106 protein-coding genes, 6 tRNA genes and 1 riboswitch (2 of these 113 running past the window's edge) are annotated in these 115,343 nt (G+C 46.8%); of the genes, 81 read left to right on the forward strand and 31 right to left on the reverse strand.

Going from position 1 to position 115,343, the window contains the following annotated elements:
• Positions 1-542: the final stretch of a 2-isopropylmalate synthase gene (locus tag JNUCC31_RS21945; RefSeq protein ID WP_192264737.1), read on the forward strand. It extends 1,015 nt beyond the left edge of the window; only the last 542 of its 1,557 coding nucleotides appear in the window; its start codon lies off the left edge, out of view; its stop codon occupies positions 540-542.
• A gap of 553 nt (positions 543-1,095) precedes the next feature.
• Here JNUCC31_RS21945 and JNUCC31_RS21950 read toward each other — a convergent pair.
• Positions 1,096-3,054 carry an ABC-F family ATP-binding cassette domain-containing protein gene (locus tag JNUCC31_RS21950; RefSeq protein ID WP_192264740.1) on the reverse strand — a complete coding sequence of 653 codons (1,959 nt, stop codon included), beginning with the start codon at positions 3,052-3,054 and terminating at the stop codon, positions 1,096-1,098.
• A gap of 278 nt (positions 3,055-3,332) precedes the next feature.
• Here JNUCC31_RS21950 and JNUCC31_RS21955 point away from each other — a divergent pair, with 278 nt between their 5' ends.
• The 9 genes from JNUCC31_RS21955 to JNUCC31_RS21995 all read left to right on the forward strand — a co-directional run bounded on the left by JNUCC31_RS21955 (position 3,333) and on the right by JNUCC31_RS21995 (position 10,432).
• On the forward strand, positions 3,333-3,971 hold the full coding sequence (locus tag JNUCC31_RS21955; RefSeq protein WP_192264742.1) for a 5-formyltetrahydrofolate cyclo-ligase: 639 nt from the start codon (positions 3,333-3,335) through the stop codon (positions 3,969-3,971).
• Positions 3,972-3,986: 15 nt separating this feature from the next.
• Positions 3,987-4,490, forward strand: coding sequence for a cyclic pyranopterin monophosphate synthase MoaC (moaC, locus tag JNUCC31_RS21960; protein WP_228469176.1), 504 nt, complete (start codon positions 3,987-3,989; stop codon positions 4,488-4,490).
• 39 nt (positions 4,491-4,529) lie between these two features.
• Entirely contained in the window at positions 4,530-5,015 is a 486-nt protein-coding gene (locus JNUCC31_RS21965; RefSeq protein ID WP_024630749.1) for a MogA/MoaB family molybdenum cofactor biosynthesis protein, read from the forward strand.
• Positions 5,016-5,183: 168 nt separating this feature from the next.
• Entirely contained in the window at positions 5,184-5,432 is a 249-nt protein-coding gene (gene tatA / locus JNUCC31_RS21970) for a twin-arginine translocase TatA/TatE family subunit (protein ID WP_192264744.1), read from the forward strand.
• A 78-nt stretch (positions 5,433-5,510) separates the two neighbouring features.
• Positions 5,511-6,293: a twin-arginine translocase subunit TatC gene (gene tatC, locus JNUCC31_RS21975; RefSeq protein WP_192264745.1), complete on the forward strand. Its 783-nt coding sequence runs from the start codon at positions 5,511-5,513 to the stop codon at positions 6,291-6,293.
• A 447-nt stretch (positions 6,294-6,740) separates the two neighbouring features.
• On the forward strand, positions 6,741-7,022 hold the full coding sequence (gene groES, locus JNUCC31_RS21980; RefSeq protein ID WP_192264746.1) for a co-chaperone GroES: 282 nt from the start codon (positions 6,741-6,743) through the stop codon (positions 7,020-7,022).
• 74 nt (positions 7,023-7,096) lie between these two features.
• Positions 7,097-8,731 (forward strand): chaperonin GroEL, encoded by a 1,635-nt coding sequence (groL, locus tag JNUCC31_RS21985; RefSeq protein WP_192264747.1) that lies wholly within the window; start codon positions 7,097-7,099, stop codon positions 8,729-8,731.
• 219 nt (positions 8,732-8,950) lie between these two features.
• Entirely contained in the window at positions 8,951-9,187 is a 237-nt protein-coding gene (locus JNUCC31_RS21990; protein ID WP_192264748.1) for a hypothetical protein, read from the forward strand.
• 201 nt (positions 9,188-9,388) lie between these two features.
• Positions 9,389-10,432: a flavin-containing monooxygenase gene (locus tag JNUCC31_RS21995; protein WP_192264749.1), complete on the forward strand. Its 1,044-nt coding sequence runs from the start codon at positions 9,389-9,391 to the stop codon at positions 10,430-10,432.
• 463 nt (positions 10,433-10,895) lie between these two features.
• Here JNUCC31_RS21995 and JNUCC31_RS22000 read toward each other — a convergent pair whose 3' ends face one another.
• A complete protein-coding gene (locus tag JNUCC31_RS22000; RefSeq protein WP_228469177.1) occupies positions 10,896-11,330 on the reverse strand; it encodes a hypothetical protein in 435 nt (144 codons plus the stop codon).
• Between the two features lie 187 nt (positions 11,331-11,517).
• Here JNUCC31_RS22000 and JNUCC31_RS33475 point away from each other — a divergent pair, with 187 nt between their 5' ends.
• The gene (locus JNUCC31_RS33475; RefSeq protein ID WP_228469178.1) at positions 11,518-11,787 is read left to right on the forward strand and encodes a hypothetical protein; all 270 of its coding nucleotides are present in this window, start codon (positions 11,518-11,520) and stop codon (positions 11,785-11,787) included.
• Between the two features lie 73 nt (positions 11,788-11,860).
• On the forward strand, positions 11,861-12,655 hold the full coding sequence (locus JNUCC31_RS22005; protein WP_192264752.1) for a DeoR/GlpR family DNA-binding transcription regulator: 795 nt from the start codon (positions 11,861-11,863) through the stop codon (positions 12,653-12,655).
• A gap of 60 nt (positions 12,656-12,715) precedes the next feature.
• On the opposite strand, the gene JNUCC31_RS22010 is transcribed toward JNUCC31_RS22005, so the two are convergent.
• Positions 12,716-12,979 carry a DUF2642 domain-containing protein gene (locus JNUCC31_RS22010; protein WP_228469179.1) on the reverse strand — a complete coding sequence of 88 codons (264 nt, stop codon included), beginning with the start codon at positions 12,977-12,979 and terminating at the stop codon, positions 12,716-12,718.
• A gap of 332 nt (positions 12,980-13,311) precedes the next feature.
• Here JNUCC31_RS22010 and JNUCC31_RS22015 point away from each other — a divergent pair, with 332 nt between their 5' ends.
• From JNUCC31_RS22015 to JNUCC31_RS22075, 13 genes are all read left to right on the forward strand, one after another.
• Entirely contained in the window at positions 13,312-14,235 is a 924-nt protein-coding gene (locus JNUCC31_RS22015) for an AraC family transcriptional regulator (RefSeq protein ID WP_192264754.1), read from the forward strand.
• Positions 14,236-14,264: 29 nt separating this feature from the next.
• Positions 14,265-14,753, forward strand: coding sequence for a DinB family protein (locus JNUCC31_RS22020; RefSeq protein WP_192264756.1), 489 nt, complete (start codon positions 14,265-14,267; stop codon positions 14,751-14,753).
• A 174-nt stretch (positions 14,754-14,927) separates the two neighbouring features.
• The gene (locus tag JNUCC31_RS22025) at positions 14,928-15,215 is read left to right on the forward strand and encodes a hypothetical protein (RefSeq protein WP_192264758.1); all 288 of its coding nucleotides are present in this window, start codon (positions 14,928-14,930) and stop codon (positions 15,213-15,215) included.
• 168 nt (positions 15,216-15,383) lie between these two features.
• The gene (locus tag JNUCC31_RS22030; protein ID WP_192264760.1) at positions 15,384-16,079 is read left to right on the forward strand and encodes an MORN repeat-containing protein; all 696 of its coding nucleotides are present in this window, start codon (positions 15,384-15,386) and stop codon (positions 16,077-16,079) included.
• A gap of 116 nt (positions 16,080-16,195) precedes the next feature.
• Positions 16,196-16,717, forward strand: coding sequence for a GNAT family N-acetyltransferase (locus JNUCC31_RS22035; protein ID WP_192264762.1), 522 nt, complete (start codon positions 16,196-16,198; stop codon positions 16,715-16,717).
• Positions 16,718-17,103: 386 nt separating this feature from the next.
• Positions 17,104-17,949, forward strand: a complete 846-nt coding sequence (gene rhaD / locus JNUCC31_RS22040; RefSeq protein WP_192264764.1) for a rhamnulose-1-phosphate aldolase — start codon at positions 17,104-17,106, stop codon at positions 17,947-17,949.
• A 291-nt stretch (positions 17,950-18,240) separates the two neighbouring features.
• Positions 18,241-20,058 (forward strand): APC family permease, encoded by a 1,818-nt coding sequence (locus tag JNUCC31_RS22045; protein WP_192264767.1) that lies wholly within the window; start codon positions 18,241-18,243, stop codon positions 20,056-20,058.
• A gap of 394 nt (positions 20,059-20,452) precedes the next feature.
• Positions 20,453-21,415, forward strand: a complete 963-nt coding sequence (locus JNUCC31_RS22050) for a carbohydrate ABC transporter permease (RefSeq protein WP_192264769.1) — start codon at positions 20,453-20,455, stop codon at positions 21,413-21,415.
• Positions 21,412-22,233 carry a carbohydrate ABC transporter permease gene (locus JNUCC31_RS22055; RefSeq protein WP_192264771.1) on the forward strand — a complete coding sequence of 274 codons (822 nt, stop codon included), beginning with the start codon at positions 21,412-21,414 and terminating at the stop codon, positions 22,231-22,233. Before JNUCC31_RS22050 ends, JNUCC31_RS22055 begins: the two co-directional genes overlap by 4 nt.
• A gap of 300 nt (positions 22,234-22,533) precedes the next feature.
• Positions 22,534-23,907, forward strand: coding sequence for an ABC transporter substrate-binding protein (locus JNUCC31_RS22060; protein WP_192264773.1), 1,374 nt, complete (start codon positions 22,534-22,536; stop codon positions 23,905-23,907).
• A gap of 137 nt (positions 23,908-24,044) precedes the next feature.
• Positions 24,045-25,193: a copper amine oxidase N-terminal domain-containing protein gene (locus JNUCC31_RS22065; protein WP_192264776.1), complete on the forward strand. Its 1,149-nt coding sequence runs from the start codon at positions 24,045-24,047 to the stop codon at positions 25,191-25,193.
• Between the two features lie 591 nt (positions 25,194-25,784).
• Positions 25,785-31,343 carry a 5'-nucleotidase C-terminal domain-containing protein gene (locus JNUCC31_RS22070; RefSeq protein ID WP_192264779.1) on the forward strand — a complete coding sequence of 1,853 codons (5,559 nt, stop codon included), beginning with the start codon at positions 25,785-25,787 and terminating at the stop codon, positions 31,341-31,343.
• Positions 31,344-31,500: 157 nt separating this feature from the next.
• Positions 31,501-31,713, forward strand: a complete 213-nt coding sequence (locus JNUCC31_RS22075; protein ID WP_192264781.1) for an immunity 17 family protein — start codon at positions 31,501-31,503, stop codon at positions 31,711-31,713.
• A 413-nt stretch (positions 31,714-32,126) separates the two neighbouring features.
• On the opposite strand, the gene JNUCC31_RS22080 is transcribed toward JNUCC31_RS22075, so the two are convergent.
• On the reverse strand, positions 32,127-34,718 hold the full coding sequence (locus JNUCC31_RS22080) for a glycine betaine ABC transporter substrate-binding protein (RefSeq protein WP_192264783.1): 2,592 nt from the start codon (positions 34,716-34,718) through the stop codon (positions 32,127-32,129).
• Positions 34,684-35,913, reverse strand: a complete 1,230-nt coding sequence (locus tag JNUCC31_RS22085; protein WP_062323694.1) for a quaternary amine ABC transporter ATP-binding protein — start codon at positions 35,911-35,913, stop codon at positions 34,684-34,686. The genes JNUCC31_RS22080 and JNUCC31_RS22085 overlap by 35 nt, the downstream gene beginning before the upstream one ends.
• Before the next feature lie 495 nt (positions 35,914-36,408).
• Between JNUCC31_RS22085 and JNUCC31_RS22090 the strand changes: the two genes are divergently transcribed.
• On the forward strand, positions 36,409-36,981 hold the full coding sequence (locus JNUCC31_RS22090) for a GbsR/MarR family transcriptional regulator (protein ID WP_192264785.1): 573 nt from the start codon (positions 36,409-36,411) through the stop codon (positions 36,979-36,981).
• 221 nt (positions 36,982-37,202) lie between these two features.
• Here JNUCC31_RS22090 and JNUCC31_RS22095 read toward each other — a convergent pair whose 3' ends face one another.
• The 3 genes from JNUCC31_RS22095 to JNUCC31_RS22105 all read right to left on the reverse strand — a co-directional run bounded on the left by JNUCC31_RS22095 (position 37,203) and on the right by JNUCC31_RS22105 (position 40,330).
• Entirely contained in the window at positions 37,203-38,489 is a 1,287-nt protein-coding gene (locus JNUCC31_RS22095) for a DUF5050 domain-containing protein (protein WP_192264787.1), read from the reverse strand.
• Between the two features lie 103 nt (positions 38,490-38,592).
• Positions 38,593-39,426 carry an ABC transporter permease subunit gene (locus JNUCC31_RS22100; protein WP_192264789.1) on the reverse strand — a complete coding sequence of 278 codons (834 nt, stop codon included), beginning with the start codon at positions 39,424-39,426 and terminating at the stop codon, positions 38,593-38,595.
• A complete protein-coding gene (locus JNUCC31_RS22105) occupies positions 39,419-40,330 on the reverse strand; it encodes an ABC transporter ATP-binding protein (protein WP_228469180.1) in 912 nt (303 codons plus the stop codon). The genes JNUCC31_RS22100 and JNUCC31_RS22105 overlap by 8 nt, the downstream gene beginning before the upstream one ends.
• Before the next feature lie 438 nt (positions 40,331-40,768).
• Between JNUCC31_RS22105 and JNUCC31_RS22110 the strand changes: the two genes are divergently transcribed.
• Both JNUCC31_RS22110 and JNUCC31_RS22115 read left to right on the forward strand, forming a co-directional pair.
• Positions 40,769-42,604, forward strand: coding sequence for an HSP90 family protein (locus JNUCC31_RS22110; RefSeq protein WP_192264793.1), 1,836 nt, complete (start codon positions 40,769-40,771; stop codon positions 42,602-42,604).
• A complete protein-coding gene (locus JNUCC31_RS22115; protein WP_192264795.1) occupies positions 42,604-43,659 on the forward strand; it encodes a hypothetical protein in 1,056 nt (351 codons plus the stop codon). Before JNUCC31_RS22110 ends, JNUCC31_RS22115 begins: the two co-directional genes overlap by 1 nt.
• A 142-nt stretch (positions 43,660-43,801) precedes the next feature.
• Here JNUCC31_RS22115 and JNUCC31_RS22120 read toward each other — a convergent pair whose 3' ends face one another.
• Complete coding sequence (locus JNUCC31_RS22120) at positions 43,802-45,976, reverse strand: serine hydrolase domain-containing protein (RefSeq protein ID WP_192264797.1); 2,175 nt, start codon at positions 45,974-45,976, stop codon at positions 43,802-43,804.
• Positions 45,977-46,066: 90 nt separating this feature from the next.
• On the reverse strand, positions 46,067-47,317 hold the full coding sequence (locus JNUCC31_RS22125) for an MDR family MFS transporter (RefSeq protein WP_192264799.1): 1,251 nt from the start codon (positions 47,315-47,317) through the stop codon (positions 46,067-46,069).
• Between the two features lie 130 nt (positions 47,318-47,447).
• Here JNUCC31_RS22125 and JNUCC31_RS22130 point away from each other — a divergent pair, with 130 nt between their 5' ends.
• Positions 47,448-49,370, forward strand: a complete 1,923-nt coding sequence (locus tag JNUCC31_RS22130; RefSeq protein WP_192264801.1) for an ABC transporter substrate-binding protein — start codon at positions 47,448-47,450, stop codon at positions 49,368-49,370.
• Positions 49,371-49,413: 43 nt separating this feature from the next.
• On the opposite strand, the gene JNUCC31_RS22135 is transcribed toward JNUCC31_RS22130, so the two are convergent.
• Complete coding sequence (locus tag JNUCC31_RS22135; protein ID WP_228469181.1) at positions 49,414-50,862, reverse strand: serine hydrolase; 1,449 nt, start codon at positions 50,860-50,862, stop codon at positions 49,414-49,416.
• A 341-nt stretch (positions 50,863-51,203) separates the two neighbouring features.
• Here JNUCC31_RS22135 and JNUCC31_RS22140 point away from each other — a divergent pair, with 341 nt between their 5' ends.
• The 6 genes from JNUCC31_RS22140 (at position 51,204) to JNUCC31_RS22165 (ending at position 60,082) form a co-directional block, all read left to right on the forward strand.
• Positions 51,204-52,418: an outer membrane lipoprotein-sorting protein gene (locus JNUCC31_RS22140; protein ID WP_192264803.1), complete on the forward strand. Its 1,215-nt coding sequence runs from the start codon at positions 51,204-51,206 to the stop codon at positions 52,416-52,418.
• Between the two features lie 469 nt (positions 52,419-52,887).
• A complete protein-coding gene (gene alr, locus JNUCC31_RS22145) occupies positions 52,888-54,075 on the forward strand; it encodes an alanine racemase (protein WP_192264805.1) in 1,188 nt (395 codons plus the stop codon).
• A 261-nt stretch (positions 54,076-54,336) separates the two neighbouring features.
• Entirely contained in the window at positions 54,337-54,618 is a 282-nt protein-coding gene (locus JNUCC31_RS22150; protein ID WP_024630715.1) for a CopG family ribbon-helix-helix protein, read from the forward strand.
• Between the two features lie 3 nt (positions 54,619-54,621).
• Positions 54,622-54,972, forward strand: a complete 351-nt coding sequence (locus JNUCC31_RS22155; RefSeq protein ID WP_024630714.1) for a type II toxin-antitoxin system PemK/MazF family toxin — start codon at positions 54,622-54,624, stop codon at positions 54,970-54,972.
• Positions 54,973-55,205: 233 nt separating this feature from the next.
• Entirely contained in the window at positions 55,206-57,395 is a 2,190-nt protein-coding gene (locus JNUCC31_RS22160; protein ID WP_192264807.1) for an alpha-galactosidase, read from the forward strand.
• A 464-nt stretch (positions 57,396-57,859) separates the two neighbouring features.
• On the forward strand, positions 57,860-60,082 hold the full coding sequence (locus JNUCC31_RS22165) for a Tex family protein (RefSeq protein WP_228469182.1): 2,223 nt from the start codon (positions 57,860-57,862) through the stop codon (positions 60,080-60,082).
• A gap of 153 nt (positions 60,083-60,235) precedes the next feature.
• Here JNUCC31_RS22165 and cmpA read toward each other — a convergent pair whose 3' ends face one another.
• Together cmpA and JNUCC31_RS22175 are read right to left on the reverse strand one after the other, a co-directional pair.
• Positions 60,236-60,379 carry a cortex morphogenetic protein CmpA gene (cmpA, locus tag JNUCC31_RS22170; RefSeq protein WP_090808144.1) on the reverse strand — a complete coding sequence of 48 codons (144 nt, stop codon included), beginning with the start codon at positions 60,377-60,379 and terminating at the stop codon, positions 60,236-60,238.
• 171 nt (positions 60,380-60,550) lie between these two features.
• The gene (locus JNUCC31_RS22175) at positions 60,551-60,907 is read right to left on the reverse strand and encodes a hydrolase/acyltransferase (RefSeq protein WP_192264810.1); all 357 of its coding nucleotides are present in this window, start codon (positions 60,905-60,907) and stop codon (positions 60,551-60,553) included.
• 119 nt (positions 60,908-61,026) lie between these two features.
• Between JNUCC31_RS22175 and JNUCC31_RS22180 the strand changes: the two genes are divergently transcribed.
• From JNUCC31_RS22180 to JNUCC31_RS22200, 5 genes are all read left to right on the forward strand, one after another.
• Positions 61,027-61,488: a SprT family protein gene (locus tag JNUCC31_RS22180; RefSeq protein ID WP_192264812.1), complete on the forward strand. Its 462-nt coding sequence runs from the start codon at positions 61,027-61,029 to the stop codon at positions 61,486-61,488.
• 213 nt (positions 61,489-61,701) lie between these two features.
• A complete protein-coding gene (locus tag JNUCC31_RS22185) occupies positions 61,702-62,403 on the forward strand; it encodes a response regulator transcription factor (RefSeq protein ID WP_192264814.1) in 702 nt (233 codons plus the stop codon).
• Complete coding sequence (locus JNUCC31_RS22190; protein ID WP_228469183.1) at positions 62,381-63,946, forward strand: sensor histidine kinase; 1,566 nt, start codon at positions 62,381-62,383, stop codon at positions 63,944-63,946. The genes JNUCC31_RS22185 and JNUCC31_RS22190 overlap by 23 nt, the downstream gene beginning before the upstream one ends.
• 125 nt (positions 63,947-64,071) lie before the next feature.
• A tRNA-Asn gene (locus JNUCC31_RS22195) sits at positions 64,072-64,147 on the forward strand.
• Between the two features lie 6 nt (positions 64,148-64,153).
• Positions 64,154-64,242 (forward strand) — tRNA-Ser (locus JNUCC31_RS22200).
• A 213-nt stretch (positions 64,243-64,455) separates the two neighbouring features.
• Here JNUCC31_RS22200 and JNUCC31_RS22205 read toward each other — a convergent pair.
• Complete coding sequence (locus tag JNUCC31_RS22205; RefSeq protein WP_192264816.1) at positions 64,456-65,154, reverse strand: ArsR/SmtB family transcription factor; 699 nt, start codon at positions 65,152-65,154, stop codon at positions 64,456-64,458.
• Between the two features lie 156 nt (positions 65,155-65,310).
• Here JNUCC31_RS22205 and JNUCC31_RS22210 point away from each other — a divergent pair, with 156 nt between their 5' ends.
• Positions 65,311-65,910, forward strand: coding sequence for a flavin reductase family protein (locus tag JNUCC31_RS22210; protein WP_062324012.1), 600 nt, complete (start codon positions 65,311-65,313; stop codon positions 65,908-65,910).
• A gap of 204 nt (positions 65,911-66,114) precedes the next feature.
• Positions 66,115-66,780 (forward strand): MgtC/SapB family protein, encoded by a 666-nt coding sequence (locus tag JNUCC31_RS22215; RefSeq protein WP_416234454.1) that lies wholly within the window; start codon positions 66,115-66,117, stop codon positions 66,778-66,780.
• A 63-nt stretch (positions 66,781-66,843) separates the two neighbouring features.
• On the opposite strand, the gene JNUCC31_RS22220 is transcribed toward JNUCC31_RS22215, so the two are convergent.
• Together JNUCC31_RS22220 and JNUCC31_RS22225 are read right to left on the reverse strand one after the other, a co-directional pair.
• Positions 66,844-67,740, reverse strand: a complete 897-nt coding sequence (locus JNUCC31_RS22220; RefSeq protein WP_192264820.1) for an HAD family hydrolase — start codon at positions 67,738-67,740, stop codon at positions 66,844-66,846.
• Between the two features lie 3 nt (positions 67,741-67,743).
• Positions 67,744-68,520 carry a DeoR/GlpR family DNA-binding transcription regulator gene (locus JNUCC31_RS22225; protein WP_192264822.1) on the reverse strand — a complete coding sequence of 259 codons (777 nt, stop codon included), beginning with the start codon at positions 68,518-68,520 and terminating at the stop codon, positions 67,744-67,746.
• A 317-nt stretch (positions 68,521-68,837) separates the two neighbouring features.
• Here JNUCC31_RS22225 and JNUCC31_RS22230 point away from each other — a divergent pair.
• The 4 genes from JNUCC31_RS22230 (at position 68,838) to JNUCC31_RS22245 (ending at position 69,781) form a co-directional block, all read left to right on the forward strand.
• Positions 68,838-68,909, forward strand: a tRNA-Glu gene (locus tag JNUCC31_RS22230).
• A gap of 107 nt (positions 68,910-69,016) precedes the next feature.
• Positions 69,017-69,092, forward strand: a tRNA-Lys gene (locus JNUCC31_RS22235).
• Between the two features lie 17 nt (positions 69,093-69,109).
• A tRNA-Leu gene (locus JNUCC31_RS22240) sits at positions 69,110-69,192 on the forward strand.
• A gap of 172 nt (positions 69,193-69,364) precedes the next feature.
• Entirely contained in the window at positions 69,365-69,781 is a 417-nt protein-coding gene (locus JNUCC31_RS22245) for a helix-turn-helix domain-containing protein (protein ID WP_192264824.1), read from the forward strand.
• A 158-nt stretch (positions 69,782-69,939) separates the two neighbouring features.
• Here JNUCC31_RS22245 and JNUCC31_RS22250 read toward each other — a convergent pair whose 3' ends face one another.
• The 6 genes from JNUCC31_RS22250 to JNUCC31_RS22275 all read right to left on the reverse strand — a co-directional run bounded on the left by JNUCC31_RS22250 (position 69,940) and on the right by JNUCC31_RS22275 (position 74,969).
• On the reverse strand, positions 69,940-70,848 hold the full coding sequence (locus tag JNUCC31_RS22250; protein ID WP_228469184.1) for an urease accessory protein UreD: 909 nt from the start codon (positions 70,846-70,848) through the stop codon (positions 69,940-69,942).
• The gene (gene ureG, locus JNUCC31_RS22255; protein WP_192264829.1) at positions 70,820-71,542 is read right to left on the reverse strand and encodes an urease accessory protein UreG; all 723 of its coding nucleotides are present in this window, start codon (positions 71,540-71,542) and stop codon (positions 70,820-70,822) included. The genes JNUCC31_RS22250 and ureG overlap by 29 nt, the downstream gene beginning before the upstream one ends.
• A gap of 33 nt (positions 71,543-71,575) precedes the next feature.
• The gene (locus JNUCC31_RS22260) at positions 71,576-72,274 is read right to left on the reverse strand and encodes an urease accessory protein UreF (protein ID WP_192264831.1); all 699 of its coding nucleotides are present in this window, start codon (positions 72,272-72,274) and stop codon (positions 71,576-71,578) included.
• A gap of 269 nt (positions 72,275-72,543) precedes the next feature.
• The gene (gene ureC / locus JNUCC31_RS22265) at positions 72,544-74,262 is read right to left on the reverse strand and encodes an urease subunit alpha (protein WP_192264833.1); all 1,719 of its coding nucleotides are present in this window, start codon (positions 74,260-74,262) and stop codon (positions 72,544-72,546) included.
• Positions 74,259-74,648 (reverse strand): urease subunit beta, encoded by a 390-nt coding sequence (locus JNUCC31_RS22270; RefSeq protein ID WP_192264845.1) that lies wholly within the window; start codon positions 74,646-74,648, stop codon positions 74,259-74,261. Before JNUCC31_RS22270 ends, ureC begins: the two co-directional genes overlap by 4 nt.
• An 18-nt stretch (positions 74,649-74,666) precedes the next feature.
• Positions 74,667-74,969 (reverse strand): urease subunit gamma, encoded by a 303-nt coding sequence (locus tag JNUCC31_RS22275; protein WP_192264847.1) that lies wholly within the window; start codon positions 74,967-74,969, stop codon positions 74,667-74,669.
• A gap of 260 nt (positions 74,970-75,229) precedes the next feature.
• Here JNUCC31_RS22275 and urtA point away from each other — a divergent pair, with 260 nt between their 5' ends.
• From urtA to urtE, 5 genes are all read left to right on the forward strand, one after another.
• Positions 75,230-76,480: an urea ABC transporter substrate-binding protein gene (urtA, locus tag JNUCC31_RS22280; protein ID WP_192264849.1), complete on the forward strand. Its 1,251-nt coding sequence runs from the start codon at positions 75,230-75,232 to the stop codon at positions 76,478-76,480.
• A 148-nt stretch (positions 76,481-76,628) separates the two neighbouring features.
• Positions 76,629-77,534, forward strand: coding sequence for an urea ABC transporter permease subunit UrtB (gene urtB, locus JNUCC31_RS22285; RefSeq protein ID WP_192264851.1), 906 nt, complete (start codon positions 76,629-76,631; stop codon positions 77,532-77,534).
• A gap of 18 nt (positions 77,535-77,552) precedes the next feature.
• Entirely contained in the window at positions 77,553-78,647 is a 1,095-nt protein-coding gene (gene urtC, locus JNUCC31_RS22290; RefSeq protein WP_192264853.1) for an urea ABC transporter permease subunit UrtC, read from the forward strand.
• On the forward strand, positions 78,610-79,419 hold the full coding sequence (gene urtD / locus JNUCC31_RS22295; protein ID WP_192264855.1) for an urea ABC transporter ATP-binding protein UrtD: 810 nt from the start codon (positions 78,610-78,612) through the stop codon (positions 79,417-79,419). Before urtC ends, urtD begins: the two co-directional genes overlap by 38 nt.
• On the forward strand, positions 79,397-80,092 hold the full coding sequence (gene urtE, locus JNUCC31_RS22300) for an urea ABC transporter ATP-binding subunit UrtE (protein WP_192264857.1): 696 nt from the start codon (positions 79,397-79,399) through the stop codon (positions 80,090-80,092). The genes urtD and urtE overlap by 23 nt, the downstream gene beginning before the upstream one ends.
• A gap of 25 nt (positions 80,093-80,117) precedes the next feature.
• Here urtE and JNUCC31_RS22305 read toward each other — a convergent pair whose 3' ends face one another.
• The 3 genes from JNUCC31_RS22305 to JNUCC31_RS22315 all read right to left on the reverse strand — a co-directional run bounded on the left by JNUCC31_RS22305 (position 80,118) and on the right by JNUCC31_RS22315 (position 81,978).
• The gene (locus tag JNUCC31_RS22305; protein ID WP_192264859.1) at positions 80,118-80,768 is read right to left on the reverse strand and encodes a nitrogen regulation protein NR(II); all 651 of its coding nucleotides are present in this window, start codon (positions 80,766-80,768) and stop codon (positions 80,118-80,120) included.
• Between the two features lie 27 nt (positions 80,769-80,795).
• Complete coding sequence (locus JNUCC31_RS22310; protein ID WP_062326954.1) at positions 80,796-80,999, reverse strand: hypothetical protein; 204 nt, start codon at positions 80,997-80,999, stop codon at positions 80,796-80,798.
• Positions 81,000-81,276: 277 nt separating this feature from the next.
• On the reverse strand, positions 81,277-81,978 hold the full coding sequence (locus tag JNUCC31_RS22315; RefSeq protein ID WP_192264861.1) for an urease accessory protein UreF: 702 nt from the start codon (positions 81,976-81,978) through the stop codon (positions 81,277-81,279).
• A gap of 417 nt (positions 81,979-82,395) precedes the next feature.
• On the opposite strand from JNUCC31_RS22315, the gene JNUCC31_RS22320 reads away from it, so the two are divergent.
• Positions 82,396-82,478, forward strand: a tRNA-Leu gene (locus tag JNUCC31_RS22320).
• Between the two features lie 144 nt (positions 82,479-82,622).
• On the opposite strand, the gene JNUCC31_RS22325 is transcribed toward JNUCC31_RS22320, so the two are convergent.
• Positions 82,623-83,099, reverse strand: coding sequence for a glutathione peroxidase (locus JNUCC31_RS22325; protein ID WP_192273246.1), 477 nt, complete (start codon positions 83,097-83,099; stop codon positions 82,623-82,625).
• A gap of 364 nt (positions 83,100-83,463) precedes the next feature.
• Positions 83,464-83,639: riboswitch (cyclic di-AMP (ydaO/yuaA leader) on the forward strand.
• 117 nt (positions 83,640-83,756) lie between these two features.
• Between JNUCC31_RS22325 and JNUCC31_RS22330 the strand changes: the two genes are divergently transcribed.
• Both JNUCC31_RS22330 and JNUCC31_RS22335 read left to right on the forward strand, forming a co-directional pair.
• On the forward strand, positions 83,757-84,155 hold the full coding sequence (locus JNUCC31_RS22330) for an HAD family hydrolase (RefSeq protein WP_228469185.1): 399 nt from the start codon (positions 83,757-83,759) through the stop codon (positions 84,153-84,155).
• Positions 84,156-84,332: 177 nt separating this feature from the next.
• Entirely contained in the window at positions 84,333-85,022 is a 690-nt protein-coding gene (locus JNUCC31_RS22335) for an HAD family hydrolase (protein ID WP_192264863.1), read from the forward strand.
• Between the two features lie 164 nt (positions 85,023-85,186).
• On the opposite strand, the gene JNUCC31_RS22340 is transcribed toward JNUCC31_RS22335, so the two are convergent.
• A complete protein-coding gene (locus tag JNUCC31_RS22340) occupies positions 85,187-86,482 on the reverse strand; it encodes an Nramp family divalent metal transporter (RefSeq protein WP_192273248.1) in 1,296 nt (431 codons plus the stop codon).
• A 445-nt stretch (positions 86,483-86,927) separates the two neighbouring features.
• Between JNUCC31_RS22340 and JNUCC31_RS22345 the strand changes: the two genes are divergently transcribed.
• The 16 genes from JNUCC31_RS22345 (at position 86,928) to JNUCC31_RS22420 (ending at position 101,328) form a co-directional block, all read left to right on the forward strand.
• A complete protein-coding gene (locus JNUCC31_RS22345) occupies positions 86,928-87,347 on the forward strand; it encodes an organic hydroperoxide resistance protein (RefSeq protein WP_063564421.1) in 420 nt (139 codons plus the stop codon).
• 208 nt (positions 87,348-87,555) lie between these two features.
• Positions 87,556-87,801, forward strand: coding sequence for a zinc ribbon domain-containing protein (locus JNUCC31_RS22350; protein ID WP_192264865.1), 246 nt, complete (start codon positions 87,556-87,558; stop codon positions 87,799-87,801).
• A gap of 104 nt (positions 87,802-87,905) precedes the next feature.
• A complete protein-coding gene (locus JNUCC31_RS22355) occupies positions 87,906-88,184 on the forward strand; it encodes a hypothetical protein (RefSeq protein ID WP_192264867.1) in 279 nt (92 codons plus the stop codon).
• 145 nt (positions 88,185-88,329) lie between these two features.
• Positions 88,330-88,752: a thiol-disulfide oxidoreductase DCC family protein gene (locus JNUCC31_RS22360; RefSeq protein WP_192264868.1), complete on the forward strand. Its 423-nt coding sequence runs from the start codon at positions 88,330-88,332 to the stop codon at positions 88,750-88,752.
• Positions 88,753-88,852: 100 nt separating this feature from the next.
• Positions 88,853-89,716: a DUF6612 family protein gene (locus tag JNUCC31_RS22365; RefSeq protein WP_192264869.1), complete on the forward strand. Its 864-nt coding sequence runs from the start codon at positions 88,853-88,855 to the stop codon at positions 89,714-89,716.
• A 260-nt stretch (positions 89,717-89,976) separates the two neighbouring features.
• Entirely contained in the window at positions 89,977-90,360 is a 384-nt protein-coding gene (locus JNUCC31_RS22370) for a VOC family protein (protein WP_192264870.1), read from the forward strand.
• A gap of 159 nt (positions 90,361-90,519) precedes the next feature.
• Positions 90,520-91,743, forward strand: a complete 1,224-nt coding sequence (locus JNUCC31_RS22375; RefSeq protein WP_192264871.1) for a nucleotide-binding protein — start codon at positions 90,520-90,522, stop codon at positions 91,741-91,743.
• A complete protein-coding gene (locus JNUCC31_RS22380) occupies positions 91,740-93,044 on the forward strand; it encodes a TadA family conjugal transfer-associated ATPase (protein ID WP_192264872.1) in 1,305 nt (434 codons plus the stop codon). Before JNUCC31_RS22375 ends, JNUCC31_RS22380 begins: the two co-directional genes overlap by 4 nt.
• Positions 93,045-93,063: 19 nt before the next feature.
• Complete coding sequence (locus JNUCC31_RS22385) at positions 93,064-93,831, forward strand: type II secretion system F family protein (protein ID WP_192264879.1); 768 nt, start codon at positions 93,064-93,066, stop codon at positions 93,829-93,831.
• Positions 93,832-93,843: 12 nt separating this feature from the next.
• Complete coding sequence (locus tag JNUCC31_RS22390; protein WP_192264889.1) at positions 93,844-94,713, forward strand: type II secretion system F family protein; 870 nt, start codon at positions 93,844-93,846, stop codon at positions 94,711-94,713.
• An 11-nt stretch (positions 94,714-94,724) separates the two neighbouring features.
• Complete coding sequence (locus JNUCC31_RS22395) at positions 94,725-94,913, forward strand: Flp1 family type IVb pilin (RefSeq protein WP_192264891.1); 189 nt, start codon at positions 94,725-94,727, stop codon at positions 94,911-94,913.
• Entirely contained in the window at positions 94,897-95,571 is a 675-nt protein-coding gene (locus JNUCC31_RS22400; protein WP_192264893.1) for a TadE/TadG family type IV pilus assembly protein, read from the forward strand. Before JNUCC31_RS22395 ends, JNUCC31_RS22400 begins: the two co-directional genes overlap by 17 nt.
• 57 nt (positions 95,572-95,628) lie before the next feature.
• Positions 95,629-97,779, forward strand: a complete 2,151-nt coding sequence (locus tag JNUCC31_RS22405) for a hypothetical protein (RefSeq protein WP_192264895.1) — start codon at positions 95,629-95,631, stop codon at positions 97,777-97,779.
• Positions 97,780-97,808: 29 nt separating this feature from the next.
• Positions 97,809-98,855, forward strand: a complete 1,047-nt coding sequence (locus JNUCC31_RS22410) for a pilus assembly protein (protein WP_192264898.1) — start codon at positions 97,809-97,811, stop codon at positions 98,853-98,855.
• Positions 98,856-98,863: 8 nt separating this feature from the next.
• Complete coding sequence (locus tag JNUCC31_RS22415) at positions 98,864-99,379, forward strand: A24 family peptidase (protein WP_192264900.1); 516 nt, start codon at positions 98,864-98,866, stop codon at positions 99,377-99,379.
• Between the two features lie 59 nt (positions 99,380-99,438).
• The gene (locus JNUCC31_RS22420; protein ID WP_192264902.1) at positions 99,439-101,328 is read left to right on the forward strand and encodes a DUF6382 domain-containing protein; all 1,890 of its coding nucleotides are present in this window, start codon (positions 99,439-99,441) and stop codon (positions 101,326-101,328) included.
• Here the strand turns inward: JNUCC31_RS22420 and JNUCC31_RS22425 are convergent.
• Entirely contained in the window at positions 101,317-102,228 is a 912-nt protein-coding gene (locus JNUCC31_RS22425; protein WP_192264904.1) for a TIGR01777 family oxidoreductase, read from the reverse strand. The genes JNUCC31_RS22420 and JNUCC31_RS22425 overlap by 12 nt on opposite strands.
• A 165-nt stretch (positions 102,229-102,393) precedes the next feature.
• The gene (locus JNUCC31_RS22430) at positions 102,394-102,861 is read right to left on the reverse strand and encodes a DUF2621 domain-containing protein (RefSeq protein WP_416234456.1); all 468 of its coding nucleotides are present in this window, start codon (positions 102,859-102,861) and stop codon (positions 102,394-102,396) included.
• 173 nt (positions 102,862-103,034) lie between these two features.
• Between JNUCC31_RS22430 and JNUCC31_RS22435 the strand changes: the two genes are divergently transcribed.
• Positions 103,035-104,162, forward strand: coding sequence for a deoxyribonuclease IV (locus JNUCC31_RS22435; RefSeq protein WP_192273250.1), 1,128 nt, complete (start codon positions 103,035-103,037; stop codon positions 104,160-104,162).
• 22 nt (positions 104,163-104,184) lie between these two features.
• Positions 104,185-105,078, forward strand: a complete 894-nt coding sequence (purU, locus tag JNUCC31_RS22440; RefSeq protein ID WP_192264908.1) for a formyltetrahydrofolate deformylase — start codon at positions 104,185-104,187, stop codon at positions 105,076-105,078.
• Between the two features lie 76 nt (positions 105,079-105,154).
• Here purU and JNUCC31_RS22445 read toward each other — a convergent pair whose 3' ends face one another.
• On the reverse strand, positions 105,155-105,643 hold the full coding sequence (locus JNUCC31_RS22445) for a hypothetical protein (RefSeq protein ID WP_192264910.1): 489 nt from the start codon (positions 105,641-105,643) through the stop codon (positions 105,155-105,157).
• A 432-nt stretch (positions 105,644-106,075) separates the two neighbouring features.
• Here JNUCC31_RS22445 and tkt point away from each other — a divergent pair, with 432 nt between their 5' ends.
• The 5 genes from tkt to JNUCC31_RS22470 all read left to right on the forward strand — a co-directional run bounded on the left by tkt (position 106,076) and on the right by JNUCC31_RS22470 (position 111,525).
• The gene (gene tkt, locus JNUCC31_RS22450; protein WP_192264912.1) at positions 106,076-108,118 is read left to right on the forward strand and encodes a transketolase; all 2,043 of its coding nucleotides are present in this window, start codon (positions 106,076-106,078) and stop codon (positions 108,116-108,118) included.
• Positions 108,119-108,265: 147 nt separating this feature from the next.
• Positions 108,266-108,583, forward strand: a complete 318-nt coding sequence (gene ppnP / locus JNUCC31_RS22455; protein ID WP_192264914.1) for a pyrimidine/purine nucleoside phosphorylase — start codon at positions 108,266-108,268, stop codon at positions 108,581-108,583.
• Between the two features lie 186 nt (positions 108,584-108,769).
• A complete protein-coding gene (locus JNUCC31_RS22460; RefSeq protein WP_192264916.1) occupies positions 108,770-110,125 on the forward strand; it encodes a glucose-6-phosphate isomerase in 1,356 nt (451 codons plus the stop codon).
• 159 nt (positions 110,126-110,284) lie between these two features.
• Complete coding sequence (locus tag JNUCC31_RS22465; protein WP_192264918.1) at positions 110,285-110,917, forward strand: YigZ family protein; 633 nt, start codon at positions 110,285-110,287, stop codon at positions 110,915-110,917.
• A gap of 5 nt (positions 110,918-110,922) precedes the next feature.
• A complete protein-coding gene (locus JNUCC31_RS22470) occupies positions 110,923-111,525 on the forward strand; it encodes a TetR/AcrR family transcriptional regulator (RefSeq protein WP_062326899.1) in 603 nt (200 codons plus the stop codon).
• 187 nt (positions 111,526-111,712) lie between these two features.
• Here the strand turns inward: JNUCC31_RS22470 and JNUCC31_RS22475 are convergent, their stop codons facing one another.
• On the reverse strand, positions 111,713-112,114 hold the full coding sequence (locus tag JNUCC31_RS22475; protein ID WP_192264920.1) for a secondary thiamine-phosphate synthase enzyme YjbQ: 402 nt from the start codon (positions 112,112-112,114) through the stop codon (positions 111,713-111,715).
• A 494-nt stretch (positions 112,115-112,608) separates the two neighbouring features.
• Here JNUCC31_RS22475 and cysT point away from each other — a divergent pair, with 494 nt between their 5' ends.
• The 4 genes in view from cysT to JNUCC31_RS22495 are tightly spaced (at most 54 nt apart) and all read left to right on the forward strand, a layout consistent with a single transcriptional unit that may run on beyond the window.
• Complete coding sequence (gene cysT, locus JNUCC31_RS22480; RefSeq protein ID WP_192264922.1) at positions 112,609-113,424, forward strand: sulfate ABC transporter permease subunit CysT; 816 nt, start codon at positions 112,609-112,611, stop codon at positions 113,422-113,424.
• The gene (locus JNUCC31_RS22485; RefSeq protein ID WP_192264924.1) at positions 113,421-114,218 is read left to right on the forward strand and encodes a sulfate ABC transporter permease subunit; all 798 of its coding nucleotides are present in this window, start codon (positions 113,421-113,423) and stop codon (positions 114,216-114,218) included. The genes cysT and JNUCC31_RS22485 overlap by 4 nt, the downstream gene beginning before the upstream one ends.
• A gap of 1 nt (position 114,219) precedes the next feature.
• A complete protein-coding gene (locus JNUCC31_RS22490) occupies positions 114,220-115,284 on the forward strand; it encodes a sulfate/molybdate ABC transporter ATP-binding protein (protein WP_192264926.1) in 1,065 nt (354 codons plus the stop codon).
• Between the two features lie 54 nt (positions 115,285-115,338).
• Positions 115,339-115,343 carry the beginning of a sulfate ABC transporter substrate-binding protein gene (locus JNUCC31_RS22495; protein WP_192264928.1) on the forward strand. It continues 1,057 nt past the right edge of the window, so only the first 5 of its 1,062 coding nucleotides appear in the window; its start codon is at positions 115,339-115,341; the stop codon falls past the right edge of the window.

The raw sequence follows: 115,343 nt of genomic DNA on the forward strand, positions 1-115,343 counted from the left end.
GTCACGCTTTGAAAGACCGGGTTCGTAAATATGGTTTTGAACCGGATGAGCAGCAAATGGAACAACTGTATGAGGTATTTAAAGAAACAGCCGACCAACAGAAAGTGGTTAGTGATGATCAGTTATTGCAGATGGTTAGCCAGACCATGAATATTCCTGCTCAAGATTATGAGCTGGTTGAATTGCAGGTAACAGCAGGCAGCATGACCGATCGAATGGCAGCCGTTCGCATTCGAACCAGCGCAGGAGAGCAATCCTACTCTGCCGTTGGCGGTGGTCCGGTAGATGCAACCATCCGTGCGATTGGGCAGAGTATTTCAGATGATATTACGTTTGTGGATATGGAGATGCACGCCTTGAGCGGAGGAGAGGCTGCGAGTGCAGAAGCTGCGGTAACCGTGGAACGGGCAGGACGTGAATTCAGAGGAACCGCTACGCACAATGATATCGTCATGGCTGCTGGTCTGGCGTATGTAGCCGCTTGTAATGCTGCTGGATTGAAGGCAGAATCTTCTGAGAGTGATGAGCCTGTGCACGCATAAATAGCAATTAGCCTTTTAGAGAATTTTTGATGCTAACAAAGAAGAGCAAAGCAGGCCTTGAATGAAAGAGGTCTGCTTTTGTCCTTTTATAGGAGATCACATACGAAGAGGGGGGGCGATTTGTCAAGATGTGATTATAGTTATCCACATATTCAGGATAATTTGTGGGTAACTCTGTCAAACCCAAACCAGTAATGTTTTCGGAAATAAAGGTTTTAGGGGATAGAGATCCCCCTTTATATCCACAAAGATGTGGATAACGTGGATAACTTGGTGGATAAATATGGTTTTTGTGCAGAAAAAGCTATTCTACCGCCGTATAATTAACTAAATTAAGTTGATTGCTATATTGCTTTCTTGTGGATAAGATGGAGGGTAATCAACAGAAAAATATGTCCCGTAGTTCGAGTGAATTTGACAAATATGAAAACCCTCTTGTCAAAACCCTATAGTTATAATTAACAAAAAAGCTGATTCCGTCAAGGAATCAGCTTTTTGTTTGCTATTTGTTCCACGCAGCAGGACAGCAGGGAAATGGACTGAAAGGGCCAGCTTATTCCAAAGCTAATTCTTCCCACTCTTCATAAGCCTTGGCAAGTTGAAGCTTGTGACTCTCCGCTTGTTCCTGTAGCTCTTGCAGCTTCATGTAATCCTGATATATTTCAGGCAGGGCCATCTGTGCCTCAAGCTCCGTAATCTCCGTTTCCAGCTCCGCAATCTGTTGTTCCAGAGCTTCCTGCTTGCGCTGGCGGTTTCGTTCTTCCCGCTTGGCCTGCTTGTCAGCTTCGAATGAAGCGGCTCCGGATTTTTCGGTTGCAGACAGGCCTGGATCCGATTTCGCAGAGTTTTTGGAGGAGGCAAGGCGTGCTTCAGCAGCTTCGCGTGCAATGTCCTCAAGCTCCTGTTTCTTCTCTACATAATCATCATAGTTGCCGAGGTAGTGTTCTGTTCCACCTGGATGAAGCTCAACAATACGCTCAGCCATTTTGTTAAGGAAATACCGGTCATGGGAGATGAACAGCAATGTGCCTTCATAGTCCATCAGTGCGGCTTCAAGCACTTCTTTGGCGAACAGATCAAGATGGTTCGTAGGTTCATCCAGAATGAGCATGTTGGCTTCCATGAGCATGAGCTTGGAGAGAGACACACGAGCTTTTTCTCCACCGCTGAGCGAGGAGATTTTTTTGAGTACATCATCTCCACTGAACAGGAAGTTGCCAAGCACCGTACGAATCCGCGCTTCCTCCATGCCTGGATATGCACCCCACAGCTCTTCCAACACGGTATTGGAAGGATTAAGTCCCGTCTGTTCCTGATCATAATAGCCAATCTGCACCTTGGTACCCCATTGGATCTCACCGCTTACAGGACGCAAACTTCCGGTGAGGCATTTCAGCAAGGTGGATTTGCCAATACCGTTCGGACCGATCAAAGCAACCGTTTCCCCGCGTCTAAGATCAAAAGATACATTGCGGAACAGCGGCGAGGCCTCATCGTAAGCCACGGATAGCTGTTCCACACGGAGCACTTCCTTGCCGGACATGACAGCCGTTTCAAAAGAGAAGTGGGCTTTCTTCAGATCTCCCATAGGTTTGTCCAGCCGTTCCATCTTATCGAGCGCCTTGCGGCGGCTCTGTGCCCGTTTGGTCGTTGAAGCACGGACGATATTCTTCTGAACAAATTCCTCCATCTTGGAGATTTCATCCTGCTGTTTCTCATATTGCTTCATCTGGCTTTCATACTCGGCAGCTTTAAGCTCCATGTACCGACTGTAATTGCCCGTATATTTTTTCGAGCGATGCCGTTCAATCTCCACGATGGTTGTAACAAGCCGATCAAGAAAATACCGGTCATGGGATACAACGAGCAGTGCGCCAGAATAACCTCTCAGATAATCCTCAAGCCACGTTAAGGTGGCGATATCGAGATAGTTGGTAGGCTCGTCCAGCATGAGCAGGTCAGGGGCCTGGAGCAAAATTCGAGCGAGCGCAAGGCGGGTCTTTTGACCTCCGCTCAGTGTGGCAATCCGGGTATCCGGTGAGAATTCCCCGAATCCCATCCCGTGCAGCACGCTGCGAATGCGGGTTTCCATCTCATAACCGCCATGATCCTTGAACCAGTCCGAGCGTTTGGCATAACGCTCAAGCAGATCTGCATATTTTTTCTCGTCTTCCATCTGGGCAGGGTCAGCAATATCCTGTTCCATCTGACGCAAATCTGCTTCAGCCTGGGTCAGATGAGCGAATACATTCATCATTTCATCCCATATGGAGCGGTCCGATTGCAGTCCGCTGTTCTGGGCAAGGTAACCGAGTGTCGTTTCCTTGGATTTGAAAATCTGCCCGCCATCGTAGGACATTTCCCCTGCCACAATTTTGAGCAACGTGGATTTCCCTGCGCCGTTAACACCGACGAGGCCGATGCGCTCGCGTTCTAATATTTGTAAGTTCACGCCGTCCAGGATCGGATCGACACCAAAACGTTTGATAATTCCGGATACTTGCAGCAGCATAAAATTAAGTTCCTCCATAGGTCCAGTTCGTGATTTGACAACTACATCTCAGTTTACATGAAATACAGAGCAAATGCACCGATTGAGAGTGCCTGGGGCGTGTAGTCTTTTTGGTCAATCAATGATAAACTGAAAGAAGGCATGTTATTACATGAGGATTTTGCAGAAAATGAATCATTTGGCCATTCCAACAAGATGACAACTGGTGCATAACATATAAATTGTTTTTCAATGAGAGCTAGTTTACCTTCCCGATCAACAGGAGGTTATCCAAGGACATGCAGGATCGTACGGGACAGAAAAGCCGCCTTCGTTCCAAGCTCAGGCAAAGCCGTGATCTGATGGATGGAAGCATGCGTCAACAGGTGATGACTGAGATTCAGGTGGTGACGAAGCGGGAGCTGGGGCGCCTTAGGCGAGACAAATGGAAGCTGGAGAACAAACCTCTCGTTCTATTCAGCTATTTGTCTTATGGAAGCGAAGCATCGACGGCCTTTTTGTTTGAAGAGGGCTGGAAGCATGGAGATCTGATGCTCGCTCCGAAAGTGCTGGCCAATCCGGCTCGTATGGAATTACGGCGAGTGAACGGGGAGCAGGATATTGAGCCGGGAATATGGGGTATACCTGAACCCAAGGATTCCTGTGAAGTGCTGCAATCTGAATGCTGGCCGGATATTGATCTTGTCGTAGTACCCGGGCTGGGATATGACCTTCATGGTGGACGCATTGGCTATGGGGGCGGTTATTATGATCGCTTTGCCGAGACACTTGCAGCAACATGTGCAACAACCGGCAAAAGACCATTGATGGCTTCATTCATATTGCCAGGACAACTGCAGGATGAAATTCCGATGGACCCGCTCGATCTGCGGCTTGATCTGTTGTTGACAACCGAAGGTATAGTACATATCGAATAAAAGGTTGTGATGTAATTGAATTCAGAAGCGAGTAATGACCAGGCTTCCAGCGGGAAATTGACCCATTTTAATGAACAGGGACGAGCCCGGATGGTTGATATTTCAGGCAAGGAAAGCACCGTACGCACAGCTGTGGCGGTATCCAAGGTGACGATGAATCCGGCTACGCTGGAAGCCATTCGAGCGGGGCGTATCGGTAAAGGTGACGTTCTGGCTGTGGCACAAATCGCCGGCATTCAGGGCGCCAAGAAAACATCCGACTGGATTCCGATGTGCCATCCGCTGGCGCTGACGGGTGTGGATATCCGGTTTCATGACAACGGTGTGGATGAATTACAGATTGAAGCCACGGTCAAAACCGAAGGGAAAACAGGTGTCGAGATGGAGGCGCTGACGGCGGCCTCGGCTGCGGCACTGACGATCTATGACATGTGCAAAGCCATGCAAAAAGATATGATTATCGGTCCAACCATGCTGAATTCGAAGAGTGGTGGCAAAAACGGCGATTTTAGCCGATGAGGGTTATTTATTTTTTCATAGAGGAGAAGGGTGATCTTTATGGTGTGGAGAACAGCAATCCTGACAGCCAGCGACAAAGGGGCCCGAGGAGAACGTGAGGATACGAGTGCCCAAGTGATCCGGGAGCTTGTGGAAGAAGAACTGGGTGGGGAAATCGTGGAGTACCGCATCGTTCCGGATGAACCCGATGAGATTATTGCGGCTTTGATTGAGATGACAGATTATTTTCACGCTGATTTGGTATTGACTACAGGCGGTACGGAGCTTGCGATTCGTGATATTACTCCGGAAGCGACCCGGCGGGTTATTGAACGGGAAGTTCCAGGTATGGCTGAAGCCATGAGATACAGTGTCATGGGCAAGAATCGTTCTGCGATGCTATTCCGTGGCGTATGCGGCATTCGTGGACGTACATTGATTGTCAATTTGCCAGGTACACCGAAGGGTGTGCATGAACATCTGGCGGCGATTATGGACCAGCTTCCGGAAGCATTGCTGATGGTTACGGGTCAATTCAAGCAGTAGGACCAATACCGGAATTACATGTCTTTTTGTGAATATTACGGGTTATGTAAGTGGTTACATCTATGGTATGATGGGCTTAATTCTAAAAAGTACAGTAGCTGTATCGTTCAAGGTTGCGGGTGCAGGTTCGCAGCTTCTAGTAGGGTTGAGACAAGGAGGAGGATAACTATGGGATTTGGTGGTATTGGACCAACGGGGATCATATTGCTAGTCATTGTCGCTTTGCTATTGTTTGGACCGAACAAGCTGCCTGAACTGGGGCGTGCAGTCGGACGAACTTTCCGTGAATTCAAGGAAGGTGCACGAGACATTATCTCTGATGATGATTCCAAACGCAAGGGGCAGGAAAAGGCGAAGCCGCTGGCATCGGAGAGCACAGCTGCAGACAAGCCTGCTGATAAGCGCCTGCCGGAATAATCTGTACGGCAACGAAAGAGAAATCCCTTCCTGCCGGAAGGGTTTTGTATTTTAAGCTGGCAATACTGGGGGGCAGGCATGACGCAGCAAAATGAAGAAATGACGATTACGGAACATCTAAGCGAGCTGCGAAAGCGGCTGATCTACGTATTAAGCATTTTTGTGCTGGGTCTGGTTGCAGGTTTTTTCGTAGCGGACCCGGTATATCGCTATCTGACGAAGGCCGAGTCAGCACAGGGTTTTGTGCTGCACGCCTTTTCGTTCTGGGACGGGATTGGCATCTACATGAAGATTGCCGGTCTGTTTTCACTGATTATTACGCTGCCATTTACAGTGTTTCAGATCTGGAAGTTTGTTAGTCCCGGATTGCGACCGCGCGAGCGGAAAGCATCACTGAAGTATGTACCCTATGTTTTCCTGTTATTTCTTATTGGAGTGGCATTCTCGTATTACGTTGTCTTTCCAATGGCCCTTGCCTTCACTACGGCAATTACGGAGAAAATGGGGCTTGTGGAGACGTACGGAATGAAGCAATATTTCAGTTTCCTGTTTGGGATTGTGTTGCCCGTATCCCTATTATTTGAACTTCCTTTGCTTATTATGTTTCTAACAGGACTTCGGATTTTGAATCCGATTCGGCTTCGCAAAATGCGGAGAGTTGCTTATTTTGTCCTGATTATTATTTCTGTGGTCATTACACCTCCAGATTTTATATCGGATATTCTGGTGATGATTCCCCTGCTCCTGTTATATGAAATTAGTGTGTTTCTATCTGCAATCGTATACCGCAAGCAGCACGCGGCAGACGCAGAGATCGAATCTCGCTACGTTCGTGCTGAAGATGAGAAGCATGCGGGTTAGAGAATTAAATGCCATATTGAATATTCCTGGATAAAGGACTGCTGCTGGAATAGGATACATGGCAATATGCCCGGAGAAGACGATCTGTTCTGCTCCGGGTTATTTCTGTAGATTTCCATAGACGCAACAGGACAAGCAGGCATATTCTAATCAACAATGGATACAATGGAAGAAGGACTGCCTGGGAACGTTGCAGGAGGACGAGTGGATTCCGTAGAATAAGATTAGCATAAGACCACAAATATGCTGGCAAAATGAGTGCTGTTTGGCTGAGTTGGTGTAAATCTGATGTAAAATCTCGCAAGAATTCATCAAAAGGACTTGAAATCATGCTTCAAGTTGAGTATCATAAAGTTGGTTGTTAGCACTGAACACTGTCGAGTGCTAATACATATGGCTACAACCCACGATGCAACGTTATATAATTTCAAAAGGAGGCTATTTTTCATGATCAGACCTTTAGGTGAACGCGTATTGGTAGAACCACTGGAGCAAGAACAAACCACTTCTTTCGGGATCGTACTTCCGGACTCCGCCAAAGAAAAACCGCAAGAGGGTAAAATTATTGCAGTTGGTGCTGGAGTATTGAAAGACGGAGTACGTGCAGCTCTGGAAGTGAAAGAAGGAGATCGTGTTATTTTCTCCAAATATGCCGGTACAGAAATCAAATTCGAAGGTAAAGAATATTTGATTATGAAAGAGAGCGATATTCACGCGATTCTCGACTAATTTCAAATTTAATCGGTTAACCGAACCATATAGCAACACCATTTTAGACCAAAAACTAGGGAGGTTTTCTTAACATGGCTAAAGACATTAAATTCAGTGAAGACGCTCGTCGCTCCATGCTTCGTGGTGTGGATGCATTGGCTAACGCAGTAAAAGTAACACTCGGTCCTAAAGGCCGTAACGTGGTTCTGGAGAAAAAATTCGGAAGCCCGCTGATCACGAATGATGGTGTAACAATTGCTAAAGAAATCGAACTGGAAGATGCATTCGAGAACATGGGTGCACAACTGGTTAAAGAAGTAGCAACCAAAACGAACGATGTTGCCGGTGACGGTACAACAACTGCAACTGTACTCGCTCAAGCGCTGATCACAGAAGGCTTGAAAAACGTAACTGCAGGCGCTAGCCCAATCGGTATCCGTAAAGGGATCGACAAAGCGGTTAAAGCTGCTGTAGCTGAACTGCAAGCAATCTCCAAACCGATCGAAACTAAACAATCCATCGCACAAGTTGCAGCGATTTCTGCAGCTGACGAAGAAGTAGGCGAACTGATCGCTGAAGCTATGGAAAAAGTGGGTAAAGACGGCGTAATCACGGTTGAAGAATCCCGTGGATTCGCTACAGAGTTGGAAGTGGTTGAAGGTATGCAATTCGACCGTGGATACATCTCTCCTTACATGATCACAGATACGGACAAAATGGAAGCTGTTTTGGACAATCCGTACATCTTGATCACAGACAAAAAAATCTCCAGCACGCAAGACATCTTGCCATTGCTTGAGAAAATCGTTCAACAAGGCAAGCCGCTGGTATTGATCGCTGAAGATATCGAAGGCGAAGCATTGGCTATGCTGGTTGTGAACAAATTGCGTGGTACATTCAATGCTGTAGCTGTTAAAGCTCCAGGATTCGGTGACCGTCGTAAAGCAATGCTGCAAGACATCGCTGCCCTCACTGGCGGCCAATTGATCACGGAAGAACTGGGTCTGGACCTAAAATCCGCTGTTGTGGAACAACTGGGTACAGCTCGCCAAATCCGTGTAACGAAAGAAAACACAATCATCGTTGACGGTGCTGGCAACAAATCCGATATCGATGCACGTGTTAGCCAAATCCGTACACAACTGGAAGAAACAACTTCCGAGTTCGACAAAGAGAAACTGCAAGAGCGTCTGGCTAAATTGTCCGGTGGCGTAGCAGTAATCAAAGTCGGTGCGGCTACTGAAACAGAATTGAAAGAACGCAAACTGCGCATCGAAGATGCCCTGAACGCAACTCGCGCTGCGGTTGAAGAAGGTATCGTATCCGGTGGTGGTACAGCGCTTATGAACGTATACAACGCGGTTGCAGGTGTAGCCCTGTCCGGTGACGAGCAAACGGGCGTAAACATCGTCCTGCGCGCTCTGGAAGCACCAATCCGTACAATCGCAGCTAATGCTGGCGAAGAAGGTTCCGTCATCGTGGAACGTCTGAAAAAAGAACAAACAGGCGTGGGCTTCAACGCTGCGACTGGCGAGTGGGTTAACATGATCGAAGCAGGTATCGTTGACCCTGCGAAAGTAACACGTTATGCATTGCAAAACGCTGCTTCTGTAGCGGCAATGTTCCTGACTACCGAAGCGGTTATCGCTGACAAACCAGAACCTGCAGGTGCTGGTGGCGGAATGCCTGACATGGGCGGCATGGGTGGAATGGGCGGCATGATGTAAGTAAAGGTGTAAAAACCTTTGTAATGCAAATAGATTAAAGGCTCCCGAGAGGGAGCTTTTTTTCATTTCCGTCACGGTGTGACCAGCAATACACTTCTTAATAATCTGATCAAGGACTGGGGGTTATGAATATCCTGAGATTGGAACCTTGTATCTATTATTTTCGTATGTACCTTGATACATAGAGGAATTAGTATAATAGTCTGAGGAGGGGATGAATTGAGAAAGAGTACAAAGTGGGTATTATGGATTCTGGGCTTGATGCTTGGTGCAATTTTTATCAATTTTCACATGAATCTATATAGCTTCGCTTATGCGCTAATTACCGTGCTTTTACTTGCCTTTATGGGATGGGGATTCTTAGCAAAATTAAAGAACGACGTACGTCAGCATGAAGACCATCATAGAAGAGAGCACCAATCTGCGATCGATGACATCGATCGATACACAAGGTAATAACTAATACCATAAATAGCATCCAAGATATGTTACAAGCAACTTGCTGAAATATTAAAGGCTCCCATGTGGGAGTCTTTTTAATCTTGATCATGAAAGAAATGATGATGTTTTCATCTATTGCCAAATAGATAGTTGTTAAGTAAAATAAACATATGAATGGATGTTCATATATTAATATATGTTTTGGGGATGATACATATGTACGATGTATTGGTTATAGGAGCTGGGCAAGCAGGCTTGGCAACGGGTTACTATCTTCAACAGTCGGGGTTAACCTTTTTAATCGTTGATGCTGCCTCATCTGTGGGGGAATCTTGGCGTAAACGGTACGATTCCTTGAAACTATTTACCCCACGAATGTACGATGGATTACCCGGGTTACCTCTTAGTGGGGATAAAAATGGTCTGCCAAGCAAAGATGAAATTGCAGATTATTTTGAGAGCTACGCTAAACAAATGGATTTTCCTATAAAGTTAAACTGTTTAATCACCCGTCTCTGGAAGCGAGATGAGGTGTACTATGCTGAAGCTAATGAGGGAGTGATTGAAGCGCGCAATATTATCGTTGCTACAGGACCTTTCCAGACCAAGAGTGTTCCTCATTTTGCGAAGTCATTATCCGAGAATGTGATTCAACTTCATTCATCAGAGTATAAAAACCTCTCTCAATTGCTTCCTGGAACAACAGTAGTCGTAGGCGGAGGGAATTCAGGTGCCCAAATCGCCGTAGAACTAGCAAAAGATGATAAACAAGCAGTTTACATATCCATAGCTCGAAATATAACATTTAGGCCTTTGCATATCATGAAACGCAGTATATTCTGGTATTTTGAAAAGTTTGGAGTATTACGTGCAAGTGCAGATCGTATGGTCGGAAAGTGGTTACGAAATCAGCCTGAGTACGTATATGGCTATGAGTTAAAAGAGTTGATGATCCAAGGAAAAGTTAATATGCTTCCACGTGCTATAAATGCAATAGATAACCGCATCCTGTGTGAGGATAGTAGTGGGACACCAATAGACAATATTATCTGGGCTACTGGGTTTAAAAGAAATGATGGTTGGATCGATATCGATACTGCTTTTAATTCTCAAGGTATACTTATACATAAGAGAGGGGTATCACCGGTTGCTGGACTGTACTTTGTAGGACTGTCTTGGCAAACATCACGAGGTTCAGCGCTATTAGGGTGGGTTAAATACGATGCTCAGAAGATCATTAACCATCTGATTCAAAGGTAAGACACATAATGCTAGAGCAGACGTTAGGGATGATTAGCGAATATCATAATCCCAAAAGGAGGGATTTTATGAAATTATATTTAAACTGCCATGGATTCTTTGTACTATAGTACTTTTATCTATCAGAATGTCGGGAACGATTACTGATGCGGAGAAAACCAAAGACCCGATAACCTTTAAGATGAGTTGGAACAATCAAAGTGAAATTGTAAATTTTGAATAACTCTTCGCAGTGTGGAGGTGGTTTTTTTTGGATATGTGGCAACTATTAATCGCGTGGATTTGCATTATTTGTTTAATGATCACTTTCAAAGATAAAATCAGTAAATGGATACTGTACCTTGTATCGCTTTTTTGTATAGTGATCACTTTGATTTTTGGGTTTATCCATCAATAATACATATCAGACGTTGAGCCGATCCGTAATGGAGCGGCCTTTTTCACGCAATTGCAACGTACTTCGTTACGATATTCCAAAAGTAAAGGTGCGACTATCTTGAATGATAAAGCGATATTCCAATCCATTCCGAACCGTTGCCCCTTCAAAATCGGTCTGATTCACATCGCGATCTAATAAACCGATATCCTGTATGATGTCTTGCGCATCATTATAGGTGTAATCGCTATTGGTTGTAAGAATGAGTGTGGCAATAGCGGTTAAAAGGGTTCCGTCGGTTGGTTCGCTGACATCACCAGTCCCGTATAACCTGACTCCTTGTACTCTTTGATCTGAATCCAACACACCAATCATACGTAAATCATCACTAAAGACATACTCGAAAGTTCTTGTGTTATCTTCTGAGGACTCTTTCACGTTCAGATGGGTCATACCTAAACCATTTAATCGGTATTTACCTACAATTGAATTGAACTTGTTCTTGAACTCCTCCGTTGTCATGTTGAAGCCAGGGTGTTCTGTCTGAGTTGTCCCGTTATGGACAGTCTTATCCGTCAAAGATATCTTACCGTAAACCCCGATACAACCAATTACAAGACATATCCCCGTTAGAATAACATGCCTATTTGTGTTTCCATTTTGTTTCCTTGCGGAAAGGACCGTCAAAACAAGAAATACGAATGATGCAATGAATGCAATTAAGAACAGGGTTATAAATAGAAATTGCAAAATCTCACCTCATGCTCATTATAATATGCCTCCCTATATATGTCCTAATTTGAGCGGTGAAGTGCATGCTTCTTTGGGAAATATTCTGCTTCTTCAAGCCGCGGCGATGACTGCATTTTTCTTGAATAATGTTTGGATTGTCGGTATGTTTAGAGCGGGTGGAGATAATCTGTTTACGATGAATATGATCTTACTGACAACATGGGTTATTGCATTACCTGCGGTATAAGCGTTATCGCTCTTAGAGTTGCTATAGTATTCAATATGCATCGTAATCATAAAGAGGAATGGGAGGACTGGGCATGTCTCTTGCAGGTGAAGAAAGAAGACTAAGCATAATGAACTTGCTTAACGAGCATGGGAAGGTCATTGCGGGTGACCTGGCTCGCATGTTTGAAGTTACAACAGAGACGATTCGCAGAGATTTGGATGAACTTGAGAAAGAAAATAAGCTGAAAAAGGTCTACGGTGGTGCGATCAAGCTGAAGGTGGAAGTAGAACCTGCCTTGTTCGAGAGAGCCTGTGTCAATCAAGAGGCGAAGGAGAAAATCGGGTATCTGGCATTTACGCTGATTGAAGATCACGATGTTATTTTTTTGGATGAAGGTACAACACCGCTCCAGATTATTCCGTTTCTATCCCGGAAGAGAGATGTCACAGTTCTAACGAGTTCAATCTCTGCCATGATGTCCTTGATTGAGCTGAAGAAGCGAGAGCAATTCGATGGCCGGATCATTATGCTTGGCGGTGAAGTGAGTGTGAAGCATCTCCGTGTGGCTGGTGCAATTGCAGAAGCAAGTATGTCAGACATTTTTGTGAATAAAGCCTTTGTAACGGTAGATGCGTTATCCATGGAACATGGATTCACAAGCTATGATTATGAGAAAGCAACTTTGACTCGCAAATGGATTCAGCAATCGGAAAACTCTATCGTTCTGGCGGATTCATCGAAATGGTATAAGCGATCGATGGTGAAGATCTGTGATTTCGAGAATGTGGATATGGTTATCTCGGAACTGGAGCCCCCGGCAGAATGGAAAGCGCAGCTTGACGAATCCAATACCAAATGGATGATGCCGAGTGAAACTCACGTGTGAAGACGAATGTATGAACAGTAAAGTGAAAAAAGGAACTGCTGTCGCAGCTCCTTTCTTCTCTTAATCGGGCATAATCCAGACGATTTCGGCAATGCGCACAAAAAATTTCTTCTGTCTTTCCTCCAGCACAACGTGGTCATGCTTAACAGTGACGACACATCCGTCAAGTCTGCCGCGTGTCGTTTCAAGGATAACCACTTTTCCGACCAAGGACATCAAGCTCTCGACTATACAATGATCTACCTGATGGACCACAATGTTATGAGGCATGTGGTGCATGTAAGGTGAGTTAGCCATATGATGCATCATTGGATAATTATTCACGAAAAAACCTCCCAAATCATTTATAGGGCATTCTATGCGGTTGCCTACCCATACGACACAGGATGATTGCTTTGAAAACGAACAAATCGTAAATCTGAATGAGCCATGACAACTTTGCTGTGAATCGGAGCGTTTGAATTTTGATGTTCTTTTCATCTCCATTTCAGATTCCATTAAGGTAGCAGGGGTAAGATAAGTCTTGTAAACCCCTTCTCGTGTTAAATAGATGTGTGACTAGCCCCGTCGGATCGTCCGGCGGGGCACTTTTTTCATTTCATTGGTTGATGGTATGATAGGTAAATACATATACGCAAGTAACGGAGGGATGATTTGTGGACCCCAGCCTGCACCCACTGTTCAGACCCATTCAAATGAATGGAGCAGATTTGAACACCTATTATATTGAGCAAACCCCATCTGTTTCCCTGCTGGCTTATGTAGCCTGTTATTGGGAGTCGGGTTCTATTCCGGATTCAGAAAAGAACCAAGGTACAGCAGATCAGCCTTATATGTCTGTGCCTGCTCGGGTATTGCCAGATGGTTGCACGGACATGCTGATTACATACAACCCCATCCGTTTGGTACATTCATACGCGTACTGTGGCAATTATACACATCCGTTCGTTGTACCTGAGTCAGCCAATGTGTCTGCTTCTTCCGAATACACATTTGGCGTACGCTTTTTCCCGGGGGGAGCATATGTCTTTCACGGTTTGCCGTTGGAAGAATTTACGGACAGGCGAATTCCGCTTGAGGAATGTTGGCCAGCCAAGCTGAATGGACTTCAGGAGCGGATGGCTGAAACGAGTTGCTTTGAAGAACGGGTACAGGTGATGAATTCCTATTTGAGCCCATTGTCCGTGCAGGCCCATACATATGAGAGTGATATGATGAAAAATGTGCTGCACCGTGTATTTATGGATGGAGGGCGGATGAGTGTCAGTGAACTGGCAATGCGAGAGGTTATCAGTGAACGGCAGTTGCATCGGAAATTTGCAGAATGGATTGGAATCAGTCCAAAGCGATTCAGCGAAGTTGTTCGTTTTCACCGTGTCCTGGACAGTATTCATCAGGGGCATACGGAGGATGGGGTAGAGCTGGCCTTGATTCATGGTTTTTATGACCAAGCCCATCTGATTCGTCAATTTCGCAAGTTCTATGGAGACACCCCGCTGACAGCTGCCAAAGAACATCATCAGATGTTGTCCGATTTGTACAATAAATCAGCTGCTCAATCCGTTATATTGAATTCATGACAATATATAAGATAAAGGAGAGACTATTTATGAATGGAACAATGCAAATGCGGGATCATCTGCTCCGTGAATTGGAGACAGGGGTTCGTACGGGAGCTAGCTTGATTCGCTTGATCCGTCCAGAGGACTGGGCTTATCGCCCGCAGGAGAATATGCGTTCACTGGTGGAACTGGTCCACCATTTTATTCAGATCACGGCATCGGACCTTGTGATTATGCAGGAGAAAGACGAGGCAGAAGTTGGTTTGGTGGAGAATAGCTTGTCGGGGATCGAGGACATTGAAAAACTGGAGGCGACCCTCTGGAGCAATTTGGAAACCTACAAAGCGTATATCGTTTCATTGAGCGAAGAAGATCTGTTAAACCGTTCAACCAAAGCCTTCTATATGGAGCATGGCCATTTGCAGGCCCAATGGCAGATTGAAACGTTAACGCATGTATTCCACCACCGTTCACAGCTATATAACTATCTCAAACAGCGGGGGCATGAGCTGAACTTTTTCATGCTTTATGCTTAACAATCTTAGAATGTGAGTGCATGGAATTGGCTTCGCCGGATGATCTGGCGGGGCTTTTTGATTAGGCAGTCTAGCATCTCTATTAAAATGGACAGTATAACACTGTCATTTACCGTTACATTAATAGATTCCAAACATAGAATACTGTATCAAAGCAAAAAGGAGGTGATTTCCATGGCCATCCTTTTACCGCAACAGTTTTACAACTTGGCTGCAAGCGTGGGCAAATCGTATTATGAGAACCTGGCTGGAGGTGTCAATGCCAGCATCACGGTTAACAACTTTGGTCCGTTCGCAGTCAGTTTGGTTGTTACTCGCGTGGATGCACCTGTCATCACGTATTTAATCCCTGCCGGCAACAGCCTTACACTGTCTGTAAACTTGCTGCTCGTAGCTGCCTTATTGACGAGTGCAGCAGGTGCTTCTACAGGTACGATTCAAATTGCAACATCTGATTTCTGATTGATGTAATTCGTTTGTTGAGCCTCTGTCGGACATGTTGCCGACAGGGGCTTAAACTATTTTTGAGGATAGATATGGCTGATGTGAAGATGGTATCATATGGGATGTGTTAAATAAAACCTGTGGTTATAAGAATGATATTCTTACGCCAAACGAAAGGAAGATTCGATGTTGAAAAAGATATTCATCTACGTTTTGGGGGTAAGCTTGGGATTGTCTTTATTCCTGTCTCCGCATGCTATTCAGGCAGCTTCTGTCATGAGTACCCTCGAGTACAGTAACGGATCGACGTATTATGGAGAAACCCAAAATGGAAAACCGCACGGATATGGAACAATGAGCTGGGGAAAGAGCAAAACCTACAAAGGAAACTGGATGGCAGGCAAACGTTCAGGTCAGGGTGTTTATAAAGTAGTTACGCGTGGTGAGGACAGCATTACAGAGCTTAAGTATGACGGGTTCTGGAAGAACGACAAAAAGGAAGGGAAAGGTGAACTGCAAAGTACAGAAACTTCACTGACAGGTGAAATGCAGGAAGCGCGAATTCAGACCGGAACATTTACAAAGGATCAGTGGAGTGCCGGGTATGATGTTTGGCATGTTACAGTGGCAGATCCTCCGTATTCTTTTATTTATAAAGATTCGAAAATGAGTCTTAAAATTCTGGGGGATGCCGGAAATATATTAAATGGATTGAAAGCTGGTTATTTCTTCTCGTTTACATATCACAAGGGAAAAGTATACAAAGAAGTTGGTGTCGGGGATGAGTACAGTCCCAAGCAATTTAGTTCTTTTGTTAAGAGTGTAGAAAAAGAAATTAAGCCTCTTATCAATCAGTTCGAGAAGCTGGCTCAGCAATTATAGGTATAAAGCTTAAGTAAGGGTACAAATCAAAATGTTGTTTATCCAGATGGCTATTCGAGTAATTCTATTTAGAAGTAACAGTAGATTGAGGTTAGGACACAGGAGGTTATTGGACGATGAACAGAACAACGTTTCTGGAAACCGAGCGATTGGAATTTTCGACATGGAGCGAAGAGGATCGAGCTCTGGCCTCTGCTTTATGGGGAGATCATGAGGTGACGAAGTGGATCAGCAGCAAGGGATTTCTGAGCGAGGATGAAGTGGAAGCAAGGCTGGCGCTGGAAATAAAAAGGCAAGAGGAGGTGGGGGTGCAATACTGGCCCCTCTTTGAAAAAGATTCGGAAGTGTTTGTCGGTTGCTGCGGCTTGCGCCCGTATTCTCCGGAAGAAAACATATATGAACTGGGATTTCATCTGACCAGGGATTACTGGGGCAAGGGTTATGCGATGGAGGCTGCACGGGCGGTAGTTGACTATGCATTTGGAGAACTGAAGGTTGAAGGACTGTTTGCGGGGCATCATCCTGACAATGACGTGTCGCGTCACATGCTGTCCAAGCTTGGCTTCGAGTATGTACGCGACGAGTGTTATGAACCGACTGGTTTGATGCATCCGTCCTATTTGCTGAAAAAGAGATAAATAATTTGCCATTCAGGGCAGCTCATAGATTTAAAATGTATAAGCTTGAATGGATAGCAGTAGTGACGGTCATTTTTGGGTAAATGGGTTTTCATCGTTTTTTTATTTCATTTTCAGCTTCTATTAAGGTAGTAGGGGTAAGATTATTCTTGTAAACCCCTTCTCGTGTTAGATAGATGTGTGACTGACCTCGCCGGACGCCGGTGAGGTATTTTTTTGTTTGTTTTATGGAAAATGAAAAAACAAACATAAACAAAAATAAACAGAGTATATTTTTCTGTGTATTATTGACTTATAAAGATAAACAAAGGTATAATGAATGTGAAAAAAGGAACTTACTATTGTGCGACGGCCATTCTATTTTTTATCATAAGGAGAGAATGATGATGAACGTGACCCTTACCAACGAAACAACGCAGGCAGTTGGTTTCCATATTCCTTTTGTCCGTGAGATGGCGGAAATTACCCAACATATGTGGAAAAATGGCTGGGATGAACGTAATGGAGGCAATGTTAGTTATCTTCTGGAGGAAGAGGAAGTTGCTAAATACATCGATATCAACCATGTGATCCGCAGGATTAAACCCGCATTTTCGGTACACGAACTGGCAGGGAAATATTTCATCGTGACTGCTTCGGGCAAATATTTCAAAAATGTACTGGCTGATCCGGAGAGCAATTTAGGGTTGCTGCGTGTATCGAGTGATGGCCAGGCGTTGGAAGTGCTATGGGGCTTCAAGTCAGGGGCGAACCCAACGAGTGAATTACCTACGCATTTTATGAGCCATATTGAACGTCTGAAGGTCGACCCAAACCACCGGGTTGTGATGCACAACCATGCGACCCATGTGCTGGCAATGACGTTTATCCATGAGCTGGATGAGATGAAATTTACAAAGACGTTGTGGCAGATGTGTACAGAATGTGTGGTCGTATTTCCTGACGGTGTGGGTATTATTCCGTGGATGGTGCCTGGATCGAATGAAATTGGACAGGAAACGGCTGAGAAAATGAAGGAATACCACGCGGTCATCTGGCCGCAGCATGGGATCTTTGGAACAGGCACAACGATGGATGAAGCTTTTGGTCTTATAGAGACCATTGAGAAGGCAGCCCAGGTTTATATGCTGATTCATGGTCACGAAGTCCGGCAGCGCATTACGGATGAACAACTGGTGACATTGGCTCAGGTGTTCGGTGTTACTCCACGTCCTGGCATTTTGGGCATGTAGGTTTGAGGGCACGAGATCGTATAAAAAAGAGAGTACCAACACAGCCTAATGCGGAATGGTCTTTGGTTTAGTAAACCGAAGGCCATTTTCTTTTTTTCGGCGAACAATCGCCGTTTTGGCTCAAAAAAGTTCAAAATGCTGAACAAGATCGGCTTTGTTATCGATTATTGAATCGTAGTATGCATTATCACGCGCTGGCGTATTTCGGGTGAAATGACGTATTGTCATTAGCCCTATGATTTTGCATAATAACAATGCTTCACAGATGATGGATGGAAGGAAGTTATGATCATGCTTGGCAAAATGAAGAGAATCTTAATAGGCAAGCCTATGAAATCGGCTGAATTGGATGCAGAAAAATTGGGGAAATGGAAGGCGCTTGCCATTCTGTCTTCCGATGCCCTATCGTCCGTTGCCTACGGTACGGAGCAGATCTTACTGGTGCTGGTTGCGGCCGGAGTCGCCGCCTTATGGTACTCTGTTCCAATCTCCATCGCCGTGTTGGGATTACTCGTCATTTTAATTTTTTCCTATCGCCAGACGATTTTTGCTTATCCAACAGGAGGCGGCGCGTACATCGTTGCCAAGGATAATCTCGGTACGGCTCCGAGCCTGATTGCCGGAGGATCATTGCTGGTCGATTATATTCTGACGGTTGCGGTAAGTTCGTCTGCAGGGACCGATGCGATTACATCCGCCTTTCCGATGCTTCATGATTACAGCGTAATAATTGCGTTGGTTATGATTGTGTTTCTGACGATTATGAATTTGCGGGGAGTGACGGAATCCGCTTCTGTACTGGCGATTCCCATATATTTGTTTATCTTTTCGATTGCGATTCTGATTATATCCGGGGGTATCAAATTTCTTGCGGGTGGCATGGAAGCCGCTGCGCCTGAGTTTGGAACGAGCATGTCTCATGTGAGCATGTTTCTGCTACTGAAGGCATTCAGCTCGGGGTGTTCGGCTCTCACAGGAGTCGAAGCGGTGAGCAACGCCATTCCAAACTTCAAGCAACCTGCCGAAAAAAATGCTGCGGGAACTTTGATGCTGATGGGCTGTATTCTGGGAGCCATGTTTATTGGCATCACGTTACTTGCCTATGGTTACGGAGTGAAGCCTGATCCCAAAGCCACGGTCATTTCCCAGATTGCCGAAGCCACGTTTGGCAGGGGCACGATGTATTTTATTATCCAGGGTGTAACGGCACTGATCCTGTTCCTGGCAGCGAATACGGCGTACTCGGCTTTCCCGCTGCTCTCCTTCATGATGGCGAAGGATAAATATATGCCGCATATGTTTATGGTCAGAGGAGACCGCCTTGGCTTCTCGAACGGTATCATTTTTCTCAGTGTGATGTCTGCATTGCTGGTGGTGGGATTCAAAGGAAATACGGAAAGCTTGATTCCACTCTACGCGGTGGGTGTGTTCATTCCATTTACCTTGTCCCAGCTGGGCATGATGATTCGCTGGATCAAAGTCAAACCGTCCGGCTGGGGTGTGAAGCTGCTCGTCAATACGATTGGTATGCTGACCACACTGTCGATTACATTGATTTTTATATTCACCAAGTTTACGCAAACGTGGGTTATCTTTATTTTCCTGCCACTCGTCGTCTATGTGTTCATGCGTATTCACCGTCATTATTGCAACATCGCGGATGAATTACGGATTGATATCAAGCTGGAGAAACCGATAAGAAAGGGCAATACGATCGTCATTCCGGTGGCTGGTATTACCCGGGTCGTGATGAACACGATCAGTTACGCGCAAACAATGTCAGATCACGTGGTTGCCCTGTATATCGGGTTTGATGATGAAGCCATTCGCAAGATGGAGCAGAAGTGGGAAGAGTGGAACCCGGGTGTTCGTTTGGTTGTAATTAAATCAAGATACCGCAGCATTATGGGACCGCTCAAGAAATTCATTGATACCGTAGAGTGGAAAACGGCTGAAACGGACCATATTACGATTCTGATTCCGCAGTTCATCACCAAGCATTGGTGGCAAAATGTACTGCACAACCAGACCAGCTTCATGATCCGCGCGTATCTGATCAATTATAAAGACGTGATTGTCACGACTGTGCCATATCATCTCAATCGTTAAAAGGCTTCGTATACACTGGCATGAAAACAGTATGTTTTGTGCGTTCATGCAATTCATATGATCCCAGGAATATCAACTGAACATTTGAGTTAACATTAAATATCCAGTTTTCTGTTAAATCTATGGAGTGTATATCTAATCGCTTTCATCTTCCCTTTACACACAAAGCCGCATGAACCTTCCCGAATGGAGGGAGTTCTTGCGGTTTTTTTGCTGTTCGCTGACCACGGTTAGAAGCTTCTTTAACCTCCCTAATTTGGTAAACTCAGTTGTCCACGATTAACGCTGCGTTGATTCAGAATCGATTCTGCTGTGACAGTTGGCTTTTACACTAGATAACGTGGGTGATGAAGTTCATACACCGAATGCGTAGATCAAGGGGGAAGAAAATCCGATGAGTGAGCTTGACAACCGGATCGGCTTGCCTGCTGCAAGACGGCGCGTGTCCAATACGAGTCGGCGCCGGACAGCTTCGCTGCGTGTGCAGCGGATGCGGGAGAACATGCTGGCCTATGGTTTCCTGGCACCATCGCTGCTTTTATTTGCAGTGTTTTTGTTTTATCCGATGTTCAAGTCGGTGTACCTGAGTATGCATTCCACGGACCCTACTGGACAGATTGCAGCCTATGTTGGACTGGACAATTTCAAGGCGGTGTTCCAGTCCGGACTGTTCCTGCAAGGCATGAAAGTGACGCTGCTGTTTGTCCTGTTTACCGTGCCAACCGGCATGCTCGCGGCCCTAATTCTGGCAGCTCTGACACATAACCGTTTCAAGGGAATGCGTGTGTTCCAGTTTGTATTCTCTCTGCCTGTGGTATTGTCTGTCGGTTCATCGGCGGTCATCTGGAAGTTTCTGTTCCATCCGACCTTGGGCATGCTGAATTATTTATTAGGAAAAGTTGGAATTGATCCGATTCCCTGGCTGACCAGCCCGGATTGGGCCTTAATCTCGATCTCCATCATGACCATTTGGATGAATCTCGGATTTAATTACATTATATTATCCAGTGGATTGCAGGGCATCCCTGATGAAATTTATGAGAGCGCGAAGATGGATGGCGCAGGTCCTTTGCTTACTTTTCGCAAAATCTCAATGCCACTGTTGTCGCCAACCCTGTTTTTTGTCACGGTCGTATCGATCATTGGTGCGTTCCAATCATTTGGTCAGATCAACATTCTAACCCGGGGTGGCCCGATGGACAGTACCAATGTATTCGTCTATTCCATCTATCAGGAAGCATTCGTTAATTTCCGCTTTGGAACGGGCAGTGCGCAAGCACTAATCCTGTTCGCAGTTATTATGCTGCTGACCCTGATTCAGTTCAAATGGGTGGAAAGGAAAGTGCATTACCAATGAGAACGCCTTGGACAAAAACGTTGCTGTATGTGTTGCTTACAATCTGTGCGGCACTCGTGCTGTATCCGGTGCTGTATACCTTTTTCATGGCCGTGATGACGCCGGAGGATGCCAGTGCGTATCCGCCCCATATCATCCCGCGGTCCATAGATTTGTCCAATTTTGTGGAAGTATTCGATATCGTTCCGATTGGTTCGTTTATCGGAAATACGTTCCTGGTCGCAGGACTGACGATGCTTGGTCAGCTTGTTACAGCGAGCATGGCAGCCTATGCATTCGCGAAAATGGAGTTTAGGGGCAAAAACGTCATCTTCAGCATGTTTGTGGCGACGATGATGATTCCCTGGGAAGTCACCATGATCCCGAACTATCTGACGGTGCGCAGCTGGGGCTGGCTCGATACGTACCAGGGTCTGACCATTCCGTTCCTGGCAACGGCGTTCGGCACATTCCTGCTGAGACAATTCTTCATGCAGCTTCCGAAAGAATTGTTTGAAGCGGCGAAGATCGATGGCTGCGGGCATATCCGGTATTTTGTATCACACGTCCTGCCATTGTCCCGTCCGGCACTTGGAACACTGGCGATCTATTCGTTCCTCAGCATGTACAATTCTTATCTGTGGCCGCTGCTCGTCACGAACAGTCCGGAGATGAGAACCGTACAGATCGGGATCTCGATGTTGGAGTTCCAGGAATCCACTGCATGGAATCTGGTGTTTGCTGGCACAGCGCTTGTTATTTTACCGTCGCTGCTGCTTCTGGTTTTCGGTTTGAAACAGCTTGTCCGCGGTATGGCTGCAGGCGCGCTGAAGGGTTGATTCAGTTAAAAGTTTTATGGATTTAACGGGTTTGTGGTTTGGATACCCAGGAGCGAATAAACAAGGCCTCACTCTTGAAATAAAATGTTGAGAAGATAAACCACGTAGTAGTGGAGGGGACGAAATCGATTCTGTAGAAGCGTAGCGTTCGCCTTTATCCCCGGATTTTCCCCTTTGAAGGGAATTGAATAAAATCCGGGGATAACAGCGATCGAAAGAACGATTCGGACCCGTAACGGCCACTCCGTGTAATCTCCAAGGTTTTATTGTGACGTGAGCCTCAAAAAAAGGAGAGCGATTATGATCGGGTTTCGTTTGAAAAAAAGAGGAACATTTGCATTAATGTTTGCTGCACTGATGTTGGTACTGGCCGCTTGTGGCGGAAAAACAGATACAAGCAGTCCGGCAAGCGGGGCTCAAGCCGATGCGGCTGCAGCTGAACCGGTACAACTGACATGGTGGCACTCGATGTCGGGCGCAGGGGAGAAGGCGATTAACCAACTCGCTTCCGATTTCAACGCAAGCCACCCGGACATTCAGGTGAAGGCGATTTATCAGGGGAAATACGATGAGAGCCTGAACAAACTCAAAGCTTCCATGGGTTCGGAAAGTGGCCCGGACATTATCCAGGTATACGAGATTGGCAGCAAGTTCATGATCGATTCAGGCATGATTACGCCGGTACAGCAATTCATCGACAAAGACAAGTTCGATCTGTCCCAGCTGGAACCGAATATCATTCGTTATTACACCATCGATGGCAAACTGAATGCGATGCCGTTCAACACATCGAACCCGATTCTTTACTATAACAAAGACATGTTCAAAGCAGCAGGTTTGGACCCAGAGAACCCGCCTAAGACATATGAAGAGTTTGAGCAAGCAGCCAAAGCACTGGCGAAAGACGGTAAACCGGGTGCATCCATGGCGATCTACGGCTGGTTTATGGAACAGTTCTTCGCGAACCAGAATGCAGATTATGTAAACAATGGTAACGGTAGAAATGGTGCAGCGACTGAATCCATGTTGAACTCCGAAGCAGGCGTGGAGACATTAACATGGTGGAAAAAAATGATGGACGAGAAAACCGTCTCCAATCTGGGACGCAGCACAGACGATACGACCGCTGCATTTACCGCACAGCAAATCGGCATGACGCTGGATTCTACCGCTGGATTGCGCAAAATTGTAGAGGGTGCTGGCGGCAAGTTTGAGCTGGGAACAGGATTCCTGCCTCGTCCTGCTGATGCCAAAGAAGGTGGCGTCGTGGTTGGTGGCGCAAGCTTGTATATCATGAACAACAAATCCGAAGCACAACAGCAAGCCGCTTGGGAATTCATCAAGTATCTGGCAACACCTGCGGTACAAGCCAACTGGAGTGTTGCGACAGGATACTTCCCTATTACGACAGCAGCCTACGATGAGCAAGTATTAAAGGATAATATGGCGAAGTACCCGCAATTCCAGACAGCAGTCGACCAATTGCACGCTTCTGCGGATTCGACAGCAACATCCGGGGCCGTTATGGGTGTATTCCCCGAAGCCCGTCAAATTGTCGAAGGAGCGATCGAAACGGTCCTGAATGGACAAGGAACTCCACAAGACGCATTGGATGCAGCAGCGAAGCAAATTACAGACAAGATTGCACAGTATAACAGTACGGTGAAAAAGTAATGTGTTTGTTTTTAAGGATTGGATGCGGCGATTACGCTGCATCCAATTTTTTTGTTCTAACAAGAGGAATAGTCTAACAATATTTGTTAATGATTCCGAAAATAGAATAGGGAGTTGAAATGGGGAGTCCAATAGGTATGAACGAAATTAAAAATGAGAAGGAGAGTAAAAGAATGAAAAAAATAGCCTTTCTAATCATGGTTTTTATATTGTTGTTTGTCTCAAGTGCTTATGCGGAGGATCGCAAAGTTGAAGATATTCAGCTTATGCCAGCTAAAGTCGAAGTAACAGTCGGGGAGAAAATCGATTTTGATGTGGCTTTAATTTATGATGAGGAGAATATGATGACCAGTGTTGATTATCCCTTTCTAGGTAACCATGTTGGTCTCTCAAAAACAGACTATACCATCAGCAAACCACATATACTCAAGTTATTGAGCAATGGGATGTTAAAGATAACGGGTGTGGGTTCATCCAAAGTTACCGTTAAGGTCGGAAATATCGAGAAATCGGTTGTCATATCAGGTAGCTTGAAGGATGCCATTGATGGGGGATATATCAAAGAGGGTGTAACATTTGTTCCAATGACAGAGGTATTCAAGGCACTGGGGGGAAGTGTTACTTACATTGCTCAACAGGGCAACTTTGACATTAAGGTTGGTTCTACAACAATAACGCTCCCCAAAACGGGAACAAAGGCAACACTAAACGGAGAGCCGTTAACGCTCAAGTCACCACTGCTTATTCATAATGGCGTAACCTTGTTTCCTGCCTCTGTTCTCTCAGATGCGTTGGATGGAGCACTGACGTACAACGCCAAAACGAAGCAAATGCAAATATCCATGGGTAAAGGAACAATGGCTGTTAATATCGAACAACCTGCCAAACCAAACAATGTAACAGCCACAACTACCCCAACGAAAGGAAAACTATATGCTGTGCCTGCTTCGGGGGATATGAAAGGATGGAGTATTCTAAAGGGTCACCCTTACGAGAAAAGTACCCGTGTTTATTTCAAGGTGAATGGATCAATAGTTCAGATTCATACTAAGGATATAAGCAAGGTTGATCTTAATAAAAAAGTAACGTGGACAGACCTAGATGGCAAAAAACACACAAATACGATCAAACAGTTGTATATTGTTTTTGGGAAATTAAGTAATGAATATAGCAGTGAGTTATTATATAAAATGTTTGGGGAAACCTATTCAGACTGGATATCTATATCGTCAGTGAATGCGGAAAAGTATGTTGATCAGTATTTGGAGCAACAAGGTTTGATCTAATCACTTGGAAGCAATATTTAGTCTTAACGTTTACAATTATTATGTCTCACAATGTTCCACAAGGACGTCTCTGAAACTGGAGATTCCCTTGTGTTTTTTTTATCTGTTTTCATTTCTTTTTACATATCTGATCCAAAATTAACATTCCTTTGATTAGGTTTGAGTTTGTTCTTAATAATTCACTCTTAAAATGAAAACATGTGGGGGAGACAAACTCGCATGTTTTTCTGTGTGGACATATACAATCAAAGGCTGGGCGTAACAAAAATAGGGATGGAGTGGTTATCGTTAAATGTCGAAAAAATAAATGTAATTTCTTTTATGTTATATTATCTTACGTTAATTGTACCTAAGTGAACATGAATGTGACATTTTTAATTTCGGAAAGCTTGTTTTCATCTGAAAATTAGTACTCTTGTACGGTTTTAAGCGAAAAAACAAGTATGATTTATGAAGTGTATGTTCTATTTTGTGACATATAAAAAGAATATTGTTTACACGGAATAGAAGTTCAGTTATCTTATATTTGAACTAATGTACAAGCTTCATGAACAAATGATTGTAAAATCGACACATGGGGGTAGGTAAAAGATGTATTGGATGCAAATGAAAAGCTGGCTCAGGTTGTTCCTGGCCATGGTCCTGTTGATAACAGGGGCCATTCCGGCCGGATTGTTCAACAGTAAGGCCTCTGCGGCAGATGAGCCGTTAACGGTTGCTCAGGCACAGGCGAAGAATTCTGACAAATCTATAGCGACTGTTGAAGGATATGTAGTTGGTTACTACAACAGTGGAAGCTCTATCCAGCTAAGTCCTCCGTTTACTTCTGACACAAACTTTGCACTGGCAGATCGACCTGATGAAACAGATGTGAGCAAAATGATGCCCGTACAAGTACCCACAACTGCTCCTCGCAGCACTTTTGGACTACAAAGCAATACTTCCTTATATCATTCCAAAGTTCGAATTAACAGCGTTAGTTTGGAAACCTATTTTACTGTAAACGGAATTAAAAGCACTGCTTCGACCATTTTCCAACTGATCGATGAGACGCCGGAAACCAAAGTGGCAAACGTCACAGCAAATCCATCCTCGGGTGCAGTTCCAGCAGGCACACAGGTTACACTGGCAACAACTACAGTTGGTGCAGCCGTATACTATAAGTTAGATGATGAAAATGCTTTTCTCCCATATACAGTGCCAATCACAGTGAATGATACGATTCACATTGAAGCTTATGCACACAAAAGTGGATTGATGGATAGCGATATTACGCTTCTTGACTATACCATCGTCGACAACACCCCCATTTCAATCTCCGAAGCACGAAATAAATCTGAGAATACGCCTGTTACCGTACAAGGGATTGTAACCTACCGAGAAGAATCGGGTGGATTGGCGAACTTGTACATTCAGGATGATCATGCTGGAATCGTTATTCGTGGAACGGACGCCACTGTGGAGCCAGGTGACCGTATTGAAGCTTATGGACCACTGACGATCTATAACGGTTTGCTTCAGGTAGAGAAGGACAAGACTGGATTTCCAGGCGGTTATATTAAGGTATTGGATAAAACACAAGAAATCCCTGAACCGGTTACATTGACATCCAAAGAGCTTACGCCTGCTGAAGGCGGAGGAAAGGGTACAGGTGGCATCTATGAAGGGATGCTTGTCGAAGTCAACGCAGTTACAGTGACAAGAAGCAGCAGTTCCACCTTTTATGCGACAGATGCCGATGGCGGAGAGATCACGATCTATGCCAAAAATAGCCCTACTGCACTGGCAACAGGCAAAACATACGAAAAAGTGACAGGGGTTTTGACCTATCATACAAGTTATGGTCTTGAACTGATTCCACGTACAGCATCGGATGTTGTCGAAAATCTGCTGTCTGTTACAGCAAGTGTTCCATCAGGAGGTATTATCAAAGGATCAACAGTCACTTTATCCTCGCCAACAGCAGGAGCAGAAATCTATTACACGATTGATGGGACTGAGCCAACCCAAACATCTGCAAAGTACAGTGCCCCGATTACATTAGAAGAGGACACGGTGGTTAAAGCGATTGCTGTATCAGGTGGAAATACAAGTGATGTGTATAGCTTTACTTACAAAGTTCTTCATGAACTGGACAATCTTAGAATCCATGATATTCAAGGGACTTCCCATAACTCTTTGTATGATGGTTTGGCTGTCCAGAATGTCGAAGGTATTGTGACTTATGTTGTAAATGCAAGTTCCTTCTATATACAGGAAATTCCTGGAATGGAAGATGGCGATGTGAAAACATCCGAAGGCATACTTATCTATAAGTCTTCACATGGAATGACAGTAGGTAATAAGGTGAAGGTGTCTGGTCAGGTCAAAGAATATGCAACAGCGACGACCGAACTGTCAACGACAGAGATCGTAGCGACAGCAATAACAGTTGAAGACAATAACCTAGAGCTTCCTGAACCTGTGATTTTGGGAACTAATGGTCGTATTATCCCAACCGTGATTGATTCAGATCAGTTCGGGGAGTTTAACCCGGAGACGGATGCGATCGATTTTTATGAAAGTCTGGAAGGCATGAGAGTTCAACTTGATAATGCAACAATTATCGGTCCGTATTCCAGTGAACCGGGTGTGGCCGTTGTCGTTGACAATGGTCCAAATAATCCGGTACGTACACCAGCAGGAGGTGTCATCCTCACTGCGGATGGTAGAGAACCATATGAGAGTGCGCTTAATCCACAACGTTTGTTCATTAACAAAAAGCCTTCTCAGGCGGTCAAAACCGGTGACAAGCTCACCGAGTCCGTCAAAGGTGTTATGACGTATTCCAACGGAAATTTCAAGGTGAATCCGGAGGGGAACCTTCCAGCTATCACTTCCGGGGGGCTGGAACAAGCAACAACAACGATTCAGCAGGCCGATGGTAAGTTGACAATTGCAACTTTCAATGTGGAAAATTTCAGCAAGAAGGATGCAGCGAGAGCTGTCAAAATCGGTGGAATTGTAGTCAATAATCTAAAAAATCCTGATATTATTGGCATTATGGAAGTACAAGATAATGATGGAGCTACAGACAGTGGAACAACTGCTGCGGATGCAAGTTTCCAAACCCTAATTGATGCTATTGCATCTAAAGGCGGCCCTACTTATAAATACACGGATATTGCTCCAGAAAACAATAAGGATGGTGGAGCTCCGGGAGGGAACATCCGCGTAGGATTCTTATACAATGAGTCACGTGTAACCCTGAAACAAGGAAATAAAGGGGATGCAGTGACGGGTATCCAAGTGGAATCGGACGGGAGTTTGTCCCTGAATCCTGGACGCATTGATCCAACAAACGATGCTTTTGCAAGCTCGCGTAAACCGCTCGCCGCCGAATTCGAATTCAATGGAGAACGTGTTGTTGTGATTGCAAATCATCTGAATTCCAAAGGCGGCGATTTGAAGCCTTACGGAAGTATACAGCCGGCGACAAGAAGCAGTGAGATTCAACGTGCACGACAGGCGACTGCTGTGAACGGTTTTATTAAGGAACTGTTAAGTAAAGACCCAAAGGTCAATGTCACAGTTCTCGGCGATTTCAATGACTTCCAGTTCTCCAAAACATTGAACATTGTTGAAGGGAATGAATTGGACAATCTGGTAAACAAACTGCCAGAGAACAAGCGCTACTCCTACATCTATGACGGGAATTCCCAGACACTGGATCACATTCTGGTGAGCAAAAACCTGTCTGATACTGCAGTAATCGAAGCTGTTCACGTGAATGCTGATTTCGAAGACTCTCATGGGCGCGTCAGTGATCATGATCCGCTGCTCGCCCAGCTAAGCATTGGAAGCACAGCGGAAGAAGGCGACTTCAACCTGCGTGTATTGCACACCAATGATACGCACGCGCATCTGGATAACATTCCGCGCCGCGTAACAGCTATCAAGGAAACACGCAATGATAACACCCTTGTGCTGGATGCAGGGGACGTATTCTCGGGTACACTGTATTTCAATCTCTTTAACGGCCTGGCCGACCTGGAGTTCATGAACATGATCGGATACGATGCCATGACCTTCGGAAACCATGAGTTTGATAAAGGGCCAAGTGCACTGAAAGCTTTTATTGAACAAGCGAACTTCCCGTTTGTGAGTGCCAATATCGACTATACCAAGGATGCGAATTTGGGTAGCCTGTACAACGGTACCATCGGGAATCCAGGCGAGAATTCTCAAATCTATCCGGCCATTATTACGGAAGTGAACGGTGAGAAGGTTGGAATCTTTGGCTTGACGACACCGGATACCGTATCCCTTTCCTCGCCGGGAGATGATCTGAAGTTTAGGGATTACAAGGCAAGTGCTCAGGCTACGGTGAACATGCTGAAAGATGAAGGTATCAACAAAATCATCGCGCTGACCCATCTGGGTTACTCGGAAGACCTGAAGCTGGCAGAAGCTGTAGAAGGCATCGACATTGTGGTTGGTGGTCATTCACACACCATTCTGAACAAACCGGTGGTTGTGGATACGCACATGGACCCGACGCTTGTGGTACAGACAGGTGAATATGACGTTTCGTTGGGTCAACTGGATGTAACGTTTGATGAAGCAGGCGTGTTGAAAACATGGAACGGCAAGTTGCTGAACCTGGATGCGAAGGATGCCTCTGGAGCATACGTCTACGCCAATGATCCGGAAGCAACAGAGAAACTGGCAAGTTATGCAGGGCCTCTGGCCGAGTTCAAAAAAGAAGTCATCGGTAAAACGAATGTATTCCTTGATGGCGAACGCGGCAGCGTACGCAAGCAGGAAACCAACCTTGGTAATCTGATGACAGACGGCATGCTGGAGAAAGTGAAATCCATAGTGAAGGAAAGCGACGTTAAAGGATATGTCGCCATCCAAAACGGTGGAGGTATTCGGGCTTCGTTCCAAAAAGGAGATATCACGTTAGGTGATCTGCTAACCGTGATGCCATTCGGCAACAACTTGTCTGCATTAAAAATGACAGGTAAGGAAATTACGGCTGCGCTTGAAAATGGCGTGAGCGGTGTGGAAACAGGAGAAGGGCGTTTCCCGCAAGTTTCAGGCATGCGTTTCTACTACGATTCCACGAAGCCGGGTGAGAAAATTGATGCGATAACCAATACGGTGACCCAAGTCGGTCAACGAGTCCTCAAAGTACAAATTAAAAATGCCAATGGCACGTATACGGATATCGACCCAAACGGGTATTACATCGTCGCGACAAACTCGTTTATGGCTAACGGTGGAGACTTCTACCGCGCCATGAGAGTGGCGAAGGATGACAACCGATACTATGAACTGAATCTGGTGGATTATGAAATCTTCCATGAACATTTGGACCGTGTAGGTACGGTAAACCAGACAACGGAAGGACGGAGTACCGATCTGAAGGGAGCGCCACTTCCGGGTGATGGGAATGGAAGCAACCCTGGCAATGGCGGCAATCCGGGCAGTGGTAATAGTGGTGGAGGCACAACGACACCAACCACACCTGTAACGCCAACGAACCCAACTACTCCGACCACACCAACAACACCATCCGTCCCGGGTAATGGTAATAGCGGAGGAACCACGCCAACCAATCCGGGTACAGTTTTAAAAGATATCGGCAATCATTGGGCGGTAGCTGCCATTGAGCAGGCCATTTCCCGGGGAATTGTGAATGGATATCAAGACGGTAATTTCCGTCCGAATGCTCCGGCAACACGCGCCGAGTTCATTGTGATGCTGGCAAGAGCATTTGAACTTCCAGCCAGCACTAAGGCGTTGACGTTCAAGGATGCTTCCAAAATTCCGGCTTGGGCACAATCCTTTATTGCTCAAGCTGTAGAACAGGGAATCATCAGTGGATATACAGATGAGACGTTCCGTGCATCCGGCAAAGTATCACGTGTGGAGATGACCGTTATGCTTGTAAGAGCATTGGGGCTTCCAGTTGATTCGAAATCCACATTAACCTTTGCAGATGCGAATAAAGTACCTGCATGGGCCGTACCTTACATCGCAGCTGCATATGATGCAGGACTGGTGAAGGGTACAGGCAAGAACATGTTTAATCCGCTCACGGAAGCAACTCGTGCTGAAGTCGTGACATTGCTGATGTCAGCAAGTGAGTTTCAGGCGAAGTAATAAATACTAGTCAATCTTCCTATGAAAAGGGAGCCAATACGCTAATGAAAACAGCTTGCAGACCTTCATCTGCAAGCTGTTTTTTTACCAATTAATGACTGTTCATTTTCACCAGAGTAAGGTATAGCAGACAGGATTATAGGGAAGGAGTGTTGACATGCAAGATCAACCGGTTTTAATCGCACTATTAGCTATTGCTGCAGGGATTTTCAGTTTGTTAGGTGGGATCAACAATTGGGATTGGTTTATGAAGAGTTTTAGAGCAGGTCTCTTTGTGAAAACCATGGGACGTCAGGGTGCAAGAGTGGTGTATGGTATTTTAGGTACTGTGCTGATTACCATTGGTGTATTATTGTTGCTGATTGGGTAAGCGTAGAAAAAGAGAAGAAAAGAAAAAATTGTAGAGCCTGAGTACATAAATCAGTTTCACAGCCTTTAATGTAGAAGGTAACGATTAGTACGTTTAGCTTTATGCTTGAGATTTTCGAGGTTAGTTAGGATGTGGAAGTTAGCTTTTTAAAAAGTCTTGAAGCCCAAGTCGGTTTACCCTGGGGAATGTGTAGACAAATTTTGCCAACCGCGAGTGAGTCGCTGACACCTAATCCCATCCGGAGCCAAGCTTTTCATTGAAAGGGAGAAAATCCACTTTAACGGCACTTCAGGTACACTTTGGCTTCCAGCAGGTTTGAAGACACAGCTTATTAAAAGTTACATAAAAAAAAGACCCCCGAAAATTTCCAGGAGTCTTTTTACCAAATTCAGGTTTATCCATCTCAATCTGGTTTAATTATCTTTTAGATCTTCAATGGAATTGATGTCCATATAGGTTGGTACAACCAGACCTGTTTTGGCACCGTCCATATTTGGACCGAGATCATCGATCTGATCTTTGTACTTGTTATAATAATCTGCAGAGGTGAGCGGCAGCCATGCGGCTGGAGTTGCATCCACATCACCATTGGCGATACCGGTCCACATTGGACCAATCTCTACCTGTAGGGAGGTTACTTTGTAACCCAGTTTTTCTTTCAAAATGTACTCCAGCAAGTTGGTACTTGCAATCTCGGAGTCCCAGGCTACGTAACTCAGTTTAATTGTATCTCCATTCACCGGGGTCAGACCTTTGGTCCATTCAGCCACTTTGTCGCTATGCTTTTCAGCAAAAGCAGCTGCGGCTTTTTGGGGATCCTCTCCGTCCTGAATGGCGACCATGATTTCACCCATATCCTCAGGTGTCCAGGAGAAGCGATCCAGGAATTCATAAGCGACAGGTTTGTCTTCCTTTAGCCCTTTACGGGCAATGGTATGAATTTGTTCGGCTTCGCCATAGACACCTTCCGGATCGTCCAGGTATTTCAAGTCATATGCGTTGAACATCCAATGCGGTGTCCAACCGGTAACGATAACCGGTTCTTTATTCTTAACGGCTTTATCCAGCGTAGCTGTCATTGCGGCTCCTGAACCTTCGACCAGTTTCCAGTCAGACAGACCGTATTTCTCAATGGCACTCGCTGTGGATTTCATGATTCCGGCACCTGGATCGATACCGATAATTTGATGATTTACTTCATTTCCCACATTGGCATTCGCCGATGGAGTAGAGGAAGGAGCACCTGTTTCCAGATCTGCAATCGAATTAACATCTGTCATGTACGCAGGTACAACGAGCCCTGTCCGTACACCGGTCATGTTGGCGCCCAGATCATCCACCTGGTCTTTGTATCGTTCCCAGTAGTCAGCGTGAGTCAATGGCAGCCAAGCTGCTGGAGAGGCATCTACGTCGCCTGAGGCGACACCCGTCCACATCGGTCCAGCTTCAACCTGAAGGGCGTTAACTTTATAGCCAAGCTTGTTTTCCATAACATATTTCAGCAAGTTGGTACTTGCTATTTCGGAATCCCAGGCAACATAGCTAAGTTTAAATGCATCGCCGTTAACTGGCGTCAGACCTTTGGTCCATTCGTCAATCTGATCTGCATGTTTCTCAGCATAGTTTTTAGCCGCTTCTTCTGGAGATGTGCCGTTTTGGATGGCGCTCATCATCTCGCCCATTTCATCAGAAGTCCACTTGAAACGGGACAGGAACTCATAAGCAACCGGATGATCCTTTTTCAAGCCTTTACGTGCGATGGTATGAATTTCTTCTGCATCACCAAAAGATTTTTCCGGATCATCCAGATATTTCAGATCATATTTGTTGAACATCCAGTGTGGAGTCCAACCAGTAATGATGATCGGTTGTTCAGCTTTAAGGGCTTTGTCCAATGTAGCCGTCATCGCTGCACCAGATCCTTCAATGAGGGTCCAATCCGTCAGATGATAATCATCGATGGCTTTGGCAGCGGACTTCATAATACCTGCACCCGGGTCGATACCAATGATCTGATAATTGACTTCTTCGCCAATAGCATTAGCTGGAGTGTTGTTACCGCCGGCAGAAGAACTATTGCCACCAATAAAGTATTGTGAGAAACCAGCTACGAGTACAACCAGTGTTGCCGCAGCCGTAATCCAGGCTTTTTGTTTCGACGAGATGCGGGAGGTCTTCTTTCGACCTGGCATAAACAGATTTTGCGTGAAACGGTCGAGCACAATCGCGAGTACCACGACAGCCAGACCTGCTTCAAATCCTTTACCGATCTGCAACTGCGTTACCGCACGATAGACTTCCGCACCAATACCCTGTGCACCGATCATGGAAGCAATAACAACCATGGACAGCGACAGCATGATCGTTTGGTTAATCCCTGACATGACAGTAGGCAATGCAAGAGGAAGCTGTACTTTGAACAACTTTTGCATGGATGTGGAACCAAAAGCATCTGCTGCCTCAACGAGTTCGCCTGATACCTGCTTAATGCCAAGGTGAGTCAGGCGAATCGTAGGTGGAATCGCAAATATTACGGACGCGATAACACCGGGAACCACACCAAGACTGAAGAAAGTTACAGCTGGCAGCAAGTAGACAAATGCAGGCATGGTCTGCATAAAGTCAAGCAATGGCGTAATAATCCGGGCTGCGGTTTTGCTGTATGCGAGCCAGATTCCGATTGGAACACCAAGCAGGATGGAGATTAATCCTGACGTAATAACCAGGCCCAATGTATCCATAGATTGGGACCAATATCCAAGGTTATCTACGAGCAGGAATCCAATAACCGTAAAAAGGGTTAGTGGTAATCGCCCAACGAGATATGCCAGTATACCAAGTATTACAATGAACAGAAGCGGATGGGGAAGCATGAACAACCCGGAGAAAAATCCGACAACCTCCTGAATCACGATAGATATCACTTTAAATAATCCGGAGAGCGAAGTGCTCATCCAGTCAACAATGGCTTCAATCCACGATGCTAGTGGTATTTTGGGAATCATTTGCAAGTTCCTCCTTTACTGCAACTTCACCGCTAAGTGCTCCAAGCAGGGCACCGCGGACGATAACACCTTGCAGACGGCCATTTTCGCCAACAACAGCGAGCGGCACATGGGCTGAACTTACAATTTCGAACAATTCATGAATCAGGGTTTCAGGCGATACAGTAGGCCCATCCGTGATCAGAATATCGTTCAACACTTTGTTTTCCCGCATTGCACGGGTTGCATCTTCTGCAGTAATGACACCAAGCAGTTTCTTCGAACGGTCAATGACAAACAGGTTGGAAATACCACGTTCGCGCATTAATTCGAGGGCAACACGAGGACCACGGTCAAGTGTAATCGTTTCAGGACGTCGCATAACATGAGATGCGGTAAGGACTTTGGACAAATCCACGTCTTCGACGAAGCGGGCCACATATGAGTTGGCCGGTTGAATCATGATTTCTTCCGGAGTACCGATCTGTACGACTGCGCCGTCTTTCATGAGGGCAATGCGATCGCCGATGCGCAGCGCTTCGTCCAAGTCATGGGTAATGAAAATAATAGTCTTTTTCATTTTATCCTGAAGCTCAATCAGCTCATCCTGCATATCACGACGAATCAACGGATCAAGTGCACTAAAGGCTTCATCCATTAACAGTACTTCCGGATCATTTGCCAGCGCACGAGCCAAACCTACACGTTGTTGCATCCCGCCACTGAGCTCATCCGGCATTTTATCTTCCCAGCCTTTAAGGCCGACCAGTTCAAGCGAGGTTTTCGCTTTTTCCCGACGTTTATCTTTATCTACCTTTTGAATCTCGAGTCCATACTCCACATTATCGAGAACGGTACGGTGCGGGAATAACGCAAACTTCTGGAACACCATGCTGATCGTTTTCCGACGCACTTCGCGCAATTGTTCTTTGTTCATCTTGCGTAAATCTTTGCCATGTACGAGAATCTCTCCCGATGTCGGTTCAATCAGACGATTGAACATTCGAACCAGCGTCGATTTACCACTCCCTGATAGTCCCATGATGACGAAAATTTCGCCTTCTTTAATTTCCATGTTGACCCGGTTGACACCAACCGTTATCTGTTTTTCTTTGGCCAACTTTTCTTTACCCCAACCTTGCTCCAATAATTGAATCCCTTGCTCGGTTTGGGGGCCAAACAGTTTACTTACATTCTTAACTTCAAGTATGGTCATGTTTTCACCCCTTCTGATGTGTTGTGCACTTCGAACGGCTTTCAGCATCCACAAGCCCATACACTTGTGCGCCCAGCCACGAAATCCGGTAATTGCTTCGCTTCCCGTCTTTCTGGGTAACGTTTTGTATTCTAACAATACTTAACCTGTATAGCAACTGAATAAACAGTACATAATGTTTGTACAGTAAAAACTGTACAAAGTTTTCCGTCCATATGCTCTGTCATCCTCCTTATTTTGGCTAATAAGGCATCTTTACATTTGATATCGCTTTTCCTACAATAGAAAATAAGCTGAATTAAAGCTGTTTTTATTGGTTAAAAGATAGTCGTAGGCAGATGCAACCTGGTAAAGTTCCCCTTAACATACATTGGGTGCCTAAAGTCCTCTGGCATATAGGATGTCCTGCAGGATACTTTCCCATGTAAGCAGGATCTTAAACCGTTGCAATTTATTTTGCCAAGACTGGGAATGTTCAGAATGGAGGTTGCAAGCATGGGCTTGGACCATTTAGAAGAGGAACAGCAAGCAACCGTTCTCAGAATCCGTAAACGCGTCATTGAAGCCATTGGACGTAATATGGATCTCTACGGAGTTACGCTGTCCACGGGACACTTATATGGATTGCTTTTTTTTGCAGACAAACCAATGACCCTTGACGATATGGGCCGGGAAATGGAAATGAGCAAAACGAGCATGAGTACCGGCGTACGCACACTGCTGGATCTAAAAATGGTGAATAAAGTATGGAGCAAAGGCTCCCGGAAAGACCTATATGAAGTGGAGTATGACTGGCATCAGACGTTTACGGATTATTTCGTGATTAAATGGAGAAAAGCCGTGGAGAGTAACCTGCAGGTACTGCGCAAATCCGTTGATGAATTGAATCGTTTGATTTCTGACCTGGATGAACAAGCAGATGCTGAACTTCTTCACATTCTTATGGAGGACAAGCATAAAGTCCTTCAAGCAGAAGCCTATTACAAATGGTTAGACCGATTGATAGATACCATGGAAGATGAAGAAATATACAAGCTGGTTCCGAAGGAAGAAATTAAGGAACATTAATAACAACAACCAGAGCCCTCTCCAGACTGGAGAGGGTTCTTTGGTGCTTTCACTCATGAACCGAAAATATACATAGGTTGCTAATGAAGTGATCCGGTTGAGTACCGCGATAAGTATCATACAAGTGTGGTGTTTTGAAAAAAAAAGTTTCGCCATAAAAAAGAGGATACCTCGAGCCGTTTGGGCTGTAAGGTGATCCTCGTCTTGGGATATATATAATTTTAGTTAGGTGTTACCAACAGGATATCGTCCAGGAAAACATCACTAAGCGACTTTTTGCCTGTACCATTCGCTTGGACGTGATACAAACGGTACAAATCATTTGCGTTGATGTAGAACATTCCCGGAACATCCGCCATGAACTGGAATGTATCCCATTCATCTCCCGCAAGCTTGGTTACTTTGAGAGAGGGGTTAACGGAGTAGAGGCCATTGGTGCCCGATATGTATGCCATTGTTGGTGTGCCATTGGTGAATTGATTGCCCACATAGCTGACATTACTCAGATTCAGATTGGCAGATTTAGATATCTTGTTGCCAGAAATGGTTTTGGCGTATGCCTTTTTATTAGCATCCACAATAATCATTTTATCTGTACCTAATGCGTCCACTTCCCGAATGCTCTTGCTGTGGACCTGGAGCGTCTTGCCTGAAGCGGTCAATGCATAGGCTTTGCCAATTGCATAGTTATAGTCCTTGTTGCTGTCCAACTTGATGCCTTTGTTATACACATAAAGGTTATTGCCCCAGCCACCAGAATAAACTGCGTTGACATCGAGCTTTGCTTTTGGGTTAACAGCTGTGGCTTTGCCTGTGTTGTAGTTAACTTTATACATCACAACAGCATTGGTGGAATATACCTGTTCATACGGGTCGGTATTGACCATGAGTTGAAGCTCATTTTTGGCTGGGTGCATAAAATAACGACCTTCTACTGCGCCTGCAGCAATCCGCTGTACGGCTCCGCTGCCATTGGATGCTTTGGAAACGATCCAGGTATTTCCGTTAACGAGCGCGTTATAGTATACTCGGCCTTTCGTTACAGTGAGGAGCGGAAAATCTGTATCCGCTTTGTCAGCAATTTTTTTGGCAGTCGAAGCCTCGCTGTCACCGTTCGCGCGATAAATGGCACCTTTGGTGTCCATATAATAGATGAACCCGTTGTCTGAAAAGTAGTTTAACACCTCTGTAGCATACGTTTCAGCTGAATCACGTGATCCGTCATTTGGGACGCGAAGCAATGTTGTGGACGATTTGGATTGTGTGTAGTAGAGGTAAGAGCCTGCCTCGACAAGGTCAACCCCTTCGAAATCCAGCAAGACTTCAGTAGTGTTACTTCCGTCACCGGATACTTTGTACAATACCCCATCGGAGTCATAATACACAGTAGATTGGCTGAGCGAGGCTGCTTGCGCGGCGTTCCCGCCTCCCAGTGTCGTTGCTGCCAGCAACGTAAACAGCAGCAAGGCGCAGATGGTACGCTGCACCCGTGAGGACCATTTGTTCATGAATCAATCATCACCTTTCATCTTTATAAATACAGTTAACACCTTAAATTATATCGGTAAACTATGGAAAAAATGTTATAGGTCTTACTCGGCAGTCACCTACTTAAATCTGACTTTCTGCCAGCTGCTGCCGGCTGTTCCACAAGGTGACCAGACGAAGCAGAGCGAAACTGATGAGCAGAAGCACCGCTCCAATCAGGAGCAGCATGAATGGACTAATTAGCAGCATGCCGCTCGCCTGACCGGCAATCAGTGCAAGCAACGGAATGACCACTAATCCACCCAGTTGATAGGCTTCCTGGAATCCACGAACCTTGGCCGAAATCAATACATTAAACAAAATGACCACGAGACTGCATGCCGGAACCACCCAGAGAACGAGAATGATCCAGTTCAGATTGGGGAACATCCATTTCCCAAACATCGGGTACATCAGGATATTGGCAATGATTCCGTAGATGATGAATGTAGTCCAGGATAACAACAGGGAAGGAATGAGAGCAGCCAGCACTTTTCCTTTGAACAACGTTTCCATACTCATCGGTGTGAACAGAAGACCTTCCAGTGTCTTTCGTTCCTTCTCACCTGCAAAGCTGTTCGCCGTCAGAATGCTGGATGCCATCACCGGAATGATGAGAAACAACGGGGCAAACATGTACAAGCCCAGATAATAGACAATACGATGGTTATCCGTGGGCATGGAAACGAGCCGGGGGATCTGGCCGGAATGGGTTAAGGTATCCAGTGTATCAAGCAGGAAGCTCATATTGCCCAGGGAACGAAGTTCCATCCTTGAGGCTGTCCACAGAAGTACCGCGGGCATGATGATACCGATAATCAATGGAACGATCAACATGGGCAACCAGAGCTGAACACTGGCTGTGATGGCTTGAATGTCTTTACGTACAAGTGCACGTATGGCTTGGCGGTTATTCATGATGGTGTGCCTCCCTAATAGCAAAATAAATACTTTCCAGATCACTGCCCAAGATTCGTGCCTGATAGACTTGTCCGCACTCTGTTAATCTCCGCAGCAGAACTGGAATCTCATCCCGGGATTGGAGCTGAAATATCGCTTTATATGTGGAGATCACTTCCGGCATATATTCTGTTAAGGACAGCCAGCCGTTCGGTATGGTCGCTTCAACTTCAATTCGTGGTGTGGTCAGATAACGGTTCACAATCTCCTGCTCCGAACCTTCTTCCACTTTGCGACCTTTTTCCATAAAAATATACCGATCACACACGGCCGAGAGCTGGGACAGCACGTGAGACGAAACGAGGATGGTCATGTTTTCCTCCTGGTTCAGTCGACGAATGATACGGAGTACCATCTGGATTCCGTCAGGGTCAAGTCCGTTGGTCGGCTCATCCAGAAAGAGGATGGAAGGGCGATGCAGCAGCACCCGCGCAAGACCTACACGTTTTTTCATGCCTGTGCTGTAGGTGCCGACTTTCCGATGCTGATAATCCTGCAATTCGAACAGATCCACGAGTTCGTCGATTCGTGCTTTGGCATGTTGTACACCGAAAGCTTCAGCGAAAAAGATCAGGTTGTCACGTCCGCTCATATTTTCATACAATCCGCTCTGTTCGGTTAGTGTGCCACATAAGGCTAGTACGTTCTCCGTCTCAAGGAAGGGATCAAGGCCGTTAATTCTCACTTGTCCACCCGAAGCGCCAAGAACACCGTTCATGATGCGGATCAGGGTGGTTTTGCCCGAGCCGTTGGGCCCAATCAGCCCGGTAACGCTCCCTTTTTCAACCTTAAAGCTGACATCGTTCAGTGCCTGATGCACTTTAAATTGCTTGGAAATGTTGCGAACTTCAATCATGTACATTCACCGTCCGATCTGAGTTTGGAGATTATACGTCTAACCCGATCATATCGTTCAAATGAATGTCAAAATTAAAGTTTCCTCCTTCTTAAGTCCCAAACACATGCAGAAACTTCACCCTAAAGTCTGGAGAAATCGGGTCTCAGGTTTGTTTTCACTGTACCCATTACCATGTATTCTGGTTAAAAGGATGCAATATCCCGTTTCATTGCCATCCATAACGTGGTAATTAGACCTAAGGCCTCTTACATATTTGGAATGCCTGAATATTCATCTAACGCCGGTCTTGGTTAACCAGGGCCACTTTGGCGTCGCCCTTTGACGTATCCATCCGGTGGACGCCTGTTTCCAAAAAGTACATAATCTATTCGTCTAACACATTATATGCACACATACCCTCTGGGGCATCTGATGTATTGGACTATGAGGAAGGTGAGCGAAATGACAGCATCCAATGAATATCGCTTTCAAGTGAACCTGAGCGGTATGATCCAGATTTTATCGAACCATCTATACAGCAGTCCCAAAGTGTTTTTGCGTGAACTCATGCAGAACGCTACCGATGCCATTACAGCCCGAACGGAGGCAGAGCCTGGCTTTCAGGGCGAAGTTCGTGTGGAACTGACCGGAACAGGTGAGCATCGCACGATGATGGTGGAGGACAACGGTATAGGCTTGACTGAAGCCGATATCCATGAGTTCCTGGCAATGATCGGACAATCCTCAAAGCGGGGGCAACAGGCCCTGCTGGATGGAGAGACTTCTTTTATCGGGCGGTTCGGAATTGGGTTATTGTCCTGTTTCATGGTGAGTCATGAAATCGTCATGTTGACGCAATCCGCGAAGGGCGGACCCTCCATGGAGTGGCGAGGCAAGCCGGATGGCACATATACGATTCGGCAACTGGACACTCAGTTGTCTCCGGGAACCAAAGTGTATCTGCGCTCCACCCCGGATGCAGCCCATTATTTTGAAACGGAATATGTGAACGAAGCCTTGTTCTATTATGGAGCGCTGCTGCCTTATCCGGTTACGCTGCATAGTGATGGTGTTCAGCATATCGTAAACAGTCAGTCACCAACCTGGCTGATGGAGCCTGAACTCGCGCGGGGACGCAGGGCGGAGGTGCTGGCTTTTGGTGAACGCTTGCTTGGAGAGAAGTTTCAGGATTACATTCCACTGACAACAGCTTCTGGCCGTACAGGAGGCATTGCTTATGTGCTGCCCCATGCCGTTAATCTGAATGCCAAGCGTTCCCATCGGGTGTATCTGAAGAGAATGCTGATTTCGGAGAAGGCCGAGAATATTTTGCCGGATTGGGCTTTCTTTGTGAAATGCCTGATCTGGACAGATGAGCTTCAACCGACGGCTTCACGAGAGCATTTTTATGAAAATGAAAAGCTGGAAGAGGTACGCTCCGAACTCGGTGATGCTCTTCGTCAAGGGTTGGCCGACATGGCAGAGAGTCAACCGGAGCGGTTGCAGAAGCTGATACGTCTCCATGCCCTGTCGATGAAGGCACTGGCTGTGCAGGATCAGGAATTTTACGCGATGATTCATCGCTGGCTTCCGTTTGAGAGCACTCGTGGTCATCGGGAACTGGGCGAGCTGATGGACGAGGGAGAGACGTTGTACTTCACTACCTCGGTGGATGAGTATCGCCAGATTCATCATGTCGCCTCTGCCCAATCGATGCTGGTTATTAACGGTGGATACATCTACGACAGTGATTTGATGGCGATGCTGCCACTCGCAGTACAGCATGTAAAGACGGAACGATTACAGCCGGATGAAGTATCCATGAGCTTCACCGACGTGCCGCCGAGTGAACGGAACCAGTATTATGATGCGCTGCGCCTCGCTGATTCTGCATTACAACGTTTCCGCTGCCGTGCAGAGGTCAAAGGGTTTAAGCCGGCGGATTTGCCTGTGCTGTTCACACTCTCGCAGGAGTCTTCCACGCTCCGTGCCTTGGAAAAAGCAAGCGAGGAGAGTACAGAGTTGTTCTCTTCTGTCCTTGGTTCATTGTCTTCAGGGATTAGTTCCGCAGGATATTCGACACTGTACCTGAACATTAACAATCCCATTATTCAGCGAGTACTGACGTCACCAGATGCCCAAATGACCCCGATTGCCATGGAGATGTTGTATGTCAACGCACTGATGATGGGGCATTATGCCATGAATCGACAGGAGCTTGAGGTGCTGAATCAAGGCATCGTTCGGTTTATTGATTGGGGTTTGCGTGCGAATATGGATCGTAAGGGGGATGCCTGATGAAGACAGAGATGGATTTTGAGGATTTGATGGATGAAGCCTACGGCTTGCCAAATGGAACAGCAAAGCTGGGCATGCTGGAGGAAGCGGCAAGAGTAGCCGATGTGCATGGCATGGAGGAGGAAGCGTACGAGGCGCGTTCGGAGATCGTGGAGACGGCAACATTTTGCGGTTATCCGATGAAAGCATTGATTGCATTTTCCTGGCAGCTGGGCAAGTTTGATCAACAACCTGAACAATATGACGAAGAAACGTTAATGTGGTCGTACAAATGGATTTTGGGCGAGTTATCCAGCTTCCCGGAAGTGTCTCGCGATAAAATGATGGAGCTGTTGGAGGACTTTGGACGTCGCTTCAAGTCATTTGGATACAGTGAACGTTCGTACTGGTATTATCGTTTCCGCATATCCATGGATCTTGGCGATCTGGAGGAGGCTGGAAACAGCTATACGAAGTTCAGAAGCATGGACCGTGACTTTATGAGTGATTGTGAAGCCTGTGAGCAGGATGAGATCATGCGATATTGGATACTCGTTGGAGATGATGAGAAGGTATTGGAAGCGGCGAAGCCCATTTTGAAAGGGCGAATGAGCTGTGCCGAAATTCCGCACTTGACCTTATCGGAGATTTTGATGCCACTATACCGACTTGGGAAGATGGATGAAGCTGACAAACATCAGGCCAAAGGTTATCGCATGATCAAAGGACATAATGATTTTGTGCAAAGCTTTGCCGAGCAGTTGGATTATCTTGTACGCACGAACCCGGCGAAGGGCATCGATGTACTGGAAGAAAGTCTGGTGCTCGCGATGGATCACGAAGATCCGTTTGCCAAAATGATGTTCTATGCCAGAGCCGCACAATTGCTGCGCCGCTGGGCCGACGAATCTCCAGGATACCGCTTGCGGCTTCCTGCTTCATTCCCATATGAAGGAGATCCGGGAGATTTACGTAAACTGGCTGAATATTTTGCAGCCCATGCCAAAGCATCTGCTGAGAAGTATGATCAGCGTAATGGCAATCACCATGTCTCTTCGATGTTGAGCGAGGTATAGTCTGAATAATTCACTAAAGTGCTAACGAACTCCGCGTCACTAAACCAAAGCAGGCTTGTTCATAGGGAGGAAGATCCTCCTTCGAACAAGCCTGCTTTCTTTTTATACTGTGAGTATTATGAAGTTCAGTTTGGTATTCAGGTTATTGAGGAGTCACAGTTGCTGGATCGGATGAAACATCAGCAGGTTCCTCATCTGAGGAAGTTTCCGCTTGCGGCTGCTTTGTCATCAGGTCAGCTACGATCTTGTCGGTAGGCTGCGTAAACAATTGGTACATAATCGCGGCTTCTTCCTGGCGGATCAGTGGTTTGCGTGAGAGGAAATCCACTGATCCATCCTCCAGCACCTTCACCTCCGGGCCGTGGATGCCTAGCTTAACCATCATCTGGATCGCAGGCACTGCCCAGGCATCTGTCTGCCCGGCCAGCTTCACATCCACGAACAGTTCGTTCGGGTATTGCAGCTGGAGTGTTCTCCAGATCATCACCATCGCTTCCTGACGGGTGATGACCTGATCCGGCTTGAACTGTTTCTCATCTGCACCCGTGATCATGCCGGATTCATAACCAAGCTGAATGTAACCGGCAGCAGGGTGTGTAGCCCAGTCGGTATCCGCAGGTGGTGTCGTTTTGCTAGCTTTCAGCCCGCTCATTTTAAGCACATCTTCAATGAATTCAGCCCGTGTAACAACATTTTTGGGTTGAAAAGATTCACTTGCATCATTGGTATAGTATCCAAGCGATTGTAATCCATAGATGGCCTCAGCATACAGGCTGTTCGCACGGACATCACGGAAGCCTTGGGGTTTCTGCCCTTTCTTCTCATATCCGAATGGATTGAGGTAAGGTTCTTTCATATAGATGGTTCCATCCGCATTTTCCTTAAACGCCGTGAATTGGCCTGTTAATGCATCCTTGAAGAGATGATCTTCAATCTGAATCAGGTTACGTGAGCCCAGAAAAACATCTGAAATACTCAATTGTCCGGGCTCGTTGCCGCTTTCTTTCAGGGAACTGACAATGGTGCTGAGTCGCAGATCTGCGTAAAGCCCGGTTAAGCGTTGCAGCTCATCCGCAGATTGAGGCGTATACTCCTTGAACTTGACCGGCTCTGCATATTGCGGGAAGAACGTCTGGATAAAGGCCGGGTAGAACAGATTACGAAGTACTCCCGTCTGGTTGTAGGTAAGGAAGACACCTGTGTTTTGCTCAGGAATTAGGAAGAGATAAGAGCTGAATCCATTGATGTCGCCTGCTTTGGTAATAATTTTGGAACTGCTGCCTGCACCCGGAAGCTGAAAAGCGGCTTCGAATCCATAAGTAGTGTCAGGTAACAGTGGATGAATGGACGAACGGTATTGTTCCATGCTTTTTATTGTAGATTCTTTCCAAATATGTTCGTTATCCTTCACACCATCATTCAGGAAAGCGATCATGAAACTCCCAATATCCTCAGCCGTTGACAGCATGCCGCCTTGGGGCATAGGCGTTGGGGAAAGGGTGTACAGATCCAGCGGATTATGGGCCGCATCATAGGCTGTTGCAAGTTGGTTTTTGAACTTGCCGTTCAGCATAAAACTGCTGTTATCCATACCCAGAGGTTTGAAGATATGTTGCTGCATATATGTCTCGAACGGTTCGCCGCCGACATTCTCCACAATCATGCCAAGCAGCAGGAAGGAGAAGTTATCATACATATAGGCGCTACCAGGTTCCCTAACGACAGGTGGCATATGTAACTTTGCATAATCCTCCATCGATACGCTTTTGTCGAAGTCATCATGGATGTCTTCCTGCTGCGGATCGCGAATCTCGAATCCAGTGGTATGTGTAAGCAGATTCTCCACCGTTACAGGTTTGTCAAAAGGATTATCGAATTCCAGCCCCTTCACATACGTCTGAAAATCAGCTTTTAAATCCACCTTGCCTTGCTCCACGAGCTGCATAACAGCTGCTGCCGTGAACGTTTTGGAGACCGAGGCTATGCGAAAGGTGGTGCTTTTCGGATCAACGGGCGTTTTGCTCTCCAGATCGGAATAACCATACCCTTTCTCGGCCATAACTTTCCCATCCTTGACGACGACAACGGAAGCCCCAACATATTGGGCCTTGGCTTCGGGGGAATCAAAGAATGTATCGAGAAATGCTGTAGCTGATTCGCTCGTCAGAGCTGTTGCTTTCCCTTTTTCGTTGACCACAGGGGATGCGGTTTCCGCTTGCACGGCAGGTGCCCATAGACTGAGGGACAGGACAAACGTCATGAAAGCCCCGGTTAGAGAGGTGAGCCTGAAGCGGGTGCTTCGATTGGATAAATGCATGCAAACACTCCTTCAAAAGAAAATTTTGTAAAACAATCTCTCCCGTGTATTACTGATTACTGGCTCTTTAGGTTTCACGATAGTAGAAAGTCAAGAGGCATCTGCACGTAACCGTAGGTCACTTTGACTCGCTGAAGGCCGAAGCGACCGTCGAAAACATACGAGTGCACCGAGACCCATCAATACATACAGGATGGCCATGGCATATGAAGGAAGAAAGGCCCCAATCGACAGCCCAAGACTACCCAGCAGAGCGGCCGTGTTATAACTCATACCATCGACAGCCATATAGGCAGCACGGTCCGAATCGGGAATCATGCCAGCAAGCAGCACCTGACGTACAGGAGCATACATGAGTTCACCAATGGTCAGCAGTACAGCAGATGTGATAAGCAGCCAGGCCCAGTTACTAAAAGCGAGCATACTGAAACCGGCGGTGTACATACACATGCCAATCGTCATGATAGAACCGGATTGGAAGCGACCCATCCATTTCGAGAATGGGATGGCCACCAAGGCTACGAGTACCGTGTTGATGGCCATGATCAGACTGAACATCTGCAGTCCTGTGATGTCCCAACTGAACAGTTGGGCACTGAATTCACTTTTCAGACGAACGGCGATGTATTTATCCAATTGGAATTCCAGCGCGACAGCCAGTACCGTTGCGGTGAAAAACACCATAAAACGTCGGTCACTAAATACATCACCATAAGTTCTCAGCATATTCTTCTTTATTGGAGCATCCGTTTTGTCCAAGTATGTTTTATCCATTGTTTCGTGAATATAAAACAAGAGGATAAATAGTGTAACCAGACTCTCCAGCCCTACCAGACTGAACAAAATAAAGCGGAAGGACTCGAATAATAACCCGCCCATCAGCGCGCCGATCGTAACGGCAACGTTGGTGGTCCAATATTGCAGCCCGTACACATACTGACGTTCATGTTCATTGCTCACGTCCACAATCATGGCATTGGCAATGGGCATGGTGATACCTGAACTGACACTGCTGAGCAGAAACATGACACAAGTCAAAAGCACTGAATCCATCCAAGGCGAGTTGGCAGCAGCCAGCCAGAACAGGGCGAAAACCTGCATACTTTGGGCGATCACCATCAGTTTCTTTCGTCCGATTCGGTCAGACCAGTACCCTGCACCCAAGCCAACGATCATGGAGGCCACAATATTGACGGTTAGCAGCATGCCCGCCCAGCCTGCACCAATTTGGACGCTCAGGTAGATCGCCATAAAAGGAATGATGGATTTCTGAGTCAGATCCGTGAAAAAATCAGTAATGATGCGAATTTTGATGTTGCGGTGCAATTCAGTGTATTTCATATGTAACTCTCTTCCTCTCCTGCTGGTCTTGTCGATGTACCTGAGTATAATGGAGGAAAACCTGAAGAAAAACTGTAAACGCACAAAGATGTATTTCGTATTTTAATCAAGAGGAAAAGGTGGGGGATTTGTGGAGGTCATCGAACATTACATACAGTTGCGTAAGGCCTTTCCGAACGCAGATGAGGAGGAGGAAATACACACAACGATTGGTGAACTTGCGGAACATTTATGTTGTACAATGCGCAATATGAATCTGATTATGAATAAATTCATGAATCATGGCTGGATCAACTGGAGTCCACAACGTGGCAGAGGCAGAAAATCAGTGCTCGTCTTTTACCTGCCGCTGCTTCAGGCTGCTCAGGAACGGTTCGACCAACTCTTGCAGGGGAACAAGTTGGAGGATGCCTACGTGCTGGCTTCAACAATGCCATTTTCGATGAGAGAAATGTTGATGCAAGGATTACAGGGCCAGTTCGGTCTGCGTTCTGATCAAGATGCTCGTGGAAGAATAGATACGCTGCGTATTCCACAGGAAACTCCCTTTGAGACACTGGACCCAACGCAAGCTGCTATGTGGGGAGAAGTTGGAATTATTGCGGAGGTATTTGATCGCTTGGTACAGTACAACGCTGAACGCCAGGTTTGTGAACCGAGCCTTGCGGTTGCATGGGAGAGCAACCAGGAGGGAACGGTGTGGACATTTTATTTGCACAAGGGTATACGGTTTCACCATGGCAAGATACTCGATGCAGAGGACGTTAGATATACGTTTGAACGGATTCTTTCAGCTCAGGAGAGCCCTTGCAGGCCGCTTTTTGACTCGATTCATCGGATAGAGACGTTGGATGAGCTTACGGTGCGCTTTGCGTTACGGTTCTCCAACTATATGTTTCCGGATCTGATGAGCAGCATGAGTGCTTCCATCCTGCCCCGTGATATGGAGCTGGACCCGATGCATCCGATGGGTACGGGACCTTACCGGTTGACGCGCAATCATCCCAAGCTGCTTGTCCTGGACGTTTTTCCATCCTATTTCAGGGGCCGGGCTTATATTGATCGGGTTGAAATATGGCAGCTTCCCCAGTCGGGTCTGGTGGAGTCGATAATCAAACGGGACTTGTTTCCGGACGGACAAGCTCGTTCAGTACAGCATGAAGTTCAGGGCGGTGTGTACATGACGTTTAATATGCGAAAAGAAGGACCACAGCAGGATCTATACTTTCGCCAGGCTGTTCAGCAACTCATGGACCCACAGGAGATGGTGGAGGCCTTGGCACGCACAAGTGTACAGGCTGCCTATAGCCTGGTTCGGGATGAGTCCAGGGAACAGTGGATGACTGAACTAACAGATAAAAATGAACATTCGGAACAAAATGAACCCATGGACCGCCCAGAGCAATTTGAGCACGATCATCTGTTTCTTCTACAGGCATCGAAGCCGCGACCTGAACCTTCTGCTGATTCTTCTCTTGCACGAGCTTCTAAGCTATTACAACGCAGCTGCTATGCAGGCCAAATCATGGAGGTGTGGGTAGAGGAGGGCGAGAAAATGGAGGCAGACATGGCCTGGTTTGCACAGCGCTGTGAGCTGATTGGACTGAAGGTGCATGTTATGCCAGGTAATCCGGTAAATGCCGTATACCATGATGAGTTTTCTTCTTGCGATTTGATCTACACGGGTGAGGTGTTCGATGAACATCTCACACTGAGCCTGCTAACGATGTATACGTTCCAGAATACGTTACTTCTGATTGCGCTTGATGACCAACGAAAAAGGGAGTTGGAAAACGAATGCAGACACGTCGTTATGATTCGGGATACTACGGAGCGATTGCGTACGCTATTGCTGTTGGAGAATCGACTCATTCAAGAGGCGTTGTTACTGCCTGCGTACAGCTTCAGGGAAGAGCATGCGCACCATGCCTCGCTTCAGGATTACCGTGTAAGGGCATTTGGCATGCCTGATTTGCGTCGATTATGGGTGAAGCGAAGTCCGGTTACGGACGAAGGTACTGGAAGTTATCCGGCGTATATCCCATTGTGGTAAGGGTTTGGTCACTACAATGGGATAGGCCGTTAAGGATGTTTTTTTAGACTGAAGATGACTTCTTAAATTCTATGGGCGTTGTACCCGGCTCAAGCAGAAACGGAATGGATAGAGCGTTGATGCTATCATGGTCATCCGTCTTGAACGTAAACGTAAGCTTCAGGCCAAACAGGACGAATTCAACGGCAAAAGTATCTTTTCCGGTGTATTCCATAGGCATTTCGATCTCATTAAGGATGGCCTGTAGTCCTTCATTCGTCTGTTGAATGGTTAATTCGCCATAACCCGGATGGGTGAAGGTTCCCACATATGCAGTTGCGGGCCGATCATGGGGATGAACTTGAGGTTCCTCCGTTTTCTCCTCTGCCGGGGTTTCTGGCGTTGTTGGATTTTCTAGAGATGTTGCGGCGACTTCTTCGGATTCAGTCGATTCCCCGGTCATGAGTTTGGTTAATTTGCTGCTCCAGTCCACGGGCTCCAGTCCAAGCAGACGATCGATGATGTTAAAAGCAGTTGTGTAGGGAACAATGCTCCCATTGGTATTACTAAGGACTACGACACCGATCTGTTCCTCCGGTAAAAAGGCGACCTGCGAAGCGAATCCATCGATTGCTCCGCCGTGATGAATCATGGCGTGTCCGCGATAAGGTTCGATGAACCAGCCGAGACCGTACGTGCTAACCGGAAGCTCTGTCCCTTGGAACGGTGAATCGCAAGGCATTTGCGGTCTGTGCAGAGTAGCCATTTGTTCCTTGGAAATCAGTTGTTTCCCGTCATGCTGTCCTTGTTTCAATTGGAATTGAACCCATGCGATCATATCAACCAGATTGCTGTTAATGGAGCCAGCAGGACCTACGGCATCAATTTTCCGAAAAGGTATTCTGATGTTCTGTCCGTCCTTTTCCATATAAGGCAGGGCAAAATCGGGTTGAAGCTGCATCTCATCAACAGAGAAGACACTTGAATTCATCCCGAGAGGGTTAAACATGGACTCCTGAACAACATTTTCCCATGAAGTTCCTTTTAGCTGACCCACTAAATAACCAGCCGCCATATACATCAGGTTCTGGTATTGCCATTTATTCCGAAAGTCCTCATTGGGCTCCAGATACTGAAGCGCGTTTACGAGCTCTTCTCTGCACCGTGATGAGTTATACCACACCATCTCGTGCCTCGGAAGTCCGGAGCGGTGACAGAGCATATCGCGAATGGTCAGACGTTCCGTGGCAACCGGATCGAACATTTTGAAGTCATTCAAATACGTTCTCACAGGCGTGTCCCACGTCAGCATATCCTGATCGACGAGCAGCGCGGCCGTTGAAGCTGTAAAGGCTTTGGTACTTGAACCGATCGCGAATAATGTGTGGGGTGTAACTTCGAGCTTGGACTCCAGATCGCGATAACCGTACCCTTTTTGCAAAATGACTTCATCCTTGTAGATGACAGCTACCGCCAAACCTACACCTTTCCATTGTTGCAACTGTTCTTCCACAAAATGATCCAATCCATCCAGCCTTGAGTGAAGATAGGTCGTGTTTATTATTTACCTCCAATTTATAATAGAGTGTTACTTCAATAGAAAGATAAGAGCAGTATGTAATTACATAGGTTGAGTTGTTATCTGTATTTACTATGAAGATTTTGGATGGATTTTACATCCGACCCGGGACTGATTTTGTTACCAAATAGGTGTATTGCGACAATGACAATGGGATGCTTGTCAAACTAGTCCGCATATATCGAACAAGTCCCTCATAACATGTACTAATCAAGTAGGGGTTCTGCTGTACGCACAATCCTGAAGTGAAAACATGTGCTAAAGGGGATGATGTCATGCGCCGAATATCATGGATGCTTGCCATGGTATTGGTCTTATCGGCCTTACTTGCTGCGTGCGGGAAGAAGGATGCGGCAGCCGTGGTCAAAGATCTGAACGAAGTCGTAGGAGAAATGGAAAGTTATCAGGGGGCAGGCATCATGACGCTGCATACCGGAGATACGCCGCAGCAGTACAAGGTCGAGGTATGGCATCAGAAGCCTTCGTATTATCGTATCGCGTTAACGAATGCCAAAAAGGATGTAACGCAAATTGTACTGCGCAATGATGAGGGGGTATTTGTCCTGACGCCGAGCCAGAACAAAAGCTTCCGTTTCCAGAGCAACTGGCCGGATAACCAGGGCCAGGTTTACCTCTATGAGACGCTGATCCGCAGCATAACAGGTGACTCGACCCGCCAGTTTGCCGATGAGAAGGAGAGCTATGTATTCGACGTAGCTGCCAACTATAATACACATGCATTGGTCAGACAGAAAATATGGCTGAACAAAAGCGATTATGCACCGAAACAGGTAGAGGTTTCGGATTCGAATGCCAATGTGGTCGTTGATGTGAAGTTCGATAGCTTCAAATTTGGTACCGAATTTGAGAAAGACGCTTTTGACATGCAGCGTAACATGACTGCAGCTACCCAAGATGGCAGCAAGGCTGGTAACTCAGGCGCTGCTCCTGCTGAACAGACAGGTAAGGGGGATGGTAAAGAGCCTGCCAATCCTCAAGCTGCACCAGAACAAGGTTCTGAAGCGAATCCAAGTGGAACAGTTAGTGATGGACAGACGGGTGTGAGCGATAACACGGATCAGCAAGGTTCAGAAGATCCGGCCAGTGGTCAGGGGACGGAAGAACCGACATCGGCCGAGCCGGAAGGTTCAGACAGCTTTGGAGTTATTCAGCCAACCTATGCACCGGAAGGTGTCAAACTGAAAGACGATCAGATCGTGGAAGGATCAGGAGACTATTCGGTAATGCTTCGTTATGAAGGAACATATAATTACACGATTTTCGAAGCAAGGCCGCAGGACAGAGCCGTGTCGCTTGCACCATCCAGTGTAGTTGATCTTGGGTTCACTTTCGGGATGTTGAGTGGAGATGCCTTACAGACACTTACATGGATGACCGATGGGGTGGAGTACCGAATTACCAGTGCAGATTTGCCTGTAAATGAGATGGTCCAAATTGCAACATCCATGCAGGAAGAGTCAGGGAAATGATTCCGAAAGTATAGTCGTCTTAACATGAGGAATGCTAAGAAGCATCGGAGATATTATCTCCGGTGCTTTATTGTATAGGCTGTGATCTTCCCTGTAAAATATCAGTGTTTTGTACCAATTCAGTTTAGTTGAATACAATTGTATCAACCTGCAACAACCTCGCGTAAGATGAATAAGAATGAATCTCTGTGCACTCAATAATGCAAAACAAATGCAAAACACGCTTCTACGCAGGAGGAACCGGGTAAATAATACCGTATAAGCAGATTAGTCATGTTATGGTGAGATGAATATCTCTTCATTTGTCTGGCTTATGGGTCTTATTCTGTGTTTTCCCCCGACTTCAGGATAACGCTCCTGTATGTGTTTTGGACTGCGGATCTTCAGCTCATTTGACAGTCACATGCTGGAGCATTACGATGGAGTCTGATGTGAGCCGGATTAAGATGACTAGAGAAGGTGACTTAACGTGCAAGAACAATATCGGCCGACCCAAGCGGAGATCAATTTGGATCATTTGTGCAGCAACGTAGAAGCTTTCCGCGAAGCATTGCCGCAAGGCATGAAACTGCTCGCTTGTGTGAAGGCAAACGCCTATGGGCATGGAGCAGTGGAGACGGCCAGAGAACTGGAACGAGTTGGCGCGGATTACTTAAGTGTAGCTTTTCTTGACGAAGCGCTGGAATTGCGACAACACGGGATTACGCTTCCGATTCTCGTATTGGGTTATACACCGCCTGAAGGTATCGCTGAAGCCTGGAAACATGATGTAACCATTACGCTGTTCAGCAGGGAAGTACTCGAAGCAATCCACCATTTGGAGACAGGTACATCCCAGCGCAAGCTAAAGGTTCATATCAAAATCGACAGCGGCATGGGCAGGCTTGGCCTGTTGCCTGGCGAAGAAGCTCTGGCTTTCATACAGGAGGTCGCGGCCCTGGATCAGGTGATGCTGGAAGGCATGTTTACTCATTTTGCCAAAGCGGATGAAGAAGACAAGACCTATACACTGGAGCAGTATCGACGGTTCCGAGACGTGGTTGAAGCGCTTCGGGATCAGGGATGTGTCATCCCGATTATACATACGGCGAACAGTGCCGCCGCCATTGATACACCTGAATTGTCCTATGATATGGTACGCGTGGGGATCAGTCTATACGGACTGTATCCTTCGCCAGAGGTGAACCATCAGGTGGTGAAGCTGTCCCCGGTATTGACACTGAAAACAAAGGCGGTTCTGGTCAAAACGCTGCCGCCCCAATGGGGTATCAGTTACGGAACCCGATATGTAACACAAGGGAATGAACGAATAGCGACATTGCCTATCGGCTATGCAGATGGATTTTCAAGAATGCTGACAGGTAAAGCCCAAGTGCTTGTACGCGGCCGCCGCGTTCCCGTCGTCGGTACGATCTGCATGGATCAGTGTATGGTGTCGCTACAATCTTTTGCAGAAGAAGCAGAAGAAATTCAAGCCGGCGAAGAGGTTGTTCTCATCGGCCATCAGTCTGACGGCGTTATAACCGCAGATGAAGTGGCCACCCAGCTAGGTACGATTCCCTACGAAGTGATCTGCATGATGGCGCATCGAATTCCACGGGTTTATACCCGTGGTGGAGCAGTAGTCGCCAGAATCAATCCTCTTTTGACATCCTGACAGGTCGACTGGACGCTATTTCCAGGAAACTTTTTTTCAGAACAGAAGGAAAACTGTCGGAGCATCTCGAATTATGAAGGATGACTGGGATGAAAAATCCTGAAAAGAGATGTTTGCTCTGTACGAATATTGTTCCCCGTGTTTATAATGGAGTACAGCATACTTGATATACTCGGGGCATATATATTCCTTTGTATAAAAGTTCTGGAAAAACGTAATACTGGTTCACAATGGCGAAAGGTTTGTGGGGGTGGAAGAAAGGTGGCCAACTTGCAGAACACCAAGCGGATCATGATCAGTTTGCCTGATTATCTTTTGCAGGAAGTGGATGGCATCGTAGCGCTGGAGAATTCCAACCGCAGCGAATTGATTAGGCAGGCCATGAAGCTGTATTTGACGGAGCGTAAGAAACGTTACATCCGTGAATCAATGCAGCGAGGGTACATGGAGATGGCGAAGATTAACCTCACCATGGCATCCGAGGCCTTTCACGCGGAGGAAGATGCGGACAGCACTCTGGACCGCTTAGTTAGCGGGGTGTAGACATTGATCGTAAAACGCGGTGATGTTTTTTTTGCGGATCTTTCTCCCGTTGTCGGTTCCGAGCAAGGCGGAGTCAGGCCGGTTCTGGTCATCCAGAATGACATCGGCAACCGGTTTAGTCCTACTTGTATTGTGGCGGCGATCACCGCCCAGATCCAAAAGGCAAAGCTGCCGACGCATGTGGAGATTGATGCGGCGGCACATGGCTTTGACCGGGACTCGGTTATTTTGCTCGAACAAATACGGACAATTGATAAGCAGAGGCTGACCGACAAGATTACCCATCTGGACGAGGAGACCATGAAACTGGTCAACGAAGCCTTACAGATCAGCTTGGGCTTAATCGATTTTTAAGGCAGCAGGCAGTTATTTCTTTGTTCTGCCGTGCTATCCGTTGACAATGGATGTTCCTTCACAGGAGCACACAATTCAGAACGCAATCACAGGAGCGTACTACAGCCTCACGGCGGTGGTGCGCTCTTTTGATTAAAGCTCCTTGAAAGCGTAGAACATTGAGAGGCTTTTCGTTATAATGATACCTGAGAAACCGTTTACGCCAATCGACATATAGAGGTGGAGGAGAAATAATGAGCATTTATATCGACCAGGGGAAACTTCAATTTCATCTACAGACTCAAAAGGCAAGCTATGTATTTCAGGCACTGCCTTCAGGATATTTGGTACATTTGTATTATGGCAAAAGACTGCGTGACACCGATCTGAGCTGGCTTCACGTGCGCAAAGAGCGTGCTTCGTTCAGTCCGAACCCGGTACCCGAAGACCGGACGATCTCGTTCGATACCTTGCCGGTGGAACTGCCGGTATACGGCACAAGTGATTTCCGTAATCCGGCCATCCAACTGGAGCTTGAGAATGGCTCGACAGTTTCGGAGTTTACGTATACAGGCCATCGATTGGTCAAAGGAAAGACAGCGCTTACTGGACTGCCAGCAACGTATGTTGAATCCGATGAAGAAGCAGAGACGCTGGTTATTGAGTTGGAAGACCGCGTTGCAGGCATCAAGATCGAGCTTTCCTATACAGCCTTTACGGCATTTAATGCGATTACACGCTCGATGCGTATCGTTAATGAGAGCGCTACCTCAGTGAATGTGGTGCGTGCGCTCAGTTCTTCTGTTGATTTCCCGCATGCAGATTATGAATTGTTGCAATTGTCAGGAGCTTGGACACGGGAACGGGATATCGTTCGCAGACCGCTTGCTTCAGGCCTGCAAGGGATTGAAAGCCGTCGTGGTTCAAGTAGTCACCAGCAGAATCCATTTATTGCGCTAATGACACCAGGCACGGATGAAGATCAGGGTGAAGTTTACGGATTCAGTCTGGTCTACAGCGGCAGTTTTACCGCACAGGCGGAAGTGGATCAATTCCACACCACCCGTGTGTCACTCGGGATCAACCCGTTCGAGTTCAGCTGGAAGCTGGAGCCGCAGGAAGCATTCCAGACACCTGAGACCGTTATGGTCTATTCGGATGCAGGACTGGATGGCATGTCTCAGTCCTATCATGAACTGTACCGGGAGCGTCTTGCACGTGGTCAGTTCCGCAATGCCGAACGTCCTGTTCTGGTTAACAACTGGGAAGCAACCTACTTTGGGTTCGATGCGGACAAGATCGAACAGATAGCTCGCGCTGGACAGAAACTGGGCATTGAGCTGTTTGTTTTGGATGATGGCTGGTTTGGACATCGAGATAGTGACAACTCCTCGTTGGGCGACTGGATTGTCGATAAGAACAAATTGCCACAGGGTCTGGATGATCTGGCGAACCGCGTAACAGGTCTGGACATGCAGTTCGGATTGTGGTTTGAGCCTGAGATGATCTCACCAGACAGTGAGCTGTACCGTGCGCACCCGGACTGGTGTCTGCATGTACCTGATCGTCGCCGGACGGAAGGTCGTCAACAGCTGGTGCTCGATTTCTCCCGTCAGGATGTACGCGATGAGATTGTACGCATGTTAACGGATGTTCTTGGATCTGCACCGATCACTTATGTGAAATGGGACATGAACCGGAATATGACGGAAGTGGGTTCGGCTTTACTTCCGGCAGACAGACAGCGCGAGACGGCGCACCGTTATATGCTCGGATTGTATGAAGTAATGGAACGCATCACTTCATCCTTCCCGAATATTCTGTTCGAGAGCTGTTCGGGTGGTGGTGGCCGCTTCGATCCGGGTATGCTGTATTACATGCCGCAGACGTGGACAAGCGACAATACGGATGCCATCTCCCGCTTGCGGATTCAATACGGTACGAGTCTTGTGTATCCGGTGAGTTCGATGGGTTCACATATTTCCGCGGTGCCGAATCATCAGGTGAACCGGATAACTTCCCTCGAGATTCGCGGCCATGTCGCGATGTCGGGCAACTTCGGATATGAGCTGGATTTGACCCGTTTTACAGAGGAAGAGAATGCTATCGTGAAGGCTCAGGTTGAGCTGTACAAGGAAATTAGGGGAACGATTCAATACGGAACGTTCCGTCGTTTGCTAAGTCCGTTTGAGGGGAATGAAACGGCCTGGATGTTTATTGCACCGGATGGCAGCGAAGCTGTTGTATTCTACTTCCGTGTGCTGTCCGAACCGAATGCACCGCTCCAGCGTCTGAAGCTGAAGGGTCTGGACCCTGATGCGGATTATCGTCTGAAAGGTGGCTCCGAGACATTTACCGGGGATGCGCTGATGTATGGCGGGATCTCGGTAGGAAGCGCATCAGGAGACTATCTGAGTGAATTGTTCCGGTTCGAGCGCGTCTAAATAAGTTGAACTACAGATTATTTACACGGATACTACGATGACAGAACAACCTTCCAATCGCTGTTATCCCCAGATTTTTTCGATTCCCTTTTCTCAAGGGGAAAATCCGGGGATAAAGGCGAACGCTTCGCTTTTTCAGGTTTTTTCTGTCCTCTCCGTCATCGTGTAAATGAGTAGTTTCACTTATTTAGAGTGCAGCTGCATATAAAGTCCTAATGAGCAAGACCGGACAGCGTCGCATTGACGTTTTTCGGTCTTTTTTTGACGTAATGGGGAAGGCTGGAGGAAGACGTAATTCTGTCAGAACTTGTATACCAGTGGAATGATGGAAATCTGGACGTGATTTTGTGATAATATAGGGTAGAGTGGTTGAATCAAATGGTTCAATCAAAATGTAATTACAGCAGCAAAGCTGCCCTGAAATGATTGTAACAAACGATTCAGGAAGGAAAGAGGGATTTATTTTGTCTGAACAGGAAACGGTTCTGGAACCCAATGAAGAAACAATAAAGGCGGAACGCCATGAACGAATCATCAAACAGGTAGCCAAGGAACTGTCACTGTCCTTGAAGCAGGTCCGCACCACGTCGGAGCTTCTGGACGAAGGCAATACGATTCCATTTATCGCCCGCTACCGTAAGGAAATGACTGGAGAGCTGGATGAGAACCAGCTGCGGCTCATTGAAGAACGCATCGTTTACTTGCGCAATCTGGAAGACCGCAAAGTGGAAGTCATCCGTATTATAGAGGAACAAGGCAAGCTGACCGGAGAATTGAAACAGTCTATTACTCAGGCAGTCAAGCTGCAGGAAGTAGAGGACTTGTACCGTCCGTTTCGTCAGAAGCGGAAAACCCGTGCCAGTGTAGCGAAGGAAAAAGGTCTTGAACCACTCGCTGTATGGATCTGGGGTCAACCGAAACAAGGCAATGTCCTGGAGGAAGCTGCTCGTTATATCGATGCTGAACTTGGGGTAGAGGATGCTGAGGCTGCACTTCAAGGAGCCCAGGACATTCTGGCTGAGAATATTGCAGATGATGCTGCTATTCGTGCCTGGATTCGCCGTTACACATTGGATCATGGCATGCTGACTTCGGAAGCGAAGGATGCCGAACAGGAGTCTGTATACGAGAACTATTATGATTATCGTGAATTAGCCAAAAAAATGCCTCCTCACCGTATTCTCGCAATTAACCGCGGTGAACGTGAAAATATTTTGAAAGTGGGTCTGGAAGTGCAGCCTGAACCGGCTCATCGTCATATGGAAGGACAAATCATCAAGGGTGCATCTGCAGTGCAGGACATTTTGCGTGCTGTGATTGAAGATGCTTACAAACGATTGATTGCCCCTTCGATTGAGCGTGAGGTTCGTGCAGAATTGACGGAAAAAGGCGAAAACCAAGCGATATCCGTATTCTCGGCCAATCTTCGCAACCTGTTGCTTCAGCCGCCGATTCATGGCAAACGTGTGCTTGGTGTCGATCCTGCCTATCGTACCGGCTGTAAACTGGCCGTGGTCGACGATACGGGCAAGCTGCTGGAAGTGGCTGTTACGTACCCAACGCCACCACATAACAAGAAGCGTGAAGCTGCCGAGGTTTTCCATCGGATGATCAAGCAGTATGATATCGGATTGATTGTTATTGGTAATGGTACCGGATCACGTGAAACAGAACAGTTTGTTGCCGAGATTATTCAGGAGAACGGGGACGAAAATCTCGTGTATCTGATTGTCAATGAAGCTGGGGCGAGTGTGTATTCTGCATCCAAGCTGGCCCAGGAAGAATTCCCGGATCTGGACGTTGCGGAGCGAAGCGCTGCTTCGATTGCCCGCCGGGTGCAGGATCCGCTGGCTGAGCTGGTTAAAATCGATCCCAAAGCCATTGGGGTAGGCCAATACCAACATGACGTATCCCAGAAAATATTGGAAGAAAGCTTGAAGGCTGTTGTGGAATCCGCAGTTAACCATGTGGGCGTGGATGTGAACACGGCTTCACCTTCACTGCTGTCCTATGTTGCGGGTGTAAATGCCACCATCGCCAAGAATATTGTAAAATATCGTGAAGAGAACGGCCGGTTCACGAATCGTCGCCAGCTGCAAAAGGTACCGCGTCTCGGTGCCAAAACCTATGAGCAATGTGTAGGCTTCATGCGAATTGGTGAAGGCGAGAACCCGCTGGATCGCACACCGATTCACCCTGAATCGTATAAGGTCGTTGACCAGCTCTTTAAGGAGCTTCAGGTTGCGCTGGACAAGCTGGGCAGCAAGGAACTGTCTGTGCTCCTGTCTGAGCAACAACCGGAACAGCTGGCTGTGAAGCTGGATGTGGGTGTACCTACACTGCGTGACATTCTGGACAGCTTGCAGCGTCCGGGTCGTGACCCGCGTGAGGAAATGCCGCTACCGATCTTCCGAACGGATGTGCTCAAAATTGAAGATTTGGTGGAAGGCATGGAACTGCAAGGTACGGTTCGTAACGTGATTGACTTTGGTGCCTTTGTTGACATCGGCATCAAGAGTGACGGACTTGTCCACATCTCACAGCTGAGTAACGGTTACGTCAAACATCCGATGGATGTTGTATCCGTTGGGGATAATGTAACGGTATGGGTGATGAATGTGGATACCAAAAAAGGCCGTGTCGGCCTCACGATGAAGAAGCCTGCTTCTTCTCAGCAGTCTTCCTGATCCAACATAAAAGATCGGAGAACAGCCTTCCCTGTATTGGGAAGGCTGTTTGTTGTCAGCTATAATACTACTGTTGCCCGTACTGTATTCTTCGAAGGAATTTTATGAAAGAAGTGAGAGCTTGAGGTGGACGAAAGAGAATGGCGTAAGATCTTATAGTTCGCTGTCCGCGCTGCGCGGGGTGCCACTTGTCGGTTTGTTACGATAAAAAAACCAGCATTCGTTTAGCAGCTTGATCTGTCTGCTGTCCTTTTTGTGAAATGCACGCATCAGTTGATTGCAAAGCCATTGAGGCAAGGGTATCTCCTCCTCTTGCATAATTCATCTGTACGTTAGCATATGTGGCAATAGCCTGGACTGTGCGGATTAACCTGTGAGTAACTGGGAAATTCGACACCAGAGAAAAAAGCGCAACCTCCGATTGGGGAGATGCGCTTTGGTTCCGTTTAAAATAAAGTCTATAAAGAATTAGAGCGATTCCATCTCTTCTTCATACCATTGCTCCAATTGGGCCTGAAGCGCCCGAATCTCAGTGAGCAAGGAAATTAATGGATAGTGTGTCTCGCGCAGTGCTGCGAAACTTTCTTCAAGGGCATTGATATAATCCAGACCGCCAATGATGGAGAGTTGCTCGTCCAGGAGATCAAGATTGTCACATTCAGCAATGGCCCAAGGCAATGCAGGCACATCTGCTGCGGTGAGTTTATCAATCTCTTTGTGCAGGCGCAGGTTAAGCGCACTGAGTTGGTAAGCGTAATCGGCAGGCATTTCCACAAACTGCAATTGCTGTTCCTGCTGCAGGATGACGTAGCGCATTGTAGGCATAACGAGTAATAATCTCCCCTCATACATTCTACTTGACAGTGTAGCCTACGAAACGGTTAAAATTCAAGTATTATAGTGGAAAAACAAATGGCCCAAAGGGTGTGAAAGGAAAGAAACCGATGGAAAATGAGGAATTGCAACAATGGATTGAGCAGGTGTCACTGGACCATTTCGGGGTTCCGTTCACTCACGAGGCACTGTTTAACCGCCGTCTGACCACTACAGGTGGGCGTTATATGCTCAAGAGTCACCGCATCGAAATTAATCCTCATCAGCTCGAAGCCTATGGGCGGGAAGAGGTTGAGAAGATCATCAAGCATGAGCTGTGCCACTACCATCTGCACATTCGTGGACGCGGCTACCAACACCGTGACCCTGAATTCAAGGCTCTGTTGCAGAAGGTGGGCGGTTCGAGGTTCTGTCAGTCCCTTCCGGATGGAAAGGGAAGAAAGCCATTACCCTATCGTTATAAACTGGTGTGCAAGAGCTGTGGCACGGAATATTTGCGTAAACGAAAAGTAGACCCGAAGAAGTACCGCTGTGGTCGATGTGCGGGCAAGTTGTTATTGCAAGAAATATAGAGGGGCATTTAGCATCAGCTAAAGGACGAAATGGGATCTGCAATGGATCTGCTAGAATTGTGTATTTGGGATGGTTCGTTATATTTAATATCCAGTTTATATCGATCTTAAGAAAGTTGTAATCTTTTTGGCGACCTTATTGTCATTATTTCATAGTAAGCTGGTGTAGTTGGGATCACCAAAAAAAGTAATGGCGTAAGGAGGGAACGAAGATTGGCAGAGTATAGGGTGCTTGTAGTGGATGACGATCCCGATATCCGCAACGCGATTGAAATTTATTTACGCATTGAAGGGATCTCGGTGAGTAAGGCAGCAGATGGGCAGGAAGCGATAAGAAAAGTCAGGGAAGAAGAAGTTCACCTCATTGTAATGGATGTAATGATGCCTAATCTGGACGGTATACAGGCAACTCTCAAAATACGCGAGAACTGCAATGTACCGATTATTATTTTGTCTGCCAAAACCGAGGACCACGACAAAATTCTTGGTCTGAATATTGGAGCTGATGATTACATAGCCAAACCCTTCAATCCATTGGAACTGGTGGCCAGAGTGAAATCCCAACTGCGCCGATTTACAGGACTTGGAACACAGCAAATCGACAGGGGCGATGAACAAGAAATTGAGGTCAGGGGACTGGTGCTTAACAATAGGAGGAAGAAAGTAACGCTGGAGGGTGAAGAGATTCGATTAACTCCAACGGAGTTTCATATTTTGAAATTGTTGATGGAGAATACGGGGCGTGTTTTTGCCATTGATGAAATCTATGAACGTGTTTGGAAAGAGCCGGCCTTTCAGCCAGAAAACACGGTGGCTGTACATATTCGCCGGATCAGGGAGAAGATCGAGTTTAATCCAAGAGAACCGAAATATGTAAAGGTGGTGTGGGGCATTGGCTACAAGATGGAAGGTTAATGTGATCCCCTATATGATTCGATTGGTTATGATCAGCTGCGGCACTCTCATGTTTTTTTATGTCATCTCACGAAGTTTCCAGAATATTGACTTTGTTTTTTGGGGCTGGGGTGTTCAGAGTGATCCGTCTTTAATCATATGTTTGTTCCTGATCGCTGTTTTATATGTGTATAGAAACCGATTTCCACTGCCTTCGGAGAGTAATTATGTGAAAATGAAGAATTGGTTGTCGGTCAGATTGGCTATGGATGTACAAATATTGCTTTATTTTGTCATCGGTCTACCGTTGTTCTATGGAACGGTTCTTGTCATGCAGGGGAATGGCGTGCGGATTAGCCAACATGAGTGGATCAACGATATTGTCATGTTTATATCTGCATTTCTTTTGTCATCCGTGCTGCTCTGTTTTGCTGGGGAGTATGGTAGGGCGGGGATTCGGATGATCGCGGATCGAGCGGCGCTTCGTCAGACCGTCAATGAATTATGGTTAAGCACGACGATCCATATGATGCGGGATGAACTGAAACATGCGACCCCACCTGAAAATAGGATCCTCAAAACACTCATCGTTTGGTCTGTATCTCAATTCGTATTGTTGATCATTGCGTTCGTGGTAGAGGAATTTAGATTTCCAATTTTGCTGCTGATCGTGGCGTGCAGTGTGATTATTCTGGGTCAGATCGTGCGAATCATTCATGGTTTGCAAGGCTTAACACAAGCAGCTTCGGCCATGGCTTTGGGACGTATGGACGTTCAGCTTCCCCAGCAGACATACGGTATGCTGGACCAGCTGACGATACATATGAACGGCATGAAACAAGGAATTCAGCGTACCGTCGAAAAAAGAGTGAAAAGTGAGCGAATGAAGTCGGAGCTGATTACCAATGTTTCACATGATTTAAAAACACCGCTGACCTCGCTGGTGAGTTATGTGGATTTGTTAAAACGTAATGAAGGTACTGCCGAGGAAAAGGCAGAATATATTGAGGTGCTGCAACGCAAGACGAAGCGGCTGAGTGTACTTGTTGAAGATTTATTTGAGGCGGCCAAGATGGCCAGTGGAGATGTGGAGCTTCATCTGGAGCAGGTTGATGTTGCAGCCTTATTACATCAAGCCTTGGCGGAATATAGTGAGTCTATCGTACAGTCTGGTTTGATTTTCAGAGTAAGTGACAGGAATGGTCCGATGTACGCTCAGTTGGATGGAAAACGTACATGGCGTGTATTCGAGAATTTGCTTGGCAATGTCACTAAATATGGAATGAAGAATTCAAGGGTGTTCATTGAATTATCAGAAGATGATTCGTATGTGATATTGTGTATCAAAAACGTTTCTACCTATGAAATGCAGTTTGCGGCAGATGAAATTTTTGAACGTTTCAAGCGGGGCGACCATTCCCGGAGCGCGGAAGGGTCAGGACTGGGTTTATCCATTGCGAAAAGCATTGTTGAGCTGCATGGAGGGAGAATGAACATCAAGATTGATGGCGATCTGTTTAAAGTGACGGTCCATTTTCCAAAATGCACTCGGCAGAAGCAATAAAATAATCATCGTGACCGACTTTTCTATGCACTCGAATGAGAGATGCAAGGCTTCTAAGAAAGTCACTCGGGCATGTTGACTTGGCTAATTAATCATGATAAATTAAATTTATTCAAGATTAATATTCCCTGATAGCTCAGTTGGTAGAGCACTCGACTGTTAATCGAGTTGTCACAGGTTCGAGTCCTGTTCGGGGAGCCATTTCTTGGAGAGATACCCAAGTGGCTATAAGGGGACCCTCTGCTAAGGGGTTAGACTGCGTAAGCGGTGCGAGGGTTCGAATCCCTCTCTCTCCGTTCTGAAACACTTCTCTGCAAAGGGATGAGAACCTAAAGGTTCGTCGAAGCATACACTTCGTAAGGAATACATCGCAGTCTCGAATGAAGTGAGAGTATCCCTCTCTCTCCGTTCTGACTACAAACATAATCCCCATTCGTATGAACCATTAACGGTTTGTGAGAATGGGGATTTTTGATGTTTCGTCTTTTTTGCCAATGAACAGGATTGCCTTATAATGAAATGCCCAGCACTTCATATAAACCCTTCTTGCCTGCTTCCGTGACTTCAACCGCCCGACTGCCTGGCTTCTGGTGGGTCCAATCCAGCTCGGACAAGCGGCGCCCCAGTTCGTCTCCCAGTAAACCGGAGATATGGTGGCGACGTTCACTCCAGTCGAGGCATTTGCGAGCTAGAGTACGGCGTGATCCAGTTTTCCCTTCAAGTGTAATGCCAAATGAATTAAACCATTGAACTCCTTTCGCTGTAATTTGGTAATCCTTGGACTGTTCATCCTCTGATTCTTCGAGATAACCTTCTCGTAATAAAGCTTCGCACAACGCTATCCCCAATTTTCCGGCCAGATGCCCGTAACAGGTTCGAGCAAAGCTCAGATGTTGAAGTTGATTGGATTGTTTGAGAGACCTAACCTGTACAGGTGGGGCAATACTGCCCATCGTTTCAATCAAAAAAGCGATTTCCTTGCCCGCCAGACGGTAGTACCGATGCCTGCCTTGACGTTCAACCACAAGCAACCCGCCTTCGACCAGCTTGGCAAGATGGTTACTCGCTGTTTGGGGTGTGACACCAGCCATATAGGCAAGTTCACCGGCGGGCAGCGCTCTTCCATCTAGTAAGGCTTCGAGAAAAACAGCACGACTCGGATCAGCGATTAATGACGCAATAACAGTTATATTCGGATATGCATTCATATTTCGATGATACCTGAACTATTAGTGTATTACAATCGAGTCAGGCTCATCCACATGGGTCAGATTTAAGCTGTGGGAGCCGAATGAATGGAAACAGGAGTGGAGCAAATCATGAAGCACGAACACCGTAGAGAACGATCTGCCAAGGGGCAAGAGATGAATCAACATGAAACGATTAATCCAAGTATTTTATATTATGGCACCCCCGTATTGTTACTGAGCACATTAAATGAAGACGGATCGACCAACTTGTCCCCATTGTCCTCGTCGTGGGCGCTGGGAGATTGTCTTGTGCTTGGGTTGGGTGTTCAGGGCAAGGCTTATGAGAATCTGAGCCGACACCCCGAATGTGTTATTAATTTGCCGGACGCTTCCATGTGGAGGCAGGTGGAATCCTTGGGACGTTATACGGGTACATATCCGGTTCCCGAGGAGAAAAGACAAATGGGCTATAAATTTTGTTCCGAAAAATTTGAAGCCGCTGGGTTGACCGCTCAAAGTTCGGCTCTGGTTCAACCTGAGAAAATAGCGGAGTGTCCGCTTCAGATCGAGGCTTCCGTGCAGCACATCCGCACACCGGAGCATACGCCTTTTATGGCCGTTGTTGAGGTGAAAGCACTGAAGGTACATGCACATAAGACGCTTATATCTGGATTGAACAAAATTGATCCGGCGAAGTGGCACCCGCTAATCTATAATTTTCGGCATTATTATGGATTGGGGGAAAGACAAGGGGAGAACTTCCGCGCTGAATAGGGACAGGTATAAGTTAAAAGTATAGATGCATCCTATGTAATCCGGAATATATAAGTGGGGGCCATTGGGTCTTCACTTTTTTCAGGTACCTTTTGAAATGGATGAAAGAATGCCACGAATGATTATTGTTTTAGTTAAAGAATGGGTAAATTGTAAAGAAAGATACATGTAAGCATATACATAAGAGAGGTGATGTGCGTGGAAATGGAATACTTGATGCGTGTACTCATAGCTGGCATATGCGGCGTTTTGATTGGATATGAGCGCAAGAACCGGATGAAGGAAGCGGGAATACGTACTCATTTTGTTGTCGCTGTGGGTGCTGCATTGATGATGATTGTATCCAAGTATGGCTTTCAGGATCAGGCAGGCTGGGTTAATCTGTCGCTTGATCCCTCCAGGATTGCGGCACAGGTGGTCAGTGGGGTCGGCTTCATTGGAGCCGGGATGATCTTTACACAGCGCCATACGGTCCGGGGATTGACGACAGCTGCCGGAATCTGGGCGACTGCCGGGATGGGACTGGCCGTTGGTTCCGGATTGTATTGGACAGGGGCCGGGGTGACGCTGCTTATTGTATTGGCCCAGATGCTGCTGCATCGGCCGACACGCTGGTTGGTATCCGCGAGAACAGAGACGTTGACGATTCGTTTGCTGCAGGAGGGAGATACACTGAAAACCGTTTTGGCTTTGCTGGGACAGGAAAAAATATCGGTGATCGGATTCAAAACAGAACAGCAAATAAGCACAGACTCCAAAGAGGAGACTGTGCTTGAATTCACGTTGCAGCTGCCGGGTTCATACCGGGGTGAGCAATTGATTATTTTATTGCAGGATATTTCTCATGTTCGTTCCGTTGAGATGAGGTGAAGCCAGGTTATCGCTAAGTAGCTAGATCGCTAGGTCCTAATACCGAACCATTACGAAAAGCGATTACTGACCGCCTTCAACAACGGACTCCGGCTGGGAAACAGGCTTTCCTTCAAGAACACAATGAATGGCATGGGCGACACCATGTTCCACATTAGTCAATGACACCGCCTTGGCAAGCGCCTTAATTTCCGGTTCTGCATTGCCCATGGCAATACCGAGCCCTGCCATTTTCAGCATGGATACATCATTGAAATTATCACCGATGGCAGCTGTATCTTCCATGGAGATGTTCAAATGCGCAGCCAGTTTGGTTAAGGCGTTACCTTTGGATACATCAGGATGCTGCATTTCGAAGTTGTGTTCAGAGGATACCACCATGGCTACATCGGAGCGGGAGGCAAAGTATTGGCGTCCTTGCTGCAATTGTTCCGGGTCCAATGAAAAGGCCATAATATTGTAAATGTAAGCTTCAGAAGGAATCTCCTGATGGGAGTTTACGCGGTGGTAATCTTTCTTGTCATAGTGCTTCTTAACGGCGCGAATGAGGCGTTCAATGTCCTCCCCGGGACTTGAACCCAGAATGCGGTCCATCTCAGCGAGCATCGCCTCATGGCTGCTAATGGGGGCGTATATACCTTGTTGTGTTGAGGCTTCGTAGTAACAATGATGATCTTCCAGCCATTGCATCACCGATGCGGCCGTTTCTCGCTCAAGCGGAAGATGGAACAGGCGTTCACCGTTGGCATCATGGATGGTAGCTCCGTTGGAGCCGATGACTGGCGTGTGAATTCCGCCTTCGCTGCTTATCGTTAATACGTCGGAATAGACCCGTCCTGTAGCGATCGTGACCTTCAATCCTTCTTGTTGTGCCTTATGGATTGCGGCTGCATTTTCCGGGCTGATCCGGCTGTCTCTGTTCAGTAACGTTCCGTCCAAATCGGTAGCAAATAATTTCATATGTTACAACTCCTTTTCAATTGTAGGTTCAGGAATGAGGATCTCAACCTGCTGTTCGGCTAGAAAGGTTCGCCAATCTTGGGAAGGCCATTGATCTGTGATTAACACATCCACGAGTGACCAGTCTGCAAAACGATAGCCATAACGCTTATCAAACTTGGAATGATCAGCAAGTACAATAACCTGTTTGGCGGCCTGCATCATTTTGTGTTTTATTTTTCCTTCTTCTTCAGAAGCACTAAAGCCGTCCATCGTAATTCCGCCAATGCCGATAAAGGCTTTATCTACATAATAATGGGAAAGAGTTTCAATAACTGAAGTACCATAGACATAACGCTGTTCTTTATCGACTTTACCGCCCAGCAAACGAATCTCGACAGCCGTGTGATTGGAGAGAAGATCAGCTGAATAAATGGAATTGGTGAGGACCGTACAGGACTTGCCGTTCAAATTTTCGGCACAAGTCTGCACTGTAGTGGAAGAATCCAGGATGATCTGTTCACCTTGGCGGACGATCGCAGCGGCTAGCTTGCCAATAGCTCTCTTTTCATCTGAAATGTGAAGCAGACGATCTTTGTACGATCTGTGCTCAACGGGTGGAACGGGGAGAATTGCACCGCCTCGGGTTCGAATTATCGCATCTTGTTCTTCGAGTTTGATCAAATCCCTGCGGGCCGTATCCCGGGAAACGTCAAACAGGGATACAATATCATCAGCTGAGATGCGACTGTGCTTGCGCAGATGTTCGATGATCAGCTGCATTCGTTCTTCCTGAAACAAACGTGATGCCTCCTTGTACGTATCTAACCGTGATTATTATTTACTTACTGTTCATTCAATTATAAGTAGTAATAATGAAGTTTGCAATATTATAAGTGAATATAAGTGAAGTTAAGTTTTTTGATCTTGATTTTACAATTTACGATGATTATGATGATAAATATGTGAAAGAGAAATCATTAACATTATGGGGGAGAGAGCAAAAAAAAAAGAGGGCAAGAAGTAGTTGGGAAATAAATATTAAAAAAAGTGTTGCATGTTTCGATTCGCCTATGATATACTCATTCTTGTCGCCAAGAAAGACAACTTGTTAATAAGGCCCGTTGGTCAAGGGGTTAAGACACCTCCCTTTCACGGAGGTAACAGGGGTTCGAATCCCCTACGGGTCATTATCTTCACCACCTCAGGGATGTACAATCCTGATGAGGAATCCTCAAAAAGTCATAGCTCCTATACAAAAGAGTTACGCATGGCACATCCGGTGAAGTTACAGCAAGAGCCATTAGCTCAGTTGGTAGAGCACCTGACTTTTAATCAGGGTGTCGAAGGTTCGAGCCCTTCATGGCTCACCATTTTCACAATTGAATATGCGGTCGTGGTGGAATGGCAGACACGCTATCTTGAGGGGGTAGTGGGTGTATACCCGTGGAGGTTCGAGTCCTCTCGACCGCATCACAGCAACAAGCGTTATAAGATAGACTCTCATGGTTATCCGTGGGAGTCTATTTTTGTGTTATGCGAAATAGCAGAACGTATTTCTGGGATTAAAAGGCTGAGGATTCAGGGAGGTTGTGGTATAATTTAGGTACATGCAATGATTATTACGGTTGGAAGGCGGTTCTGTATGCAGTCGATCTATGAGCGAATTGAACACCTGATTGCCGAACGAGGAATGACCAAGAAGGCTTTCTGCCAACAGCTGAAGATCAGCACAGGCAATCTGGGTGACTGGAAACGCGGTAAATCTATTCCGAGTACGAATAAACTAATTGAGATTGCTTCGTTTTTTGATGTGAGCCTCGACTGGCTCATGATTGGGCGTCCATCCAAGGAGGCGATGGTGCGGGAAAAACGGGAGGATTATTTTTTTGACGTTTTGCGGCAATTGAATTGCCAAGAAAGCGAATTATCGACTGTGGAGCAGTCTTTTATCAGTGAATATATTGAATTTACCCGTTATCGCAAATCCAAGGAAAGCAGAGATTCAAGCGACTTTCGTTACAAGGGAGAAGATAATCCCAAAGGGGACGAGACGTTGTAGTGCAAATTTAGTGAAAGTTACATCTTGACTGGACCATCTGGATATATAAAAAACCTCTGAACAAATCCGAAACCCGTCGGAAATTGTGCAGAGGTTCTTTGTCTTTTAAACTCGTTGCAATATGCAATTCCGAAAGTTAGTCCGATATACGTATAGCTTCACTTGCGGAATGTGAGGCTTGGTTTGCCCAAAAGGGTGGGACGAAGGGAATTCCAGATCCGAAGGCATTGCTCTTGAAGTTCCCAGGCTGCCATGCCGAGCAAACGAACACCAATCCCGCCTGTAGCGAGTAAACTGGCTCCGGCAAGCATGCGGCCATCTGGTGGCAAGGTGGACCGTACAGATTCCAATTGTGCTGCGCCCAATCCAGGGGCGATCATCCACAAAGCAGCAGCATGAGTATAGCCCATTAACGCTGCGGGTGATTTCGGATCGTCGGATTCTGGTTCGAGTCCGAATCGATCCCATACGGCCAACTGCTTCCCATGCCAGATTTCTGTCAGACTGCGATAGCGCTTGAACTGAAAGGCCTCACCCCGATGAATCCGTCCAGCGGACCAGATATCCGCGTATGCAAGTACTGCTTGTTCTCCTAGCTCAAAGGTCGTGGTGAGTGCAGAGGAGCTGCCTTTGAATGGAATGACGCATTCGGGAAAGTACTCCAGTACCGCTCCTTGTTCCAGTCGAAAGTGATGGTTCACAGACGACGGAACAGTAGGTGTGGGATGGAGCCTCGTCGCTGATGTGCTGCTTAGCATGAGGTGGGTGTTCTGGCCCAACTGCCAATCGGATCGATAATGATCACCGTTCAGCACACCTGGGGAAACGTCTGAAGTATATACACATAATTCATCTCCGCCACCCGGAGGCCGAAAGGATCGACTGAACCGGAGAGGGGCGCTGTAATAACGATCCGTCATGACGGTGCGCCCGCCTTGGAGGGCAAGTGAGGCCCTGAGCTCGCTGCGGCGTATCACGGCCTCTCCAGCACTGCGGTTCGGTCCAGATTCAACTCCATCATGTAAAGGGGAAGATGAATTAATGGCTGTGGGTCGTGCCGTGTTCATGGGTGTGCGTAAGCAGATGCGCAGCGGAAGCATCGTCATCCATATATTGATGTTCAAGCCAGTGTACGATCTCGGATACCCCTTCGCCGCTCATCAGGTTCGACATCACATAAGGGCGCCCTTCACGTACCCGCTCGGTATCATTCTTCATGACTTGCAGACTTGCGCCAACATAAGGCGCGAGGTCAGTCTTATTAATAAGTAATAGATCTGAACGAGTGATGCCTGGGCCGCCTTTACGTGGCAGTTTTTCCCCTTGAGCCACGTCAATAATGTATATAAAAACATCCGCCAGTTCCGGACTGAAAGCTGCAGACAGGTTGTCACCACCGCTTTCGATAAAGATCAGCTGCAGATCCGGGAAGCGTTCAATCAACTCATCAACGGCTTCGAAATTCATGGAAGCATCCTCTCGAATAGCGGTATGCGGGCATCCGCCTGTCTCTACACCGATAATACGTTCCGGTTCGAGGGCATTCTGACGCAGTAAGATTTCGGCATCTTCCTTCGTATAAATATCATTGGTAATCACGGCCAGACTGTAACGTGTACGCAGTGCCTTGGATAGTTTCTCCACAAGGGCTGTTTTCCCTGAACCTACCGGCCCGCCGATCCCGATTCGCATCGGGCGACTCCGATCAAATATCTTGCGTTCCCATTCTGCATGATGCGTATGATTAGCTCCTCCACACATAACAAATTCCTCCTTGGTTTTGAATTAATGTCGTTAGGACATGAACAGACGGGCTGGCAGGCTCTCATGCCGCATGGCATAGATTTCCTGGGCAATACCGAAGCTGTGCATATCTTCCGGTTCGTTATTCCGGATTCGAGACCATTCAGAGTCAATATCATTCAAAAGTTTCTGGATCAGCATTTGTGCTTCAGTTTGCCCGATGGGTAGAAGACGCAGAGCGCCGTTTACATAAGCGTTAACAGAGGTGTACAGATGTCCGGTGACGGCTTCGTCTAGTCCGATTTCCAGCTGATAATTGATGTAGCCGTGAATAGTTGTAATGCCGCAAAAGGCACCGTGTTCCTGTACGGCTTCATCAATTAGTGAAAAGTCCATCCATGGGTAAAGTGATCTCGCAAGCTTGAGCAATCGCTTCCCCATTTTGTGCCCACTTTCCCGCAGTTCCCTGGGTGTCCGCTGGGCATGTACACGTTTGTCGTAAAGGGCGAGCAGGGCAGCATTCTGTTGCTCAATAGCCTGGTAGACACCTTTGATGGCGAGGCCATCGAGCCGCACGAGGCTGGAATGAAGCTGGCTGCGAATAAATTGTTCAAGCTGGGCGGTGGTTTTTATCGTTCCATCATGGGTGTATGCCTCCAGACCGAACGAGTGGGAGAACCCGCCGATGGGCAGGGCCGAATCCAGCAGTTGAACATAACGGAGTAATTTCATGCCGCTGTGCATCATCATGCGTGCCCCCCCTTGTGTATTTAATTTACAATCCAAATCTAATATAAATTTTTGGGAATATAAGATGAACAAGCGGTTTACACGAGAACGGAGAGGGCAGAAAAAACCTGGAGAAGCGTAGCGCTCGCCTTTATCACAAGATTTCTCCCTTTCAGAAAGGGGATCAAAGAAATCTGGGGATAACAGCGATCGGAAGGTTGTTCTGCCAGCGGAGTGATCAAGTGTAAACGGAACAGTTCAGCTTATATTTCGCTTTTTTATATTAGATGTCAAAACATGAAATAGCGTTGTGCCATTGGCAGTTCATCTGCGGGCTCGCAGGTGAGAAGCTCGCCATCAGCCCGTACCTCATAGGTTTCGGGATCGACTTCAATGACGGGAGTTACATCGTTGTGAATCATGTCTTTTTTGCTCACCGAACGGCAGCCTTTAACAGGTTCAACGCGCTTGTTCAAGCCTAGCGTCTCTTTGATCCCTGAATCCGCTGCGGCTTGGGAGACAAAAGTGATGGACCCTTTGGCGACTGCTCCGCCGTATGCGCCAAACATCGGTCTTCCGAAAACGGGCTGCGGCGTAGGGATTGAAGCGTTGGGATCTCCCATCTGGGCAAAGGCAATCATACCGCCCTTAATGACCATTTCGGGTTTTACTCCAAAATAGGCCGGATTCCAAACGATCAGATCAGCCAATTTGCCGACCTCCACGGAACCGACAAGATGGCCAATTCCGTGAGCGATCGCCGGGTTAATCGTATATTTGGCGACATACCTTTTGATTCGATCGTTATCAGACGGGGAGCCTGAGGTCAGTTCGAGCTTGCCTCGCTGCTTTTTCATCTTGTCGGCGGTTTGCCAGGTGCGAATAATGACTTCGCCAACCCGCCCCATTGCCTGCGAATCGGAACTGATGATGCTGAATACGCCAAGATCATGCAAAATGTCTTCGGCCGCGATCGTTTCGGGCCGAATCCGCGAATCGGCAAAGGCGACGTCTTCCGGAATGGACGGGTCCAGGTGATGACAAACCATCAGCATATCGAGATGTTCTTCTACCGTATTACGTGTGTAAGGACGTGTTGGATTGGTGGAGGAGGGGATGATGTAAGACTCTCCCGCAGCGCGGATAATATCTGGCGCATGTCCGCCGCCAGCCCCTTCGGTATGATAGGTATGAATGGTGCGTCCATTGATGGCAGCCAGTGTATTCTCCAGAAATCCGGTCTCGTTCAGCGTATCGGTATGAATGGCTACCTGAACATCATGTTCTCCGGCTGCGGTTAGGCAGGCATCAATGGCGCTTGGTGTTGTACCCCAATCTTCATGCAGCTTCAGTCCGATGACACCGGCTTCAATCTGTTCAATTAATGGAGCGGTACTGGAACTGTTGCCTTTGCCCAGAAAACCGATATTCATGGGAAATGCCTCTGCGGACTCCAGCATACGGTGGATGTGCCAGGCTCCGGGTGTGCAGGTGGTAGCTTTAGTGCCTGTTGCAGGTCCTGTGCCGCCGCCGATCATGGTCGTTACGCCTGAAGATAATGCCGTTTGAATCTGTTGTGGACAGATAAAATGAATATGGGTATCGATGCCTCCGGCGGTCACAATCATGCCTTCCCCGGCAATGATTTCGGTCGATGCGCCAATAACCAGCGCGGGATCGACTCCATCCATCGTATCCGGGTTGCCGGATTTGCCGATAGCGCAGATGAGGCCATCGCGAATACCGATGTCTGCTTTTACAATCCCCCAATGATCGATGATGATAGCGTTCGTGATGACTGTATCAGGCGTGCCTTCACTGCGTAGGGCGGATGTGGACTGGCCCATTCCGTCCCGAATGACCTTGCCGCCACCGAATTTGCTTTCATCCCCATAAACAGCATAATCATGTTCAATCTCTGCCCATAGTTCTGTATCTGCAAGCCTGACGGCATCCCCGGTTGTGGGTCCGAACATGGACGCGTATTGTTCGCGGCTCATTCCTTTCATAAAGAGTCCTCTCCATCCTGCACAGGGGGCGCAAATGCCTTCAGGAATGTTTCCAGCTTCTGTGGATCGGGTGGCTGATCCGCCGCCCCTTCGGTTAATCCGTTAAATCCATAAATCTGACGTTTTCCGCCAAATGTAGTGAGTTCGACCGGTTTTTCTTCACCGGGTTCAAAACGGACAGCGGTACCTGCCGGAATATGCAGGCGGTGCCCGAAAGCGGAAGAACGATCGAAGTCCAGTGCGGCATTGACTTCATAGAAGTGAACGTGAGAACCGACCTGTACGGGACGGTCGCCACGGTTCAGTACGATCAGTCGCATGGTTGGGCGATCGGGATGACAGACGATCTCATCATCCTGTTTCAAACGATATTCACCAGGGATCATGAAGTTCTCCTGCCTTTCTCAGCGTATAGGTTCATGGACAGTGACCAGTTTTGTTCCGTCTGGAAAAGTGGCTTCCACCTGTACTTCGGGGATCATATCGGCTACACCCTCCATACAGTCTTCACGTGTCAGGATCGTGCCGCCGTATCTCATCAACTCGGCAACACTCATGCCATCGCGTGCGCGCTCCATGAGTTCGGAGGTTAGCAATGCGATGGCTTCGGGAACATTCAGCTTCAGACCGCGTCCTCTGCGTTCGCGGGCAAGATTAGCGGCGACAGTAATCAGGAGTTTTTCTTTTTCCTGCTCAGTCCAGTGCAAGGCAATCCGACCTTTCCCTTAGGTAGTCTCTATCTTTATGGATAATGTTGTATGTTAATTATACTCACACAGGGTGGACCCTTTGTCAATATGGTTCTAATTATATTAGCAGTATGCATGAAACGAGCATGCATGAAATAAAATTGTGTAAGCATTATTGACATGGTGAGTGTGACCCTCCATAATTTGGATCAACGAACATTTCAGTAATATATGACCTTAATGTTCGTCAATAGACTAAAAAAAGGGAGTGTAAGCTATTGAAGAAGAGGTCGGTCAAGTTATGGGGTATTTTGCTCGGTGCGGTTATTGCGTTGACAGGATGTGTAGAAGGTGGCACGCCGCCTAAGGCATCAGGTTCCGTTGAAACAGGAGAGTCAGCTTCACCCGGAGACGCGATTAAAGTAGGTATTCTTCACTCCCTAAGTGGAACGATGGCGATCAGTGAAGTGTCCGTTAAGGATGCGGAGATGCTTGCCATTGAAGAGATTAATGCAGCAGGCGGAGTTTTGGGTAAACAGATCGAGCCTGTGGTTGAGGATGGTGCTTCCGATTGGCCTACGTTTGCGGAGAAAGCAGGAAAACTGCTTCAACAGGATAAGGTAGCTGCTGTATTCGGAGGATGGACCTCTGCAAGTCGAAAGGCCATGCTTCCGGTATTTGAACAGAACAAGGGTCTGTTGTTTTACCCGGTGCAATATGAAGGATTGGAATCATCACCTAACATTTTTTATACAGGAGCCACTACGAATCAGCAGATTGTTCCATCCGTAACCTGGTTGTTGGAGAACAGGGGCAAGAAGTTTTACCTGCTGGGTTCGGATTATGTTTTCCCGAAAACGGCCAATCAGGTCATCAAAGCCCAGCTTGCAGCTGAGGGCGGCGAGGTGGTAGGTGAAGAATATACACCACTGGGGCATACGGATTACAGTACGATTATCAGCAAAATCAAGGCTGCCAAGCCGGATATTGTATATAACACGCTGAACGGAGACAGTAATGTCGCCTTTTTCAAACAATTAAAAGATGCCGGGATCTCATCGGACCAGATGACGACTCTGTCGGTGAGTGTGGCGGAGGAAGAAATTCGGGGGATTGGTGCAGATGTACTGAAAGGACATCTGGCTTCGTGGAACTATTATCAGACGACAGATACACCTGAAAATAAAACATTTGTTGAAAAGTATAAAGAAAAATATGGTGCTGACCGGGTGACAGCCGATCCGATTGAAGCGGGATATGTGGCAGTCTATCTGTGGAAAGCAGCTGTAGAAAAGGCCGGATCAACCGATGTGGAAAAGGTGAAGGAGGCTGCCAAAGGTATTGAATTCGATGCGCCGGAAGGAAAAGTGACGGTGGACGGAGAGAACCAGCATATCTACAAAACGGTGCGGATTGGCGAAGTGCAGGAAGATGGACAGTTTAAGGAATTGTGGAACTCCGGTGCGCCAGTCAAACCTGATCCGTATCTGAAAACCTATGAGTGGGGTGCTTCCCTCAGTAACAAATAGCGCAGAAAGTTCACGTCAAAACTCCTGAATAACCGATGAGGGTGAAACAACACACCCTCCTACAATATCGCGGTAAAGCGTTTGTGTGATAAATAAATGGTATCTTGTGTGAAATGTCAGATGTTCACAGCATAAGGAGGGAAAGGCGATGGATATGTTTGTCCTGCAAATGTTCAATGGGTTAAGCATCAGTTCCATCCTGCTGCTGATTGCATTGGGACTCGCGGTTACATTTGGATTGATGAATGTCATTAACATGGCACATGGTGAATTGATCATGATTGGCGCTTACGCTACGTATGTGACACAAAACCTGTTCATTTCGTATGCTCCGCAAGCTTGGTTCGATGTCTACTTTATTGTGGCTCTGCCGATCGCCTTTGGTGTGGCGGCTCTTATAGGCTGGTTGCTGGAAGTGGTGCTGATCCGGCATCTGTATGGGAGGCCGCTCGACAGTCTGCTTGCTACCTGGGGTGTAGGCATGATGCTGCAACAATTGGCCCGAACGATATTTGGGGCGCCCAATGTAGGGGTATCCAGTCCGGCTTGGCTTAACGGAGGTCTGACCATCGCGGACGGCATTGTGTTTCCGTATAAACGTCTTTTCATTATCGCATTGGTTGCGGTTGTGCTGTTGTGCATGTATTTGTACATCTATCGGACTTCTTCCGGGAGACGGATGAGGGCGGTGATGCAGAATCGAAGCATGGCTGGCTGTCTCGGGATTTCCACCAGACGAGTGGATGGCATGACCTTTGCGATTGGTTCGGGCATTGCCGGCATCGCCGGATGTGCGTTGACACTGATTGGCCCGATTGGCCCCTCGCTGGGGACGTATTATATCGTGGATGCGTTCATGGTGGTTGTACTGGGTGGTGTTGGAAAACTGGTGGGGACCGTGTGCGGTGCGCTCGGAATCGGCATGTTTAATACGTTATTCGAAACATACACTTCCGCCTCCATCGGCAAGGTGCTGGTATTTGTCTGTATCGTGGCTTTTCTGCAATGGAAGCCTCGCGGACTTGTGGCCATGCGGACCCGGAGTCTGGATTAATGCAAAGAAGGGGGTTATATGATGTCTGCACTTCTCAAGGCGGGTAGTCTGAAAATGAAGATCATCTGGGCGGTTATCCTGATCATGATGTGTCTTGCTCCGCTCATTTCCACGGAATTCCGGCTTAGTCTATTGGCGAAATTCCTGGCGCTGGCCATTCTGGCCATCGGTCTGGATCTGATCTGGGGGTATGGAGGTGTACTTAGTCTGGGGCACGGTGTGTTTTTCGGACTGGGCGGTTACGCCATGGCGATGTATCTGAAGCTGCAGGCCAGTGGTGCTGCTCTTCCTGACTTTATGGGATGGAGTGGTCTCAGTAGTCTCCCGTGGTTTTGGGAACCGTTCAGGTCGTTCCCGGCAGCGTTATTACTGGGTATTGCCCTCCCGGCATTACTGGCCTTTGCTCTGGGTTGGTTCACGTTCCGTAACCGGATTACTGGCGTTTATTTTACGATCCTGACGCAAGCGCTTGTCCTCATTGCCGTAACGTTGTTTGTTGGCAAACAGGAATGGACAGGAGGGACCAATGGTATTACAGGATATAACGCCATCTTTGGATTCACACTTCATTCAGCAGGGACAACAATCGCACTCTACTATATAACGCTCGCCGTTCTGGTAATCGCCTATCTGCTCTGTCGCCGGGTTGTGAACAGCAGGTTCGGTCAGGTGCTTGAAGCTGCGCGGGATGGGGAGAATCGGGTTCGCTTTCTTGGATATGACCCGGCAGGGTTCAAAACGCTGGCCTTTGCCCTTTCCGGAGCGCTTGCGGGAATCGCTGGAATGTTATTTGTACTCCAGGTAGGGATTATATCGCCTTCCATGATGGGAATTGTACCTTCCATTGAAATGGTGTTATGGGTTGCGTTGGGTGGGCGTGGAACACTGATTGGTGCGGTGATCGGAGCTGTGGTGCTGAATGCAGCCAAAACAGGCATCAGTGAGGCTTATCCGGAAGGTTGGTTATTTGTGATCGGAGGACTCTTTGTAACGGTGGTATTGTTCATGCCAAATGGGCTTGTTGGTGTGTACCGTCACGTGGTTCGTTTGCTGAAGCGGAGAGGAGAGGTTGTGCATGTTCCGGTCAGTCAGGAAAAACCTGAAGTCTACTGAGGTTCCGGTGGTCTTGGTCGCTGAAGGAATCACGGTGGCGTTTGGAGGCTTTGTTGCGGTCAAAGGCATGAATCTGAAGCTGTATGAGCATGATTTGCACTTTCTGATCGGCCCCAATGGTGCGGGGAAAACCACGATGCTGGATGTCATTTGCGGCAAGACCAAGCCTGTGTCCGGTGCGGTAAAGATGGCTGATGGTACAGAACTGACTCGTCTGAAGGAGCATCAGATTGTACGGAAAGGGGTAGGACGCAAATTCCAGGCTCCCTCGATCTTTGGGGGCCTGACCGTGATGGAGAACCTGATGCTGGCTGCGGAGACTCGTCGTTCTCCTTTACAGGCTCTTGGTATTCAACGTTATGGTAAAACAAGTTCAGCGATGGAACGGATTAAGCACCAGATTGGTCTGCAGGATCGTGTGGATGCGCGTGCAGGGGCACTATCACATGGGGAAAAGCAGTGGCTTGAGATTGGTATGCTGCTCCTGCAAGAGCCGCGTGTATTGCTGCTGGATGAACCAGCGGCAGGCATGACGGATGAGGAAACACATAAGACGGGCCGATTATTGCAGGAGATTGCGCGTGAAAGGTCTGTTGTAGTGGTAGAGCATGATATGGAATTTGTTCGCGAGTATGCGGCCAAGGTAACGGTAATGCATGAAGGCAAGCTCTTGAAGGAAGGAACGATGGCGGAAGTGCAGGAAGATCCGAGGGTGGCTGAAGTGTACCTGGGCAAAAGGAGAGATGACCATGCTGTCACTGAAACGAATTGAATCCGGTTATGGGGAAAGCAATGTACTGCGGGGCGTGAATCTAGATGTTGAGCCAGGTCAGGTGGTGTGTCTGATGGGTCGCAATGGCGTGGGAAAGACTACCCTGATGAAAACCTTGATGGGACTACTTAAAACACGCAAGGGCAGTATCCAGTGGAAAGGTGAGGAGTTATCCGCCCATGACTCAGCCAAACGGGCCAGGGCGGGGATTGGCTATGTGCCGCAAGGGCGGGAAATTTTCCCTCAGCTTACGATTAAGGAGAATTTGTTGCTGGGACTGGAGACCGGCGCTCCGGGTGTGAAGACGTTCCCGGAGGATGTGCTGGCGATGTTTCCGGTGCTTGCCACGATGTATGGACGGCAGGGTGGTGATCTGAGTGGGGGGCAGCAGCAGCAGCTGGCATTTGCCCGTGCGCTCGCTTCCCGGCCCGGTTTGTTGCTTCTGGATGAACCGACAGAAGGCATTCAGCCTTCCATCGTGGAGGATATCCGGCAGGTCATTTTGCAAATTAAGGCAAAGGGCGAGATCTCTATCTTGCTGGTGGAGCAAAGCATTGATTTTGTACGCGGTGCTGCAGATTATATCTATGTAATGGACAAAGGAGCGATTGCACTGCAAGGAACGCCGCGAGAGTTGGATATGTCGCAGTTTGAGCACCATCTGTCTGTGTAGCTAAGGTTCATGGCGTAGGATGAGTTTAGGAGCGCTTGTCCAGAATGTTGGAGTACTTGGGATATAGACGCCGGATGCAATCCGGGCATATATCATGGGTGAATTCGGCATGTGTGTGCTTCTCCAGATAACTCTCGACAGAGTTCCAGGCGTCCTGTTCATCCTTAATCTGTTTGCAGACAGCGCAGATGGGTAGCAGCCCGCGTAATGTGCGAACTTCGGACAGGGCCTTCTTTAGCTGCTGTTCTATGTGTTTTTGTTCGGTGACATCTGTGTGAGCAATTAGGGCAAGATCGGACAGCAGAGTTGGATCGGCCTGCCTTAACGGGGTGAGCTCCAGACGGAACCAGCGCTGCTCCCTGTGGGTCGTTTGAATGGAAATCTCGTATGTACAACAGTCGTTAAAGGGTTTGGTGATATTTTTCAACTCTTGAACAATCTTCGCATTCTTTGCTTTCTCCTCGCGTGATATCCACGCCTCCATGAGCTGGAGGTAATGGGAGGTTTCAGGTGTTCTGGAGGTGTCTGATATGTCCAGCTTGGGAGGCGGCTGTCCGAGCCCCTGCTGCCAAGCGGTGTTGCAGCTTCGAATGATCCAGTTGTGGTCAACGATGATGAGCTGGTGATGCATGGACTGGAACGATAATCTCTCCAGATCGGATATTAAATATCTCATGAAATGAGGTCCTCCTTGGCAGAAGTCTTATCTTAAATCATCAGGAATTTCCAAAATGTCTGCGACCTGGTTCCTGAACCGGGTTGCTTTGCGTGTGCCGTGAATGAGATTGGAGAGACGGTATGGCGGAATGCCGTGCTGTTCGCAAAATGTCTTCTGGTCGACCTGGAGTTCGGTTAGCCGTCGTTTGATCGCCCAACCGAACGGAGTAACAGGTTTCTTTTTGTTCAAAAGGGTTCACCCCTCAGTTAGAATGTAGTATTCAGCCAATCATTCTTGATGTAAAATATATGGATATGCGAGCTGTAAGATTTATTATATACGTAATTGCGTCATCTAACAATTAAAAAAGACGGAAATAAGTGTATTTTAATATGTTAAATGGCGTAAATGCGTTAAATAGGCAACATAACTGACATAAAAAACACGCCAGCAAGGAGGTTGCGGCGTGTTTTTTGTGTCTTACTGTATGAGGAGGTGAGTGATATGGAGGCGAAGGGGGGAGAGATTACGCCCTGTAGGCGTGAAGTCCTGCTCCAAGCATGTGAAAGCTGGGGAACAATGCTTTCATGGACATTGAGGTTGGTTGTACCAGTCCATCCGCAGCGGAGGCGCTGACGGTATGCCATTCATGCTCCAGGTCTGCGGCCAGGCGAACCAACAGGTCCTGTGTTGTATTGGTGTTGAGGGGGATGACTTTGGAGGCTTCGGTTATGCAGGCACTCATGGCTGAATGCAGATAACCCAGGGCCGCCTCCTCGACAGGGATATCGAGGTGGTGGTTAATCCAGGCGTGAACAGTGGAGAGGCAGCCAACGGATTCATACTTAGCCAAGGTTTGTTCAAGTTCGCTAAAATCAATCCAGGGGTGGAGTGCGTGAGCCAGCTTAATCAGTCGTTTGCCCATTGTGGAGGCGTGTTCTCTGAGGTGTACTGGGGTCCGCTGGACATGGACGAGCTTGTCGATGAGAGCTGTACGCCACGCGTCATTATGATCTGTGGCAGTGTAGATACCTTTAATCGCCATGCCTTCCAGACGGACGATGCTGGGGTGCAATTGACAGCGCATGAATGATTCAAGATCTTCGGCACTACGAATGGTCCCTTCAGTGATATGGGTATCCATGCCGAAGGAATGGGTGAACCCTCCTACCTGGATAGAGGAATCAAGCAGTTTGACGTAATCGAGCAGCTTATTCCCACGGTTCACAGTCTTTCGCCTCCTACGTTCGTTTAATGTTATGTTAAATAACATTAAACTCCTTTTTAGTTCGCTTTATGTGTGTAAATCCGAATTATATAATATATATATTCACATAAATATCCGCTTTTTGTCAATGGTTTCTTGGTTTTTAAATTTGGGAATCTTATAATGTTAATTTATATAACTATGAATGTTATATTTGGAAAAGTGAATGAGTTGTCTGTCTCTTATAAAAGTAGGGGGGATCAGCCGAATCGAATATTAAACGAGATCAAATTTAATCATATGCGGTTCATAGGAGAAAATGACGAGATAATACGATTTATGGAAGGAAAATCGCAGTTGAAAGGATAATATTAAAAATGCTTTACATTTAAACATGAACCGGGTATAATCAATTCTGTTGCCGATTATTTACGACATGCGGTCGTGGTGGAATGGCAGACACGCTATCTTGAGGGGGTAGTGGGCGTATGCCCGTGGAGGTTCGAGTCCTCTCGACCGCATCATAAGAACGATGAAGAAGAAGCTTCCCATACGGGGAGCTTCTTTTTTTGGCTTTTTACAGTATAAATGGTTCAGACAAAAAAGGTCATCCGTTTACCCCGTTTGCAGGTTCATTCTGTCTGCAGGGTCCGGATGGCCTTAACTTATTTAAGCAATTCTTTGATGTCTGCTTCAATTTTATCAGGTGTTGTTTTGGGGGCATACCGTTTCAGAACACGTCCATTCTGATCCACAAGAAATTTGGTAAAGTTCCATTTGATGGATTTGGAGCCAAGTACGCCCGGTGCTTCTTTGGTAAGATGCTGAAATAGAGGATGAGCGCTTGAACCGTTCACATCGATTTTCTCAAACATCGGGAAGCTGACACCATAGTTCATCTGACAGAACTCGGCAATATCATCCGAAGAGCCTTTTTCCTGTGCAAACTGGTTGCTTGGAAATCCGAGAACTTCAAATGGGGAATCTTTGAATTTGTCCTGAAGTTCTTGCAGCCCTTTAAATTGGGGCGTGAGACCGCATTGACTTGCTGTGTTCACGATAAGCAGTACTTTGTCACGATAGTTGGACATTTCAACTTCCTGACCGCGAAGGGTGTTTACTTTGTAGTCGTAGACTGATATGAGAATCGCCTCCATTTCATATTCTTCTTATCTCCTATTATATTGATGACAATTAAATATTGCAAAATTTAAATTTATTTTAGCACAATGTAAGCCTTTCGTGTATGAACAGTGAATGATTAGCTATGTGAATTTCGCTAAAGGGAGAATTAGAGAGCTTTGACGAGATGGGTAGAGAATGGATATGTTGTAAGCGTTATTATTGAAGTGAAATGGCAAAAATCCACCGATTCGGTGATCTGCACAGACTTTACACCGGTAGGGCATGGGTGTATGATTCATATCGTAATTCCAATTAAATTAAATTTTACATGAAAAACGAAACAAACGATAATATCGCTCTGATTATGTTCACAAAGGAACGATGTTTTAATCGCTGAGTTTCCATTCATTCATGGGTGGGAAACGGGGGAACCAACAGGATGAACTGTCCAGGACAGTAGGCATCCATGGGGTGAATTTTCCGGTGACAGCCGGAAATAGGGCGACTCTCGCGTCCGAATCCGTCAGCTAACCTCGTAAGCGTTAAAGGGAGAGGCAACAAGCCGTACGCTGGTTCATAGTGTCTTTTTGCTGTGGATTAATGAAGAAGCGTCCGGGAGGCCTTGGTCCCCCACGCTTCTTTTTTGTTGTCTTTTCACGCCAAGGGAGGAACGAATGATGGATAAAGAGATGATCTTAGTGACTGCTCCAAATGAAGCAGGACGTAAATTTATCAAATTGCTGATGTACAAAAAAATGCCGTTTGCCGTTCTGACCAACAGTGCAGGTGAAGAGCGCAGGCTCCGGAGAATCGGTGTGGAGCATGTCATTCGCATGAACACGGCTGCAGCTCAGAAATGGTTTTTGCCGCAAGGCAGTGTCGGCAATGTTTTTATTTTTGAAAATAGCCTAAACCTGACCTGTCGATATTTGCAAATCTGCCGCTCATGGACATCCAAGTCCTTGTGTGTCATTACAGAACAGAGCCATCCGAAAGGGATCTATCGGGGGATGGGAGCTGACCGGATTGTGTACTCTTTAAATGGGGAAGTGGGGTTCCTGCTTAATGGGTAGTGTTTAGTTGTTGTTCCTGTTCCATACCTGTGATTGATCCGGTGTCAGCTGCCTGTTATAATTGAAATCATAAATAAACGGAATCTTGAGGAGACTCATGCATGATGGTGGGTCTTCTTTTTTATGGTTTGGGAAATGGGGATAAGAATTTCCTGTGGCTAACGAGGAGGAATAGGCGTGCCGGAAGTACGTGGGATAAAATGGTTGTTCTTTGATGTGGGGGATACGCTCGTGGACGAATGGGAGCCGGTGGATGATATTATCGGTCAGTTCGTGCGTGAGGCTTGTGCGCTTGGTTATCAGGTGGAGATGCAGACGGTGCGGGAGCTATTTGCCGCCTCTTATCGAAATTATGAGCAATGGCCGATGAAATTGGCTATTCGAACCCTAATCAGTGATGAGGGGCACCGCGAACAGATCCAGGAGAAGCTGAAGTTCCGCAAAGAGCTTGAGCGCCCCTTCGCGTCAGCCAGTTCTGTTCTCCAGACGTTGTCGCAACACTATAAGATTGGCATTATTGCTAATCAAAGCCCGGGAACAGAGAGTCGGCTGGATAGCTATGGTTTGCGCAAGTATGTGGATGTGCTGGCCTGTTCGGCTGAAGAAGGAGTGTCCAAGCCTGATCCTGAACTGTATGCTGTGGCGCTGAAACAGGCAGGGTGCAAACCCAAAGAGGCGGTTATGATTGGAGATCGGATTGATAATGATATTATTCCGGCCAAGAAGCTGGGCATGCATACGATCCGAATTCTACAGGGTTATGGCAGATTTCAGCCAGAGCTTGCAGACGAAGATCGTCCCGACTGGACGATTGAATCACTGGAGGAACTACTTCCGTTGTTGGTAACTCAGAAATCAGACAATTAACCTATAGCGTTATATGAGATCTAATCGATATGGATATAGATATGGATTAGGATTAGGATCAAGTTGCACCAACACCATACAAAAGGCTGATCGACTCAAGAGATATGTTACTTGAGAGGATCAGCCTTTTTGAGTTATGAAAAATATTGCTAGTTGCCGCTTACCTAGAATAACAGAATGGTCTGGATGATCAGATACACATTCAGGATAACGATAACTCCGGCAATGATCCAGGAGATGATTTTGAGCCATAACTTATTGGCAAATGCCCCCATGCTTTTTTTGTCACTCGTAAACATCACCAGCGGGATGACGGCAAAGGGCAGCTGCAGCGACAGTACAACCTGACTCAGAATGAGCAGTTCCTCTGTTCCGTGCTCTCCGGCAATGGCTGTAACGATTACAGCCGGGATGATGGCGATTAGGCGTGTGACCAGACGACGAAGCCAGGCCGGAATACGAATGTTCAGGAATCCTTCCATTACAATCTGCCCGGACAGCGTTCCGGTGAGTGTTGAGTTCTGGCCTGAAGCCAGCAGCGCTACACCGAACAGGATGCTTGCAATGGTGGTACCCAGCAGAGGTGTCAACAGATGGTAGGCATCTGTAATTTCCGCAACCTGGGTCATGCCTGCACTATGGAACACGGCAGCTGATACAATCAGGATGGCTGCATTGATGAACAGGGCCAGCGTTAAAGCGATGGTTGAATCCATGGTGGAGTACCGAATCGCTTCTTTTTTACCCTGGGGTGTCTGTTCAATCTGACGGGTCTGCACGATGGAAGAATGCAGATACAGGTTATGGGGCATGACAGTTGCACCGATAATTCCGATAGCGATGTAGAGCATGGCTGGATTTTGCAAAATCTCGGCACTGGGTACAAAACCATGCATGACGCCGCCCATATCCGGTTTAGCGAGAAACAGGTCAATACCGAAGCAGAGGGCGATGGTAGCCATCAGCACAATGACGAGGGATTCCAATGCGCGGAAACCTTTATTTTGCAACAGAAGAATGACCAGTACATCAACTGCGGTAATAATAACGCCATATAACATGGGAATGTTAAAGAGCAGCTTAAGCGCGATCGCTGAACCAATGACCTCCGCAAGATCGGTGGCTGCAATCGCAAGCTCACACAAAATCCATAACATCATGACGACAGGCATACTGAACCGTTCACGACAGGCTTGAGCCAGATCTCTACCCGTAACAATTCCGAGTTTACCAGCGAGTGACTGCAGCACAACTGCCATCAGGTTCGAGATCAAAATAACGGATAATAAGGTATACCCAAACTGTGAACCACCCGCAATATCGGTTGCCCAGTTTCCGGGGTCCATATAACCTACGGCAACCAGGTAACCTGGACCAACAAAGGCAAGGAATTTTTTCCACCATGCAGCATTCTGAGGCACCTTCATGGAGTTATGGGCTTCCCCCAGAGAAGGGGCCATACCCGCAGCCAATGGCTCATTTGAAGGAGTCTTGAAGAGATTTCTTTTACTCATAATATAATCACCCGACTTTGAAGTATTGATATTCTATATGAAGAGGAAACATTGTGTCTCCTTAGATTAAATTTGAAAATTGAAACCCAAATCAAAAGCGTTAATAAACTGCTTTCGATATATCCAAACGTTTATGTCGATACATACATTGTACTACTTCAATTATTTTTGTCTAGTGCAACTTTTGTGTATAGGGACAAAATATGGCGAGGAGTGAATTGTGCCTTAGTATATTACCCAAGCTTGGATAAATTACCTATGATGTCTCACATGCATGAAAATGATAAAGATGTAAAAGCTGAATAAGGGCTCCAGTACGTTTCAAAATAAGCCAGAAGTTTAAATTGAATAGTAGGCAGTAAAAAAATCGAAGGTAAAGGAGAGATTTTTAATGGAAGCTTTATATACAGCAACAGCGACAGTTAAAGGTGGACGTACAGGTTCAGTGGCTTCTTCGGATGGTGTGCTCAAACATGATTTGAAAATGCCTAAAGAGCTGGGTGGTTCCGGTGGTGAAGGGACAAACCCCGAGCAGCTTTTTGCCGCTGGATATGGAGCATGTTATGAAAGTGCACTTGCCAATGTCGCCCGTAAAGCAGGTGTGAAGCTGGAGAATGTGGTCGTTACAAGTAACGTATCCATCGGCAAAGATCCTGCGGATGACGGTTTCCAACTGTCGGTTCGTCTGGACGTGAGCATGCCTGGCGTGGATCACAGCCAAGCTGAAGATCTGGCGCGCAAGGCACATGATTTCTGTCCGTACTCCAAAGCAACACGCGGTAATATTGATGTGGTACTTAATGTAGTCTAAGCCGTGACTCGATGGAGTAACGGGGAACATATTGAAGCAGAGTATCCTTGGATACCTGATGTTCAAGCACAAGACCCTGCTGGTATTCGGCAGGGTTTTGTATTTTAAAATACAGTTTGTGATGCAGGAAATTGCATGTTGAACAGCGTACTATTTTACATAATCTACTCTTGCTTGATGTCATACATTCGAAGAAGGGGGAAGGATAATGAGTATTGAAGAGATGATCGAGCGGCGATTTGTATGTACAAAATGCAGGGGGACGGGCTGTAACATTAAGGAAGTATCCATGTCAGGGGCAGGTCTTAGCAAGATGTTTGATATTCAGCACAATCATTATCTCTTCGTCGCCTGTTCTTCTTGTGGGTATGTTGAAGTGTTCGATCCAGACGTGCTAAAGGGTAAAAAACAGGGGCAGGTGGGTACCATTCTTGATATTCTGTTTGGTGGATAAAGGTGTGTGAGTTGACATCGAACTAAAATTTCTTTAATATGACTTAGTACTGAGAAGTGTCAATGTCAATGCATGAACCAAATTTGAATTAACAGGTGATATCCATGTCTTATAGACCAAGTATTGCAAAATTGCAAGTAGCCAGCAAAAACGAAAAAGACGGATTGTATGAATTTACCATGAAATTGGTAGATGGCACACAATGCCGTGTATTCTATTCCAAATCCCCAGAATGGAAAATGACTGCAATTAGCCGTCTGCAGAAAACGCCTTGTCCAGTATGCCGCAAAGATTTCATTTGCAAATGCATGGACCAGTGGGCAAATGACTTGCATCAACAAATGATCGATGACCAATGGATGGAAAAGGCAATTGCTGAGTAATTGCTAAGACAGATACGAGCGTGGGCACAGAGCCTGCGCTCTTTTTCTATTTTCCGTTACACTTAAATAAAATGTGAAAAAAAACGGCCGGGATGACTCAAAACGGGTAAGTTACTCTAATAGCACACGTGAGGAGGCCACGATTATGACAGTGAATCAAACGGATCAGCATCAAGGACACCCGATTGTGCTTGTAGATGGAGTCTGTCATTTCTGCCAAGGATTAACGAAGTGGATTATCAAGCGTGATCCCGAGGGGACATATCATTTTGCATCACTCCAATCGGATGTAGCGAAAAAATTGCTTGAGAAGGGCAATCTGTCCACAGACAGCATGGATACATTTGTACTCATTGTGGACGGAAAATATTACACACGTTCAACTGCAGCGCTGAGACTTGCCAAAGGGCTCAAATTCCCTTATCCATTATTGTACGGGTTGATTATTGTACCGAAATTTATTCGGAACGCCATCTATAACATGGTAGCTCGCAACCGGTATCGCTGGTTCGGTAAAGATGAAGCATGCATGTTGCCTACACCCGAAATAAAGGATCGATTTCTTTAAAAAAGCTGACATGAGACATATTGTATCATTACTTGTTGATTAATAACGGAAATAATTGGGTAATGACTACGGATAAACTGTATATTGGGAGGCAAATCATTTGAAGAAGTGGACTACATTATTTATTGGGGCATTATTAGCAGTAAGCATGACAGCTTGTGGTAGCGATGCGGATAACAGTACGGCAACACCCCCAGCTGGCAACGAAACGTCTAACGAGGGCAATACAACAGCGGAGCAGGAGACAAAGATCCCTACATTGGACGAGTTGATTGAGAAAACGAATGCTGCGACCAAAGACATGAAAAGCTTCACGACTGAAGCCAATATTGATCAAAATTTGAAACTGGCGGCTGGCGAACAGTCCCAGGATCAACAGGTGAAAACATCGCTGAAGATGGATATCATTAAAGATCCGATGATGATCTATCAGGAGATGAAAATGGAAATGTCCGGACAGGAAGCGCAAAATGTGAAGCAGTACATCACTTCGGATAACATCTATTCGCAGGTGGGAGAGCAATGGGTCAAAATTCCCGACGAACAAACGAAACCACTGATTGAGCAGATGAAGGCAAGCATGAATCCGGAAGGTGAGCTGGAGCAATTCAAAAAGATTGCCGAAGACACCAAGATTACGGAAGAGGGAGACAACTACGTCATTAACGCTGACGTATCCGGTGATAACGTGAAGGAACTGGCCAAAGCGGTCATGGAGCAAAACGGATCGGATCCTCAAACTCAAGCGATGCTTGATCAAATGAATATTACCAGCATGAAAATGAAATATATGATTAACAAAGAAACCTACCTGCCTGCAAATACGGATGTCAACATGGTCATGGAGATGGAGCAGGAGGGACAGAAAATTTCGATGGACATGAAAATGATCAGCACGTTCTCCAACCATAACGGCGTGGAAGAGATCAAGATCCCGCAAGAAGCATTGGATAGTGCGAAATAAGAATCCATCAGCTGTAAGCGAATGTTTATTCTCTGATGAGAATATACTCCTATCCAGTAATAGGATGATATATCGTTTGAAAGGCACCTTTGATCCATTTGTGTGAACAGACACGTTCCACGAATGAATCAGGGGTGTTTTCTTTTTTTTTGCTTGCATCCTGGTCGAGTTCAAGGTGGTATAGTATAGTCATGTAAGCGATTGAATTTAGAGTTGATGGGAAGTTGAAGGAAGTCTATTTAAGGGTGGAGGTCGAAGAAATGATTGAATATGCACATATACACCACGTGAGTCTGGCTGTACGTGATCTGGAGGTTGCGAAGAAATTTTATTCCGGTTTGCTCCGTATGAAGGAGATTGAACGTCCGCCTTTCAACTCCACAGGCACATGGTATGCGATTGGAAGTCAGCAGCTTCATCTGTTGCAGCATCCGGAGGGACACACGCTTCGTAATGCCGGGATTGATACAACGGATGGACATTTTGCGATCTGGGTGACCAGTTATAAGGAGACATTGGCCTGGCTGGAAGAGCAGGAGATTGAATATGAAGCGAGACCGGATAGCGTTGCCGGGTTCTCACAGATTTTTGTGCTTGATCCTGACCGCAATATTATTGAGTTCGATGCGCCTTATCATTCTTGATTGTATTTGCGTTTGAATAAATGCCTTGCTCCCCCAGAAATTGTATGCTATATTATCCATACATTCATAGCACGTGACGGAAGCACCGTCCATATACTGCATATTTTGCGGTTATTGGACGGTGCTTTTTTGTGCATTTTTGCAGGGAGGGAAGAAAAATTGATTGTTCTAAAGGCAGTGCTGGCTTCCAAAGACAAAGAATATATTAGTGCCTGGCTTGATTTTGTACAAGGGAGCCAGCCTGGCTCCGGTATACGCTTTACTGCTTTTTCACAATGGGAAGCGTTCAGGGATCACATGAATGAACAGGAAGGCAGGGAGCTGCCGGATCTTGTGGTTGCGGAACCGGAGTTTCTGAACAACTGGCTGAGTAATGGTGGCGAAACTTCGGGTATTCCTTGGTTGACGCTCAGTGAAGGACTGGATGAAGTGGATGAGGACAAACGGCTGATGAAATATCAACCTTTGCCTGCACTGTTAGATGCTGTTCTTAACGCTTGCCGACAGCCCCGTCGGAGAAAGGTCCATCGCCCAGGACAGGGGACGCTATCCATTGCAGTTATATCTGCTTCCGGAGGATGTGGCAAGACAGCGGTGGCAATGCATATGGCGAAGCAGCTGGGGATTGCAGGATATGCCGTTCTGTATCTCAATTTGGAGACGCTGGATAGTTCGATGCCGTTTCTGGAAAAGGGGTTGTCTAGAAGTGCACAGCGTATAACTGATGCAGAAACGGGACTGTCACGTCTGCTTTACGATTTGAAGGTGGGAAGGAAGGAATCAGGTAAACAAGGACAAGTGCAATCTATGTCCAAAGGTGTTGACAGCTACGTGCTTCGTCACGAAGCTTTGAAGTCGGATGTATTCTGGCCTCTGTCCAATCGGAAGGAACTGCTGCAAATGTCCCGTGAGGATACGAATATCCTGATCCAGTATCTGGCGGACTGCGGACAGTATGATGTGCTCATTCTGGATGGGGATTCAGGCTGGGATGGTCGCAGTGAAGGGATTCTGGATCGTGCAGATGCATTCGTGTGGCTGATTGAGGATGACATCTCTTCTATGCACCGCTGGGGTCAATGGATGCAGCATATGGAGCGCACAAGGCCGGAACTCCTTGATAGTGTACTGGATCGTGCCCGCTTCGTTGTTAACAAGTACCGGGACAGTGTCATCAACGTCCTGCCAAGACCCGATCTGCATCTGGACGTAGTGCTGCCCTATATCCCTTCATGGAAGCAGCTGAGTAAGGAGGAAGTGATGCTTAGCTCACCGATCTTTCAACGCGAAGTAAAGAGACTCTGCGCCATGATCGTACAGGACGGGGAAGAAGAACTGAAGCAGGCGGGACGAATGCAGAAGGGTGATGGGTGGTCGTTATGACGGATGCATCCAAGGTGATACTGGACCGTGAAGAACAGTTTCAAATCATGCGTCGGGAGGTCAGGGCTGGCCTGGATCTAACGTCCTCTGCGGGGGACGAAGAACTGTGGCAGGGAATTGAGCGTAAAGTACTTTCTGATCCGAAGCTGGATGATCTGACCTCCGGGGAGCGACATACGCTGGTGCAGCGGTTATTTGACTCCTTTCGAGGATTGGATATCCTGCAACCATTGGTGGATCATCCCGAGATCACGGAGATAATGATCAACAGCCACCGGGAGATCTTCGTTGAGCAGGAAGGTGAAGTCAGACAGATCACACTGGAATTCGAGTCCAGTGAACGATTGGAAGACATTATCCAGATGATTGTATCCGGGGTGAACCGGATTGTGAATGAGTCTTCTCCAATTGTAGATGCGCGGTTAAAAGACGGCTCGCGTGTCAATATCGTGCTGCCTCCGATTGCGTTGAAAGGTCCGACCATGACGATTCGTAAATTCCCGAGTGAACCGATGAAAATGTCCGATCTGATTGATAAAGGTGCCCTGCATGAAGCAGCGGCAGAATTGCTGCAGCAGTTGGTGCGCAGCAAATACAATATTTTTATCGGCGGTGGAACTGGATCGGGTAAAACAACTTTTCTCAACGCATTATCCCAGTTTATCCCGGCGGATGAACGGATTATTACGATTGAGGACTCTGCTGAATTACAGATTGTCACGGTACCGAATCTGGTATCGCTGGAAACACGGAATGCCAATACCGAGGGCAAGGGCCAAATATCCATCCGGGACCTGATCAAATCATCCTTGCGGATGCGTCCGAATCGAATTGTCATTGGTGAGGTACGGGGGGCGGAAGCGCTGGATATGTTGCAGGCCATGAACACTGGACACGATGGAAGCTTGTCCACAGGACATGCAAATACGATCTCCGATATGATCAGCAGATTGGAGACCATGGTACTCAGCGGAGCAGATCTTCCCATTGCAGTTGTTCGGCAGCAGATTAGCTCGGCAATTGATATTTTTGTGCATTTATCCCGACTGCGAGACCGTTCACGTCGAGTGACCGAGATTAGCGAAGTGATCGGCATGCAGGAGGGAGAAGTGCTGCTGAATCCACTGTTTCGTTTCCAAGAGATTGAAGAAAAAGAAGGCAAAATTATTGGCGGACTCGTGCAGGTAGGGAAGCTAAGACAAGTGGAAAAAATTCAGATGGCGGGACTTGGAGAATGGCTGAACGAGTACATAGAACGTTTAAGTGATGGGTTCATTGAATCGGATAACAACGTAGATTAGTTGATTTTATTGGAAGGTGATGAAGTTGGGCGAGGCCAGACAGGCGTTAATGGACTACACCGTATATACGCTATCCCGGAGACAGCGGATGGTCTGCATGCTGATTAGTGGTTTGTTATTCTTCGGTATCGGTATTCTGTTCTATCACCACTGGTTGGCCGGACTGATATTGGCGACGGGATGTATATGGGTACCGAAACATTGGACCAAAGTGCTGCTGGAGCGAAGAAGAATGACTCTCAGTTTACATTTTAAACAGGCATTATATGCGTTGTCCTCCGCGCTGGCTGCGGGTAAATCGGTAGAGAACGGATTTAAGGAATCCGTGGAGGATCTGCGCATGCTGAATCCTGAGGCAGATACAGATCTCATTCGTGAATTCACTATTCTGAGGACGCGGATGGAGTATGGACAGCCCATTGAAGAGGCGCTGCAAGACTTCTCGGATCGGGCCAAGATTGAGGATATCACTAATTTTGCGGATGTATTCATCACATGTAAGCGAACTGGTGGAGATCTGGTCGAAGTTGTGCGGCGAACTTCGGCGGTCATTGGTGAGAAGTTGGATATTCAGCAGGACATCATGGTGGCAGTGGCACAGAAGAAGTTTGAATCCAAAGTGATGTTTGCTGCTCCGTTTATTTTTCTGATTTTTCTCAACTTTACGGCCAAGGATTTTATGGAGCCCCTATATAGCGGGATGGGTTATCTGATCTCCAGTGGTGCATTGGTGTTACTTGCCTGCTGTTATCTGTGGATTACACGCATTATGGATATCAAAGTATAAGGAGGTGACACGATGCTGCTTCCCGTTATTTTCGGAGGGGTGCTCGCGGCGGGATGGCTGGTGCTGGATCGAACACGAGGGCAGACCTATCGGCATTTGCGCGAACTGGATATGGAAGGATTACGTCTGAAGAAACTGCATGGTCCCTTTTTGTTTTTGTTGGAGAAGTTCGAGGTGGGCCGCAGATTGCCTGTACTTATGTTCCGCATGCAGCATGCTATTCAGAAAATGTATGGCATACAGCATAGTGGCGAGAAAACGATGCTCTACTGTGCTGAAATGCTGACGTATTCGTGGCTGATGTTAATCGTAGGCTGCCTTTTGTCACTCGTTGGAGATATGGGGCTGGGGGGGATGGTGGGTGGACTGGCGTTGGGTGTTGCACTGCCCTTAGCGCTCTACAAAGATCTGAACACTAAGATGCAGCGAAGAGATCAGGACATACTCATGGAATTACCGGAGTTGTTGAACCGAATTGTTTTGCTGGTTGGTGCAGGGGAAACGGTGCAACGCGCCATTGTTCATTGTGTAGCCAGTCAGGAAGAACGGGATCATCCACTATACAACGAGCTACGCAAGACGGTTGGAGATTGGAACAACGGTTATTCGTTTCAGCAATCTTTTGAACAGTTTAGCCGCAGCTGTGGTGTACAGGAAGTGACGATATTTACAACAACTGTACTGTTGAATTTCCGGCGAGGGGGAGGTGACTTTGTATTGGCGCTGCGGGATCTGTCACATGTGTTGTGGGAGAAACGCAAGGCCGTTAGTCGGGCAAAGGGAGAACAGGCTTCTTCCAAACTGGTGTTTCCGATGGTACTGATCTTTTTTTCGATCGTGGTAATGATCGGAGCGCCAGCTTTTATGATGATGAATATGTAGGAGGAATTGGGATGCTGGAATTGGTGAAAAGCAAGGCAACTGCATTTTGGAACGAAGAAGACGGGCTCGGTACACTGGAATTGATTCTGATTATTGGTGTAATTATCATTATTGCATTGATTTTTAAAGATCAAATTAAGGCGCTGGTAGAAAGACTGTTGAAAAATGTTAGCAATAAAAGTAATGAGTTTTTTGAATAAAAATTTTAAAAAGGAAGAAGGGAGCTTCACCATTGAAGCCTCCCTGGTCTTCCCTATTGTGTTGTTTATTCTCGTGTTACTGTTATTTTTCTCCATGTACATGTATCAAAAGACATTTCTGAACCAACATGCGTACGCAGCTTCTGAACGTGCTGCCTACAGTTGGGATAACAGCCACAAGCAGGCGATGACAGGTGAAGTTGTGGCTGGGGAACATGACAACTTGTACTGGAGATTGACCGATGATCGATTGCTCGGAGCGCTATTTGGATGGGCGGGAACGGACAATGAGGTTATTGTCTCTTTACCCGCGGGAGATGGCGGAAGTCTATCGGAAAAGAAACTGTCCCAAGCGGGACAAGGCATGCCTTCTGGCATGAATGGAACGATTGAATATCAGAACTCGCTGATCCAGCGAAAAGTAACGACCAAGCTGGAGCAGGTGATTTCTTTACCTCTGCCTTCTTTTTTATTTGATTCAGGTAACAATGTGCTAACGCAAGGATCATCTACAGTTGTAGAACCGACGGAATTTATTCGAACGGTGGATCTGGTCCGTTATTATGCAGCCAAGTTTAAAGGCAAGGGCGGAGCCACAGCCAGTACTGCCGCAGAAGCAGGACAGGTTGTACAACATTTTGGCAAAACCAAAAAATGAGGAGAGGAGGAGGGAACGCTGTTCAGAAAAAAAGACGGTGAATCGGGAGCCGTAACCGTGTTCTTGATCTTGATTTTGGCTGGAATCTTTATGTTTGTTTCCATTTTCATTGATTATGCACGTATTGCTGCTTTCAAAGTACAGGCAGAGCGAATGACGCATGCAGCGATAAGATCTGTGATGTCAGCCTATGATCCTTCTCTGCGGGAGTATGGTCTATTTGGATACGGTGACAGCAGTGGTGAGGCCATCATGGCCAAGGTACTGAATGATAGTGTGAAGCTTTCGGCTGTGAAAGATGGATTTCCAATCCTGGATATCCAATGGGATACCACTTCATTGAGCATGGAGCGTGAACTGGGCAGATATGATATTTTTAATCGCCAGATTCAGGAGGATATGAAATATCGAGCGCCGGTTGATTTTACCCTAGAAGTGGTAAACCGTTTCAAGCCGATGTCGGAAGAGATGAAAGAAGCCGCGCATACTGTGGATCTGCTCAAAAAATTGCAGAAACTGTATGACAAACGAGAGGAATTGCTGGACGAAGCAATAGTCAATCAGACGGTATCAGCCGAAAAGCTGAAGGGTCTGCCAACACTGATCATGAATCCGCCTTCCTCTGCCATTTACGATGAAATGCTTAGAGACACACCAGAAACAGCCGCTGAGGTAGCAGCCCGTTATGCGGATTATCTGAACAAAAAACAAATGGATGAAGGACTGCCCTTCAACCAGCAATCGTACATGCTGGAGCTGGCTCGTTATCGGACAGGCGTAGGTAATGTGGTGACAGGCATAAGCATGATCATACAGCCAGCATTGCAGGCTCATCAGACAAAATTGGAGGAAGCACAAGCCAAGATTGAAGAAGCTCGAAAGATCAACGAGGAAATGAAGCGGGTAATCGCTGAAGGGGAGAACCGTTCACAGAATGCCAGCTACGAAAATGTAGGGAACTCAACGCTGCCTGGAACGAGCCCTCCATCTACCGGTTCGGGAAATGAAGCTAAAAGTACACGCTCCCTGGCTTCGGAACTTGTAAGAGACAACATACTGTTTGATCAGTTGAATGCACATGTTCGTTCACAGAATTCGGATTTTGCCAATGTCAGAAACGACAGTATGGAACTTAATACGCAGCTTCGCACCGTTACGGTGATGAGTGGTGTTTCTATTAAACCAGCGGTTAGACAGGCTAGCCAGGTCACGGAACGATACATGGACACTTACGTGCGAAGTGGACCGTCCAATGTCATTCTTCAAAGCAAACAGCAGTTGGAGAACGGTCGCGGATCTGATGTCCAACGCAAAGCGAATGACAAGGAATCCAAAGGCAAGTTGAAGGAAGTTAAACGTATGTTGTCACAGATTGAAAACGGCAGCTCTGGATCAATGGAAGCCTTCAAACAGCTGGAAGAGTACTACAATGCCAACATAGCTTTTAACGAAGCAAGCCGTGAAGAAGCCAAAAAGGCAGAGATTGCCGGTGACCCGTACGACTCAGGTGGAGACGCCATGAACGGAATGGACAGTTTATTCGGTGGGATGTCCAGTCTGCTGGATAGCCTTGGCGATGAATTGTTCCAGAATGAGTACGCACTGGCGTATTTCAATTCGATGGATTTTGGACAGTTGTTTAACTGGACTGAAGGTAGTGGGAATGCTGGTGAAGTCTTCAAACTGGAGAATCAGGAATTGGAATATATCGTCTATGGTTTTCATAATCCTTCGGGCAACATTGCCGCTGCGTATGCAGAGATCTTTGGCATGCGTCTGGCGATTCGAACTGCAGAAGGATTAATGGAGAATAGCAAGCTTGGTAATCCACTACTTGTATTATCTGCTGCGATTTTATACGGAATTACAAACGCTATAGCTGATATGGTGAAATTGGCCAAAGAAGGAAGCGTGGAACTCTCCAAGTATATCAAAGTCAAGCTTACCTACAGAGACCATCTCAGACTGTTTCTGTTGATGCATAGCAACAATGAACGCAAAATGTCCAGAATGTTGGCTTTGATTCGAATGAATACCGGAGTGAATCCAGATGAGAAACAGACATATGCTTCGGGCAATATGCGCAGCAGTATCAAGCTGTGGTTTCTGCCAGGGGTCACCAAAAGCATAGGTGCTGTTATGGGCAGTGCAGATCAGGTAGAGGATGGGCGATTTTTCATTGATCGGAAGACCGATTACTCCTACTGAGTAATTTGGGTTGTTTCGATGGAGGGATTATGGATAAGCAGCATCAGCAGGGAAAAATTTTGGCATGTTTACAGAACCGACTAACACAAATTTGCAGACTGGAAAGATTAAAGTCATGGCGTGAACAGAGACGTTCTCCTCAAAAGGTGCGTTCTCCAGAAAGAGAATATGGAAGCATCGTTTTGGAAGCCTCACTGGTTCTGCCTGTATTTCTGTTCTTTGTCATGTTCTTGATTTACATCGTGCAGATGACTCTGGTATCGACAGCGTTGCAGAGCACAGCAGGGGAAGCGGTGAAGCAGTTATCCACCCAAATCTATCCTGTTTCCCTCGTATTCACCCCCTCTGATTCCGCTGGCAATGGATCGGAAGGTGGATGGAAAGTTCCGGAATTGTCCTTGACAGAATGGGCTGAAGAGTACGCCTCTTCTCTACCGGATCCGCTAAGCGATTGGGTGCGTGCAGCCGCTGCACGAGGTGAACAACCGTTACAGGAAATCAAAACATCCATTCTTGAGACCGTTCTTGATCCAACCGTTAAACCGCTGCTCAAGCCTTTTATTAATACTTCTGTGTTGGAAGTAGATCGTGTGCATGTTAACGGGATTTCTATACCTGATCTCAAAAATAAAACGAATCCTTACTTCCGGCTTGAACTGAGCTATGAATTACCTGTTAAAGTCCCCTTCTTAGGGAAATCTTTACGGATTCAAGCGGCCGCGGCAGAACGGGTATGGATCGGAGATACAGGAGAAGGTTCTGACAGCAGTGGAGGAGACGCGGATTCTGCAGGAGCAGCAACCGTGATATCCAAACCGGAGCCGGCATACATAGGCAATAATGCGACAATCAAGGTTAAGGTTGAGCCTGGAGCTACAGCGAATTTAACGATTTTTTACAAGTCCGGTGAAAGTTCAGCCAAGCATATCGGATGGGCTACTGCCGATGAAAATGGTGTGATTGAATGGAACTGGTTTGTTGGTACACGTACAACGGAGGGGACATGGACATTTGTTGTGGAGACAGCGGATGGTGCCAAGACGGTGACCGAGTTTAATGTGGCTTCCAGAAAATAATAAAGGAGATGTTGGAGGTGGAGTGGTTTTACTTAGCCTGTGGTCTATACGTAATTGCAGCTTTTGTTACAGATGTTCGTTCGATGAAAATCCCCAATCGTTTAACTATACCAGTGACTGCGGCAGGGTTTCTGGCCCATATTATCTGGGGAGGATGGGAGGGATTCCTGTTCTCAGCAGTTGGATTCTCGGTTGGGTTCGGTGTGTTGTTGCTGATGTATATGATTGGGGCAGTGGGTGCGGGAGATGTTAAATTGTTTGGAGGAATGGGTGCCTGGACGGGGCTGGTCTTTGGTATTCATGTGATTATTTATTCCGTTTTGTATGCAGGGGTAATCGGCCTGGTCATTCTATTGTTCCGCAGGGATTCAGCGAAACGAATTCGCGGCATGGCGGGAAATCTTGCCGGTTTTTTCATGCTGGGTTCGCTCAAGCTGGTTAACAAGGAAAAGACGTTGAAGTTTCCTTTTATGCTGGCCGTTTTGCCCGGATTCATCAGTGCCTATATCTACATGACTTCATAAAGAGTTTATAAAGTTTGTGGAGTTTGGATTATAGCTTATAACGGAAAGAGAGGATTGGCATGTATGGATTAAAGAGAGATTTTATTCGGAACGGCGGAGCATTCATGGTTTTGGAGAAAGAGGAAGGGTTGCGAATGGATGAACTGAGCCGTGTGCAGATGGGCATGTTGTCTTCCAATCAGATTCCAAGGCTCCTTCCTGTCCATATCCGGGAATTGGATCGAAATGTAACGTTGCAGTATGACATTTCGGGGTACAAGATGTTATCCCAGATGTTAAAGTCCGGAAAAATTCAATTGCGTGTGTTATATGGTCTATTGTTCCAACTGGCGGACACCTTCACAGAATGCCGACAATATATGCTGGACTCCCGTAAATTGCAGATTCAGGAAGATTACATATTCATCAATGGCTCATTTGAACAGGGAGAACTTGGCATGGTATACATCCCGATCATGGATACGGTTGAGGTAGATTCGACCCCACAGCAATTCCGTGAACTGGTTATCAGGCTCATGGCCCATGTACAGGAACTTCAGGGAGAAGGCATTCAGCGTGTTCTCCAGCTATGTGACAGTGAGTATTGGGATATCGGTCGGTTGCGTGAACTCTTACTTGAATTATACGCGGATGAGCAGAGTAATTCAGGCCAAGCATCGTTTCTGTCCTCTCGTATTTCGTCTGGATCAGCTGACAGTAAGTTGGATACTCCACAGCTGGCGGTCCCAGAGCAGGAGAGTAAGCAATCTTCCATTAGAGTTGGACAAAATCAATACCGTCAATTTGATCAAAATAGTGCTGCTGAGCAGCAGTTGAATCCACACCAGCAACCGAGGGTCTCTATGTCCGAGAAAGAGAACCCGCGTAACAACCCCTTCTCTGGCTTTTCCGGTAGACGTTCACCAGGCGAGTCTTCATTACATTCCAAAGGTGTTACAGATCTGTCACAACGCCAAACCATTGATTCATTTCAAGGGGAGGTTTTGGAAGAAGACGAGAAGTCGGGGTCCCAAGTGACCTATATCATTTTGGGTTGTATGGTTGCCATGGCGCTGGTATGGAGATTTGTTTATATGGAGCAACCCGGTCAGGCTCAAATGATTCTATCCGCAGCATTGAGTGCTGGATTGCTTGGAGTCGCGGGTTGGGCATGGGTGACCAAAGGTAAATGGGTAAAATCGAAGTCCAATCTGCAAGGCAAAAAGATAGCAAATGATGAAAATGAGGATTTCACCGAAGATAAGGAATTGGGACAGCCACGCAATGGACGTTTTCAGGTTGAGAGAATAACGGCTGGACTGGAGAAGGAATCATCCAATAAGCGTTCTGCTTTTTTTGGATTGGGTAGAGGAGGAGACAAGCAGAAAGAGAGCAGAGAAGAAATGTTTCAGGAAAGCTGGCGTTGGAATGCTACTGATAAGTCGGCCGATTTTTTTGAATCCAGACCATCTGGCGACGTAAATGCTCGCTTTCAGAATATGCATATACCATCCGAAGCATCAAATGTACCGGTTGTTCAGCATGCTGTCGAAGTCGCGGCTGTTACAGGAGACTTACCTCGTCATAATGCAGGAGCGGATGCAACGGTAAACTTGCAGAGCATGGCCGGAGGTGGTTTTACAGCAGCAGGTCCAATGGTGCCTGCCTTTTATCTTGAACGCCGATCAGCAGCTGGAGATAAAAATGAACGGATGGATGTCCGCGGAGCATCTTTTGTCATCGGAAGATCAGCGGACATAGTTCAATGGGTTGACTCAGCAACCGGTGTGTCCCGTGCTCATGTGGAATTGAGCCGGAACAAATCGGGCTATGTAATTAAAGACTTGGGTTCCGTCAATGGAACCGTTCTTCAAGGCAATGTTCTTGCTCCGTACAAGGAATATCCATTGGAAGATGGGGATACCTTTACGTTGGCTGAGTCTGTTTACACGTATCGATCAGTCGGATAGGCCGCGGTGCTTCAAATCTTCAAGCGCTTTGGTTAATGTAGGGAAGGTGAACTGGAATCCGTGGTCCAGTGCTTTTTGCGGGATAACCCGCTGTCCTTGGAGAAGTACCACAGAGAGTTCTCCAACCAGTGTTTTGATCAGAACTCCTGGTACGGGGAACCAGTGCGGACGATGATACACTTTGCCTACCGTGCGTCCGAATTCATCGTTGGTAACCGGGTTGGGTGAAGAGGCGTTTACTGGGCCAGAGATTTCTTTATTATGGATTGTAAAATCAATCAACCGCACAATATCCATAATATGAATCCAACTGGTCCACTGTTTTCCACTTCCAACCCTACCCCCAACACCAAGCATATAAGGTATTTTCATTAATGGAAAAGCACCTCTTTTATGACCAAGTACCAGGCTAACGCGAATCTTAACAAGTCTCACATGTTTGATGGCATCGGCAGCAACTTCCCATTGCTCCGAGACACGGGAGGGGAAATTCATTGATTTTTGTGGACTGTTCTCATCAAATGTTTCTGTAGGAGAGGTACCATAGATCGCCATGGCAGATGCCTGAACGACCACCTCCGGCTTGTGCTCCAGTGAATCTATCAATCTAGCCACACGGGCTACAGTGGTGACTCTGGATTGAACGATCTCCAGCTTCGCTTTGGTTGTCCACCGTTGATTCAACGTTTCCCCGGCAAGGTTGACCAAGGCATCCATTCCTTCCAGCAATTGAGGCTGTTCTTCGACCTGTTCCCATGAGATATATGTAAGGTTGTGGCTGGGATTATGTAGATCTGGCAGCTTGCGTGTAATAACTTTCACATGATGTCCTGCCTGAAGCCAGTAATCAACGAGTGCTCCTCCGACAAAACCGGTACCTCCACAAATCGCAATCTTCATCTTTGACGACCTCCTCGATATTCTGCTGGGATGTGATATGTATTCTCCGATCAACAAACAGCCCCGGACGGTAAGTGCTGCCTTGCTGGGAATGACTTACCTCACGGAGCATGTTTGCTGATATGTAACTGACATACTGACGGTTGTTTTGATTAAAAAGCACTTCTATTTATTCATCAAATGTTTATAAGGCGAATAGTCAATTTGGTTTTTCTCCAGAAATTTCACCAAAAATTTATTATCCCGCTTCGGTGTAGCTACAATGTATCCTTTAATGCAATGATCTCTGGATACTTCAGCTGCATTATCTTCGACCGCAATTTTACCGATCTCGGCAGCAATAGAATGTTTGGCAATATCGCGAAAGGGTCCGGGCACAGGTTCCACAAGCTGGTCCAAAAAAGCTTTTGCTTCATCGGTCCATAAATGGCGGCTGGTTTCCACCCAATAATTTTGCCAATCAAGCTTGGATTTTCCGTCTGCCTTTGGGAGCACCTTCAAAAACTTGCGCATCATAAAAAATCCGCCAACACACATGCTTCCAAGTAAAACAAATGTCCAGAATGCCATCGTATTCATAAACCAATTGCTGGGGGAACTGCTGGTCAACGTCAAAGCGAAGAAGCCGAACATCATTACGGAGTCACCTCGGTTCATTGATTTCCACGGAAAGACGGATTCCGCCCCCCCATGTTCCAAATGCCAGCTGTAAAAAATAGCCTGTACCCCGAATTATAGCGCATTTCTAGATTTATTTCGATAATCGCGTTAGAATAAGGATTAATTCAGAAAAAGGGGGATCAATGATGCTGAAAATCGGCTCCCATGTGTCCTTTTCGGACAAGGGATTATTAAGTGCAACGAAGGAAGCGGCTTCGTACGGTTCCAGTTCGTTTATGATATATACGGGTGCACCGCAAAATACCCGTCGCAAGCCTATTGAGTCCATGTTTATTGAGGAAGGCAAACTTGCCATGCAAGAAGGCGGGATGGAAGATATCGTTGTCCATGCGCCATACATTATTAACCTCGGTTCCTACAAAGAAAACACGTATGAGCTGGCCGTAAGTTTCCTTCAGGAAGAGATTCGCCGTACACATGCGATTGGTGTCAAAAATATCGTGCTGCATCCGGGCGCATTTACGGACAAGGATGCTCACTATGGCATCGGACGTATCGCTGAAGGATTGAATGAAGTGTTGGACGGTGTAAAAGAGACGGATGTTAATATCGCTCTGGAAACGATGGCCGGTAAAGGAACTGAAATGGGCCGCAGCTTCGAAGAGATCGCTCAGATCATGGAGAAAGTTACACACAATGAACGACTTACGGTATGTATGGACACATGTCACATTCATGACGCAGGTTATGATATCGTAAACGACCTGGATGGTGTTCTTGAACAATTTGATCGTACGGTAGGGCTTGACCGCATTGCCGTAATGCATATTAATGATAGTAAGAACCCTGTGGGCTCACATAAGGACCGTCATACACCGATTGGCTCCGGCTGGATTGGTTTCGAGGCGATTAACCGTATCGTGCATCACGAGGCCCTTCAGGGACGTCCGTTTATTTTGGAAACGCCTTGGATTGGGAAAGAGGCCAAAACGCAGCGTCCAATGTATGAAGCAGAGATCGCATTGCTTCGCGGGGATGTCGCTGGTCGATTCGGTCCGGAATTCCTGACAGAAGTGGAACAATTGCATCATTTCTTCAAAGGAAAAGAGATTGAGTCCCGTTCGTATGTTCTGGATGTTTGGACATTGCTCAAAAATGATGCCAAAGCCAAAAAAGCCGACCCGCGTGAACCGTTGGAACGTCTGTATGACCTCGTGGCTGAAGCTGCACTATTCCAGCATTTGAGTGAAGAACAACTGAATCATCGTTTGATCGCCTGGCTAGCAGGAAAAGAACTGCTGGTTCAGGCCTAGTTGAAGGAGGAAGAATAACCCGATGGAGATTCACGCTAAACAAGCACGTCCTGATGTTAAAAACCGCGCCGATCGGGCGCGGATGCTCATTTCCTGTCCGGATGGACCCGGAATTGTTGCTGCAGTATCGCATTTCCTGCACCAGCATGGTGCAAACATTGTACAGTCGGATCAGTACACCATGGACCCGGCTGGCGGCATGTTTTTCATGCGGATTGAATTCGATCTTCCGCAATTATCCGTGAACCTGCCTAAACTGGAAGCGGATTTTGCAGAAGTCGCAGGTCGTTTCAAAATGGATTGGAGTCTTTCTGCGGTTAGCCGCAAAAAGAGACTCGCCATCTTTGTATCCAAGGAAGATCACTGTCTGGTCGAGCTGTTATGGCAATGGCAGGCTGGTGACCTGGATGCAGATATCGCGCTTGTCGTGAGCAATCATCTGGACATGAAGGATTATGTGGAATCATTTGGTATTCCTTATCATCATATTCCGGTTACAGCAGATACGAAGAAGGATGCGGAACAACGTCAGCTTGACGTCATTGGCGATGATATCGATGTGATTATCCTTGCACGTTACATGCAAATTATCTCCCCGATGTTTATTGAGCATTTCCGCAACCGGATCATTAACATTCATCATTCGTTCCTGCCTGCCTTTGTTGGTGGTAAGCCGTATGCCCAAGCGTACAACCGCGGTGTGAAAATTATCGGTGCGACAGCTCACTATGTTACGGAAGAACTGGATGGCGGACCGATCATTGAGCAGGATGTACAGCGTGTAAGCCACGGGGATGATGTAAGTGAACTTAAACGGATTGGACGTACCATTGAGCGTGTAGTTCTTGCCCGTGCTGTCAAATGGCATGTCGAGGATCGTGTTCTGGTTCATGAAAATAAAACAGTTGTATTTTAAGCTGATGCTTTAATACTGTGCAAGGTTGATTCGAAACGATACGGTTTCTATCACCGTCAAAGAAAAGGCGAATTCCCTATTCATACTTGAAAGGGAGCTCGCCTTTTTTGGTGTGCTGCCATACCTGTCCGCATACCCCTATTGCCAATCCAAACAACAGATGGCCAGCCAGCCAGTATAGTATCGCTTTTCCATCGTACAGATCGGGCACGCGAGTAGACAACTGAGATAGCGGAATGTACAGGAGGGAAGAGAGAGCGCCGATCAAAATACCTTTGGACATTGGATGCCCAGAACGCTGAACCCACCATATGTAGAATGTCCCGATGACTATGGAAACGACAAGATGTAGGACAAATTCGATGTATTCGGGTAACGTTGGCGGAAGCCATGGAACAAAATCGATATTCAATAGCAAGATGTAAACCTTCTCGTCGGTGTACGCCTCAATGGCTTTTAAAAAGAATCCAAGCACAAATCCGGAAAAGATGCCTGTTAAAATCCCGCACTTCCAGGGTAATGTGTTCTTTAACGGTTTTGATGGCTTCGCAAAATGATGTGGCATGTGCTGATCTCCCCTTCATTTTGAAGTAAAACCTAATGTATACAATAGTCCAAATGTTGAAGCCGGAATAAGGACCATTATATGCAAAAACAACTTTGAAATCTAAAAAGAGTATGGTTTTCCGGTTAAAGGTTATACTTCATGCGATGGATTTGCGAGGATCACCGAGCTGGAACATATGTTGAAATGCACTGTACAGGGCGTTTTCTTTCCTGCTGGAAACAAATCCCTCGTCAAAATCAGCCGAATTTTCCCGATCTTCTAAAAGAAGGTTATGGAAAAGCTTCACGCCAAGTGATACAATACAAAAGTGAATAAGTCAAAATGAAACACTCAAGCGGATTCACTTATTGTGAAATTCGGTTTACTTGTATGATGAGAGGGATTCGCTTGCGCAACCCGACTTATCTAAAGACATGAGGAGGACAAACCATGACTGACAAGAACGAAGCGATTCAAAAGGAAGAGAACAATACGATCGATAACCTGTCGATCACTACCGTACGTACACTGGCGATTGATGCAATCGAGAAGGCAAATTCCGGCCACCCGGGTATGCCTATGGGCTCCGCTCCAATGGGGTACCAACTTTTTGCAAAAACGATGACACATAACCCGGACCACCCAACTTGGGTTAACCGGGACCGTTTTGTCCTGTCCGCAGGACATGGCTCCATGTTGCTGTACAGCTTGCTGCACCTGAGCGGGTATGACCTGCCGATGGAAGAATTGAAACAGTTCCGCCAATGGGGAAGCAAAACACCGGGTCACCCGGAATTCGGACATACTGCAGGCGTTGACGCAACCACCGGACCACTGGGTCAAGGTATTGCGATGGCAGTCGGTATGGCTATGGCTGAAGCTCAACTGGGCGCAACATACAACAAAGACAAATTCAACGTAATCGACCACTACACATACGCAATCTGTGGTGACGGTGACTTGATGGAAGGCGTATCTCATGAATCAGCTTCCCTGGCTGGACGTCTGCACCTGGGCAAATTGATCATGTTGTTTGACTCCAATGACATCACACTGGATGGTAAATTGAACCTATCTTCTTCCGAAAGCATCGCGAAGCGTTTTGAAGCTTATGGCTGGCAAGTGCTGCGCGTTGAAGATGGTAACGATCTGCCTGCAATCCAAAAAGCAATTGAGGAAGGTCAAGCAGATACGCTTCGTCCTACACTGATTGAAGTGAAAACTGTAATTGGTTATGGCAGCCCGAACAAACAAGGTAAAGGCGGCCACGGCGGTACTCACGGATCTCCACTGGGTGCAGATGAAGCCAAATTGACAAAACAATTTTACAAATGGGTTTACGAGGAAGATTTCCACGTACCGGCTGAAGTTCGCGAACACTTTGCACAAGTGAAAGATCGTGGTATCTCTGCAAACAAAGCATGGGACGAGAAATTTGCCGAGTACAAAAAAGCATTCCCTGAGCTGGCAGCTCAATTCGAAACGGCAATCAATGGCGACCTTCCAGAAGGTTGGGATCGTGATCTGCCTAAATATGCTGCAACAGACAAAGCTGTATCCACTCGTGTAGCATCCGGTAATGCACTGAACGGTCTGGCACATAACGTACCTAACCTGACAGGCGGATCCGCTGACTTGGAAAGCTCCACAATGACTCACCTGAACAACCTGGAGAACTTCACGCCTGAAGACTATTCCGGCCGCAACATCTACTTCGGTATCCGTGAATTCGGTATGGCTGGAGCAATGAATGGTATGGCACTGCATAGTGGTGTGAAAGTATTCGGAGGTACGTTCTTCGTATTTACAGACTACCTGCGCCCAGCTGTTCGTCTGGCTTCCCTGATGGGGCTGCCGGTAACGTATGTCCTGACTCACGATAGTATCGCTGTTGGTGAAGACGGTCCTACCCACGAACCAATCGAGCAATTGGCATCCCTGCGTATCATTCCTAACCTGACGGTTATTCGTCCGGCTGACGGTAATGAAACTTCCGCAGCTTGGGCTTATGCGCTTGAGAACAAGAGCAACCCGGTTGCACTCGTACTCACTCGTCAAAACCTGCCGATTCTGGAAGGTACTGTTGAAGGTTCCCGTGAGAACGTGAAACGTGGTGCGTATGTTGTCTCTGATGCAAAAGAAGGCAAAGCTGTTGCTCAAATCATTGCAACAGGTTCCGAAGTGCAACTGGCTGTCAAAGCCCAAGCAGCACTTGCTGAACAAGGCATCCAAGTTCGCGTAATCAGCATGCCAAGCTGGGATCTGTTTGAGAAACAGGACAAAGCATACAAAGAATCCGTCCTGCTTCCGGATGTTAAAGCTCGTCTGGCGATTGAAATGGCTCACCCAATGGGCTGGGAAAAATATGTCGGCGATCAAGGCGACATTCTCGGAATCAGCACATTTGGTGCATCCGCGCCTGGCGACCGTGTTATCCAAGAATATGGTTTCACTGTGGAGAACGTGGTTAGCCGCGTGAAAGCATTGCTGTAATAGCTTCAAAAGCGCTGCAATGAATGGGATGAGTTCAACTTCGAGTCCTGTCCAAGCAGCAAGTGATTTCCGACAGATGATGGGTGGGCGACCACCCTGATCTGTTTTGCCTTTTGTTTTCATTAACTTCAGGGGGAGCGGGTACGCATGTCACAGTTTGATCAAGTCAGTGTAGTCAAAGAGGCCAACATTTATTATGGAGGTCAGGTAACCAGCAGAACAGTTATTTTGGGGGATGGCAGCAAGGTGACTCTGGGCATTATGCTACCAGGCAGTTATGAATTCGGTACAGATTCCCGTGAAATTATGGAGATTCTGTCCGGCGACCTGAGCGTATTGCTTCCCGGAGAAGAAAATTGGCAAGTGATTCAAGGTCAAGCTACGTTCCACGTGCCTGCTGAATCCAAATTCAAACTGGAGATACGCAGCGTTACCGACTACTGCTGTTCGTACCCGGCGGAATAACACAAGAAGGGTAACCGGAACCGCAACATGCGGATTCGGTTTACCCTTTTTGCTTCTTGAACTTTAACGACAAAGTTCAGGCTGCAAGCTTGTCAGTCCCAAGGATTTGCAGTATCCTTATGCTAAGTTGTTTCGAATGGAAAACGGAAAAAAATATGCTACCGATATCAGGAGGTTTTACAGATCATGGCAAAAAAAGTGAAGTTCGACTACAGCACTGCCCTGCAATTTGTCAATCAGCATGAAGTGGACTATTTCGCTGAACCGATTCGTTTGGCTCACGAACAGCTCCACAACGGTACGGGAACTGGATCGGATTATCTGGGCTGGATCGACCTGCCTACCGCTTATGACAAAGAAGAATTTTCCCGTATTCAAAAAGCGGCTGCCAAAATTCAAAGCGATTCTGAAGTATTGATCGTCATCGGTATCGGTGGATCTTACCTTGGTGCTCGTGCAGCGATTGAGATGCTGACGCACTCTTTCTACAACAATCTGCCTAAAGACAAACGCAAAACACCGGAAATCTACTTTGCAGGAAATAACATCAGCTCCACGTATGTAACTCATTTGCTGGATCTGGTTGAAGGCAAAGACTTCTCCGTTAACGTTATCTCCAAATCCGGTACAACAACGGAGCCAGCGATTGCTTTCCGTATCTTCCGTGCAGCGCTGGAGAAAAAATACGGTAAAGAAGAAGCTCGCAAACGTATCTATGCAACAACAGACAAAGAGCGCGGTGCATTGAAAAAACTGGCGAATGAAGAAGGCTATGAATCCTTCATTATCCCGGATGATGTAGGTGGACGTTACTCCGTTCTGACAGCAGTAGGTTTGCTACCAATCGCAGCTGCCGGCATCAACATCGAAGAAATGATGCAAGGTGCGGCGGATGCATCCAAAGAATACAGCAACCCTAACGTAGCCGAGAACGAAGCATATCAATATGCAGCTGTTCGTAACGCACTGTATCGTAAAGGTAAAGGAACAGAGATTCTCGTAAACTACGAGCCATCCCTGCACTTTGTATCCGAGTGGTGGAAACAGCTGTACGGAGAGAGTGAAGGTAAAGACTATAAAGGAATCTATCCTGCATCCGTTGACTTCTCGACTGACTTGCACTCCATGGGTCAATTCATTCAAGAGGGTAGCCGGAACATCTTCGAAACTGTCATTCAAGTTGCTGAAGTGACCGAGCATATCTCAATCGAAGCTGATCCGGATGATCTGGATGGTCTGAACTTCCTGGAAGGTAAAACGATGGACTTTGTTAACAAAAAAGCGTTCCAAGGAACACTGCTTGCACACACAGATGGTCAAGTACCAAACCTGATTGTGAACATTCCAGATATGTCTCCATATTCTTTCGGATATCTGGTATACTTCTTTGAAAAAGCATGCGGCATTAGTGGTTACCTGCTCGGCGTCAATCCATTTGACCAACCAGGCGTGGAAGCATATAAGAAAAATATGTTCGCTTTGCTGGGCAAACCAGGCTTTGAAGAAGAGAAAGCAGCGCTGGAAGCGAGACTTTCCGAATAATTCATCGGTCTGCTCATATAGTTAAAGAAAGTAATGTAATTACATGGGGAGTCATTGTGAAGCAATGATTCCCGGATGTTTAAACCAAGGCAGTTCGTCCACGTCCGCGTGGGGAACTGCTTTCTTGCAAAATGGATCAAGTTGGAAAGTTGGATAGGGATGATTGAACGTTATCGAACGGTTCGAGGACCAGGTAGTCTGGAAATTGTAATCAAAAAGTCGCGATTTATCGGTCATATTATGCCGGTCACGACTGAAGAAGAAGCCAATGCGTTTATTGATGAAATCAAGAAAAAACATTGGAATGCCACTCACAACTGCTCGGCTTATATGATTGGTGAGCGGGATGAGATCCAGAAGCAATCCGATGACGGCGAACCAAGCGGAACCGCTGGGAAACCCATTCTTGAAGTGATCAAAAATCAGCAATTGAAAAATGTGGCTATTGTGGTTACCCGTTACTTTGGAGGAATCATGCTTGGAGCAGGTGGGTTGATTCGCGCTTATACGGATGGAGCAGTTGCAGCCATTGAGGCGGGGGAAGCCATCACCAAAGTACTGCATCGTGAAGTATTTGTTGAACTGGATTACACATGGCTGGGCAAAGTGGAAAATGAATTAAGGAGCCGGGAAGTCCGTACAGGTGAAACTGGATTCACCGATAAGGTTACGTTGACTTGTCTTCCGCCGGATAGTGAAACCGAGGCATTTGTAGCCTGGATCACAGATTTGACGCAAGGGCAATCCCGGATCACGGAGGGACAGCGGCTTTATTTTATTGAAGGGGAATAAAATATATGGCTAGAAGAGCAGTCGAACAGGAGTTGTCGAGGGAGCGGATACTGGAGGCGGCGAGGCATCTTTTTATTACCAAAGGATACCGCGCCATTTCGATGCGAAGCATCGGCCAGCATCTGGGCTATAGTCATGGGTCGCTGTATTATCATTTTAAGGAAAAGGCAGAGCTGTTCTATGCCATTGTGGTTGAAGACTTCAATCATCTGGGGCATCTGTTGCTGCAAGCCATGGTCAGGCCAGTCGTGGGCGGCGTGAGCAAGGTAGAACATATCATGATGGAGTTTATTCGTTTTGGTCTGGAGAATCCGTATCAATATGAGATCATGTTCATGATTCGGGATGAAGAATTGCTATCCTATTGTCGTACGGAGCAAGGAAGATGCTTTGAATTGTTTGCCTCCATTATTCGACAATACATGAATGAAGAGGGTTGTACGGAAGAAGATATTCAATGTGTACCACGTACGCTGTTTTTGTCCATGCATGGATTCATATCATATTATATTCAGGACCGTTTGACCTTTGCAGAGATTGAGTCGGCTGCATTGTCTCATGTCAAAGTGCTTTGCCGCAATCTCCAACACCAGCCTGGCGTCCAATAAGGCGCTTTTGTCGCACTCCTATACTTCAGGGCGGTGAATTGTCATAACATTAATTCTTTATAACGTTGTCTCGCGAAAGTTTTTTCGTGAACAAGACCATGACAGGCGGATCACATCCTGAAATAGGGTGGACCGCCTGTTTGCTTTTTTGCGCTTCTGGAATAGGGTTAAATAAGGTCAAATGAAGCTAACCTTCCATGAGTTTAAGAAAATATTCCCGCTGACGTGGGCCATCGAATTCGCAAAAATAGATTCCCTGCCATCTGCCAAGCAGTAACCTGCCCTCATGTATAATCACCGTCTGTGATGGTCCGGTTGTGATTGATTTCAGGTGAGAAGCCGTATTCCCCTCAGCATGCCGATATTCAGGGTGCTCCCAAGGATAGACTTCGTTCAAGCGGAGAAGTACGTCATGCTTGACGTCCGGGTCTGCATTTTCATTAATGGCAATGCCTGCCGTCGTATGTGGACAATAAATCAATACAGTCCCATGCTGGACACCGCTGTCACGGACGACCTGCTCCACCTCCCGCGTAATATCTTTCATCTCATCCCGTCGGGATGTCGATACATTTTTCGTATATAACATATTACACCACTCCTTTGCGCCAAAATGTGTCCCCTAAATTGTACCTTACCCACTACATACCAAACAAACCACGTATTACGATGTTATAACAATTACACGATAACGGAGAGGGCAGAAATAACCTGAAGAAGCGAAGCTAAAAGCTTTCTGAAAGAAAGCTGCATCGGAAGCATACGCTTCGCCTTTATCGACGGATTTCTCCCTTTAGAGAAGGGAATCAAAGAAATCTGGGGATAACAGCGATCGGAAGGTTGTTCTGGCGGCGTAGTGGCAAGTGTAATTTTTATGAAATCATCTTATGTACGCCCCAATTATATTCAATAAAAGCATTGACGATTAGCACTGCAAACTGGTAAAGTATCAGATAAGCAAAAACCAAGTAGACTAATGGGAATAATGTTGAAGTAATAAAATCCAACTTAGGAAAAAGGTTGTATGGAAGCAGGAAGACTGCCGACCGGACATAGAACCGGAGGCTGGGAGGGAATGCAGCAATGAATACCGTTCTTCGTCATAAGGGATGGACTTGGGGATTCCGCAGTACCGTATTGTTATATTTTATCGTACTCATTGTACTTCCAATCATCGGTGTGTACGTCAATTCCTTCTCTGAAGGATGGAGCAACTTTATCCAGAGCATTATGGACCCGATTGCGTGGAAAGCCGTGCTGTTAACCATTCGGCTGGCCGTTATAGCTACCGTGATTAATGTCGTTCTGGGAACCATGATCGCTTGGGTACTGACACGTTATCGCTTTTTTGGAAGGTCGTTCCTTAACAGTCTGGTAGATCTTCCTTTTGCACTGCCAACAGCTGTTGGCGGACTGATGATTATGCTGCTCCTGGGTCCGGTTAGTGCTATTGGGAAACTGGCGGAATCCATGGGGTTTGAAATTGTATTTCACCAGCCTGCAATTGTGATCGCGATGACCTTTGTGACGTTTCCTTTTGTTATTCGTGCGGTGCAGCCTTTGCTCGAAGAGATCGACCCTTCGGAAGAGGAAGCCTCCTACACGATGGGTGCATCGAAAGCGCGCACGTTCAGGCAGGTCATTCTTCCGTCCATGGCTCCAGGCATGATTAGTGGGGGGATGCTGGCATTCTCCAGGGCACTTGCCGAATTTGGAGCTGTTGTGCTGGTGGCGGGCAATATTCCGGGAAGAACGTTGACAGCTTCCGTATTTATATACGGCGAGATCGAAAGTGACAATCCAACCGGTGCGGCTGCCGTCTCCGTACTGCTCTTAACACTCTCCTTCCTGATCCTCTGGCTGATTAATCTGGTGCAGATGCGGGGGAGAAGAGGATGAGAAGACTATTAATCGGACTGACGTTTGCAGTGTTCACTGTACTGCTGATCATCCCGCTTGGACGTATTTTTATTGGTGCATTTGAAGACGGGGCAGGAGGATTCCTGGAAGGGCTGTTGCGCCCTGAGGCGCTGCATGCCTTGATGATGACAGGACTTGTTGTACTTGTCGTCACGCTGTTAAATACATTGTTTGGCGTTATGATGGCTATTTATCTGGTTCGCGCCGGATGGATGAGTGACCGGGTAAAAGGGCTGCTGAACAGCATTGTGGATCTGCCCTATGCCGTTTCGCCAGTCATTGGCGGATTGATGATTGTACTACTGCTCGGCCCGAACAGCATTATGGGCGCTTTTTTTGAAGGGATTGGATTCAACGTGGTGTATGCCTTCCCGGGCATGGTCATTGCAACGTTGTTTGTCACATTCCCACTGATGGTCCGAGAGGTGATGCCTGTCTTGCAGGAGCTTGGATCTCAGCAAGAAGAAGCTGCTTCAACGCTTGGTGCATACGGCTGGAGAACGTTCTGGAGTGTTACCTGGCCATCCATCCGCTGGGCAGTTGTGTACGGTCTTGTGTTGACGGTTGCACGCTCGCTTGGGGAATTTGGTGCGGTGCTGGTTGTATCGGGTAACATCATGAACAAAACGCAGACAGCAACAACGCTTGTATATCAGGATGTTGAGAATTTTAATGTAGCTGCCGCAAATGGTGTGGCATTGGTACTGGTTACCTTTTCCGTCGGGCTGCTGCTTATGATGGAATGGGCCAAGAAGCGAAAGGAAGTGCATTGAGATGCATGTGGAAGTCCGTGATCTGAACAAACATTTCGGTGATTTTCATGCGGTAAAAGATGTCTCGTTCGATATTGCCAAAGGCCATCTGATCGGTTTGCTGGGACCCAGCGGAGGTGGGAAAACATCCATTCTGCGTATGCTGGCGGGTCTGGAGAACCCGGGTTCCGGGGAGATTCGTTTTCACGGAAAGATCGTCAACCATCTGCCTCCACAGGAGCGGGGAATCGGATTTGTATTTCAGAACTACGCCTTGTTCAAACATATGACGGTATTTGATAATATCGCCTTTGGACTCAAGGTCAAAAAGACACCTAAAACCCAGATCCGTGATCGGGTCATGGAGCTTGTGGAGTTGACGGGGCTGAAGGGGTTCGAGCAGCGTTATCCGCATCAGTTGTCTGGTGGACAGCGTCAGCGTGTTGCTTTTGCCAGAGCATTGGCACCGGAGCCGCAGCTGCTGTTGCTGGATGAGCCATTCGCCGCCATTGATGCCAAGATCCGTCAGGAACTGCGTTCCTGGCTGAGAGAGCTGATTGAGCGGGTAGGCATCACTTCGATTTTTGTAACCCATGACCAGGATGAAGCCATTGAAGTTGCCGACGAAATTATGATTATCAGCCAAGGGCGGTTGGAGCAGAAAGGCACGCCATGGGATATATACAAGAATCCGGAGACACCTTTTGTTGCCACATTTATCGGGGAATCCACCGTTGTGGAGGACGCTTCACAGCTCAAGGGCTTCGAACATGCGGTCGAAGGAGAGCGCACACGTGCGCTGATCCGGCCTGAGTATATTGAGATCGGTTTGAAAAACGAGTTTAGCATGCTGTCCGCTACTGAAAAGGGAACGGTTAAACACCTTCATTTTCGTGGCAGTGAATGGATGGTCGAAGTGGAAGTTGAGGGACATAAACTGATCACGTATCGTTCCCTGGAAAAAACCACCTTGCAAGTCGGCCAACAGATCCGGGTACTTGTCCATCGGGCGTATCTGTTCAATGATTCCGATAGCTGGGTGGTGGAGAACCGATTGAAGGAAGATCCAATGCCGGTCATCATCTAAGCAGAGCATCAATGGTTCAAGGAACCATCTATAATTTTGGAAAGAGGGCTGCCCATGCA

It is taken from the genome of Paenibacillus sp. JNUCC-31 (genome assembly GCF_014844075.1).
In the GTDB taxonomy this organism is placed as follows: Bacteria; Bacillota; Bacilli; order Paenibacillales; family Paenibacillaceae; genus Paenibacillus.

Excerpts from the sequence above, each read along its gene's own strand:
- JNUCC31_RS21950 (WP_192264740.1), bottom strand. The coding sequence starts at position 3,054 with ATGCTGCTGCAAGTATCCGGAATTATCAAACGTTTTGGTGTCGATCCG.
- JNUCC31_RS21955 (WP_192264742.1), top strand. The coding sequence starts at position 3,333 with ATGCAGGATCGTACGGGACAGAAAAGCCGCCTTCGTTCCAAGCTCAGG.
- JNUCC31_RS21965 (WP_024630749.1), top strand. The coding sequence starts at position 4,530 with ATGGTGTGGAGAACAGCAATCCTGACAGCCAGCGACAAAGGGGCCCGA.
- tatA (WP_192264744.1), top strand. The coding sequence starts at position 5,184 with ATGGGATTTGGTGGTATTGGACCAACGGGGATCATATTGCTAGTCATT.
- tatC (WP_192264745.1), top strand. The coding sequence starts at position 5,511 with ATGACGCAGCAAAATGAAGAAATGACGATTACGGAACATCTAAGCGAG.
- groES (WP_192264746.1), top strand. The coding sequence starts at position 6,741 with ATGATCAGACCTTTAGGTGAACGCGTATTGGTAGAACCACTGGAGCAA.
- groL (WP_192264747.1), top strand. The coding sequence starts at position 7,097 with ATGGCTAAAGACATTAAATTCAGTGAAGACGCTCGTCGCTCCATGCTT.
- JNUCC31_RS21995 (WP_192264749.1), top strand. The coding sequence starts at position 9,389 with ATGTACGATGTATTGGTTATAGGAGCTGGGCAAGCAGGCTTGGCAACG.
- JNUCC31_RS22000 (WP_228469177.1), bottom strand. The coding sequence starts at position 11,330 with ATGACAACGGAGGAGTTCAAGAACAAGTTCAATTCAATTGTAGGTAAA.
- JNUCC31_RS33475 (WP_228469178.1), top strand. The coding sequence starts at position 11,518 with ATGAATGCAATTAAGAACAGGGTTATAAATAGAAATTGCAAAATCTCA.
- JNUCC31_RS22005 (WP_192264752.1), top strand. The coding sequence starts at position 11,861 with ATGTCTCTTGCAGGTGAAGAAAGAAGACTAAGCATAATGAACTTGCTT.
- JNUCC31_RS22020 (WP_192264756.1), top strand. The coding sequence starts at position 14,265 with ATGAATGGAACAATGCAAATGCGGGATCATCTGCTCCGTGAATTGGAG.
- JNUCC31_RS22025 (WP_192264758.1), top strand. The coding sequence starts at position 14,928 with ATGGCCATCCTTTTACCGCAACAGTTTTACAACTTGGCTGCAAGCGTG.
- JNUCC31_RS22030 (WP_192264760.1), top strand. The coding sequence starts at position 15,384 with ATGTTGAAAAAGATATTCATCTACGTTTTGGGGGTAAGCTTGGGATTG.
- JNUCC31_RS22035 (WP_192264762.1), top strand. The coding sequence starts at position 16,196 with ATGAACAGAACAACGTTTCTGGAAACCGAGCGATTGGAATTTTCGACA.
- rhaD (WP_192264764.1), top strand. The coding sequence starts at position 17,104 with ATGAACGTGACCCTTACCAACGAAACAACGCAGGCAGTTGGTTTCCAT.
- JNUCC31_RS22045 (WP_192264767.1), top strand. The coding sequence starts at position 18,241 with ATGCTTGGCAAAATGAAGAGAATCTTAATAGGCAAGCCTATGAAATCG.
- JNUCC31_RS22050 (WP_192264769.1), top strand. The coding sequence starts at position 20,453 with ATGAGTGAGCTTGACAACCGGATCGGCTTGCCTGCTGCAAGACGGCGC.
- JNUCC31_RS22055 (WP_192264771.1), top strand. The coding sequence starts at position 21,412 with ATGAGAACGCCTTGGACAAAAACGTTGCTGTATGTGTTGCTTACAATC.
- JNUCC31_RS22060 (WP_192264773.1), top strand. The coding sequence starts at position 22,534 with ATGATCGGGTTTCGTTTGAAAAAAAGAGGAACATTTGCATTAATGTTT.
- JNUCC31_RS22065 (WP_192264776.1), top strand. The coding sequence starts at position 24,045 with ATGAACGAAATTAAAAATGAGAAGGAGAGTAAAAGAATGAAAAAAATA.
- JNUCC31_RS22070 (WP_192264779.1), top strand. The coding sequence starts at position 25,785 with ATGTATTGGATGCAAATGAAAAGCTGGCTCAGGTTGTTCCTGGCCATG.
- JNUCC31_RS22075 (WP_192264781.1), top strand. The coding sequence starts at position 31,501 with ATGCAAGATCAACCGGTTTTAATCGCACTATTAGCTATTGCTGCAGGG.
- JNUCC31_RS22080 (WP_192264783.1), bottom strand. The coding sequence starts at position 34,718 with ATGATTCCCAAAATACCACTAGCATCGTGGATTGAAGCCATTGTTGAC.
- JNUCC31_RS22085 (WP_062323694.1), bottom strand. The coding sequence starts at position 35,913 with ATGACCATACTTGAAGTTAAGAATGTAAGTAAACTGTTTGGCCCCCAA.
- JNUCC31_RS22090 (WP_192264785.1), top strand. The coding sequence starts at position 36,409 with ATGGGCTTGGACCATTTAGAAGAGGAACAGCAAGCAACCGTTCTCAGA.
- JNUCC31_RS22095 (WP_192264787.1), bottom strand. The coding sequence starts at position 38,489 with ATGAACAAATGGTCCTCACGGGTGCAGCGTACCATCTGCGCCTTGCTG.
- JNUCC31_RS22100 (WP_192264789.1), bottom strand. The coding sequence starts at position 39,426 with ATGAATAACCGCCAAGCCATACGTGCACTTGTACGTAAAGACATTCAA.
- JNUCC31_RS22105 (WP_228469180.1), bottom strand. The coding sequence starts at position 40,330 with ATGTACATGATTGAAGTTCGCAACATTTCCAAGCAATTTAAAGTGCAT.
- JNUCC31_RS22110 (WP_192264793.1), top strand. The coding sequence starts at position 40,769 with ATGACAGCATCCAATGAATATCGCTTTCAAGTGAACCTGAGCGGTATG.
- JNUCC31_RS22115 (WP_192264795.1), top strand. The coding sequence starts at position 42,604 with ATGAAGACAGAGATGGATTTTGAGGATTTGATGGATGAAGCCTACGGC.
- JNUCC31_RS22120 (WP_192264797.1), bottom strand. The coding sequence starts at position 45,976 with ATGCATTTATCCAATCGAAGCACCCGCTTCAGGCTCACCTCTCTAACC.
- JNUCC31_RS22125 (WP_192264799.1), bottom strand. The coding sequence starts at position 47,317 with ATGAAATACACTGAATTGCACCGCAACATCAAAATTCGCATCATTACT.
- JNUCC31_RS22140 (WP_192264803.1), top strand. The coding sequence starts at position 51,204 with ATGCGCCGAATATCATGGATGCTTGCCATGGTATTGGTCTTATCGGCC.
- JNUCC31_RS22160 (WP_192264807.1), top strand. The coding sequence starts at position 55,206 with ATGAGCATTTATATCGACCAGGGGAAACTTCAATTTCATCTACAGACT.
- JNUCC31_RS22175 (WP_192264810.1), bottom strand. The coding sequence starts at position 60,907 with ATGCCTACAATGCGCTACGTCATCCTGCAGCAGGAACAGCAATTGCAG.
- JNUCC31_RS22180 (WP_192264812.1), top strand. The coding sequence starts at position 61,027 with ATGGAAAATGAGGAATTGCAACAATGGATTGAGCAGGTGTCACTGGAC.
- JNUCC31_RS22205 (WP_192264816.1), bottom strand. The coding sequence starts at position 65,154 with ATGAATGCATATCCGAATATAACTGTTATTGCGTCATTAATCGCTGAT.
- JNUCC31_RS22210 (WP_062324012.1), top strand. The coding sequence starts at position 65,311 with ATGAATCAACATGAAACGATTAATCCAAGTATTTTATATTATGGCACC.
- JNUCC31_RS22215 (WP_416234454.1), top strand. The coding sequence starts at position 66,115 with ATGGAATACTTGATGCGTGTACTCATAGCTGGCATATGCGGCGTTTTG.
- JNUCC31_RS22220 (WP_192264820.1), bottom strand. The coding sequence starts at position 67,740 with ATGAAATTATTTGCTACCGATTTGGACGGAACGTTACTGAACAGAGAC.
- JNUCC31_RS22245 (WP_192264824.1), top strand. The coding sequence starts at position 69,365 with ATGCAGTCGATCTATGAGCGAATTGAACACCTGATTGCCGAACGAGGA.
- JNUCC31_RS22250 (WP_228469184.1), bottom strand. The coding sequence starts at position 70,848 with ATGAACACGGCACGACCCACAGCCATTAATTCATCTTCCCCTTTACAT.
- ureG (WP_192264829.1), bottom strand. The coding sequence starts at position 71,542 with ATGTGTGGAGGAGCTAATCATACGCATCATGCAGAATGGGAACGCAAG.
- JNUCC31_RS22260 (WP_192264831.1), bottom strand. The coding sequence starts at position 72,274 with ATGATGATGCACAGCGGCATGAAATTACTCCGTTATGTTCAACTGCTG.
- ureC (WP_192264833.1), bottom strand. The coding sequence starts at position 74,262 with ATGAAAGGAATGAGCCGCGAACAATACGCGTCCATGTTCGGACCCACA.
- JNUCC31_RS22270 (WP_192264845.1), bottom strand. The coding sequence starts at position 74,648 with ATGATCCCTGGTGAATATCGTTTGAAACAGGATGATGAGATCGTCTGT.
- urtB (WP_192264851.1), top strand. The coding sequence starts at position 76,629 with ATGGATATGTTTGTCCTGCAAATGTTCAATGGGTTAAGCATCAGTTCC.
- urtC (WP_192264853.1), top strand. The coding sequence starts at position 77,553 with ATGATGTCTGCACTTCTCAAGGCGGGTAGTCTGAAAATGAAGATCATC.
- urtD (WP_192264855.1), top strand. The coding sequence starts at position 78,610 with ATGTTCCGGTCAGTCAGGAAAAACCTGAAGTCTACTGAGGTTCCGGTG.
- urtE (WP_192264857.1), top strand. The coding sequence starts at position 79,397 with ATGCTGTCACTGAAACGAATTGAATCCGGTTATGGGGAAAGCAATGTA.
- JNUCC31_RS22305 (WP_192264859.1), bottom strand. The coding sequence starts at position 80,768 with ATGAGATATTTAATATCCGATCTGGAGAGATTATCGTTCCAGTCCATG.
- JNUCC31_RS22330 (WP_228469185.1), top strand. The coding sequence starts at position 83,757 with ATGATGGATAAAGAGATGATCTTAGTGACTGCTCCAAATGAAGCAGGA.
- JNUCC31_RS22340 (WP_192273248.1), bottom strand. The coding sequence starts at position 86,482 with ATGGCCCCTTCTCTGGGGGAAGCCCATAACTCCATGAAGGTGCCTCAG.
- JNUCC31_RS22345 (WP_063564421.1), top strand. The coding sequence starts at position 86,928 with ATGGAAGCTTTATATACAGCAACAGCGACAGTTAAAGGTGGACGTACA.
- JNUCC31_RS22350 (WP_192264865.1), top strand. The coding sequence starts at position 87,556 with ATGAGTATTGAAGAGATGATCGAGCGGCGATTTGTATGTACAAAATGC.
- JNUCC31_RS22355 (WP_192264867.1), top strand. The coding sequence starts at position 87,906 with ATGTCTTATAGACCAAGTATTGCAAAATTGCAAGTAGCCAGCAAAAAC.
- JNUCC31_RS22360 (WP_192264868.1), top strand. The coding sequence starts at position 88,330 with ATGACAGTGAATCAAACGGATCAGCATCAAGGACACCCGATTGTGCTT.
- JNUCC31_RS22370 (WP_192264870.1), top strand. The coding sequence starts at position 89,977 with ATGATTGAATATGCACATATACACCACGTGAGTCTGGCTGTACGTGAT.
- JNUCC31_RS22380 (WP_192264872.1), top strand. The coding sequence starts at position 91,740 with ATGACGGATGCATCCAAGGTGATACTGGACCGTGAAGAACAGTTTCAA.
- JNUCC31_RS22385 (WP_192264879.1), top strand. The coding sequence starts at position 93,064 with ATGAAGTTGGGCGAGGCCAGACAGGCGTTAATGGACTACACCGTATAT.
- JNUCC31_RS22390 (WP_192264889.1), top strand. The coding sequence starts at position 93,844 with ATGCTGCTTCCCGTTATTTTCGGAGGGGTGCTCGCGGCGGGATGGCTG.
- JNUCC31_RS22395 (WP_192264891.1), top strand. The coding sequence starts at position 94,725 with ATGCTGGAATTGGTGAAAAGCAAGGCAACTGCATTTTGGAACGAAGAA.
- JNUCC31_RS22400 (WP_192264893.1), top strand. The coding sequence starts at position 94,897 with ATGAGTTTTTTGAATAAAAATTTTAAAAAGGAAGAAGGGAGCTTCACC.
- JNUCC31_RS22410 (WP_192264898.1), top strand. The coding sequence starts at position 97,809 with ATGGATAAGCAGCATCAGCAGGGAAAAATTTTGGCATGTTTACAGAAC.
- JNUCC31_RS22415 (WP_192264900.1), top strand. The coding sequence starts at position 98,864 with ATGTTGGAGGTGGAGTGGTTTTACTTAGCCTGTGGTCTATACGTAATT.
- JNUCC31_RS22420 (WP_192264902.1), top strand. The coding sequence starts at position 99,439 with ATGTATGGATTAAAGAGAGATTTTATTCGGAACGGCGGAGCATTCATG.
- JNUCC31_RS22425 (WP_192264904.1), bottom strand. The coding sequence starts at position 102,228 with ATGAAGATTGCGATTTGTGGAGGTACCGGTTTTGTCGGAGGAGCACTC.
- JNUCC31_RS22430 (WP_416234456.1), bottom strand. The coding sequence starts at position 102,861 with ATGTTCGGCTTCTTCGCTTTGACGTTGACCAGCAGTTCCCCCAGCAAT.
- JNUCC31_RS22435 (WP_192273250.1), top strand. The coding sequence starts at position 103,035 with ATGCTGAAAATCGGCTCCCATGTGTCCTTTTCGGACAAGGGATTATTA.
- purU (WP_192264908.1), top strand. The coding sequence starts at position 104,185 with ATGGAGATTCACGCTAAACAAGCACGTCCTGATGTTAAAAACCGCGCC.
- JNUCC31_RS22445 (WP_192264910.1), bottom strand. The coding sequence starts at position 105,643 with ATGCCACATCATTTTGCGAAGCCATCAAAACCGTTAAAGAACACATTA.
- tkt (WP_192264912.1), top strand. The coding sequence starts at position 106,076 with ATGACTGACAAGAACGAAGCGATTCAAAAGGAAGAGAACAATACGATC.
- ppnP (WP_192264914.1), top strand. The coding sequence starts at position 108,266 with ATGTCACAGTTTGATCAAGTCAGTGTAGTCAAAGAGGCCAACATTTAT.
- JNUCC31_RS22460 (WP_192264916.1), top strand. The coding sequence starts at position 108,770 with ATGGCAAAAAAAGTGAAGTTCGACTACAGCACTGCCCTGCAATTTGTC.
- JNUCC31_RS22465 (WP_192264918.1), top strand. The coding sequence starts at position 110,285 with ATGATTGAACGTTATCGAACGGTTCGAGGACCAGGTAGTCTGGAAATT.
- JNUCC31_RS22470 (WP_062326899.1), top strand. The coding sequence starts at position 110,923 with ATGGCTAGAAGAGCAGTCGAACAGGAGTTGTCGAGGGAGCGGATACTG.
- JNUCC31_RS22475 (WP_192264920.1), bottom strand. The coding sequence starts at position 112,114 with ATGTTATATACGAAAAATGTATCGACATCCCGACGGGATGAGATGAAA.
- cysT (WP_192264922.1), top strand. The coding sequence starts at position 112,609 with ATGAATACCGTTCTTCGTCATAAGGGATGGACTTGGGGATTCCGCAGT.
- JNUCC31_RS22485 (WP_192264924.1), top strand. The coding sequence starts at position 113,421 with ATGAGAAGACTATTAATCGGACTGACGTTTGCAGTGTTCACTGTACTG.
- JNUCC31_RS22490 (WP_192264926.1), top strand. The coding sequence starts at position 114,220 with ATGCATGTGGAAGTCCGTGATCTGAACAAACATTTCGGTGATTTTCAT.